At 29.4% G+C, this 115,343-nt stretch carries 116 protein-coding genes, 2 pseudogenes and 2 other annotated features (1 of these 120 running past the window's edge); of the genes and pseudogenes, 92 read left to right on the forward strand and 26 right to left on the reverse strand.

The window, feature by feature from the left end; genetic code table 11:
• Positions 1 to 386: 386 nt before the first annotated feature.
• Complete coding sequence (locus L1S46_RS06360; RefSeq protein ID WP_238899542.1) at positions 387 to 1,943, forward strand: peptidoglycan-binding protein; 1,557 nt, start codon at positions 387 to 389, stop codon at positions 1,941 to 1,943.
• 57 nt (positions 1,944 to 2,000) lie between these two features.
• Here L1S46_RS06360 and L1S46_RS06365 read toward each other — a convergent pair whose 3' ends face one another.
• Complete coding sequence (locus L1S46_RS06365; protein WP_012059424.1) at positions 2,001 to 3,398, reverse strand: aspartate ammonia-lyase; 1,398 nt, start codon at positions 3,396 to 3,398, stop codon at positions 2,001 to 2,003.
• 155 nt (positions 3,399 to 3,553) lie between these two features.
• Between L1S46_RS06365 and hydF the strand changes: the two genes are divergently transcribed.
• Positions 3,554 to 4,792, forward strand: coding sequence for a [FeFe] hydrogenase H-cluster maturation GTPase HydF (hydF, locus tag L1S46_RS06370; protein WP_238899543.1), 1,239 nt, complete (start codon positions 3,554 to 3,556; stop codon positions 4,790 to 4,792).
• On the opposite strand, the gene L1S46_RS06375 is transcribed toward hydF, so the two are convergent.
• Positions 4,789 to 5,022 (reverse strand): hypothetical protein, encoded by a 234-nt coding sequence (locus L1S46_RS06375; RefSeq protein WP_238899544.1) that lies wholly within the window; start codon positions 5,020 to 5,022, stop codon positions 4,789 to 4,791. The two genes, hydF and L1S46_RS06375, sit on opposite strands and share 4 nt — an antisense overlap.
• 144 nt (positions 5,023 to 5,166) lie before the next feature.
• Here L1S46_RS06375 and L1S46_RS06380 point away from each other — a divergent pair, with 144 nt between their 5' ends.
• The 7 genes from L1S46_RS06380 (at position 5,167) to L1S46_RS06410 (ending at position 11,376) form a co-directional block, all read left to right on the forward strand.
• Entirely contained in the window at positions 5,167 to 5,784 is a 618-nt protein-coding gene (locus tag L1S46_RS06380; protein ID WP_238899545.1) for a DUF3267 domain-containing protein, read from the forward strand.
• 454 nt (positions 5,785 to 6,238) lie between these two features.
• On the forward strand, positions 6,239 to 6,670 hold the full coding sequence (locus L1S46_RS06385; RefSeq protein WP_238899546.1) for a hypothetical protein: 432 nt from the start codon (positions 6,239 to 6,241) through the stop codon (positions 6,668 to 6,670).
• Positions 6,671 to 6,808: 138 nt separating this feature from the next.
• A complete protein-coding gene (locus L1S46_RS06390) occupies positions 6,809 to 7,192 on the forward strand; it encodes a VOC family protein (RefSeq protein ID WP_238899547.1) in 384 nt (127 codons plus the stop codon).
• Positions 7,193 to 7,597: 405 nt separating this feature from the next.
• Positions 7,598 to 8,635: a DUF4236 domain-containing protein gene (locus tag L1S46_RS06395; protein WP_238899548.1), complete on the forward strand. Its 1,038-nt coding sequence runs from the start codon at positions 7,598 to 7,600 to the stop codon at positions 8,633 to 8,635.
• 445 nt (positions 8,636 to 9,080) lie between these two features.
• A complete protein-coding gene (locus tag L1S46_RS06400) occupies positions 9,081 to 9,686 on the forward strand; it encodes a lactate utilization protein (RefSeq protein WP_238899549.1) in 606 nt (201 codons plus the stop codon).
• A 267-nt stretch (positions 9,687 to 9,953) separates the two neighbouring features.
• Positions 9,954 to 10,841: an alpha/beta hydrolase gene (locus L1S46_RS06405; protein WP_238899550.1), complete on the forward strand. Its 888-nt coding sequence runs from the start codon at positions 9,954 to 9,956 to the stop codon at positions 10,839 to 10,841.
• A gap of 148 nt (positions 10,842 to 10,989) precedes the next feature.
• Entirely contained in the window at positions 10,990 to 11,376 is a 387-nt protein-coding gene (locus tag L1S46_RS06410; RefSeq protein WP_077869332.1) for a VOC family protein, read from the forward strand.
• 208 nt (positions 11,377 to 11,584) lie between these two features.
• Here L1S46_RS06410 and L1S46_RS06415 read toward each other — a convergent pair whose 3' ends face one another.
• Positions 11,585 to 12,214: a class I SAM-dependent methyltransferase gene (locus tag L1S46_RS06415; protein ID WP_238899551.1), complete on the reverse strand. Its 630-nt coding sequence runs from the start codon at positions 12,212 to 12,214 to the stop codon at positions 11,585 to 11,587.
• Positions 12,215 to 12,853: 639 nt separating this feature from the next.
• On the opposite strand from L1S46_RS06415, the gene L1S46_RS26295 reads away from it, so the two are divergent.
• The 8 genes from L1S46_RS26295 (at position 12,854) to L1S46_RS06445 (ending at position 16,595) form a co-directional block, all read left to right on the forward strand.
• The gene (locus L1S46_RS26295; RefSeq protein ID WP_275298969.1) at positions 12,854 to 12,982 is read left to right on the forward strand and encodes a hypothetical protein; all 129 of its coding nucleotides are present in this window, start codon (positions 12,854 to 12,856) and stop codon (positions 12,980 to 12,982) included.
• A gap of 596 nt (positions 12,983 to 13,578) precedes the next feature.
• On the forward strand, positions 13,579 to 13,731 hold the full coding sequence (locus L1S46_RS06420; RefSeq protein ID WP_238899671.1) for a hypothetical protein: 153 nt from the start codon (positions 13,579 to 13,581) through the stop codon (positions 13,729 to 13,731).
• A gap of 103 nt (positions 13,732 to 13,834) precedes the next feature.
• Positions 13,835 to 14,443, forward strand: a complete 609-nt coding sequence (locus L1S46_RS06425) for a DJ-1/PfpI family protein (protein ID WP_238899552.1) — start codon at positions 13,835 to 13,837, stop codon at positions 14,441 to 14,443.
• 29 nt (positions 14,444 to 14,472) lie between these two features.
• A complete protein-coding gene (locus tag L1S46_RS26300; protein WP_272904568.1) occupies positions 14,473 to 14,601 on the forward strand; it encodes a hypothetical protein in 129 nt (42 codons plus the stop codon).
• A gap of 118 nt (positions 14,602 to 14,719) precedes the next feature.
• Positions 14,720 to 15,211: a GNAT family N-acetyltransferase gene (locus L1S46_RS06430; protein ID WP_238899553.1), complete on the forward strand. Its 492-nt coding sequence runs from the start codon at positions 14,720 to 14,722 to the stop codon at positions 15,209 to 15,211.
• Between the two features lie 55 nt (positions 15,212 to 15,266).
• On the forward strand, positions 15,267 to 15,596 hold the full coding sequence (locus L1S46_RS06435) for a pyridoxamine 5'-phosphate oxidase family protein (protein ID WP_238899554.1): 330 nt from the start codon (positions 15,267 to 15,269) through the stop codon (positions 15,594 to 15,596).
• Positions 15,597 to 15,691: 95 nt separating this feature from the next.
• Entirely contained in the window at positions 15,692 to 16,048 is a 357-nt protein-coding gene (locus L1S46_RS06440) for a RidA family protein (RefSeq protein WP_238899555.1), read from the forward strand.
• Between the two features lie 91 nt (positions 16,049 to 16,139).
• Positions 16,140 to 16,595, forward strand: a complete 456-nt coding sequence (locus L1S46_RS06445; RefSeq protein ID WP_238899556.1) for an NUDIX domain-containing protein — start codon at positions 16,140 to 16,142, stop codon at positions 16,593 to 16,595.
• A gap of 449 nt (positions 16,596 to 17,044) precedes the next feature.
• On the opposite strand, the gene L1S46_RS06450 is transcribed toward L1S46_RS06445, so the two are convergent.
• Entirely contained in the window at positions 17,045 to 18,001 is a 957-nt protein-coding gene (locus L1S46_RS06450; RefSeq protein ID WP_023973817.1) for a LysR family transcriptional regulator, read from the reverse strand.
• A 168-nt stretch (positions 18,002 to 18,169) separates the two neighbouring features.
• Between L1S46_RS06450 and L1S46_RS06455 the strand changes: the two genes are divergently transcribed.
• Positions 18,170 to 19,630: an aspartate ammonia-lyase gene (locus L1S46_RS06455; RefSeq protein WP_077310109.1), complete on the forward strand. Its 1,461-nt coding sequence runs from the start codon at positions 18,170 to 18,172 to the stop codon at positions 19,628 to 19,630.
• A 643-nt stretch (positions 19,631 to 20,273) separates the two neighbouring features.
• Positions 20,274 to 21,539: a cation:dicarboxylase symporter family transporter gene (locus tag L1S46_RS06460; RefSeq protein ID WP_017210115.1), complete on the forward strand. Its 1,266-nt coding sequence runs from the start codon at positions 20,274 to 20,276 to the stop codon at positions 21,537 to 21,539.
• A 591-nt stretch (positions 21,540 to 22,130) separates the two neighbouring features.
• Here L1S46_RS06460 and L1S46_RS06465 read toward each other — a convergent pair.
• Positions 22,131 to 22,580: a MarR family winged helix-turn-helix transcriptional regulator gene (locus L1S46_RS06465; RefSeq protein WP_238859501.1), complete on the reverse strand. Its 450-nt coding sequence runs from the start codon at positions 22,578 to 22,580 to the stop codon at positions 22,131 to 22,133.
• A 197-nt stretch (positions 22,581 to 22,777) separates the two neighbouring features.
• On the opposite strand from L1S46_RS06465, the gene L1S46_RS06470 reads away from it, so the two are divergent.
• The 3 genes from L1S46_RS06470 (at position 22,778) to L1S46_RS06480 (ending at position 25,303) form a co-directional block, all read left to right on the forward strand.
• Complete coding sequence (locus L1S46_RS06470; RefSeq protein WP_238899557.1) at positions 22,778 to 23,653, forward strand: SDR family NAD(P)-dependent oxidoreductase; 876 nt, start codon at positions 22,778 to 22,780, stop codon at positions 23,651 to 23,653.
• An 860-nt stretch (positions 23,654 to 24,513) separates the two neighbouring features.
• The gene (locus tag L1S46_RS06475) at positions 24,514 to 24,654 is read left to right on the forward strand and encodes a winged helix-turn-helix transcriptional regulator (RefSeq protein ID WP_197714526.1); all 141 of its coding nucleotides are present in this window, start codon (positions 24,514 to 24,516) and stop codon (positions 24,652 to 24,654) included.
• 85 nt (positions 24,655 to 24,739) lie between these two features.
• Positions 24,740 to 25,303: a nitroreductase family protein gene (locus L1S46_RS06480; RefSeq protein ID WP_238899558.1), complete on the forward strand. Its 564-nt coding sequence runs from the start codon at positions 24,740 to 24,742 to the stop codon at positions 25,301 to 25,303.
• Positions 25,304 to 25,811: 508 nt separating this feature from the next.
• On the opposite strand, the gene L1S46_RS06485 is transcribed toward L1S46_RS06480, so the two are convergent.
• Complete coding sequence (locus L1S46_RS06485; RefSeq protein WP_077856869.1) at positions 25,812 to 26,129, reverse strand: hypothetical protein; 318 nt, start codon at positions 26,127 to 26,129, stop codon at positions 25,812 to 25,814.
• Positions 26,130 to 26,514: 385 nt separating this feature from the next.
• Here L1S46_RS06485 and L1S46_RS06490 point away from each other — a divergent pair, with 385 nt between their 5' ends.
• Positions 26,515 to 27,381 (forward strand): cell division protein, encoded by an 867-nt coding sequence (locus tag L1S46_RS06490; RefSeq protein ID WP_238899559.1) that lies wholly within the window; start codon positions 26,515 to 26,517, stop codon positions 27,379 to 27,381.
• Positions 27,382 to 27,774: 393 nt separating this feature from the next.
• On the opposite strand, the gene L1S46_RS06495 is transcribed toward L1S46_RS06490, so the two are convergent.
• Positions 27,775 to 28,272: a DUF4489 domain-containing protein gene (locus L1S46_RS06495; RefSeq protein ID WP_238859516.1), complete on the reverse strand. Its 498-nt coding sequence runs from the start codon at positions 28,270 to 28,272 to the stop codon at positions 27,775 to 27,777.
• Between the two features lie 335 nt (positions 28,273 to 28,607).
• Here L1S46_RS06495 and L1S46_RS06500 point away from each other — a divergent pair, with 335 nt between their 5' ends.
• The 12 genes from L1S46_RS06500 to L1S46_RS06555 all read left to right on the forward strand — a co-directional run bounded on the left by L1S46_RS06500 (position 28,608) and on the right by L1S46_RS06555 (position 42,906).
• Entirely contained in the window at positions 28,608 to 28,841 is a 234-nt protein-coding gene (locus L1S46_RS06500) for a hypothetical protein (RefSeq protein WP_238859517.1), read from the forward strand.
• A 104-nt stretch (positions 28,842 to 28,945) separates the two neighbouring features.
• Positions 28,946 to 29,125, forward strand: coding sequence for a hypothetical protein (locus L1S46_RS06505; RefSeq protein WP_238859519.1), 180 nt, complete (start codon positions 28,946 to 28,948; stop codon positions 29,123 to 29,125).
• A 28-nt stretch (positions 29,126 to 29,153) separates the two neighbouring features.
• On the forward strand, positions 29,154 to 29,366 hold the full coding sequence (locus L1S46_RS06510; RefSeq protein ID WP_238859521.1) for a hypothetical protein: 213 nt from the start codon (positions 29,154 to 29,156) through the stop codon (positions 29,364 to 29,366).
• Entirely contained in the window at positions 29,347 to 30,012 is a 666-nt protein-coding gene (locus tag L1S46_RS06515; RefSeq protein ID WP_238859523.1) for a Type 1 glutamine amidotransferase-like domain-containing protein, read from the forward strand. Before L1S46_RS06510 ends, L1S46_RS06515 begins: the two co-directional genes overlap by 20 nt.
• 186 nt (positions 30,013 to 30,198) lie before the next feature.
• Positions 30,199 to 30,858 carry a type A chloramphenicol O-acetyltransferase gene (gene catA / locus L1S46_RS06520; protein WP_238859525.1) on the forward strand — a complete coding sequence of 220 codons (660 nt, stop codon included), beginning with the start codon at positions 30,199 to 30,201 and terminating at the stop codon, positions 30,856 to 30,858.
• 295 nt (positions 30,859 to 31,153) lie between these two features.
• On the forward strand, positions 31,154 to 31,717 hold the full coding sequence (locus L1S46_RS06525) for a flavin reductase family protein (RefSeq protein WP_238859526.1): 564 nt from the start codon (positions 31,154 to 31,156) through the stop codon (positions 31,715 to 31,717).
• Between the two features lie 312 nt (positions 31,718 to 32,029).
• Positions 32,030 to 33,172 (forward strand): leucine-rich repeat protein, encoded by a 1,143-nt coding sequence (locus L1S46_RS06530; RefSeq protein ID WP_238899560.1) that lies wholly within the window; start codon positions 32,030 to 32,032, stop codon positions 33,170 to 33,172.
• A 530-nt stretch (positions 33,173 to 33,702) separates the two neighbouring features.
• Positions 33,703 to 33,933 (forward strand) — a binding site (T-box leader).
• Positions 33,934 to 34,095: 162 nt separating this feature from the next.
• Positions 34,096 to 36,003, forward strand: coding sequence for a threonine--tRNA ligase (gene thrS, locus L1S46_RS06535; RefSeq protein WP_238899561.1), 1,908 nt, complete (start codon positions 34,096 to 34,098; stop codon positions 36,001 to 36,003).
• Positions 36,004 to 36,203: 200 nt separating this feature from the next.
• Positions 36,204 to 36,821, forward strand: a complete 618-nt coding sequence (locus tag L1S46_RS06540) for a hypothetical protein (protein WP_238899562.1) — start codon at positions 36,204 to 36,206, stop codon at positions 36,819 to 36,821.
• 24 nt (positions 36,822 to 36,845) lie between these two features.
• Positions 36,846 to 37,010 carry a hypothetical protein gene (locus L1S46_RS06545; RefSeq protein WP_238899563.1) on the forward strand — a complete coding sequence of 55 codons (165 nt, stop codon included), beginning with the start codon at positions 36,846 to 36,848 and terminating at the stop codon, positions 37,008 to 37,010.
• A 365-nt stretch (positions 37,011 to 37,375) separates the two neighbouring features.
• The gene (gene polC, locus L1S46_RS06550; protein ID WP_238899564.1) at positions 37,376 to 41,716 is read left to right on the forward strand and encodes a DNA polymerase III subunit alpha; all 4,341 of its coding nucleotides are present in this window, start codon (positions 37,376 to 37,378) and stop codon (positions 41,714 to 41,716) included.
• Between the two features lie 785 nt (positions 41,717 to 42,501).
• Positions 42,502 to 42,906: a hypothetical protein gene (locus tag L1S46_RS06555; protein WP_238899565.1), complete on the forward strand. Its 405-nt coding sequence runs from the start codon at positions 42,502 to 42,504 to the stop codon at positions 42,904 to 42,906.
• 64 nt (positions 42,907 to 42,970) lie between these two features.
• Here L1S46_RS06555 and L1S46_RS06560 read toward each other — a convergent pair whose 3' ends face one another.
• Positions 42,971 to 43,993: an IS1595 family transposase gene (locus L1S46_RS06560; RefSeq protein WP_238899566.1), complete on the reverse strand. Its 1,023-nt coding sequence runs from the start codon at positions 43,991 to 43,993 to the stop codon at positions 42,971 to 42,973.
• Between the two features lie 678 nt (positions 43,994 to 44,671).
• On the opposite strand from L1S46_RS06560, the gene L1S46_RS06565 reads away from it, so the two are divergent.
• Genes L1S46_RS06565 through L1S46_RS06580 form a run of 4 tightly spaced genes read left to right on the forward strand, consistent with a single transcriptional unit; the run spans position 44,672 to position 49,030 of the window.
• Positions 44,672 to 45,526 (forward strand): zinc ribbon domain-containing protein, encoded by an 855-nt coding sequence (locus tag L1S46_RS06565; protein ID WP_238899567.1) that lies wholly within the window; start codon positions 44,672 to 44,674, stop codon positions 45,524 to 45,526.
• 35 nt (positions 45,527 to 45,561) lie between these two features.
• Positions 45,562 to 46,524: a zinc ribbon domain-containing protein gene (locus L1S46_RS06570; protein ID WP_238899568.1), complete on the forward strand. Its 963-nt coding sequence runs from the start codon at positions 45,562 to 45,564 to the stop codon at positions 46,522 to 46,524.
• Between the two features lie 46 nt (positions 46,525 to 46,570).
• Positions 46,571 to 48,190 (forward strand): YARHG domain-containing protein, encoded by a 1,620-nt coding sequence (locus L1S46_RS06575; RefSeq protein WP_238899569.1) that lies wholly within the window; start codon positions 46,571 to 46,573, stop codon positions 48,188 to 48,190.
• Positions 48,191 to 49,030, forward strand: coding sequence for an N-acetylmuramoyl-L-alanine amidase (locus L1S46_RS06580; protein WP_238899570.1), 840 nt, complete (start codon positions 48,191 to 48,193; stop codon positions 49,028 to 49,030). It begins immediately after the preceding gene.
• Positions 49,031 to 49,298: 268 nt separating this feature from the next.
• Here L1S46_RS06580 and L1S46_RS06585 read toward each other — a convergent pair whose 3' ends face one another.
• The 4 genes from L1S46_RS06585 to L1S46_RS06600 all read right to left on the reverse strand — a co-directional run bounded on the left by L1S46_RS06585 (position 49,299) and on the right by L1S46_RS06600 (position 51,056).
• On the reverse strand, positions 49,299 to 49,493 hold the full coding sequence (locus tag L1S46_RS06585; protein ID WP_105411050.1) for a hypothetical protein: 195 nt from the start codon (positions 49,491 to 49,493) through the stop codon (positions 49,299 to 49,301).
• Positions 49,494 to 49,518: 25 nt separating this feature from the next.
• Positions 49,519 to 49,806 carry a hypothetical protein gene (locus L1S46_RS06590; protein WP_238899571.1) on the reverse strand — a complete coding sequence of 96 codons (288 nt, stop codon included), beginning with the start codon at positions 49,804 to 49,806 and terminating at the stop codon, positions 49,519 to 49,521.
• Between the two features lie 246 nt (positions 49,807 to 50,052).
• On the reverse strand, positions 50,053 to 50,409 hold the full coding sequence (locus L1S46_RS06595) for an ImmA/IrrE family metallo-endopeptidase (RefSeq protein WP_238899572.1): 357 nt from the start codon (positions 50,407 to 50,409) through the stop codon (positions 50,053 to 50,055).
• A gap of 176 nt (positions 50,410 to 50,585) precedes the next feature.
• On the reverse strand, positions 50,586 to 51,056 hold the full coding sequence (locus L1S46_RS06600; protein ID WP_168983039.1) for a helix-turn-helix transcriptional regulator: 471 nt from the start codon (positions 51,054 to 51,056) through the stop codon (positions 50,586 to 50,588).
• A gap of 217 nt (positions 51,057 to 51,273) precedes the next feature.
• Between L1S46_RS06600 and L1S46_RS06605 the strand changes: the two genes are divergently transcribed.
• From L1S46_RS06605 to L1S46_RS06650, 10 genes and pseudogenes are all read left to right on the forward strand, one after another.
• The gene (locus L1S46_RS06605) at positions 51,274 to 51,486 is read left to right on the forward strand and encodes a hypothetical protein (RefSeq protein WP_238899573.1); all 213 of its coding nucleotides are present in this window, start codon (positions 51,274 to 51,276) and stop codon (positions 51,484 to 51,486) included.
• Between the two features lie 371 nt (positions 51,487 to 51,857).
• Complete coding sequence (locus tag L1S46_RS06610; protein WP_238899574.1) at positions 51,858 to 52,772, forward strand: lambda-exonuclease family protein; 915 nt, start codon at positions 51,858 to 51,860, stop codon at positions 52,770 to 52,772.
• A gap of 59 nt (positions 52,773 to 52,831) precedes the next feature.
• On the forward strand, positions 52,832 to 53,602 hold the full coding sequence (locus L1S46_RS06615) for a recombinase RecT (protein ID WP_238899575.1): 771 nt from the start codon (positions 52,832 to 52,834) through the stop codon (positions 53,600 to 53,602).
• Positions 53,603 to 53,859: 257 nt separating this feature from the next.
• Complete coding sequence (locus L1S46_RS06620) at positions 53,860 to 54,849, forward strand: phage replisome organizer N-terminal domain-containing protein (protein ID WP_238899576.1); 990 nt, start codon at positions 53,860 to 53,862, stop codon at positions 54,847 to 54,849.
• Positions 54,812 to 55,525 (forward strand): ATP-binding protein, encoded by a 714-nt coding sequence (locus tag L1S46_RS06625; RefSeq protein ID WP_238899577.1) that lies wholly within the window; start codon positions 54,812 to 54,814, stop codon positions 55,523 to 55,525. The genes L1S46_RS06620 and L1S46_RS06625 overlap by 38 nt, the downstream gene beginning before the upstream one ends.
• An 80-nt stretch (positions 55,526 to 55,605) precedes the next feature.
• Complete coding sequence (locus tag L1S46_RS06630) at positions 55,606 to 55,779, forward strand: hypothetical protein (protein WP_238899578.1); 174 nt, start codon at positions 55,606 to 55,608, stop codon at positions 55,777 to 55,779.
• Positions 55,780 to 55,858: 79 nt separating this feature from the next.
• Complete coding sequence (locus tag L1S46_RS06635; protein WP_238859553.1) at positions 55,859 to 56,101, forward strand: AbrB/MazE/SpoVT family DNA-binding domain-containing protein; 243 nt, start codon at positions 55,859 to 55,861, stop codon at positions 56,099 to 56,101.
• A 25-nt stretch (positions 56,102 to 56,126) separates the two neighbouring features.
• A complete protein-coding gene (locus L1S46_RS06640; RefSeq protein ID WP_238899579.1) occupies positions 56,127 to 56,879 on the forward strand; it encodes a phage antirepressor KilAC domain-containing protein in 753 nt (250 codons plus the stop codon).
• Between the two features lie 393 nt (positions 56,880 to 57,272).
• Positions 57,273 to 57,837 (forward strand): annotated as a pseudogene (locus L1S46_RS06645) (nucleotide disphospho-sugar-binding domain-containing protein).
• Positions 57,838 to 58,208: 371 nt separating this feature from the next.
• A complete protein-coding gene (locus L1S46_RS06650; RefSeq protein ID WP_238859557.1) occupies positions 58,209 to 58,823 on the forward strand; it encodes a hypothetical protein in 615 nt (204 codons plus the stop codon).
• A 129-nt stretch (positions 58,824 to 58,952) separates the two neighbouring features.
• Here the strand turns inward: L1S46_RS06650 and L1S46_RS06655 are convergent, their stop codons facing one another.
• Positions 58,953 to 59,171 carry a DUF2922 domain-containing protein gene (locus L1S46_RS06655; RefSeq protein WP_012059376.1) on the reverse strand — a complete coding sequence of 73 codons (219 nt, stop codon included), beginning with the start codon at positions 59,169 to 59,171 and terminating at the stop codon, positions 58,953 to 58,955.
• Positions 59,172 to 59,242: 71 nt separating this feature from the next.
• Complete coding sequence (locus tag L1S46_RS06660) at positions 59,243 to 59,467, reverse strand: DUF1659 domain-containing protein (protein WP_238899580.1); 225 nt, start codon at positions 59,465 to 59,467, stop codon at positions 59,243 to 59,245.
• Positions 59,468 to 59,567: 100 nt separating this feature from the next.
• Between L1S46_RS06660 and L1S46_RS06665 the strand changes: the two genes are divergently transcribed.
• The 8 genes from L1S46_RS06665 (at position 59,568) to L1S46_RS06700 (ending at position 66,936) form a co-directional block, all read left to right on the forward strand.
• A complete protein-coding gene (locus L1S46_RS06665) occupies positions 59,568 to 59,711 on the forward strand; it encodes a hypothetical protein (RefSeq protein ID WP_238859560.1) in 144 nt (47 codons plus the stop codon).
• 197 nt (positions 59,712 to 59,908) lie between these two features.
• Entirely contained in the window at positions 59,909 to 60,274 is a 366-nt protein-coding gene (locus tag L1S46_RS06670) for a hypothetical protein (protein WP_238859562.1), read from the forward strand.
• Between the two features lie 261 nt (positions 60,275 to 60,535).
• A complete protein-coding gene (locus L1S46_RS06675) occupies positions 60,536 to 61,153 on the forward strand; it encodes a hypothetical protein (RefSeq protein WP_238899581.1) in 618 nt (205 codons plus the stop codon).
• Between the two features lie 184 nt (positions 61,154 to 61,337).
• Positions 61,338 to 61,811, forward strand: a complete 474-nt coding sequence (locus tag L1S46_RS06680; protein ID WP_105412492.1) for a hypothetical protein — start codon at positions 61,338 to 61,340, stop codon at positions 61,809 to 61,811.
• 209 nt (positions 61,812 to 62,020) lie between these two features.
• Complete coding sequence (locus L1S46_RS06685; protein ID WP_238859567.1) at positions 62,021 to 62,473, forward strand: hypothetical protein; 453 nt, start codon at positions 62,021 to 62,023, stop codon at positions 62,471 to 62,473.
• Positions 62,474 to 62,877: 404 nt separating this feature from the next.
• A complete protein-coding gene (locus L1S46_RS06690; RefSeq protein ID WP_238899582.1) occupies positions 62,878 to 63,540 on the forward strand; it encodes a hypothetical protein in 663 nt (220 codons plus the stop codon).
• Positions 63,541 to 63,701: 161 nt separating this feature from the next.
• Positions 63,702 to 64,064, forward strand: coding sequence for a hypothetical protein (locus L1S46_RS06695; protein WP_238899583.1), 363 nt, complete (start codon positions 63,702 to 63,704; stop codon positions 64,062 to 64,064).
• Between the two features lie 372 nt (positions 64,065 to 64,436).
• Positions 64,437 to 64,834 (forward strand) — a binding site (T-box leader).
• A gap of 134 nt (positions 64,835 to 64,968) precedes the next feature.
• The gene (locus tag L1S46_RS06700; protein ID WP_238899584.1) at positions 64,969 to 66,936 is read left to right on the forward strand and encodes a class I tRNA ligase family protein; all 1,968 of its coding nucleotides are present in this window, start codon (positions 64,969 to 64,971) and stop codon (positions 66,934 to 66,936) included.
• 646 nt (positions 66,937 to 67,582) lie between these two features.
• Here L1S46_RS06700 and L1S46_RS06705 read toward each other — a convergent pair.
• On the reverse strand, positions 67,583 to 68,557 hold the full coding sequence (locus L1S46_RS06705) for an NADP-dependent oxidoreductase (protein ID WP_238859573.1): 975 nt from the start codon (positions 68,555 to 68,557) through the stop codon (positions 67,583 to 67,585).
• Positions 68,558 to 68,815: 258 nt separating this feature from the next.
• Here L1S46_RS06705 and L1S46_RS06710 point away from each other — a divergent pair, with 258 nt between their 5' ends.
• Positions 68,816 to 69,385: a TetR/AcrR family transcriptional regulator gene (locus tag L1S46_RS06710; protein WP_238899585.1), complete on the forward strand. Its 570-nt coding sequence runs from the start codon at positions 68,816 to 68,818 to the stop codon at positions 69,383 to 69,385.
• A gap of 419 nt (positions 69,386 to 69,804) precedes the next feature.
• Here the strand turns inward: L1S46_RS06710 and L1S46_RS06715 are convergent, their stop codons facing one another.
• Positions 69,805 to 69,969, reverse strand: coding sequence for a hypothetical protein (locus L1S46_RS06715; protein ID WP_238859576.1), 165 nt, complete (start codon positions 69,967 to 69,969; stop codon positions 69,805 to 69,807).
• Positions 69,970 to 70,009: 40 nt separating this feature from the next.
• Positions 70,010 to 70,621 (reverse strand): LysE family transporter, encoded by a 612-nt coding sequence (locus L1S46_RS06720; RefSeq protein ID WP_238899586.1) that lies wholly within the window; start codon positions 70,619 to 70,621, stop codon positions 70,010 to 70,012.
• A gap of 131 nt (positions 70,622 to 70,752) precedes the next feature.
• On the opposite strand from L1S46_RS06720, the gene L1S46_RS06725 reads away from it, so the two are divergent.
• Together L1S46_RS06725 and L1S46_RS06730 are read left to right on the forward strand one after the other, a co-directional pair.
• On the forward strand, positions 70,753 to 71,637 hold the full coding sequence (locus L1S46_RS06725) for a LysR family transcriptional regulator (RefSeq protein ID WP_238899587.1): 885 nt from the start codon (positions 70,753 to 70,755) through the stop codon (positions 71,635 to 71,637).
• 130 nt (positions 71,638 to 71,767) lie between these two features.
• Positions 71,768 to 72,457, forward strand: coding sequence for an aspartate/glutamate racemase family protein (locus L1S46_RS06730; protein WP_077830506.1), 690 nt, complete (start codon positions 71,768 to 71,770; stop codon positions 72,455 to 72,457).
• Between the two features lie 367 nt (positions 72,458 to 72,824).
• On the opposite strand, the gene L1S46_RS06735 is transcribed toward L1S46_RS06730, so the two are convergent.
• Positions 72,825 to 73,793 carry a carotenoid biosynthesis protein gene (locus tag L1S46_RS06735; protein WP_238859582.1) on the reverse strand — a complete coding sequence of 323 codons (969 nt, stop codon included), beginning with the start codon at positions 73,791 to 73,793 and terminating at the stop codon, positions 72,825 to 72,827.
• Between the two features lie 597 nt (positions 73,794 to 74,390).
• Here L1S46_RS06735 and L1S46_RS06740 point away from each other — a divergent pair.
• Together L1S46_RS06740 and L1S46_RS06745 are read left to right on the forward strand one after the other, a co-directional pair.
• Positions 74,391 to 74,957 (forward strand): TetR/AcrR family transcriptional regulator, encoded by a 567-nt coding sequence (locus tag L1S46_RS06740; RefSeq protein WP_236887816.1) that lies wholly within the window; start codon positions 74,391 to 74,393, stop codon positions 74,955 to 74,957.
• 611 nt (positions 74,958 to 75,568) lie between these two features.
• Positions 75,569 to 76,252: an accessory gene regulator B family protein gene (locus L1S46_RS06745; RefSeq protein ID WP_238899588.1), complete on the forward strand. Its 684-nt coding sequence runs from the start codon at positions 75,569 to 75,571 to the stop codon at positions 76,250 to 76,252.
• Positions 76,253 to 76,422: 170 nt separating this feature from the next.
• Here the strand turns inward: L1S46_RS06745 and L1S46_RS06750 are convergent, their stop codons facing one another.
• Positions 76,423 to 76,860 (reverse strand): hypothetical protein, encoded by a 438-nt coding sequence (locus L1S46_RS06750; protein ID WP_238899589.1) that lies wholly within the window; start codon positions 76,858 to 76,860, stop codon positions 76,423 to 76,425.
• 84 nt (positions 76,861 to 76,944) lie between these two features.
• On the opposite strand from L1S46_RS06750, the gene L1S46_RS06755 reads away from it, so the two are divergent.
• The 7 genes from L1S46_RS06755 (at position 76,945) to L1S46_RS06785 (ending at position 82,159) form a co-directional block, all read left to right on the forward strand.
• A complete protein-coding gene (locus L1S46_RS06755; RefSeq protein ID WP_238899590.1) occupies positions 76,945 to 77,091 on the forward strand; it encodes a cyclic lactone autoinducer peptide in 147 nt (48 codons plus the stop codon).
• 83 nt (positions 77,092 to 77,174) lie between these two features.
• Entirely contained in the window at positions 77,175 to 79,007 is a 1,833-nt protein-coding gene (locus tag L1S46_RS06760; RefSeq protein WP_238899591.1) for a PAS domain-containing sensor histidine kinase, read from the forward strand.
• Positions 79,008 to 79,084: 77 nt separating this feature from the next.
• Positions 79,085 to 79,489: a hypothetical protein gene (locus L1S46_RS06765; protein ID WP_077830513.1), complete on the forward strand. Its 405-nt coding sequence runs from the start codon at positions 79,085 to 79,087 to the stop codon at positions 79,487 to 79,489.
• A gap of 185 nt (positions 79,490 to 79,674) precedes the next feature.
• Entirely contained in the window at positions 79,675 to 79,815 is a 141-nt protein-coding gene (locus L1S46_RS06770) for a hypothetical protein (protein WP_238899592.1), read from the forward strand.
• Positions 79,816 to 79,891: 76 nt separating this feature from the next.
• Positions 79,892 to 80,320 carry an Rrf2 family transcriptional regulator gene (locus L1S46_RS06775; RefSeq protein WP_039773646.1) on the forward strand — a complete coding sequence of 143 codons (429 nt, stop codon included), beginning with the start codon at positions 79,892 to 79,894 and terminating at the stop codon, positions 80,318 to 80,320.
• A 214-nt stretch (positions 80,321 to 80,534) separates the two neighbouring features.
• On the forward strand, positions 80,535 to 81,530 hold the full coding sequence (locus L1S46_RS06780; protein ID WP_238899593.1) for an NADH:flavin oxidoreductase: 996 nt from the start codon (positions 80,535 to 80,537) through the stop codon (positions 81,528 to 81,530).
• A 122-nt stretch (positions 81,531 to 81,652) separates the two neighbouring features.
• Positions 81,653 to 82,159 carry a nitroreductase family protein gene (locus tag L1S46_RS06785; protein ID WP_238899594.1) on the forward strand — a complete coding sequence of 169 codons (507 nt, stop codon included), beginning with the start codon at positions 81,653 to 81,655 and terminating at the stop codon, positions 82,157 to 82,159.
• 293 nt (positions 82,160 to 82,452) lie between these two features.
• On the opposite strand, the gene L1S46_RS06790 is transcribed toward L1S46_RS06785, so the two are convergent.
• On the reverse strand, positions 82,453 to 82,653 hold the full coding sequence (locus L1S46_RS06790; protein WP_012059349.1) for a YvrJ family protein: 201 nt from the start codon (positions 82,651 to 82,653) through the stop codon (positions 82,453 to 82,455).
• Positions 82,654 to 84,012: 1,359 nt separating this feature from the next.
• On the opposite strand from L1S46_RS06790, the gene L1S46_RS06795 reads away from it, so the two are divergent.
• The 3 genes and pseudogenes from L1S46_RS06795 to L1S46_RS06805 all read left to right on the forward strand — a co-directional run.
• Positions 84,013 to 84,888 carry an AraC family transcriptional regulator gene (locus L1S46_RS06795; protein WP_238899595.1) on the forward strand — a complete coding sequence of 292 codons (876 nt, stop codon included), beginning with the start codon at positions 84,013 to 84,015 and terminating at the stop codon, positions 84,886 to 84,888.
• A gap of 58 nt (positions 84,889 to 84,946) precedes the next feature.
• Positions 84,947 to 86,338, forward strand: coding sequence for an MATE family efflux transporter (locus tag L1S46_RS06800; protein WP_238899596.1), 1,392 nt, complete (start codon positions 84,947 to 84,949; stop codon positions 86,336 to 86,338).
• 167 nt (positions 86,339 to 86,505) lie between these two features.
• Positions 86,506 to 86,685 (forward strand): annotated as a pseudogene (locus L1S46_RS06805) (hypothetical protein); the annotation flags it as partial.
• 108 nt (positions 86,686 to 86,793) lie between these two features.
• On the opposite strand, the gene L1S46_RS06810 reads toward L1S46_RS06805, so the two are convergent.
• On the reverse strand, positions 86,794 to 87,366 hold the full coding sequence (locus L1S46_RS06810; protein WP_238899597.1) for a sigma-70 family RNA polymerase sigma factor: 573 nt from the start codon (positions 87,364 to 87,366) through the stop codon (positions 86,794 to 86,796).
• A 160-nt stretch (positions 87,367 to 87,526) separates the two neighbouring features.
• Between L1S46_RS06810 and L1S46_RS26500 the strand changes: the two genes are divergently transcribed.
• The 12 genes from L1S46_RS26500 to L1S46_RS06860 all read left to right on the forward strand — a co-directional run bounded on the left by L1S46_RS26500 (position 87,527) and on the right by L1S46_RS06860 (position 101,841).
• Positions 87,527 to 87,751, forward strand: a complete 225-nt coding sequence (locus L1S46_RS26500) for a hypothetical protein (RefSeq protein WP_343217242.1) — start codon at positions 87,527 to 87,529, stop codon at positions 87,749 to 87,751.
• A 69-nt stretch (positions 87,752 to 87,820) separates the two neighbouring features.
• Complete coding sequence (locus L1S46_RS26505; RefSeq protein ID WP_343217243.1) at positions 87,821 to 88,153, forward strand: hypothetical protein; 333 nt, start codon at positions 87,821 to 87,823, stop codon at positions 88,151 to 88,153.
• A gap of 14 nt (positions 88,154 to 88,167) precedes the next feature.
• The gene (locus tag L1S46_RS26510) at positions 88,168 to 88,308 is read left to right on the forward strand and encodes a hypothetical protein (protein WP_343217244.1); all 141 of its coding nucleotides are present in this window, start codon (positions 88,168 to 88,170) and stop codon (positions 88,306 to 88,308) included.
• A 210-nt stretch (positions 88,309 to 88,518) separates the two neighbouring features.
• Positions 88,519 to 89,328 carry a Shedu anti-phage system protein SduA domain-containing protein gene (locus L1S46_RS06820; protein WP_238899598.1) on the forward strand — a complete coding sequence of 270 codons (810 nt, stop codon included), beginning with the start codon at positions 88,519 to 88,521 and terminating at the stop codon, positions 89,326 to 89,328.
• Between the two features lie 66 nt (positions 89,329 to 89,394).
• Complete coding sequence (locus tag L1S46_RS06825; RefSeq protein WP_238899599.1) at positions 89,395 to 90,948, forward strand: class I SAM-dependent DNA methyltransferase; 1,554 nt, start codon at positions 89,395 to 89,397, stop codon at positions 90,946 to 90,948.
• Entirely contained in the window at positions 90,938 to 92,137 is a 1,200-nt protein-coding gene (locus L1S46_RS06830) for a restriction endonuclease subunit S (RefSeq protein ID WP_238899600.1), read from the forward strand. The genes L1S46_RS06825 and L1S46_RS06830 overlap by 11 nt, the downstream gene beginning before the upstream one ends.
• A gap of 27 nt (positions 92,138 to 92,164) precedes the next feature.
• Positions 92,165 to 93,163, forward strand: a complete 999-nt coding sequence (locus L1S46_RS06835) for a hypothetical protein (RefSeq protein ID WP_238899601.1) — start codon at positions 92,165 to 92,167, stop codon at positions 93,161 to 93,163.
• 209 nt (positions 93,164 to 93,372) lie between these two features.
• Positions 93,373 to 93,990: an EcsC family protein gene (locus L1S46_RS06840; protein ID WP_238899602.1), complete on the forward strand. Its 618-nt coding sequence runs from the start codon at positions 93,373 to 93,375 to the stop codon at positions 93,988 to 93,990.
• A gap of 15 nt (positions 93,991 to 94,005) precedes the next feature.
• Positions 94,006 to 97,179 (forward strand): type I restriction endonuclease subunit R, encoded by a 3,174-nt coding sequence (locus L1S46_RS06845; RefSeq protein WP_238899603.1) that lies wholly within the window; start codon positions 94,006 to 94,008, stop codon positions 97,177 to 97,179.
• 52 nt (positions 97,180 to 97,231) lie between these two features.
• Positions 97,232 to 97,675, forward strand: coding sequence for a hypothetical protein (locus tag L1S46_RS06850; protein WP_238899604.1), 444 nt, complete (start codon positions 97,232 to 97,234; stop codon positions 97,673 to 97,675).
• Between the two features lie 114 nt (positions 97,676 to 97,789).
• Positions 97,790 to 99,688, forward strand: a complete 1,899-nt coding sequence (locus L1S46_RS06855; protein ID WP_238899605.1) for a DUF262 domain-containing protein — start codon at positions 97,790 to 97,792, stop codon at positions 99,686 to 99,688.
• Positions 99,689 to 99,786: 98 nt separating this feature from the next.
• Entirely contained in the window at positions 99,787 to 101,841 is a 2,055-nt protein-coding gene (locus tag L1S46_RS06860) for a caspase family protein (protein ID WP_238899606.1), read from the forward strand.
• Between the two features lie 527 nt (positions 101,842 to 102,368).
• Here the strand turns inward: L1S46_RS06860 and L1S46_RS06865 are convergent.
• A complete protein-coding gene (locus tag L1S46_RS06865) occupies positions 102,369 to 102,518 on the reverse strand; it encodes a hypothetical protein (protein ID WP_238899607.1) in 150 nt (49 codons plus the stop codon).
• A 509-nt stretch (positions 102,519 to 103,027) separates the two neighbouring features.
• Between L1S46_RS06865 and L1S46_RS06870 the strand changes: the two genes are divergently transcribed.
• The 4 genes from L1S46_RS06870 to L1S46_RS06885 all read left to right on the forward strand — a co-directional run bounded on the left by L1S46_RS06870 (position 103,028) and on the right by L1S46_RS06885 (position 110,044).
• A complete protein-coding gene (locus L1S46_RS06870) occupies positions 103,028 to 105,691 on the forward strand; it encodes a DEAD/DEAH box helicase (protein ID WP_238899608.1) in 2,664 nt (887 codons plus the stop codon).
• Positions 105,692 to 106,117: 426 nt separating this feature from the next.
• The gene (locus L1S46_RS06875) at positions 106,118 to 108,193 is read left to right on the forward strand and encodes an ATP-dependent helicase (RefSeq protein WP_238899609.1); all 2,076 of its coding nucleotides are present in this window, start codon (positions 106,118 to 106,120) and stop codon (positions 108,191 to 108,193) included.
• A 118-nt stretch (positions 108,194 to 108,311) separates the two neighbouring features.
• Complete coding sequence (locus L1S46_RS06880; RefSeq protein WP_238899610.1) at positions 108,312 to 109,418, forward strand: MBL fold metallo-hydrolase; 1,107 nt, start codon at positions 108,312 to 108,314, stop codon at positions 109,416 to 109,418.
• 350 nt (positions 109,419 to 109,768) lie between these two features.
• On the forward strand, positions 109,769 to 110,044 hold the full coding sequence (locus L1S46_RS06885) for a hypothetical protein (protein WP_017212361.1): 276 nt from the start codon (positions 109,769 to 109,771) through the stop codon (positions 110,042 to 110,044).
• Positions 110,045 to 110,584: 540 nt separating this feature from the next.
• On the opposite strand, the gene L1S46_RS06890 is transcribed toward L1S46_RS06885, so the two are convergent.
• A complete protein-coding gene (locus L1S46_RS06890; RefSeq protein ID WP_238899611.1) occupies positions 110,585 to 111,628 on the reverse strand; it encodes a galactose ABC transporter substrate-binding protein in 1,044 nt (347 codons plus the stop codon).
• Positions 111,629 to 112,129: 501 nt separating this feature from the next.
• Here L1S46_RS06890 and L1S46_RS06895 point away from each other — a divergent pair.
• The gene (locus L1S46_RS06895; RefSeq protein ID WP_238899612.1) at positions 112,130 to 112,348 is read left to right on the forward strand and encodes a hypothetical protein; all 219 of its coding nucleotides are present in this window, start codon (positions 112,130 to 112,132) and stop codon (positions 112,346 to 112,348) included.
• Positions 112,349 to 112,399: 51 nt separating this feature from the next.
• Positions 112,400 to 113,026, forward strand: a complete 627-nt coding sequence (locus tag L1S46_RS06900; protein ID WP_238899613.1) for a type 1 glutamine amidotransferase family protein — start codon at positions 112,400 to 112,402, stop codon at positions 113,024 to 113,026.
• A 155-nt stretch (positions 113,027 to 113,181) separates the two neighbouring features.
• Here L1S46_RS06900 and L1S46_RS06905 read toward each other — a convergent pair whose 3' ends face one another.
• Together L1S46_RS06905 and L1S46_RS06910 are read right to left on the reverse strand one after the other, a co-directional pair.
• Entirely contained in the window at positions 113,182 to 113,604 is a 423-nt protein-coding gene (locus L1S46_RS06905; protein ID WP_039773615.1) for a membrane protein, read from the reverse strand.
• 93 nt (positions 113,605 to 113,697) lie between these two features.
• On the reverse strand, positions 113,698 to 114,006 hold the full coding sequence (locus L1S46_RS06910) for a cupin domain-containing protein (RefSeq protein ID WP_077307617.1): 309 nt from the start codon (positions 114,004 to 114,006) through the stop codon (positions 113,698 to 113,700).
• Between the two features lie 224 nt (positions 114,007 to 114,230).
• On the opposite strand from L1S46_RS06910, the gene L1S46_RS06915 reads away from it, so the two are divergent.
• Positions 114,231 to 114,566 (forward strand): helix-turn-helix domain-containing protein, encoded by a 336-nt coding sequence (locus tag L1S46_RS06915; protein WP_012059324.1) that lies wholly within the window; start codon positions 114,231 to 114,233, stop codon positions 114,564 to 114,566.
• 144 nt (positions 114,567 to 114,710) lie between these two features.
• Complete coding sequence (locus L1S46_RS06920; RefSeq protein ID WP_238899614.1) at positions 114,711 to 115,220, forward strand: GNAT family N-acetyltransferase; 510 nt, start codon at positions 114,711 to 114,713, stop codon at positions 115,218 to 115,220.
• 55 nt (positions 115,221 to 115,275) lie between these two features.
• On the opposite strand, the gene L1S46_RS26305 is transcribed toward L1S46_RS06920, so the two are convergent.
• On the reverse strand, positions 115,276 to 115,343 hold the 3' portion of the coding sequence (locus tag L1S46_RS26305; RefSeq protein WP_275298970.1) for a hypothetical protein. The gene runs 58 nt beyond the window's last position; only the last 68 of its 126 coding nucleotides appear in the window; the start codon falls outside the window, past its right edge; it ends in the stop codon at positions 115,276 to 115,278.

Consider the following 115,343-nt stretch of genomic DNA (forward strand, 5'->3'; position numbering starts at 1 on the left):
GTTTATTTCTCATGCACTTTTTTATTAAAAATATATTTTTAATTTTTACTTGACTATTATTAGCTGGTCTAAAATTTGTTTTAGGCACATGAAAGAAAGTAATAGAACAAAGATTCATAAGATATTTCGTATAGTTTCTCCACCAACACTACCGTTTTATCTTGAAGAAAGTTTCCTTTATCTATGCTCTATTTGTCCTGTATGGGTTCAATTAAATTAAGCTGGAATATAAAATTCCGTATTAAAGGTTTCACATAAAAAGATATTAAGAGCACATAAATATTATGCACTTTCAGTAAATAATTATTAACCATAATTATATTTTTTAGTAATAAATATTGCATTTGTTAAGTATAATATCTTGAAAAAATAGAAAGAGGAATGTTATGGAGAATATAAGTAGTGGAAATGTTACAGGTAGTACTGGCGAAAATATGATGCCAAATACGGCTGGAGGTGCCACTTTAAGTGCAGGAGGCGCTACAGGAAGTGCTGCTGGGAATGTTACAACACCAAGTACTGGAGGTGCTACATTAGGTGCAGGAAACATTACAGGAAGTGCCCCAGCAAATACTGGAACGACACCAAGCACTGGAAGTGCTACACCAAAAATAGGTGGCTTGAAGATACAATGTTTCAGAGGAAACGATTATATTCCAGTAGATAGAGCTAGAATAACAGTAAGAGGACAATCTACTTTAGGTAATGATAGAACCATTGAGTTAGTTACTGATGTAGTTGGATTAACTAATATTATAGAACTACCAGCACCACCATTGGAATATTCCTTAAATCCTAATAGTAATCAAATACCTTATAGTTTATATGATATAACTGTTGAGAGAGAAGGGTTTAATCCTATAATAATAAGAGGATGCCAAGTGTTTCCTACAGAAATTGCATATCAGATATGTAATTTGCAACCTAATTTAGGCAGAGGCTCTATGAGACAAGAAGTTATAGACATACTGCCAAATACTTTGAATGGAAATTTTCCTCCTAAGATACCAGAGGCAGAAGATAAGCCATTACCACCGCCAACTTCAGGGGTTGTATTACCACAGCCTGTAGTGCCTGAATTTGTCATTGTTCATCAAGGTGGTCCAAATGATCCATCAGCACCAAATTATAAGGTGGCATTTAAAGATTATATTAAAAATGTTGCTTCATGCGAAATATATTCAACTTGGACAGAGTCAGCTATAAGAGCAAATGTTTTCTGTATTGTATCTTTTACATTAAATAGGATATTTACTGAATGGTATAGAGGTAAGGGAAAAAATTTCGATATTACAAGTTCTACAGCTTATGATCAAGCATTTAATTATGGTAGAAATATTTATGATAACATAAGTGAAATTGTAGATGAAATTTTCTCAACATATATAAGAAGAGTTGGAAGGAAGCAGCCACTTTTTGCACAATATTGCGATGGAAAGAGCGTTACTTGTCCTAACTGGTTAAGCCAGTGGGGAAGTCAAGAATTATCACGCCAAGGCCTTGGACCATATGATATATTAACACGTTACTATGGCAATAATATTGAATTAACTACAGCTGAGAAGGTTGCAGGAATACCAGTATCATACCCTGGAAGAGAATTAACACTTGGGTCATCGGGAGCATCTGTAAGAGCAATTCAAGGTCAATTAAACAGAATAGCAAGAAATTATCCGCTTATTCCTAAGATCGCTGAAGATGGAAAATATGGACCAAAGACAGCTGCGGCAGTAAAAACATTTCAACAAATATTTACATTGCCTCAAACAGGAGTGGTTGATTATGCAACATGGTATAGGATATCAGATATTTATGTTGGAGTAACAAAACTTGCAGAACTTAATACAACTGAATCAAGCAGAAGCCTTAGAATGAATGAATTTAGACCACCAGTTATACCTGGATTTGATGACGAAAGGAATATTCCAAGATTTTATTATTAAAATAAAAGTGTGCCCTTTAGAGTAAAAATATACTTTAAAGGGCACATTCAATTTGTTTTATTTTCCTGGGATATGGGTTCTTATTAATTCGGTTGGAGATAATATTTTATCAATAATATCTTCAGGTAGTATTTGTTCTTCTAGAAGAATCTCTCTTATGGTTTTTCCAGTGGCTAAGGCTTTTTTTGATATTAAGCTGGCTTTATCATAACCTAGGTGAGGAACTAATGATGTTGCGGAAACTAAGGAATTTTCTAGGTTTTCTAAACATCTATCCTCATCCATCTTCAGATCATTTATACATTTATCTTTAAAAAGTGTGACGCTTCTTTCAAGAAGTTCTAGAGATTCAAGTAGACATTCTGCTATAAGTGGAGTAAAAGCGTTTAGTTCTAATTGTCCCATAGAACTTGCCATGGTTATAGCGCTGTCATTAGAAATAACTCTTAAGCTTACTTGAGCAACCATCTCTGGAATAACAGGATTAACTTTTCCAGGCATAATTGTTGAGCCTGCCTGCATCTTAGGAAGAATTACTTCTCCTATTCCACCACGAGGGCCAGAATTAAGAAGCCTTAAATCATTTGAAATCTTAAGAAGATTTACGCTGCATGATTTTAAAAGTCCAGAAGTTTCTACGAATATATCACAGTTTTGAGTAATGTCCATAGGGTAATCAGATCGTGCTATTCCAAGACCAGTAAGGTTTTGGATAATATCTGTCATCATAAATACATATTTATTTGTAGCATTTAAACCTGTACCTATAGCAGTACCACCAAGGTTTATCTGTCTTAATCTTTCTTCTACTTTGTATATTCTCCATCTATCTCTTTCTATGGCTTTAGAATATGCTCCAAAGCTTTGGCCAGCAGTCATTGGAAGTGCATCCATTAACTGAGTTCTTCCAAGCTTTATTATATCTGAAAATTCATTCTCCTTAATTTGAAGAGCTTCTTGCAAACTAGATAAAGAATCACTTAATTTTCTTATTAATCTAATTGCCGCAATTCTAAGGGCAGAAGGGTAAACATCATTAGTTGATTGGGACATATTAACATGGTTAAGAGGATGAACTAAATTGTAGTCTCCTTTAACTCCACCTAACAATTCAATAGCTCTGTTAGCAATAACTTCATTTACATTCATGTTAGTAGATGTACCAGCTCCACCTTGAAATGCACTTAGTTTAAATTCATAATCAAATTTTCCATCTATAACTTCTTCGCTTGCTTTTATTATTGCATCGGCTTTTTCAGGGGCAAGAAATTTTAAGGTTTTATTTGTCATAGCAGCAGCCTTTTTTATAAGGGCAATTTCTCGTATTAAATTTAAATTTACACTTTTACTGTTTAAATCAAAATTCTCCAAAGCCCTTGCTGTATTTATCCCACTATATGTAGAATTATCAATATTCTTTTCACCTAATACATCTTGTTCTAATCTATAATCCAAAATGAACACTCCTTAATATTTTTGTACTGATAATAAAGCATCAATAAATAAAGAATTATTTTGCAATGTATATCTTTATATTTTATATTATAATAGAATAGGCAACTTAAAAAAATATTTTTGAGTAATTAAAATTAATTCAAAGGAGAAATAATATGAGTTTAAATACAACACCGTCTGGAGAAAGAGTACATATTGCTCTATTTGGTATGACAAACGCTGGAAAATCAAGTATTATAAATGCACTTACAAATCAAGAAATTTCAATTGTTTCTGATGTTAAGGGGACAACTACAGACCCTGTTTATAAAGCTATAGAAATTCTTCCGATAGGACCTTGTATGATTATTGATACAGCAGGACTTGACGATGAAAGTGAATTAGGTGAGTCAAGAAAAAAGAAAACTATTGAAGTTTTATCAAAAACAGATGTTGCATTAGTAGTGGTAGATGCTACTGTTGGAGTTACTGAAAATGATAGATCAATAATAGATCAAATAAAGGAAAAGAAGATACCTACAATTTGTATTTTTAATAAGGCAGATAAGAAGAATATAGAAAAAGAGGAATTAGCTGAGATAGAAAAGACAATTGGAACTACTGTTGTTTCAGTTTCTGCATTAAATAAAAATGGAATAGATGAGCTTAAGCAAAAAATTATAAGCGTAATACCAGACAATGAAGATAAATTTAAATTAGTTGGAGACCTTATAAGCCCAGGAGATTTAGTTGTTCTTGTTACACCTATTGATAAGGCAGCACCTAAAGGAAGATTAATCCTTCCTCAGCAACAAACAATAAGAGACATAATTGAAAGTGATGCCATAGCTATTGTAACAAAAGAACATGAGCTAAGAGAAACTCTTGAAAATTTAAAGAAAAAACCTAAACTTGTTATAACAGATTCACAAGTTTTCTTAAAAGCATCAGCAGATACGCCTAAAGATATAATGCTTACATCATTTTCAATATTGCAAGCAAGATATAAGGGAGATCTTATGGAGCTTGTAAAAGGAGCTAAAGCAGTAGAAAGTTTAGAAGATGGTGATTATGTGTTAATCTCAGAAGGATGCACTCATCACAGACAATGTGACGATATTGGAACAGTTAAAATACCAAGATGGGTACGTCAAATGACAGGGAAACAAATTAATTTTGAATATTCTTCTGGAAATTCATTTACTGATGATGTTAAGAAATACAAACTTATCATCCATTGTGGAGGATGCATGTTAAATAGAGCTGCTATGCTTTCAAGAATTGGTAATGCAGTTAAATATGAAATACCAATTGTAAATTATGGAGTATTAATAGGATATGTTCAAGGAATTTTAGAAAGAGCACTTGAACCTTTCCCAATGGCAAAAGCAATATATGATGGAGATTTTAATTAGGAAGAATTTATGCAGTAACTTACCAAAATAAGAATTATGCTGTTGTTCCAGTTTCTAAGGAAATTATGATGGATGATTCTAAGATCACAAGTTGCGTCCAATATGCTAGCATCAAAGGCAGGCTTTGAACTAGCATAATTCTTATTTCTAGTTAGTATATATTTCATGAGCATATATGGAACAAGCATAGATTCAACTTCAGTTGATATCCATATAAATTCGACTCTCATTTTCAAATTCCTGCTACATAAAAATGTTTCTACTTTCTAGTTGAAGCATTTTTCTTTATATAAATCTAGCTTTATGTAGTAACTTACCGAAATAAGGATTATTCAATAAAAATCAATTATGTTTTGATGAAAGGATTTTAATTAATGAGATATTTAAAGAAAATACCTTCTGCAGATAAGGAAGTTAGTATTAAGCTAATATCAGAGGGATGGACAAAACTAAAAGAACCCTCTAATTTGGGTATAGCAATGTTACTATCAGTGCCTTTTATGCTTATAAATGGGATTATATCTATTGCTATTTCCTATTATTTATATCCACAATTGAAAGAAATTTTTAGTAGTAGTGGGCATGGCTTTATTATTAATTTCACAGTAAATTTATTTACTCTTATATACATTGTTGCAATTTTCATCTTTATGACTATACATGAATTTCTTCATGCTTGTTTTATACCTAATGTATTTAAATCAAGTCAAATATATTGTGGGATAAATGGCTTTTTCGGATTTATTTATACTACTGAAAAAGTCAAAAAGAACAGATTTTTAATTATTTCTATTATGCCTTTCATTTTGTTGTCAGTTGTATTACCTTTTATTCTGAATTTTTTTGGATGGTTAAATGGATTCACTATATTTCTGTGCTTATTAAATGCAATGGGTTCTTGTGTTGACTGTCTGAATATATGTTTAGTAGCAATTCAAGTTCCAAAGGGTTCATATATTGTTAATAATGGATTTGAAACATATTTTAAGTAATTTAAGATTATGAACGTAATATTCCTACATTGAGTTTTATAGGTGGACAATCTCACTTATAATTTTTTCAGGCTATATTTCAAAATTACATTAAAACGCAGCCAAAATAAAGATACCAACATTTCAGTTTAAGAAAAGTTGGTATCTTTATTTTGGGCTCTGATAATGAATGTATAGCATATGTGATATTTTGTAAATGATGTTATAATAAGTGTTGTGCAGCACTATAATCTAATGAACAAGTGCAAATATGTAATAATAGGGAGAATCAACGTTGAGTATTATCGGAATTATAATAAGTATATTTTTGTTAACAGTCACAGTTCTTACTTTAGGATTTATAAAGAAAAAATTCTCAATAAAGAAGATATTTAAAATTATCATTACTATTTTTCTCTTAATTTGCTGTATTATATTTGGTGCTTATAAATATTTTCAAAGGTCAAGCAGCTTTATGTTTACCAAAACAACGACTCTTGGCCAAGAAAATATAAATGGCATTCAAATGTATGAGAGTATTGATAGTAAGGAATTTATACAAAAATACGGGAGAAATCTTGAAAAAATTGATAATGCACTATTTGACTACTATAAACTAAGTGATGGTTTAAAAATTGCTACGAATAAACAGAGACAAATTATTAGAGTTATTATTAACAGTGAAACCAACAGTAATATGAAGACAAGTAAAGGTATTGGGTTAGGGAGCTCAGTTGATGATGTGATTAATGCTTATGGTACTAACTATTATAAGAGGACTGAGGAACAAATGCCTAGCTCGCCAGTAATTGGATATGTAGACCATGAAAAAAAAGTAACAATTGAATTTTGGAATGCAGAAGATAAAGTAGTAAAAATAAGATATGATATTACTTCCATGGAATAACATTATACACAATCTGTATATATGATGTAGCAAATTATAAAAATGTTCTTTGAAAATTGAATAATGCGATTTTTACAAAATATGCTATAATTAATACAGAATCTTTATATTAGGCATCATAAAAAGGAGAGATTATGTATGGAAAAAATTCTTCATTCAATACTTGCAGTGTTTCCTACACCGAATATCGAAGAAACCGCTAAGTATTATAACGAGATTATGGGATTTAGAATTGTTAAATATCTAGATGTAAAAGAACCCCACATATGCCTTTACCGTGATAGTGTGGAAATAGTATTGACTAAAGCAAATAACAAAAAAGTTCACACGAATAGGGAACTCTACGGTTATGGGGAAGATGCTTATTTTATTACGGACAATCAAGAAGCATTACAAAATGAATTTATAAGTAAAGGAGCTAAAATTGTTCGTCCGCTCCATATGACAGATTATAATAATATGGAATTTGTGTTAGAAGATATGGACGGACGGTGGATTGCTTTTGGAATGAAACAAAAATAACACTTCTGAAAATAGGCATAATGTGTAGTTGAGTTAAGATATATTTTTCTTAAATAATGAATTAATAAAATTAAAGACTAAATTGTAAAATCGTATTATTCAAGAGATTGAATTTACGATTTTTTTAATGCGAAATTTTAAAAAAGGATGAATAAAAAATAATTCCCCCCGACTATATGGAACTTAATTGAAAGGGTAATCTCAGACCACATGCCCCCATTTATTTACCCATTTTTCCCTAAATGAAATTTTAGGAATGCACTATTTATAGAATATGCCATACTTGATACATAGTAGTAAATAAATATGAAGTAAGGGTCTTTCTCTTGAGGTGTCTTATTTTGAAATATAAGGGTCAACATTATTATTTAATATAACATAACTTAAAAGAAGAAGGAGATAATTATGGGATTTAAATTTAGAAAGAGTGTTAATTTAGGTGGTGGATTCAGGATTAATATAAGTAAATCTGGAGTGGGATATAGTTGGGGATTTCCAGGGTATCGAATTTCTTCAACTGCTAAAGGAAGTATTAGAGAAACATTTTCAATTCATGGTACTGGAATTAGTTATACAGAAGAAAGTAAAAATCATAGTCCAAGACAACATATACCTGAAATTAAAATCAAACAAATGTCTGGTCCATATATAAATATCGACTCTGCACCTATTGAAAATTTTCAAAATGTAGATTATTCAGAATTAACCCAAGGTATAGAACAAATAATGTGTAATAATAAATTTCATAAAAATATAATGCTTGCTCTATGGTGTTGCTTTGCAGTTTCATTTTTTGCTAGACAACCCATAATTCCAGTACTAGTTTGTATTGCATTAATACTAAAATCTACATTTCATACTAACGCAAAAATTGACTTACAATATATTATTGATAATGATAAAATGAAAGAATATGTTAAAAAAATGAAAAAACTTAAAGATTTAAACTATTGTCATGGAAAATGGCAAGTGACACAATATGCTCATGTAACTGGTTATCAAAGAAAATATAACTCTGGTGTAACACGTTCGATTAATAGACAATCTTTTAAACTTATAGAAAAAAAACCATCATTTTTAACATCTAATGTAGATGTTATTCAGTTAGTATTAGAAAAGGAAATATTACTATTTTTACCAGATAAAATATTAATATTAAAAGACAATAATGTTGGCGTTATTAGTTACAATAGTCTTTCAATTGATTTTGATACTGTAAATTTTGTAGAAAGTGAGGGCGTTCCAAAGGATTCTCAAATCTTATATTATACATGGCAATATGTAAATAAAAATGGATCACCAGATAGAAGGTTTAATAATAATCGGGAGTTACCAGTTTGTTTATACTATAATGTGTACATTACTTCTACAGAAGGATTAAATATTAATCTTCAGTTTTCTAATGAAATAGCTATAAAAGATTTTGAATGTATAACAGCATAGATAGAGTTTTAATGAGTTAGGCTCTTCATAGACCATAATATGATATAGAGAAATAGTTTAAATAATGTTGAAGTTGAAAGCAAAATAAAAATACACTCTACTGAGTGCATTTTAATGTGTCCTCTTTGAAGCATGTATTAACATAAAACTATACAATTTTCTTAAATTATGTATCAATAAAAGTAAATAGTAAATTGTAAAATCGTATTATTCAGAGATTGAATTTGCGATTTTTTTGTTACACAATGCTAAAAAAGTGCGTAGTGCTCAATTTAGATAATGTTTTTTACAAAATATGCTATAATAATATTGTTCATATGAACCTATATTAATGCAGAATAGTAGATTATTGAGATGTAATGATACCTATTTAACTAATAGATAAATAGGTATTTGTTTATGAGAAGTACAAGAATATTTTAGTATGAATAGGAGCGACATAGTTATGGAATTTACAAAACTTAAAAATAGCCTCAAATGCTTAGGGTACAATGTAAGTGAATTTAGTAATGCAGATGAAGCAACAAAGTATTTGTCTAATCAAATGAGCAATAGAACTATTGGAATAGGAGGCTCAATTACAGTAGAGGAAATGAAATTATATGATGCCCTAGCATCTCATAATGAGGTGTACTGGCATATGCGATTGCCTGAAAACATGAGTGCTATGGAGATAAGAAAGAAAGCAAACCTTGCAGATATTTATATCTCATCAGTAAATGGAATTGCCGAAACAGGAGAAATTATTAATATTGATAATACTGGAAATCGTGTATCTGCAATCAGTTTTGGACATGATAAAGTTTATTTAATTATTGGTGAAAATAAAATAGCTTCAAATTATGAGGATGCTTTAGATAGAGCAAGAAATATAGCAGCACCTCTTAATGCAAAACGTTTAGGAGTAAAAACTCCATGTGCGGTAAAGGGAGATAAATGTTACGACTGTAAAAGCCCACAGAGAATATGTAGAAATTTTTCTGTATTATATCGAAAACCTACAGGATGTGAATATGAAGTTGTTTTAATTCATGAAAAGCTTGGATATTAGATAAAATATATGAATGAATTTTTAAATTTCAATTTATCGTTTAGTTAGTTCGCATTTTTCTTAAGTTATGAATCAATAAATTTAAAGACTAAATTGTAAAATCGTATTATTCAAGAGATTGAATTTGTGATTTTTTTACTGCGTAATACTACTATAAAAACGTAATAGTGAATTAATGCTAAATAATGATCGTTTATTTACAAATTTATAAAAAGACGTTTTATAGTATTATATTAATAATAAAAATACAAAAGGGAGATGTATGCGATGGCACGCATAAATGCAAATGGAATACAAATTGAATATGAAATTTTTGGTGAGAAGACAAATCCTACTATAGTACTTATTGCAGGAAATGGTGCTCAACTAAACTTTTGGGAACCAGATTTTTGTGAAATGCTTGCAAAGGAAAATTTACAAGTTATAAGATTTGATAATCGCGATGCGGGATTGTCTACAAAATTCGATGCGGCTGGTATTCCTGATATGGAAAGAATATATCAGGCAGCGCAAGAGGGAAAAACAATTAACGTCGCCTATACATTGGAAGATATGGCTGATGATGTGGCTGGCTTATTAGATGCGCTCAATATAAAGAAGGCTCACATCTGCGGTGCTTCTATGGGAGGCATGATTGCTCAGGTTTTTGCTTATAAACACCCTTCACGTATATATAGTTTAATTTCCATTATGTCATCTACAGGTAATCCAAACAATCCACAAATATCACCAGAAACATTGAAGATTGTTATAGCAATGCCCCCAAATGGACGAGATGCATACATTAATTATACTTTACGTATGTGGAAAAATCTTTGGAGCAAAGGGTTTCCTTTTGAAGAGGAACGTGCAATACGATATACTGAAGAAAGCTATGATCGTTCTTATTATCCACAAGGAGCTGTACGCCAAAATGCGGCGTTGGTTGCTAATGGAGATAGAAGACAACACCTTTCATTATTAACAGTTCCAACACTGGTGATTCATGGAACTGCAGATCCATTGATTCCTGTTGAAGCAGGAAAAGATACAGCACGTACAATACCTAATGCTAAATTACTTTTGATTGAAGGAATGGGACATGATATGCCTAAAGGAACGTGGAAATGCATAGTTGAAGCTATTGCTAATCTAGTAAACGACACGTCTCATTAATGTTAATGAGAAAAGATACAACCATGTTTATTATGTAAGCAGAAAGTGGATTGATTATTATCCCAAATTCCAAGTTGTAATTAAATTATTTCACATTATTTTTTTAAAATGAACTATATGTTAAATTAAGAAAGGGGAAAAATATACGATGAAAGCACAAATTAATCTTATTACTATTTGGACAAATGATATAGAGAGAATGAAAGATTTCTATAATAAAGTTCTTGGATTTAGAATTGAAAATGATCTTGGTAATTATGTTGAATTTGAAAATGATGGAGTAAGGTTTGCTATTTGTATGAGAGATGTTATGTATGTGTATAGTGACGAATATAGGAAAGAGTCATTTGGACAGGGATTTGAACTTGCTTTCCCATGTGAAAGTCCTAATGATGTTGATGAATCATTTAAGACGTTAATCTCAAAGGGAGCAACTTCTGTTCACGAGCCACAAGATATGCCGTGGAATCAAAGAACAGCATTATTTGCTGACCCAGATGGAAATATACATGAAATTTTTGCAGAAATTAAATAATACGTAGTTTTATTGCATTGAGTGTCATAGGTGGACAATCTCACTTGTGATTTTTTAGGCCACATATAAACATCAGATTAAAACATAAGAAAATAAAAATACCAACATTTCAATTTAAGAAAAGTTGGTATTTTTATTTTTGTCATAATAGTTAACTAGCACACATACATAATTTTATTGTAAGCACAAAAGTTTAGCTTTATCAGCTTTATATCTCTTTTCTGCATTTTATCATTAAAAATTTTACTGGAGGTTTGTCGGGATTATCTTTATATATGTCATCAATTTCTACAAAGTCTATAAGCCCATAATTTCCGAATTCTTTCTCTATGGATTTAGAATTATAGAAAAACAGCTTTACACCATACGTTGTTTCATAATAATTTTCAGCAAGCTTCGTACCATTACCGTACATTGGAGCTTTTTCTGAAACGGCTGTAAAAATCATATATCCACCTGGTTTTAAATGGTTATAGCAATCATTAATAAACTTTTTTCTTTCATCTTCATTTAACAAATGAATAAGTGCAAAGCTAGCTACACCATCATAGAGTTTATTTTCAAAAGGCATATCTGATACTGATCCATGATAAATTTTATTATTAATTCCATTTTCTCTTGCTATATTAATTGCTGTTTGAGAAATTTCAATTCCTGTAACTTCCATGTTATTATCGACAAATGGTTTTATATTTCTTCCATATCCAACACCTGGTATTAAGATATCTTTCAGATTATTTTCAGCAAAGTAATCTGCAACTACAATTGCAGTGCTTGATGGCTCAAAACCCCACATTGCTTGCTTTTCTGAAAAACTTTTTTCCCAGAACTCTGACATATAAACATCTCCTTTAAAATTTTTTTATAACTTTATTATTAGTATAAATCTTATTTTTAGAGCAAAGATTATTTAAGTTATTTATAACCTAAATATAATTGTTTTAATCAAATATATTACAGACTGTATTTATCTATAATATATCCATTTATACTTTTAGTCAATACTTATTAATGATTAAGTAAATTTTATTATGTTTTTATCGAAACCTGCAAACTGTATAGTTCAAATTAATGTAGAGCATTAATACATGAGAATAAAAGACTTAAAAATATAGAGCAGATATATGCATTGTATGTGTAATATTTTGTAAATAATGCTATAATAAGTGTTATGTGGACTATAATCTAATGCATAATAGTAAATTATGAGGTAGTAAATAAAAAACGTAAATTTTTATATTTGGATAATATGTTATAATTGGAATACAATGCTATTAGATTATTTTATTTATTGAAAGGAAAATTGTTTTTATGAAAAGTTATTTTTTTTTTAGCACTTGCAACATATGTAATATCCTTTTTAATATGTTTTAATATCTGCTTAAAAGTAGATATAGAAAAATTTATACGTGGTAAAATAATCAGAAGAGTTGGTTTGGTTATAATTGCTTTTTTATTTAGTATTGTTGGTTCTTTAATGATAGATTGTTTAAATATTGCAAAAGAATACAGATCTTCGATTGATGGCTTTTTTGTTTTTGGACCAGCTACAGCCCTTTTTGTTTGGGCATTACCAGCAAAACTAAATCGCAATTGCCATCATTAACAATTCATAGAAGTAAAGAATAAATTGAATTGTATATCATGATTCAGAAGTTGCAATGTTTTTGTATATAATATAGATGTAATACACAATATTTTTTATCATGAATCAATAAGATTAAATAGCAAATTTTAAAAATTGCATTATTCAAGAGATTGAATATGCGATTTTTTTAGTACTCAATTCTAAAATAAAATGTAATAGTAAATTATCATGAATTAACGCTAGGAGAAGAATATTTTTATGAAAATAACATTTGAAAAATTAAGTAACCTTTCTCTAATATATATTAAATTAAAAGAGTCTAATGTCAAAGTCAAAACAATTCAGGATATTCTGTGAGAGCTATTATTTGATAAAGATAACAAATGGATAGGTATAAATATTTTTAATGAAAGCAAGTGCTGTGGTGAGTTCATCCTTCCTAAGGTAAAGAGTATAGGAAACATAAATATTCAGCAGACTGATGAAATGGTAACAATATTATTTTAATGAAATAACTAATACATACAGTAAGAGAGAAGAGGTTCTATATATCATACAGCAGTTAGTAATACTGCCGTAAACAAGGAATAGGTACAAAATTAGCTGATACAGCAATTCAGGCATTAAAAGAGCAAGGAATTGGTGAGGTCGCGTTGGTAGCTTTTGAAACAAATGAATTAGGAAATTCTTTTTGGGAATCACAAGGATTTGAAGAAAGAGATGATTTAGTATATAGAAATAAGATCCTTAATGATATTAATGTTTAATTATGAAAAATAAGTATCATTTAGTTGCGGACCGCACTTTTAAAATCAAGGATAATTGATGATGTGAGCTGTTTCTAAAATTATAAAAAGGGGAGTTGATAACATGAATTATAGAGTTGATATACTTTTATTTGATGAATTTGAAACATTGGATGTATTTGGTCCAGTTGAAATATTTGGACTATTACCGGATATTTTTAAATTGAATTTTATATCGGTTGATGGTGGCATTATTGAAAGTTCTCAAAAAGTGAAAGTTGATACTGATTCATACACAAGAGACAATGATATTTTGAAAATTTTATTTGTACCAGGTGGAAGTGGTACAAGAGAAAAAGTTAATGATGATGATTTTATAAACTTCATTGAAAACATGTCCAAAGAATCAAAATATATAATTAGTGTATGCACAGGTTCAGCTTTACTTGCTAAAGCAGGAATTTTAAATGGGAAAAGAGCGACATCAAATAAAAGAGCATTTAAATGGGTTACAGAACAAAATGACGATGTACTATGGGTAAAAGAAGCAAGATGGATAAAGGATGGTAACATATATACATCTTCTGAAGTATCCGCAGGAATTGATATGGCATTGGGTTTGATAGAAGACTTAATAGGAAAAGAAAAAGCATTAGAGATTAGTCAAAGTATTGAATATTCATGGAATGAAGATAGTAGCTATGATCCATTTTCTAAAAATATGAATGATTAGATAAAAAGTAGTAGAAGAGAGGGCTTTCAATGCAAACAGTTGTAGGTGTAGTATTTGTATTGATCATGATAATAATTGGGATGATTTTCGGAAGGTTAGCACAATTCATAGGTATCATTATTAGTGGAATTGCTAAGTTTTTTAAGAAACTATTTTAAAAGAAGTAAGTGTTAGTATTGATATTTTTTATAATCAGAGATGTAAGAATATTGAAGTTAAGTAAAATAATATGTGTGTAATTGAATAGCGAAATAAATGTTTGAGAAGGAAAATATTATGGAGTTAAGCAAATTGATATATAAAAGAGCGGATATACAAAATGCTGATATTATGTTAGAAATTATACATAGGTGCATGAAAGAAGTGAATTATATAGATTATAATGAGAGTGAATTTCAAAAATATTTAGGTACATTTACTGCAAATTGGCTAAAAAACATTATTGAAACAAGACATTATTATGAAGTTTGGCATAATAACAAGATTATTGCTTGTGGAGGAGTAAGTAGAGATTATAGTCAAGAAAAACAAAGCTATTTTACTGCTATATTCGTAAATCCCGATTATAGGGGGAAAGGTATAGGAAGAGACCTTGTACATCATCTTGAACTTGATGAATGGTGCCTTGATAGCAATTTGATTGAAATTCCATTTTCCAAAAGTTCTCATAAATTTTATAATAAGCTTGGTTATGGGTATAGATCATATCCACCAGTATTCAATAAAAATGATGGTTCAACTATTATGTATAAATATAAGAAAGTATAACATGACATAACTGCAATTAAAGTTAGAAGCAGTGATCAAAAGGGAGAGAGTGAAAATGACTGCATACGAAAATAGTTTAAATATTTTAGAAGTGTTATTTGCAAAAGATTATCAATTTGCTTTAGCAACATCAAATGATAATACTCCATCTGTTAGGTTTGTGGATACCTTTTATGACAATGGTGTATTTTATATTGTTTCTTATGCAAAATCGCAAAAAGTACAAGAGATCGAAAAGAATAATAAAATATCAATGTGTAATAAATTATATCGTTTTACTGGAATCGCTCACAATATTGGTCATCAATTATTAGAAAAAAATTATGGGATTAGATGTCATGGTTTCTTTATGAAAGTAATTGAAAGAGAACTAAATGTATCATAAAACGTAATAGTAAATTTATGGGAAGCAATAGTGTTTATTTAACTAAAAGATAAATAGAAATTTGTAACGAAAATAAAATATGAGGAGAATGTTAAATGAGAGAAATTATAAGAACAGAAATAGACGAAGAATGGGCGCACTCTGCGATTGTTGAGGCAGGAAATCATGTATATATAAGCTATTGCATGAAGAATGAGGGACAAGCAATAGAAAATCAAATAAATGGTGCATTTGATGTTTTGAGTGAAAGACTTGAAAAGATAGGCTTGACATTGAAATCTGTAGTGCAAATGGATTGCTTATTTAGAGATATTAAAGATTTATCGTTTTTAGGAGAAATAATTAAGGAGAGATTTGAAGGAAAATATCCAGCAAGAAAGGCATTTGAAACAAAGTTTATTAGAGATGGAATTGACTTTCAGGTTGATGCAGTAGCTTTCAGAGAGAATTAAATAAATTCAAAATTATCTTTTAGTTAGTTCGAAACTGAAGAGTATTATGAATTAGACATCTAAAGAATTGTTAAGGGTAGTGTGAGAATATATGGATGAATACATAAAAAAGTTAAGAAAGCATATTGGTAATTCACCATTACTTCTTGTAGCAGCAGGAGCCATAATCTATAAAAATAGAGAAATATTATTACAGAGAAGAGCAGACAGTGGTAAATGGGCAATACATGGAGGAGTTCTAGAATTAGGAGAAACAGTAGAGGAAACAGTTAAACGTGAATTGAATGAAGAAATAGGTATAAATCCAATCAAATTGAAATTTTATAAGGTTTTTTCAGAAGAAGATATGTATACAGTATATCCAAATGGTGACGAAGTATATTATATTAATGTGATTTTTCTATGTGATGAATATGAAGGGGAATTAAAACAGGATAATAATGAGGTAACCGAACTCAAATGGTTTGATGTTGATAATCTTCCTGTAGATATTAATTCCCCTGTTGATAAAGCAATACTAAGTGATATTGAGAAAGTTTTATCATAATAACATAAAGCGATTTGTTTTACACCATATTCTTATATTACGTATTATAGATGAACAATCCAGCCTATATTTTTTAGTCTATATTTTAACATTACATTAAAACACAGCCAAAAACAAAAATGCCAACCTTTCAATTTTAGAAAAGTTGGTGTTTTCATTTTCTAAAAGCTTTTAAATGAACTACCAGATATAGATATCCAATCTAAGAATTACACTTATGGATTGAAATATATGCTATATCAGAAAGGACAGGTACTCTTTTGCGCAGTGTTACATTAGAGAATATGTTGTAGGAATTTCTTCATTAGAAGTTGTTCCATTTTGCTTGTCACGGGCTTGCCTCGGGAGCATGCTGAAATGGTGCAATTTCTGATGTTAGAAATCCTCAACTTATTCTCAGTAACCGGAACAACAGAGTACCTGTTCTTTCGGTATTTTACCACATAATTCTAAGTTATATCCTCATTAATTTCAGGTATAGCCATTTTTAAGAACTCTTCCATTGCTCGCGTGAAGTATTTTCCCTTTTTGGTGTAGAAATATACGTTACGGCAAATGCTATCCTCATTCAGCTTATAATAGATTACGTTAGGGTCAGGTTTTGTATATCTTATAAGCGTATCACTTAAAAAGCTGATGCCCATTCCATAGCAGGTAAGGTTATAAGACGTAACTAACTGATCTAATTTTAAAATCACATTTGGTGAAAAGTTATGATGTTGACATATCTTCTCAGCACGTTTACGTGTATCATTTCCAGATCTTAAAAATAGAAATGGTTCATCCTTAAATAGTTCCAAAGGAACACTAGGTGTAGACGAATCAAGATGTTTATTATTTATTATGTCATGAGCAGTTAATTGATAATTTATAGTTTTACTATTAACTTCAAATTTCTTTGGAACAGCTAAAAGCAAGTTTTCATTACAGTACTTATGTCTAGAATATAGATTTTCGTTAAACTCATAATTATCTATAACAAGATCCAAAGCACCAGAGAAGAGTTGCTGCTCTAAAAGTGCAGTATTAGCTTCAACCATATGAATAGAAACTAGGGGGAATTTTTCTCTAAAGTCTGTGATTATAGGAGGAAGAATATAAGAAGCAAAAAGATTACTTCCGCCTATGGCTATATTTCCAGTACGTAACTCGTTCATATTGCTTAAGAAATTCTCGAATCCATTTTCGATATCAAGAATCTTTTCTATACATTTTACATACTCCTGTCCGCAAGGAGTTAATTGAATTGGATTTGTACTTCGGTCAAACAAAGGAAAACCTACACGCGCTTCTATCTTTTTTATAGTTGCACTAAGGGAAGGTTGAGAAATATACAGGTTTTGAGCGGCTTTTGAAAAACTTTTTTCCTTATTAACTTCATACACATATTCCATACCTTTAAACATAAATAACCTCCACATATAAATAAAAATCTATAATACTTATATTATTATATGTATTTGATTATATTGTAGAGGACACTTATAATTAAGTCAACAGATGAATTAGAAGAATTTGATAATAAACCAATAATTTATACAAGAAGTGCCGATTATAATGTGGGGGCGAAGGTTATGATAAGGGAAATAAAGTTAGAAAATAAAGATATCAATTTCCGTAAGGAGAACGACTCAATTGGAAGCAAGGACATACCTGAAGATGTATATTATGGTGTACAATCTTTGCGTGCTGCTGAAAACTTTAGGATTACTGGATTGTTCATGCATCCAGAAATTATAAATAGTTTAGCGTATATAAAGAAAGCAGCTGCTATAACAAATTGTGAAGTTGGAGTTTTAGACAAAAAGATTGCAGATGCAATTGTAAAAGCTTGTGATGAGATATTAAGAGGAAATCTGCATGAATACTTTATTGTTGACCCAATTCAAGGTGGAGCAGGAACTTCACTTAATATGAATGCTAATGAGGTCATAGCCAACCGTGCAATTGAGATACTTGGAGGTAAAAAAGGAGAATATTCTATTGTACATCCAAATGATCATGTAAACTGCGGACAATCCACTAACGATGTTATACCAACAGCAGGGAAAATTACTGCTTTAAAATTATTGGAACATGCTCAAAGTGAGCTATATAGATTACATGATGCATTTTCACAAAAAGCTATAGAATTTGATCACATAATAAAAATGGGAAGAACTCAAATGCAAGATGCAGTACCAATTCGTTTAGGTCAAGAATTTAAAGCTTATTCAGTAGCCATAATGAGAGATGTTAACCGTATGGAAAAAGCTATGGATGAGATGCGAGTTCTTAATATGGGAGGAACTGCAATAGGTACTGGAGTTAATGCAGACGTAAAGTATCTTAAACGAGTTGTTCCAAATCTATCAGAGATTACTGGAATGGACCTTATACAAGCTTTTGATTTAATAGATTCAACACAAAACTTAGATTCCTTTGTAGCAGTATCAGGAGCTGTTAAGGCTTGTGCAGTAACATTATCTAAGATTGCTAATGACTTAAGATTAATGTCTTCTGGACCAAGAACAGGATTTGGAGAAATTAATCTTCCAGCAAAACAAAATGGTTCTTCTATCATGCCAGGAAAAGTTAACCCAGTTATTCCTGAGGTAGTAAACCAAGTGGCATTCAATATTATTGGTAATGATACGACAATCACAATGGCAGCAGAAGGTGGACAATTAGAACTTAATGCATTTGAACCAATTATATTCTATTGTTTATTTCAATCAATTGATACTCTAACTTATGCAGTTCAAACTTTCATAGATAATTGTGTAAAAGGTATTACAGCCAATGAAGAAAGATGCCGTGATTTAGTAGAAAACAGTGTTGGAATAATTACAGCAATTTGCCCACACGTAGGATATTCAACAGCTGCAAACCTAGCTAAAGAAGCTATAAAAACAGGAACATCTATTAGGACTTTGATATTAGAAGCAGGACTTTTAAGTGAAGATGAACTAAATGAAATTTTAGATCCATTTAATATGACAGAGCCGGGGATATCAGGAAAGAAATCTATTAGCAATGAATTAAAAACAGTTTAATAAATTTTTGTAAATAAGCTTAAAATTAAATAGCAAGAGAAATCATTTGGAGTGATATGAGATTCATAATTTTAATCTCATATCACTCTTTATTTTTATGTTCTTAGCACATAGCAAACTCCATATTAATTAATTGACATAAAAAAAATTTTTCTAATTCATATGAGGATGTTTGAACCAGATGCTATATTCTAAAAAAGAATCCTGTAATATGCGATTAATGCACTAAAATAGAGGGTTTAACGTATAATATTTGAGTTGAAATTTGAATGAATTTAATTTATAAAAGTCGCACTAACGAATATTTTGATAAGCTTAAAATGGATTTTTTTGATTATTCAGAATTTTAAAAACATAGGAATAAATGATTTTTTATGTTATAATACATGCGGAAATTGAATTTTCTTGTATAAATTTTCAAAAGTGAGACATTATGTCAGCGCTTGATTATAAAAGCAATAAGAAATTTAGTAAAATAACATTATTTTTTTAATAAAAATCTATTGTTTTTTTATTAAGTATGTTTAAATTTGGAATTTTGTCTTTTTAAATACTTATAAGGTTTTATCAAATATATTCTCTGTAGTAAGTTTTTGAAAAGAGAAAATTCTAAGTTGCAGCATTTTAGAAGGGGGATATTAAAATGAAAAAATTAGGATTAGCATTTCAAATTCTTCTAGGGCTTGTGCTAGGTATTGCAATAGGAGCTGCTTTTTATGGCAATCCAGTTGTAGCATCATACTTACAGCCTATTGGAGATATATTCATCAGACTAATCAAAATGATAGTTGTTCCTATAGTATTTTCATCACTTGTTGTTGGTGTTGCTGGTGTAGGTGATATTAAGCAGGTAGGAAAAATAGGAGGAAAAACTATACTGTATTTTGAAATAGTAACTACAGTTGCCATTGTAATAGGACTAGTTGTAGCCAATGTGGCTCATCCAGGAAGTGGAATTAATATTCAACAACTTTCGTCAGTTAGTATCGAAAAATATATGAATACAGCTGAAACTGTATCTAGCCATGGTTTTGCAGATACATTTTTAAATATTGTTCCAACAAATATCTTTGAATCTCTTTCAAAAGGTGATTTACTTGCGGTTATATTCTTTTCAGTTATGTTTGGTTTAGGTGTTGCTGCAATTGGAGAAAAAGGAAAGCCTGTTCTTGCTTTTTGCCAAGGTGTGGCTGATTCAATGTTTTGGGTAACTAATCAAATTATGAAACTTGCACCACTTGGAGTATTTGGATTAATTGGTGTAACAGTTTCTAAATTTGGAGTAGCCTCATTGATTCCATTAGGTAAATTAGTTATTAGTGTTTATGTAGCTATGATTTTCTTTATATTTGTTATATTTGGCTTGATAGGTAAGATGTGTGGTTCAAGCATTATATCACTTATGAAGATTTTAAAAGATGAAATTATTCTTGCGTACACTACAGCAAGTTCTGAAGCAGTTTTACCAAAACTTATGGAGAAGATGGAAAAGTATGGCTGTCCGAAAGCTATTACATCTTTTGTTATTCCAACTGGGTATTCATTTAACTTAGATGGATCTACCTTATATCAGGCGATTGCAGCACTTTTTATCGCCCAAATATATGGGATAAATCTGCCAATTGCTACGCAAATAAATTTAGTATTTGTACTAATGGTTACATCAAAAGGTATGGCTGGAGTTCCAGGAGCATCCTTTGTTGTTTTATTAGCAACCGTTGGTTCTGTAGGTATACCTGTAGAAGGGGTAGCTTTCATTGCAGGAATAGATCGTATTGTTGATATGGCAAGAACTGTTGTTAATATAATTGGAAACTCATTAGCTGTTATCGTTATTTCCAAATGGGAAGGGAAATATGATACAGAAAAAGGAAAGAAATATTTGAACATTATCAAAAAAGCAGCTTAATCACATAGAAACATGTGAATCTCAAAAAGCAGAAATAATGTTATTTTCAAGGACTATGGAAATATCGCTGAAAGTACTAAATTGCAGGTTTCATCACTAATGCTTGCTCCAAATTTCATTGTGACAAGCATTAGTTAAACAACCTACAATTAAGAACTTTTAACTGAAAATTTTTAAAAATAAGTATAGAATATTCTATGCTTATTTTTTTTGATTTCTGCATGAAAGTAATGCTGTTATTAATTGATTGTATTAGTTAAATCCAGTTAAATTATCGAAATTCATAGATTCAAAATGAACTAATAAGGGCAATAAGTATGTAGGAATATATTAAACAATTGTAGACCTGGTCATTATAATTACTTGTATTATTGAGTTTGTGATTTAGAGTTACAATGTGTAGATTTGACGCAGTAAATTATAAAAATGTTCTTTAAAAACTGAATAATGCGATTTTTGCAAAATATGCTCTAATTAATGAAGAATAGTAAGTTATTGTTCATTAACTGCTAAAAAACAAGCAAAGGCCGCATAATGGATACTAATCCAGTATTTGGCCTATTTTTACATGTATGTCGTATGTACACGATGTTATTTGCAATCGGATTTATTAAAATCTCTGAGCATTTCAGTAAATTTTTCAATTTGGTAATCATCCCATTTTGAAATGCGTTCATAGAATATGGATTCCTTTTCTTTTAAAGCATTTAGTGTTTTTTGTCGTCCAAGTTCAGTTAAAGATAATAGTATTCCTCTTCGATCATCAGGAGATATTTCACTTTTCACATAACTCAGGCTTTTGAGTTGATTGACAAGGCGGCTTACAGAGCTGCGATCCATAGCTACTGATTCTGCTAAAACTGTAGCGCTTGTTGGGCCAAATGAGAAAAGCCAACGGACAAGCAGAAAGGCTGCGGGCTGTAATGTTGAATCGAAGCGAGCTGCGGTTCTGACATTGATCGCATGTGAGGCACTTATAAGTGCATTTAATTGTTCGCCAAGTTCCAATTCTAATTGTGTTCTCTTAGTGTTATTGTCCATAGTACACCTCAATTTAATATTTTAACTCATATAATAAAATGTTTGACATATATCAAGTAAAAATGTATACTTGATATATGTCAAGTATAGTTATTTATTTATTACAAGTCAAGTAAATCCGATACATTAAATTTACGGTATATACACATGATATTAAATAATAATTTATTATACAAATATTAAGGAGGAGGATTATTGTGAATACTCAACCAATTGCTGTAATCACTGGTGCCACTAATGGGCTTGGACAAATCGTTGCGATTGAATTAGCAAAACGAGGTACTCACCTTGTATTGACTGCTCGGAACAGAAGGAAAGCAGAAGAGACTAAAGAGATGATAAAGAATATTGCACCAAAAACAGAAATAGACTTCTTTTTCGGAAATCTGTCATTGATGGAAGATGTCAGAAAGATCGGAAATGAGATTAAAGCCTCATATCCCAATATTGATGTGCTTGTGAATAATGCAGGACTGCACGCATTTGAGCAGCGAATAACATCCGAGGGCTTTTCAGAAATGATAGCAGTGAATTATTTGGCTCCATGGGTATTAACCTATACATTAAAACAATCTTTAATAAATTCAGGAAATGCTAGGGTTATCAACGTTGCTTCGGAGGCATCTCGAAAACATGGTGAACTTAAGTTACCAGATGATTTGATAAATACTAATACATTTACTTCTAGAGAGTCATCTTTGCTTTATGGAAAAACTAAGTTGCTCGATATTATGTTTACTGGGGAATTGTCACACCGATTCAAAGGAACAGGAGTCACTGTTAATGCACTCGATCCGGGATTTAATGTGACGGGTCTTGGACGTGAGCTTTGGTTTGCTTCCGTACTTGAACGTATATTAAAATTTTTGCATATAGGAGATCCGCATAAAGGGGCTGATATTATTCTTCGTTTAGCAATAGAGTCGCAATATCAGGGGGTGACGGGTGGCTACTTTAGTGCTGGAACTGGCAAGCTTATTGTTCCTGTGTATCCTGGTGGGGATGGCACTATGCAAAATAAATTGTGGAATGATACTAAAGAATTGTTGCAACAAAAAGGATTTATAGAGTAAACAAATGTACTAGTACTACTTTTATAAAAATAAATAACAAATTGTAAAAATCGCATTATTCAAGCATTTGAATTTGCGATTTTTTGTTGCACAATTCTAAAAATGAGTACAAAAAATGCCCCAATAAAGGGGCGTATATGTATGTGATAATTAATATTTGCGGGGTATTTATATTATACGTTAATATGTCTTAAATAATACGTAATTAAAATATCATATTCCCACATTAAATGGATTGAAAATGGAGTACAGATCTGATTATGGAGACATCCTTAGTTTATGAGTATTTTATGAAATTATTCATGATAAAAATAATAAAAGATCCATAAAAATAAGTAACTCAAAAATTAATGGATAAAAGTGTAAAGAATTATAAATAAAGAGTAACTAAAAGATAAAAATAACGATCAAGAGGTTTCCTTTAATTATATGAAGGTTAACTTCATATAATTAAAAATATTAATATAATTCTTAAATAAGTATTCAAACAATTCAATTCAAATTAATATGCTAAGTAGTTTGGGAATTTTGAAATTTAAGATGTAAAAGATAATTGACCACTACCAGCTATTATGACTTTATAACCATATTGCATAGGATTTAAGACATATTGCAATGAGTTTGGCTCAAAGCGTATAGATTGTTCCATTTGAGTAGCCACCTTTCACAATTCGAGTGTTATACAAGTAAGTAATTAAATTTATCATGTGGAATTATTAAATAAATATGCATAATGTAGATTTGGTGAAGTAAATAAAATATGTTCTTTGAAAACTGAATGATGTGATATTTAAAAATCTGTTATAATATTTATTAAACAAAAGAAAGTTTATTTAATAGATATTACGGAGGCTAAGGTTATGATAAAGAAAGAAGATATGCCTGTTTGTGATGTTGCCACAACTGTACAGATATTGGGCAGTAAGTGGAAACTATTAATTATAAGAGATTTAATAGATGGACCAAAGCGAAACAGTGAAGCAATGGGGACATTTGTATAAAGAGCGATTATAGAGACTTTTTTGTGCGTAATGTTTATATAAAAAAAGTCGTTATATAATAGTTTTATGAAGGAGCTGATATTATATGAAGACAGTTTTAGAAGTTATAAAAGAAAGAAGATCTATAAGATTTTTTAAAGAAGAACAGATAAAAAAAGAAGAGTTAGAGAAAATTTTAGAGGCTGGTTTATGGGCGCCGTGTGCAGGAAATCTACAAGCGGTAAAATTTGTTGTAGTTCAAGATAAGAGATTAAATGATGAATTGGGAAAGATAAATAGAGAACTTTTCGGAGCTGCAAGGAGAAACGATAAATCAAGTGGAAGTATTGCTGATGATGATAGTATTAAAAGTGCTTTTTATAAAGCTCCTGTAGTAATTTATTTATTTGCACCAGATAATTATCCTTATGCAATTCATGACTGTTGTGTTGCAAGTCAAAATATTATGCTTGAAGCAGCAGAAATAAATATTGGTTCTGTTTGTATTTCAAGAGGAGAAAAAACATTTGAAACTGAATTAGGTAAGAAAAGTAAGGAAAAATGGGGATTAGATAGTACTTATCAATGTCATGGTATTATTCCTCTTGGTTACATATCTAAAAATGGTAAACCACAGCCAAGGAAAGAAAATAGAATTATTTTTGATTAAAAAGATTTATGTATTGTTTAAAATTTAATAACGTATTTAAATATCACATTATCATAGTAATAGATAGATAATGTGATGTTTTTTATGTACAGTACTTCACAATACTCAAAGTGTGTATTAGGAAGGCGATGAAGAGACCCTAACTAGATGCCTCTCGAGAAAAATCTAAGGTTCCTCTACCTAGTATAATAATTATATAGTCATTTTTGAGAGGTATTAAATCATACTTTTTTGATTGCGGTATCAATCGTATGAGTTGAATTAGATTTGGTTTAGAGTCATAAATAATCAGTAAAGCACGTTCGTTAAAAGAGTTATTTTGAACAGCATAGTTAGTATCGGGAGATAACTTTAAATCATTTATTGTATATATACCTTGGCTACCATATGAGGATATCTGTGCATAAGATATTGTGTTATTAGCAAAGAATAAACATGAAAAAAATAAGAATACAGAAATGGATCTTTTCATAAATATTCTCACCTGCCTTTAGATTTAAGTAATATTTTAAGATATAATAACTTCTCCTTTGCCAATGACAGTCACTAAATAGCTAGTAAATGGAGGTTGAAAGGAATATTTTTTTGATAAAGGTGCTAATTCAATAGACTCGTAAACAATTTCATTAGTGTCAGAGATAAGTACAACAACATATTCATTGGGTGAAATGTTTTGTAAATCATAAATTTTATTTGGAGATAAATTTAATTGTTCACTTGTATAGATACCTTGAGAAAGAGGTTTTGAGTTAGCTAATGAACAAACAATAAAAGTATTAAATGAAAAGAACAAAAAAAGAAAAAATGTAATACTAAATCTTTTCACGATATATAATCACCTCAATATAACTTTAGCGTAGATAGTTAAAGAAACTATCATTATTATGATTAGTTTTAAATAATATTATTCAAAAGAAATTTAATTTGATAAATGATTTGATACGTAATTCTATTAACGCAGTAAAATATAAAATGTTCTTTGAAAATTGAATAATGTGATTTTTACACAATATGCTATAGTTAATACATAATGGTGAATAAATGGGGATTAAATTGAAAATTTATAATAGCTGATTTATAATACTAACTATATTAAGTTGTAAAGATGGTAATAGGAATATGAAAAAAGTTTGTATGCCATATTCCTATATTGTCTCCATGAAACTTAAGGGGCAACAGTAGTTAAGTGAACTGTTATTAAGGAGTTTGTAATGAAAAAAGTAAGATTATTAAATTTTATACCACTAATAATTGCAGCGCCTCCAGTCATTATTGGAGTGATAGTAATGTATTTGCACAATGTTGCTGTCTTTACTGTTGGACAAAATATTTTTTGTTTATTAATAGGGGGATTGATTTCATCTTTTGTTGTATCAAGAAAAGAAAAAATGAAAGGTATTAATACTGAGAGCGTCACTATATTTGTCTCAGTAATACTACTATTTCTAACTCTTATTAATTCAGGAATGGAAGGGGTACATAGATGGATATCTCTTGGACCAATTAAGTTCTATGTGGCAAGTATAGTTTTGCCTATTGTGATTATTAAGTTATGGGGGGGATTGGTGAATGGAAAACAGAGGGTGACCATAATTACTACAATAATTGTATCACTCCTTTTACTAAGACAGCCAGATGCTTCGCAGTTAACTGCATTTATAATTCCAATGATTATTCTTATATGGAATAACACCAGAAACAATATAATTCGTTTTAGTATTGCAGGAGCACTTTTAATAATGGCTGTTGTTTCGTGGGTGTATTTAGATGCATTACCACCTGTATCATATGTAGAAGAAATACTTAGTCTTGCAGCTAATACCGGAATCATATGGTTTGTTTTAGGAGTTATATCATTAGTTATATTACCATTGCCATTTATAATCTTTCCCCAAAAGGACTCAAAACTAATATCCAGGTGTATTGGTATATATTTTATTATTATATTGATATCTACACAATTTGGGAACTTCCCAATTCCATTGATGGGATACGGGATTTCTCCTATTATAGGTTACTTTATAGCAATTACCTGGCTGGTTAAGGATAAAGCCAAAAAGAAAAATCAGATAAAATAATCGATTATGTTAATTCATAACATTCTGAAATCATGAATCAATAAAAATAAATAACAAATTGTAAAGTCGCATTATTCAAGAGATGGAATTTGCGATTTTTTTATGCGTACTATGTAGATATTGTGCAGTAATTTAAAATAAAAATTCGATCTTTGAAAATTGAATAATGCGGTATTTATAAATTATATTATAATAATTAAATTAGTAATAGTATTCTTAAGCTACATATGTGTGTTTAGAAGTAAGGTTAGATGATGTAAAATAAGCATCATATCTTTGCAAATCATATAGATATCATAATGAGAGAAAAATAAGAGGAATCATCTTATTCGGAAAATTTCTCTTATTTATTACTGCATCACTCATAATGCTTCCTTAATGACTTATTAAATTCTAGCAGCTACAATCTGAACTAGCAATAATTGCAGAAAGTGTTGCATTGTTTAATGTTGCTACAGTACCTATAGCAGAGGAAAATGTTATTTCAGCAGAATAAGTGCAGCATTCATTAGATTGACAAGTATTACAATCGCAGACAAAGAAGCTAAAAGTGCTTGCACTAGCCAAAAGAGCAGAGCTACCATAGCTGTAAGAGGCTATTGGAACTCTAAGATTATAAGGACAGTTTTTAAAGATTGTTACTATAATATTAATTGTTGCTCCTTCAGTACCTGAGATTACTTCAACATTAGATGCAAATTCAATATTCACACAAGGATTATTACACCATTTAGGAATACCTACTGGAACTGTAGCTAGTACTAGTGGAGTTGCTGGGGTAGTAGCAGGTACTGAGATTAATCCGCTAGAGCCACTACATTTTAAAATAGTTGAACAGTGTTCTTTTTCTTTTTTGCAATCATAATGATAAACATTTGATTCTGAATTCATAATGAAATCCTCCTTTTAATTATATTGATATAAATTAAGAGCTAGCAGAAAAAATTGACTTAGTAAGGAATATTATTGATTATATACAAATGCAACACATTTGAAATTATCATATAAAATATAGGAGACTTTTCTATACCTAATTATATGACAGTTAAAGTGGTATTGATTATAAACTAAAGTAAAAATTAATGTATTGTATAAGGTTATATTTCTTCTTGTAGTCCTTACATTGTGTATTAGTAAAAATAAATAATTAAGTTAAAATATCGTATTATTTTAGAAGTGAATTTGTGATGTTTTTGTTGCACAATACTAAAACAGGAGGTAAAGTGATGAGTAAAAGATTTGAAGATCAAGTAATGAAATTTGATATAACAAATACAAAGTTAAAAATTGAGATAACATTAAAAGATTTAGCATGGTTATTTGAAAATAGTCCAAGCAATTATGACCTTGATGGTGAAGGCCCAGCAAAGGTTAAAAGAGGTAAAAGAAAAGAATTTGCTGAGTTTATTGTAAATAGACTTAAAGATGATTCGAGCGAAGATTCAAATAATGTAGTTTAGGGAGAACCTTTTGAAATGATATTTGAAGAAATATTAGAAGGTGCAGAAGATGAAATAGTTAAATATCCGAACGAAGAAGATTATTAAAATCGGAGGTTGAAGTAATGAAGTCTTTATTTGATATTCATTGTATTGCAATTATTAGAAGCACTCAAGCGACATTAGATTTTTTAAAAAAATCTAAAAAGCCGAAAATAGTTAATATTACATCAAGATTAGGATCATTAAGTGCAATGGCATCAGGAGAATTTGAGGATCGTAATTTTCCATATTCGTATCGCTAAAGCGTCTCAAAATATGTTGAGTATTTGCTTGAAACAAGAACTTAAATCATACGATACAGATGTTATTTCAATTCATCCAGGAAAAGTTAAAACACAATCAGGTTCATCCGATGCAAATTCAAGTGCATGTGAATCTGCTAGAAAGATATTCAAATGGATTGAAGGCGATAATACTATAAAACTTAGTAAATTGTTTTTAATTAACAAGGGGGGGAATGTTTATGGTAAATATGTTGTTTAGTTCATATAATTTTCACGAAAGTTGGGCAAAAGATATAGTATCGAAATATATAAATTCTAATGATAAAGTTTTAATAATTCCATTTTCATTTGGCGAAAATATATGTAGTGATAATGATTGGCAGAATGCCTATAGTAAGAATAATGGTAGATATTATGAAAGTATCGTTGTTCCATTTTTGAATTACGGAATTAAAGAAGAAAATATAAATTGGATAAATTATTTTAAAGATACAGAGGAAAATGCGAAAGTTAAAATAAAAAATGCTAACATAATATTTTTTACTGGTGGTCTGCCAGATAAAATGATGTTACGTCTTAAAAAGTTTAATTTCATTGATGATATTGAAAACTTTACAGGTGTCATTATTGGCAGTAGTGCAGGAGCAATGATCCAAATATCAGAATATCACATTACTCCAGATGAAGATTATAAAATATTTACATACAATACAGGACTAAATTTGATTAAGGAGTTTGATATTGAAGTTCACTATGGAGAAACTGAAATTCAGAATAAATACATTAATAAGGTATTAGGAGAAAAGAGAGAGAAAGTATACGCAATTACAAATACTGGTGGAATAATTATTGATAATAAAAAGATAACCTTATTAGGGAATATTCAAACATTTAGCAAACAGTAATAAACAATATGTAGATTTGATGTAGTAAATAAAAAAGGTCTTCGAAAATTGAATAGTTCGGTATTACAGAATGTGCTATAATAAACTAAAGCGCAAATATCATTGTAAAAAGGAGATTGAAATGGCTAGGTCACGGAAAAAAGCCTTCTAAAATAGAATTACAAAAATTTTTAGGAGGCCCGAATTATGAATTTTAATTTAATAGATATTAATCATTGGAGTAGAAAGCCATACTTTGAACATTATTTAAATAATGTGAAATGTACTTATAGTATGACTGCCAATATAGAAATAACCGATTTATTTTATGAAATTAAACTTAAAAATATTAAATTTTATCCTACACTTATTTATATGATTGCAACTGTGGTTAATAATCATAAAGAATTCCGTATTTGTTTTGATCATGAAGGTAGTTTAGGATATTGGGATAGCATGAATCCAAGCTATACTATTTTCCATGAAGAAAACGAAACATTTTCAAGTATTTGGACGGAATATAACGAAAGTTTTTTACGTTTTTATAGTGATTATCTTGATGATATAAAAAACTATGGAAATATCATGAAGTTTACTCCGAAATCAAATCAGCCTGGCAATACATTTCCGGTATCAAGTATTCCTTGGGTGAGTTTTACAGGATTTAATTTGAATGTGTATAATGAAGGAACATATTTAATTCCTATTTTTACTGCAGGAAAGTATTTCAAACAAGGAAATAAAATATTTATTCCTATATCAATACAAGTACATCATGCTATCTGTGACGGTTATCATGCTAGTAGATTTATTAATGAAATGCAAGAATTAGCGTTTAGTTTTCAAGAATGGTTAGAAAATAAATAAATATATTTAGATAGTCATGTCTTGATTACATTATTTATAGAGTAATAAAAAATAAAGAATAGAAGAAATACCGCATTATTCAATAAAAATGAATTTGCGGTATTTGTTTACTTAAGTACTGCGCAATACTAAGATAAAACGTAATAGTAAATTATTGTGATGCAAAGATTATTTATTTATGGGCATTATCTATCTATATGATAACTCACAGAAAAGAAACAGTCTATATTTTTTTCAATTTATCCATATAATTAATATTGTTGCAACAGATAAATAATTAGATTGGAGAAAGAATATGATAAAGAAGAAAATAGCAAATATCCCTTTTGGACCATTCATTACAGTTTTAGCAGGCGCCATGGTTAATGGAAAACCAAACTATACCACAATAGGTGCATATGGTGTTGTAAGTGAGAAGCCTGTATTGTATATTTCACTGAAAAATTCCCACTATACAACTTCAGGTGTAGTAGAAAATGGATTCTTCAGTGTAAATATACCATCCTCTGAATCTATTTATAAGACTGATCTTTGCGGGTGCGTCTCTGGTAATAAAGAAGATAAATCAAATGTATTTGATTCGTTTTATGATGATGCAGGAAATGCACCAATGATAAAAGAATGCCCTGTAAATTATCTTTGTAAGGTAATACAGACAATTCCTATATTTGATTTTACGATGTTTATTGGAGAAATTGTTGCAGTATATGCGAATGAAGACTGTCTGGAAAATGGAACACCAAATGCCCTTGAGGTTAAACCAACAATTATGATGTATCCAGGGTACTATGATTTAAAGGATAAAGTTGGTACGTTATTTAAAACATATAGGAGCATCAGTACCGATGAACCTAGATAGCAAGCATTAATATAAGGATCATACGTAATCTTCTAATATGATTTATTAGTCATAAAAATAAGATGGTTGAACAATGGTAAATTCACATTTTTCTTAAATCATGAATCAATAAAATTAAATAACAAATTGTAAAATCGTATTATTCAAGAAATTGAATTTACGATTTTTTTTAATGTGTTATACCACTAAAATACGTTTTTTATTGATCAATTTTCAATCGTTTGTAGAATAAATAATAGAAAAAAATACTAAAAATATGGTATAATTGTATATTGTTGTATTAAACATGATAAATTACATAGGGGGTAAAGAATGAAAAGTTTGAGACTAATAAAAGTAATAGCAAGTTCATTATGTGTAGCTTCGTTATTAGCACTAAATCCAATAGGAGCGAGTGCAGAGTGGAAGAGTGATCCTAGAGGCTGGTGGTATACAGAAGGAAGTTCATGGGCTACAGGCTGGAGGTTAATTAATTCTAAATGGTATTATTTTGATTCTAAAGGTTACATGGCTAAAGATACAACAATTGATGGGTATTATCTAAATGATAGTGGTGCATGGACAGAACTTACAACAAGTGGAGACTTTAAATTTGATAAATCAACTGGAACAATAGTAGAATATACCGGTTCTGATAGCTCAGTCGTGATACCAAATAAAATCGATGGTACTGAGGTAAAACGTATAAGATTTACATCCACATCTACCTGCAAGAATTTAACAAGCATAACAATACCAGATAGTACAACGGGTATAGAATCTATAGTGTGTATGAATTGTAGTAACTTAACACACGTAGATATTCCAAGTAGTATAAAACGTATAGATAGATATGCATTTAATGGATGTAGTAATTTACAAAGTATAACTATTCCAGATAGTGTGAAAATTATAAATGAATACGCCTTTAGTGGGTGTAAGAGTTTAAAAAGCATAATTATTCCAAATAGTGTGGAGTCTATTGGGCCTCAGTCATTTGCTGGATGTAGTGGTTTAACGACTTTAACCATTCCAAATAGTGTAACAAATATGGGGGATGCTATATTTAGGAATTGTATTAATTTAACAAACATAACAATTCCGGATAGCGTAAAAAGCATAGGCTGTAGTGCATTTAGTGGTTGTAGCAGTTTAAGTAGCATAACAATACCAAATGGTATAACAATCATAAATGAGGATGAATTTCAAGGTTGTGGTAGTTTAACAAGCATAGTAATACCAAATGGTGTAACAAGTATACAAAGAAGTGCATTTGAAGGCTGCACAAATTTAACCAGCATAACTATTCCAGATAGTGTAACAAGCATAGCAACGCACCAAAAGATGCCTAATGGCATAGGAATTAATCCATTCTATGATTGTACAAATGCTATATTTTATGTAAAGAGTCAAACATTAAAACAGATTTTAATTAATTCTGGTGTAAGTGCAAGCAAAATCATAGTAAGTGCTTAGCCATAAATAATAAATCAAAAAAATAAATAGTTTTGTAGGGTAGTGCAAAAGCTACTCTATTTTTATAGTTTCTTGTAATCAAAATATTTATAATTTCGACTGGTATATATCTAAGTAAGGTTTTAACTGAGTTTATGGCATAGATATCCAAACCAAAAGATATACTTATACTTTAATTTTTGTGAATCATACTAGAAATTAGATACATGTTTGTGAAAGCGGCATTTGAAATTGAGTTGTGATAGTTCTTAGTTGAAAGTTGTTCCATTTTCTGCTTGTCCTAAACTTGTTTTTGGAGCATGCAGAAATGGGTTCAACCTTCCACTTAGAACTATCCAGCGAAAATTTCATTAGTCCGCTGGAACAAATTTGTATCTAATTTCGGTTTTGCCACACATAAATATAATTTTAAATCTGGATATCTATAACAGAAAATTTTTGTGGTAAAAGCTATTTACAAGATACTACAAAAGTGCTAGTATTTATTATTAATAAGAGCAAAGTGCACGTAACTCTTAATAATTAAATATTCGCAGGCAATGAAAGGGAAAAGTATTATAGAGTACAGTTTTCAGAGAGGAAATGTCACCGACTGTAAGCATTTCTAAATATGACTATGAGAAAAACTACCCTGGAGCTATGGCTTATTAGCAGATTTTGTGAAATGCCATCGGTGAAAATCGTTAAAAATTTTAGAGAAGAATTGAGTTTATTTAATTCAATTTGGGTGGAACCACGGATATTATGCATTCGTCCCAAGGCTTGGGACGGGTGCTTTTTTTGTACAAAAATATATGAATTTAAAAAAGTATGAGACGCAATTTGGAAGAAGTTGTGTTATTGATTATTAATCTATAGATATATCTAATACTATGAAATTTTAAAGAATGTTATAAAATCTTAAAGAAGGAGGTAACAAGTTTATGATAAATATAAAACTTAAAGATGGATCAATAAAAGAAATTGCAGATGAATCTAGTATTTATGATTTAGCAAATTCAATTAGTAAAAACTTAGCTAAAGTCGCAGTAGTGGGGGAAGTAAATGGGACATTAGTAGATTTAAATTATAAATTAAAAAATAATGATGAGGTAAATATTTTAACTTATGATGATGAAAAAGCAGTTGAAGTTATAAGACATTCTACTTCTCATGTTATGGCTCAAGCAGTTAAAATAATTTATAAGGATTCAAAGCTTGCCATAGGACCAGCAATAAACAATGGTTTTTATTATGATTTTGATATTGAAAACTCATTATCCAATGAGGATTTAAATAAAATTGAAGCAGAAATGAATAAAATAATAGATGAAAATCTTAGCTTTGAAAGAATTGATATTTCTAGAGACGAAGCAATAGAATTAATGGAGGAAAAGGGAGAGACATATAAAGTAGAACTTATTAAGGATCTTCCTGAAGCTGAAAAGATATCTTTATATAAACAGGGCGATTATATAGATCTTTGCAGAGGTCCTCATATTCCATCAACAAAGTATATTAAAGCATTTAAATTATTAAGCGTTGCTGGAGCATATTGGAGAGGAAATGAAAAAAATAAGATGCTTCAAAGAGTTTATGGAGTGGCATTTTCTAGTAAGAAAGAATTAGAAGTACATTTGCATAATTTAGAAGAAGCAAAGAAAAGAGATCATAGAAAATTAGGAAAAGAATTAAAATTATTTACTTTTGCAGAAGAAGGTCCAGGATTTCCATTTATGCTTCCTAAAGGAGTAATATTAAAGAATACCCTAATAGATTTTTGGAGAAAATTACATTACGAAGATGGCTATGTTGAAATTGAAACTCCAATAATGCTTAATAAGAAACTATGGGAGACTTCAGGGCATTGGTATCATTATAGAGAAAATATGTATACTTCATCAATTGATGAAGAAGAATTTGCATTAAAGCCGATGAATTGCCCAGGTGGAATGTTAGTCTATAAATCAGAATCACATTCTTATAGAGATTTTCCAATGAGAGTTGGAGAATTAGGACGAGTTCATAGACATGAGCTTTCTGGAGCACTCCATGGTCTTATGAGAGTAAGAGCATTCACACAAGACGATGCACATATATTTATGTTACCAGATCAAATAAAGTCAGAAATAAAAGGCGTTATTAATTTAATTGACAAGGTGTATTCAAAATTCGGATTTAAGTATAATTTAGAACTTTCTACAAGGCCAGAGGATTCAATGGGAAGTGATGAAGAGTGGGAATTAGCAGAAAGCTCATTGAAAGGTGCCTTAGATGAATTAAATCTTGAATATAAAATAAATGAGGGTGACGGAGCTTTTTACGGACCTAAAATAGATTTTCATCTTGAAGATAGCATAGGCAGAACTTGGCAATGTGGAACAATTCAATTAGATTTTCAATTGCCTCAAAGATTTGAGTTAGAGTATGTAGGTAGTGATGGAGAAAAGCATAGACCAATAGTAATCCACAGAGTAGTCTTTGGAAGTATAGAAAGATTTATAGGAATATTAATAGAACATTTTGCTGGAAAATTCCCAACATGGCTTTCTCCAGTTCAAGTAAAAATACTTCCTATATCAAATAAATTTAATAGCTATTCAGAAAAGATTAAGGATAAATTAAGCTCAGAAGGTATAAGAGTTGAAATTGATCAGAAAGATGAAAAGATAGGCTATAAAATAAGAGAAGCTAGAAATGAAAGGGTTCCTTACATTATTATTGTTGGAGAAAAGGAAGAAGCAGAAAATAATATATCATTACGCAGCAGAAGTAATGGAGATGAGGGAACATTAAATTTAGAAGATTTAATAGAAAGAATAAATAATGAAGTTAAAAATAAAACTCTATAATTAAGTAGAGATAATACTAAAATATTAAATTTAAGGAATAATTAAAGTAAACAGCACTTTAATTATTCCTTTTAATATTGTATATAGATAACATCATCGAAATTTAAAATATTATTTTAAATTTCTGCAGTTTTTAATTTATTAAACAAGCAATTATATATTATAATGTTATATATCACTTGATGAAGGAGAAGGAAAATATGTTTTTATTTGGCGGGAATAAATTAAAGGTAAGAAGCGAAGAAGATGAGGATGGAGTTAAAACTTTCGTGGAATACTATGGAATGAAGAAAAGCGATGAATTTAAAGTAAAGGTTTTAAATGAAATGATTGGAGAAAACCTTTGTTTAATAGTTTTAGACTCTAGAATGTTGTATTTTGGAAATCAAGTGGAACATGAGGTGCCAGTTGAAGAAATAATAGAGCATTTAGGAATTTCAAGAATAGCATATAAGAAGTTTGAAATAAAGAAGGTACCAGAAGTATCTATGTTTGGTATTAGCATAAAAAAGGGAACTAAAAAAACTGATAAAGATTATGTAATAGGATTTGTTGTAAATAAGTATAATTTTAAAAGAATTGAAGAATATGTAAATAGAATGAATCTATATTATTTCATAGATAACGCTGGACTTAGTGAAGAGGATTTATTACAGAAGTTGAGTGAAAATTATGAAGAAATTGATGAAATGAGTAAGGAATTTTACTGTGAGATATTTAATAATAATTACATAAGTCAGTTAGTTATTTCATCAGAAAATGAGAACGCTATGGCAATAAAGGAAACGGTTGGCAAGTGCCATTCTGAGTTAAAATAAATAGTTTTACTATAAGAAGAATGTATGCAAATTTTATTATTTATTAATTTGCCAGTGAATTCAACGTCTAATAGAATTAGCAAACATTCTTTTGCCTTGACAACACTATTAGATTATGGAATGATAGTTAGGCGTAATCAAAAAAATAACAAGTCCATCTGCCAAGAAAAGTTCTTTGTTGCAGCATAGCTGCTCTTTTCATAAGTGCCTATTTTCCATTATGCTTCATTAGCAAATTGCACTAATAGACTTGCTATGAGTTCAATCTGTTTTTTCGCTTAATGAAAAATAATCATGGTATTTTGCGCTTGTTATTTTAATTTATATGTCTTAGATGTCGGAAAACTACTAATTGATTAATTATTTTACAAATGAAAAATTAGTTGAGATTAAAAAATGATATAAATATTATCTAGATTAAATATGAAGGAGGTATAGGAATACTTTTTTGATAGAATTATTTCTATGCGTTTTTTTGAAGCTTAACAAATTGCAAGTTTAATTTATATAATAGTAGCATACTGAAAATTTTTTAGAAAAGGTTAATGAGTAGTATGAAGAGAATAAATGAAGCTTTTAGTGATTATGAATCGGCTGGTAGCATAAATACTGCCGTTATACAATCCGTAGTCTTGCGTAAGAAAACTAAAGTTCTGGAAATGGAAATTAGTTCAGATAATTATATTGAGCTAGGAGAAATTGAAAGTTTTAATAGTTTCATAAAAGACAAATTCGGATTAAGTGATTCTAAAATTATTGTAAAGTATAGTGACGAGGTCGAAATAAGACCTATAGAAAAAGAATTAAAAAATATTGTATATTCCCTATCTACAAAGTATCCTGCACTAAAGGCAGCAGTTAACAATAGTGAATATGAGATAGAAGGAAACACTATAAATTTTAATTTTAAAATTCCTGTAGCAGGTTTTCTAAAAACCATGGAATATGATAAGCAAATTAATAAAGCTATAAAACATATGTATGGGAAACATTATAATATCAATTTTATTGATCAAATAGATAGCGAAGAATTGGTGAAAATCGCAGAAGATAAACGTGCTAATGAGATGAAAGTTATTAAAGAAATAAAAATTACTCAAAGCAATAATCCTCCTGAAGTACCTAGAGTTGAAGAAGGTAAGGCAGAAGTAAAAGCTGAGGGCGATGGCAAAAAGGCAAGTAATCCATTCTTGATTTTAGGAAGAAATGCTAATATTAAGGAAAACATAATTAAAATTAATGATATTACACCTGATGAGGGAAGAGTGGCTTTAGAAGGTGAAATATCAAATTTGGAATCAAAAGAATTAAGAAGTGGAAAAATGTTAATTTCTTTTGATTTATATGATGGATCAAATTCGATGACTTGTAAGATTTTTGCAAAACCTAATGAGTATAATGAAGTGTTTTCTAGAATTAAAAAGGCTAAGGGTCTTAGACTTGCTGGAAATGCAGGCTATAGTAATTTCTCTCATGAAGTTGAACTTATTGCTAATACTGTTATTGAAACAAATGGTATAAGGAGATATAAGAGGCAGGATAATTCAGAGGTGAAGAGAGTAGAACTTCACATGCATACTCAAATGAGCCAGATGGATGCCATGTCTAGTGCTAGTGATTTAATTAAGAGAGCTATGAGCTGGGGAATGAAGTCTATTGCTATAACTGATCATGGAGTAGTTCAGTCATTTCCAGAAGCGCACAAATTGCTTGGAAGAGATAATCCAGATATGAAAGTCATATATGGAGTTGAAGCTTACCTAGCTCCAGATAAAAAGCCATCTGTAACAAATGTTAGAGAAGAAAGTATTGATACAGTATACTGTGTTCTTGATTTAGAAACTACAGGTTTTTCTCCTCAGACAGAAAAGATTACTGAAATAGGAGTAATGAAAATTAAGGATGGCAAGGTTATAGATAAGTTCAGTACTTTTGTAAACCCTCAAAAGTCAATTCCTATGAGAGTTGTAGAGGTTACAAAGATAACTGATGATATGGTAAAAAATGCAGAAACTATTGATAAAGTTTTCCCTAAATTGCTTGAATTTATTGAAGGAAGTGTTTTAGTTGCGCATAATGCTGACTTTGATATTGGATTCTTAAAGCATAATGCGAAAGTTTTAGGCTATGAGTTTGATTTTACCTATGTAGATACTTTAGGATTAGCCCAAGATGTATTCCCTGATTATAAATCTTATAAGCTAGGAAGAATTGCTAAGAATCTTGGAATAAAGGTTGAAGTTGCCCATAGAGCTTTAGATGATGTTGATACAACTGTTAAGGTATTTAACATAATGATTGAAAAGCTAAAAGAAAGAGGCGCACAAACACTATCAGATATAGATTTATATGCAGCCGATGAAGAAGCTAAGAAAGTAGCATATAAAAAGGTTAAAACTCACCATGCAATAATACTAGCAAAAAATTACGTGGGATTAAAGAACTTATATAAATTGGTATCATATTCTCATTTAGATTATTTTTATAAAAAGCCACGTATATTAAAGAGCATGTTTAAGAAATATTCTGAAGGTTTAATTATTGGAAGTGCCTGCAGTGAAGGTGAGTTATATCAAGCGATACTTCTTGGAAAACCAGAAGAACAAATTGAGGAAATTGCTAATTTCTATGATTACTTAGAAATTCAGCCTTTAGGAAATAATGATTACTTAGTAAGGCAGGAGCAAGTCCCAAGTAAAGAATATTTAAAAGAAATTAATAAAAAGATTGTAGAGCTTGCAGAAAGATTAGGTAAGCCTGTAGTGGCTACTGGAGATGTTCACTTCTTAGATCCTGAAGATGAAATATACAGACGTATATTAGAAGCAGGACAGGGATTTAAGGATGCAGATAATCAAGCTCCATTATATTTAAGAACTACTGAAGAAATGCTTGATGAATTCTCTTATTTAGGAAGAACAAAAGCTTATGAAGTTGTAGTTACAAATACTAATATAGTAGCAGATATGTGTGAGCAAATAAGCCCTATTTCTCCTGAAAAATGTCCACCACATATAGAAGGCTGTGAGCAGACAATAAAAGATATCGCCTATGAAAAAGCTCATGAACTTTATGGAGATCCACTTCCAGAAATAGTTCAGGCAAGACTTGATAAAGAGCTGGATTCTATTATAAAAAATGGATTCTCAGTAATGTATATCATAGCTCAGAAGCTGGTATGGAAATCAAATGAAGATGGATACTTAGTAGGTTCCAGAGGATCTGTTGGTTCATCCTTCGTTGCAAATATGACTGGTATAACAGAAGTAAATGCGCTTCCACCTCATTATAGATGTCCTAAATGTAAGTATTCTGATTTTGAGGATTATGGAGTTTTAAACGGCTTTGACTTGCCAGATAAAGTATGTCCTGTTTGTGGAGAAAATCTGTATAAAGATGGTATAGATATTCCATTTGAAACATTCCTGGGCTTTAATGGAGATAAAGAGCCGGATATAGATTTAAACTTCTCAGGGGAATATCAGGCAAAGGCCCATAGATATACAGAAGTTATCTTTGGAAAGGGAACAACATTTAAAGCAGGGACTATTGGTACTATAGCAGAAAAAACAGCGTTTGGTTATGTTAAAAAATATTATGAAGAAAAAAATATTACAATAAACAAAGCTGAAACAATAAGAATTTCAGTAGGGTGTACTGGTATAAAGAGAACTACAGGTCAGCATCCAGGAGGAATTATAGTTGTACCAAAGGGAAGAGAAATATTTGAATTCTGCCCTGTACAGCATCCTGCGGATGACCCTAACTCAGATATTATAACAACACATTTTGATTATCACTCTATTGACCAAAATCTATTGAAGCTTGATATACTAGGGCACGATGATCCGACAGTTATAAGAATGCTTCAAGATATAACAGGGGTTGACCCGCATGAGATTCCTATGGATGACAAGGATACTATGTCCTTATTCTTCTCCACAAAGGCTCTTGGGGTAACTCCAAATCAGATAAATTCAGAGGTTGGAACCTTTGGAATTCCTGAGTTTGGTACTAAGTTCGTAAGAGGAATGCTTGTAGATACAAAACCAAAAACTTTTTCAGATTTATTATGTATATCAGGACTTTCACATGGTACAGATGTATGGCTTGGAAATGCTAAGGACTTAATTGATAATGGAGTAATTACCAGCATAAGTGATGCAGTATGTACCAGAGATGATATCATGGTTTACTTAATTAGAAAAGGACTTCCACCTAATACCGCATTTAAAATAATGGAAACTGTTCGTAAAGGTAAAGCCTTAAAAGAACCTAAATTTCCAGAATATGAAGCTATGATGAGAGAACATGATGTACCAGAATGGTATATAGAGTCTTGTAAAAAGATAAAATACATGTTCCCTAAAGCCCATGCAGCAGCTTATGTAATGATGGCATTTAGAATAGCATGGTTTAAAGTTCATATACCTCAGGCTTATTATGCAACATACTTTACTATAAGAGCAAAAGCCTTTGATGCAGAATTTATGATCTTTGGAAAAGAAAAGGTTAAAGCAAAGATGCAGGAAATTCAGGCTCTTGGAAATGAGGCTGGTCCTAAGGATAAGGATATGTATGATGACCTTGAAATAGTTTTGGAAATGTATGAAAGAGGATTTAAATTCCTTCCAATTGATTTATATAAATCTAGTGCTACAAAATTCCAGTTAGAAGAAGATGGAATAAGACCTCCATTAAACAGTATAGCAGGTATGGGAAATGTAGCGGCAGAAGGTATAGCAAGTGCAGCAAAGGAAAAGGAATTTAATTCAGTAGATGATGTAAAGAAACGTTCAAAGATTGGTAATGCTGCCATAGAGCTTCTTAGAAAATTTGATTGTTTAAATGGACTTCCAGAAAGTGATCAAATGAGTTTCTTTGACGCAGTATAGATTATAATTCATACTCAACCGAAAGAGAGAATACTCTGTTTTTCGATTGCTAGAGAATAAAAGCTGATGATTTCTAACATTAGAAGTTGTACCAATTACTGTTTGTTCCCAATATAAAATTGTGACAAACAATAATTGAACAACTTCTAATGAAGAAATCTTACATCTTTATTCTCAATGCAATGCTACAAAAAAGAGTAATCTCTCTTTCTAGTATGGTCTAAATTATAAGTAGAATTTAGATTTTTTGGTGAATTTCTACTTTTATTTTATTAGTATTTTAAAATTTGAACTTAAAAATTTATATAAAAAATAATATGAAAAAACACAGCCTACTGAGTATTGATGTAGGCTGCGTTTTTTAATTATATATTTGCTGTTAACTTAGTTATAATATATTTAAGTAAAATAGATTATTTTCCATTATCTGTTGAGCCAACTTGATTGTTGCCTTTATCACGATTATTCTTGCCTTTCATCTTATCAACATTGCTCTTATCATTCTTATTTCTATTGTATTGAGAAGATCCCATTTTATATCACCACCTTACTTTTTATTTATTATTCGCGGAAAGAGTTTGTGATATTCATATTGAGATTAGTTTTTCGCTCTTTTCGTAAATATTGTGGGCAAATATAAAATTAGATTTTGAGCAAATAATCATTTTCTGTTTTCAAAATGCTCAATTCTAATATAATAATATTTGACATTTATAACTATAATTATATAAACTTAAAACAAATAAGGTTATATACATTATATTTACAATTAGGAGGAATAGATTATGGCAAAACTATTAGATAATGAATATTCAATGGTATCATTTAAGGCTCGTAAAGGAGATAAGGAAGCCAGGAGAAACACAATTATAAATATTATATTAAATATTTTTGTATTAGAAGGTAAAGGTGGCAGTGGTACTAAGGAATTTATGTTTACACTTACAAATAATCATCTATACATAGATGATATTGGGTACGATTTAACTGGTCAGGTAGACATCTACCTCACAGAAAAATTTGATAGAAAAGATATAAAATCTTTTAAGGTTAGAAAAGAAGGCAATAAAGAAATAATCTCTCTTGTAACCACTAATGGCAAAACTGTAACTTATGTAAGGGACAATGAAAACGCTTCAGATTTAGCAACAGAAATGGCTAAACTAATAATTGAAAATGCAGGAAATTAAATAATATTCAATAGTCAAAGGGGGTGCTTAAATAACTCTCTTTTAAATATTGTTATATTTTTCACTATAATACATTAATAGGGCGTAAATCCTTAATAATTATTGATTTATTCATTGCGAGTACGTTTGTCAGTAAAGTTTTCTTCAACTCAACTTTATCAAGTGATTTATCTGGTTCAAGAAATCTATGCCAAAATAAATAATTATCCATATATTTAGTTGATACACCATTAAAGTGAAGATTAATCCACTTTCCAAGCCTTTTATGATATTCATTAACATGTTGCACATGATATAATTTTTCGATTACATATTGTTTTTTAGAAGCATTTACTTGCTTATGCTCTAAACCATTCATTTTTGCAAATGATAAATAATTCTTTGCCGAGTCACTTATTAATAAAGCATTAGGGGCAATATAATTGCCTATGACATTATCTATTTGTGTAGCAGTAATACGCCCCATACCAGCATTTCTACTAATTATGTGACCATTTCTATCCATAGCAACTAAAATACAAACCTGTTCATGGCTTATGCCTCTAAATTTAGATTTACCACCTCTTTTGTTGGGTTTGCGAGTTTTACATTGGTTTTTCCCTTTAAATGACTCTATGAAGAAGGTTTCATCTGACTCAATGATACCAGACAATTGTTCTATATCCATTGAACGTAAAGAATTAAGCACTTTATGTCTCCAATAAAATGCTGTTGAAATACTTATATTAAGAGCCTTTGCGATTTTGGGCAGAGTTGTTCCATCTGATATAAATTGAAAATATTTAGCCCATTTTTGAGGATAATGTGTTCCTGCCATTGGACTACAAGATACATCATTAAAGGTTTTGACACAATCTTTACATTTATAACGTTGTCGGCTACGATATTTTCCATGACCAATAATATGTTCACTTTTACAATGAGGACAAAACGTACCCTTTGAAAAACGTGTTTCTCTAATGGTTTCTATATAATCATTAACTCTATCAGAACTGTTCTTAACAAGAGGATATATCAAGGTGAAAAACATATTTTGAACCACTGGTGATAACTTTTGAAATTCATCAAATAAGGTATTTATATCCATGAAAAATACTCTCCCCATAAATTTAATAGGTCTATTATACCACAGAGAATAATGACCCATAATATTTACGAAAAGAGCCTAGTTTTTAGAATGATATTCACTTCCAGAGCTGGTAAACTCAATAAAGTCATCTGATAGTATGTCGCTTATCAGCCATGTGCTCCCAAGAAATATTTTACTTGAAGATGATACTATTAAACTCACTTCTTTTATAAATTGAGTTTGCAAAACAATTTTATAATAGAAATGGTGGTTTTTATTATTTCTAAAGTGCTTATAAATTTAAATTGATATTTAAGTGAATTGGATTTTTATTACAAGCTATATAGTGCCTAAATATTTTAGGATTGGAAGTTGAGTATATGGATTAAAAAGGTTTTACTATAAATTAAAATAAATAGCAGAATGAAAAGGACACAATAAAAATAGATGTGTGGGAAGTATTTGAAATTGAAGCAAGAATAAATTGGCAAGATAAACATGATGTGGCAAATTTTATTCAAAAAAGTATAGAAAATTGGATATGATGAATAAAGGTATACAATTAATGTTTGCAGTGCCATTATGTGGGGTGCTATAATTACTTAGTATCGATATTATAAATATAGTAAATGGCATAGTTTGTTTTTAGTGCATAACTAATTATGTATTAGCAGATATGCAAACGGAGGGGTAATAATGTTTTGTAAAAATTGTGGAAGTGAAATTTTAGATGGAGATAGGTTTTGTGGATCTTGTGGATGCCAACAATTTGAAAATGATATGCGAAAAGAAACATTCACAACAGCTAAACCAATTGATAGTGGAATAATAAAAGTATTTAAAAATTACTTTATTAAACCAGTATCTTTTTTTAGTGAGTTAAAAGATGAAGAGTTATTAAAATCATCAATTGTTTTACTTTTAGGACTACCTATTATTCAGGGATTATTAAATATTTTATATGTTTCAGCTATTATTAATTCAATATTCAGTATGGTAAAAAAGTTACCTACGATTTTAGCAAGTGCAAAAATAATATCAGAGCAAGAAGCTTTGAAAGCATCACAACAACTTATGATGTCTAATGAAATATTGGATGCTAAAAATAAAATTAATGCATTTATTGACAATAAGGATATATTTATAAATGGCTTTATTCAAGTATTTGTAATAATTATTTTGACAGCTATAATATTAGCAATATTAAATGCAATAGTATTGAAGAGTAAGATAAAACCAACAGATATATTATTTATATCAACTTCATCATACATACCATTAGTAATTTCAATGGCATTAGCAAGTATAGTTACGTTAGTTAGCATTATTTTTGGATTACTTATAATTGGATCAGGGTATATATTATCATTTATTACTTTGTATAGCGGAATAAAACAAATTAGCGAAGAAAAAAATGATAAGGTATTTATAATAATGATAATATTATTCATTTCATGTTCTGCTATATTAGCATTATTTATTACAAGTCAAATAGAATCATCGTTGATATCAACAATTAATATATTTAGTTCTTTTAAAAATATCATTTAAGAATTAAGTATATAAATAATTCAAGGAGTTAGTTTATGAAATATTGTAAAAAATGTGGAAATGAAGTAAGTGATAATATAAAATTTTGTCCAAAGTGTGGAGAGCGTATTAATTCCAATAATGCACCTAATAATATAGTCAATAAAAAAAGAAAGATTGGCTTAAAAATTGCATTAATTAGCGCAATATTAATATTAATATTGATATTTTCAGTATCAGTAGGGGTAACATATATTAAACAAAATGCATCTCATAAAGATAATGCAACTAAAAATATGGAAATATTAAACGTAGATATTGATAAGTACCCTGAAGTAACAGCTTCAATAAAAATTAATAATTATGAAAATAAGATCAATGTTAAAAATATTACAATAAAAGAAAATGATGCATTTCAGAAAGATTTAAAATTATCTGATGGAGTAAATGATAATGAATATACGATATCATACAAGACTTCAGACGAATCTACGAGTAGTGAAAAAAATATTAAAATAGCTTGTACATTAGATAATGATGAAGTTACATCAGAGTATAGTTATACACCACCAGAAAAAAAGCAAACAGTGGATAAAAAATCTAATTCTTCTAATTCGGTTAACACATACGATAATAATGAGATAAAGGTCAAAAACTCAATAGAAGATTATGAAAGTGCATATATAAGAATGATTAACTCAAAGAATATTGACTATATTAAAGGATCAATAGATTTAAGTGGAGGTTTAATAAGTGAGTTTACTTCACTTATTAAAAATTATTCAGAACAGCAAATAGAAGAGGAACTAGTAAGTCATAAGATAGAAGATATAAAAAAAATAAGTAATTCTGAATATCAAGTAACTGTATATGAAAAATATTATATATCATATGGGAAAAATAAAACTTCATCATATACTGATTTTAGAGATACTTATGTGGTTAGATCAACTGCTTCAGATTTTAAAGTATATTCTATAAAAGATGTAGTGCAAATTAGTAGCAAAACAAATCCTTAATATACTTTAAATAATAATTAACACGTAACAATAGAGAGGTGAGAAAATGAAATTTTGTACTAAATGTGGAAATCCAATTGAACCAAACGTTAAGTTTTGCAAAAAATGTGGAAATCCAATTAAAAACTTAGATATAGATAATGAAGATATAAATAAAAGTGAAATTGATTTATCAAAAAAAATAAATAATAATGTAAATAATACTATAGATTTTTCTAAGGAAAATATAACTGAATCTATTACTATACCTGTTAATGAATCATTGCAGAAAAATGAAAATGTTGAGAAAGAAAGAACCATGCATATTAATACTAGAGCAACTGAATACGAAAAATTTGAGCATAACAATGATACAGGTAACAATTCATCAAAAAATGGACATAAGAGAAGTAGAAAACCATTTTTTTCTGGAATGGCACCTAAAATCGCAGCAGCGGTTATATTAATAGTAGCAATTTGCATAGCTGTATTCTTCAATAGAATAGAAGGGGAATACTACATAATGAAAGCTAATGATACATCAATAAGTGCTAATGAAAAATTTCAATATGCTGTTAAGGCTGCAAAGGTATTAAAATCTAATACTACTAAAGACTTATTAAAAGCTAGTATTGTAGAAATTGCTAAGAATGATGTTGAATTAGCAGAAGAAGATTTAAATCAGGTATCAAGCATGATATCACAAGGAGACTATCAAAGTATTGCAATAGGTATAAAGGATAAAAAAATAGACAAGCTTTACAAAGATGGAAAATACCAAGATGCAGTAGCCGAGTTTAGTGAAATAGATAAACTTGGGGGAAACTTTAAAGATAATAAAAATTATGAAGATATTATGTTAAATGTAATTTCAAAAATAACTAATACTCCTCTTGCAAATACAAAAGCCTTACTTATGGAAGATAGGCAAATATGTTTTGATAACTTTGATGATGATCCTTTTGATGAAATAATAGAATTAAAAGGAAATGGAAAATACTCATATAATTCAGGATATAAATTAAATTTATATAAAATAAAAAATGGGCAATATAAATTAGTTGACAGCTTTACAATGGATCATGCATGGAATCAAACAATGCAGGGAACATATAATTATGCTGATAATAAAAAAGGAGTATTTATCGGCTATTCAAATAATTCAAGCAATTCAGGTACAAGTGTTTTTGGAGTTGATAATGAAAAACTGCAATTAAAGGGAACTGTATTGGGGAACAAAGATACAAAGCCTGATGATGTAGATAATGACGGAATATATGAAATTGTATCAAATAGTACAAGCTTGGTGACATCAAATAACAAGGATAATACGAAATGGTACAAAGTATATGAAGATGGAAGAACTCCGACAGAAGTAAATGCAGGTGGGGGAGAAAAAGCTACCCAGAGTTCAAAATCTTCAAATGACTATATTTTAAAAGATAGCGATAAGACATATTTAATGGAAGATGATCTGAAGAATTTAACGAAGGATCAACTTGGGCTTGCAAGAAATGAAATATTTGCACGTCATGGATATGTATTTACTAATGATGAATATAAAAAATATTTTTCATCAAAAAGCTGGTATGTTCCAAATCCAAATTACGATGGAAGTGATTCTACTTTAAATGAATATGAAATAGCTAATTATAAAGTATTACAAGCATGGGAGCAAAAGAAATAGATGAATAAAATTTTATCAGGAGTTTTATCAATTTTAATATTTATAACTTTGTCTGGATGTAATTCAAATATAGAGAAAAAGGAAGTTAATAATACCCAAGAAGTTGAAAAAAGTGATGCTATAGAAACTGAAAATAAAACAGTGGATAATAGTGATGCACCAAAAGAAGATAATGATTCCTCAAATAATGTGGAAGAGCAAACGGTTGTAAATAAAAAAATAGTAGTCATTGATCCAGGACATTCTTCTAATGGAAATAAGGGAATGGAGAAACAGTCTCCAGATTCTGATGTAATGAAAATAAAAGATCCAGGTGGAGCGGAAGGAATTTCTACAAAAACGCCAGAATATATTGTTGCTATGAGTGTATCTAAAAAATTAAAAACTTTGTTAGAACAACATAATGTTACAGTTATAATGACAAAAACACAAGATTCTGAAAGCCCAGGCAATATTGAAAGGGCAGAGGTTGGAAATAATAACAATGCTGATTTAGCTATAAGAATACACTGTGATTCTGCGGATTCTCAAAGTGTTAGGGGAACATCTATGTTAATTCCAGCTCCAATAGGATATGCAAAAGATATTAGTGCAATAAGTAAAGTATATGGTAAAACAATACTGCAAGATTTAGTTTCTACCGTAGGAATGCCTGATAGAGGTGTAGTTGAGAGATCAGATTTAACTGGATTTAATTGGTCAAAAGTTCCTGTGGTACTAGTTGAAATGGGATTTATGTCTAATGAAAAAGAGGATCAGCTTTTGAATGAAGACAGTTACCAAGAAAAACTGGCAGAAGGACTTAGCAAGGGTATATTAGAATCATTGCATTCAAATTAAATTTAGAAACTTAATTGAAAATATATAAATGTTTTTGAGGATTAAGAAAATTCCACGAAACATTTATATATTTTCTTTTTATATAAAATAAATTTATGCATGCAATATTTTGAGAAGTTAATTGTAACTATATTAAATATTTGATCTACCTTTCCATTTGGATTTTCACATCTTCTTCCCGTGGAATCCTTAAATAGCTACTTTTATTTTGTTACCTCATTTTTATCGTAGATGTCTTGAAGTTATACTGGTTAGGGAAAAGCTTAAATTAGTATTTATAGTGACCTATTTCCATGGCTGTATAATATATTTTGCCATAATATTCACTAGGCAATTCATTATTTCTGTATAAAGAATATGCTTCCCTACACAGTTTACTAACACCATCTTTGTTTCCAGTATCTTCATAGGATTTAATCATTTCTTGAATAATTCGATTGCAATATTCTTCTGTATTTTCCATGTTAATCTCCTTGCAAATAATATTATTAATAATGAGTATTTAAATAATCTGCTATTTCTTCGATAAGTTCATTTCCACCTAAATCTAAAGCCATGATTGAGCAGCCAGCCATACGATCCCAAGAGATATTAATTTTTATATTGTTTATAATAATATCTTGAGATTCTTCAAAGATAGGATTTCCACAGAAATCTGATAATTTAATTTCATACTTTCCCTTAAGAAGTTGTATGATTTTATTTATATATAATTCATCATCAAATAAGTCAAAAATATTGAGTCCAGAAGAAGATTTACGAATTCTTCCTACCATGAAATGAACACCTACCTTATATAATATGAGCATAATAAAGGAAATTATATGCAGTATTGTATGATTAATTAGTGGGGGAAAATGTAATTATAGTAAAAATGCAATGGGCTTAATATAAGAAGTTTTGCTGAAGTGAGTAACTTGTATATTTAAATTCTCAATCAAAATTACAAATACTTATTCTAAGTTCTAATAGATATTTAGATACATTTAATTCACAAGCAACTTCATCTAATGTTTTTCCTATTAATATATCTTTAGATATAAATGGAATTTCAAATAAAGATGAGAAAATATATCAGCTTCTTTTTCAAATTTATTAACATTGAAGAAGGTCTTTGTTTTTAGATAAGTGCAGTTATATTTTTTATGAAGGATAGCATGTCCTAATTCGTGCTCACATGTTATTCTCTTACACTCAGGACTAAGATTTTGGTTTATTGTTATAATTCTATTTCTCATTACATATTGATAAATCCCGTTTATTTCAGGATGAAGATCTAGTTCTCTATATGTTATTTTTTCTAATTTACATAATTCATAAACATCTGTAGTGTTATATTTTTTAACTAATTTTGAAAATAATCCCTCAATAAAATGCAAAAAAGCCACCCCCGTAATAGTTACCATAGTAAAGTAGTACAAATACAGAAGGCTTAAAACGCATTCTGTACCTGCTTTGTAATAATTCTAAAGTTATATATGCATAGGAATATCTATAATTTAACCAATATCTTAGATGAAAAGTTCTCATTCTTATCTATGTTTTATGAAAGTTCCTATTTCTTATATTTATTAGGTGTATATTTTTTGTTTGCAATCTTTGCTTGACGTATTCCAGAAGATAAGGCTTCTATTAAACTTTCAATAGCTTCAGGTGACATAGGATTTCCTGAAAGCATAAGCCCTTCACCATTTAGTAAATCTTCTTTTAATGCTTCAATTCTTTTTGCAATGTCTCTTTCATCTTTTTTAGATAAAACAGTATTAGCTGCATCTGGAATTTCTACAGGTGTTTCGCCATCATTTATATAACCAGCAGCGGCCATAAGGTCAGCATAAGTGACACCATTGTGTGCAACAGAAGCAATTTTTTGTAATGTGCTAGGCGCTGGTGGGCAAGAATTTTTATTGTTTATAATTCTTGATAACGTGCTAGAGCTTATTTTGCATTGACTAGCAAAGTTGTTTAAAGAAATATCACCTTGTGCTTCTTTTATTAAACTACTAAGTAATTCGGCATTAAACATATAATCAACTCCTTTAAGTGATAAGTGAGAGTCTAAATTTATTATTAACATCTAACGAACGGATGTGCGTACATATATTATATTAATTTTAAATAATTTATTGCGTAAATGCAATGATAAGTAAAAAAATAGTAAAAAAAGTGTTGCGCTTAAGAAACAGTAGGATTATAATATTGCGTGTAAGGAATATTGCGCAAGGAGAATAGGAGGCTAATATATGAATACAACCAAAGAATCAGTTAAAAAATTTGTTGATGAGCAGTTTGATGGAAACTTCAATAAATGTGCTCGCAATCTTGATTTAGCACCAAGTACCATATGGAGAATAGCAAATGGCAATGGTAAAGCAGGAATAAAGGTTGTTACAAATATAATTAAGTATTGCGATGATAAAAAAATTAATTACAGAAAGTATATATCTTTAAGTTAACAGCTTATAACTATTAATTATTAAAGATAAGATGACGTTAATTTTGATGAAAAGTTGTTATTGTGCTATGCATCTTTTCATAGGTGAATTGATCTTAGTTACAGTATAGCGGCTTTTTTAAGGTGAATTGTTCTTGGTTGTGCTACGCACTTTTTTTAAAAGTGAAAATGATCTTATTTGCAGCATAGCTGCTTCTTCACAAGGTGTTTAATTTTTTAAGCTAAGTGTTGCGTGGAACGAACAGATAACTAATTATAGTTATGTATAGTTTTCAAATTTTTAAACATGTAGATAAAAATAAAATCATTAGACTTGATGATTTTAGTGGAAATTAGTTTTAATTTAGAATGTTTCATTGAGAGGTGAAGGAAATGGATAAATTACAATGGCTTAAGGAAAGGCAAAAGGGAATTGGAGGTTCTGATGGTGGAGCTATTATGGGAGTTAACAGGTGGAAAAGTCCTTTTGAAGTTTATGTGGACAAGACAGAAGAAATTAGAGAAGTGAAGGAGTCTGGTGAATCATCTTACTTTGGGAATACCTTAGAGGAAGTTGTAGCTAGAGAATTTTCAATAAGGAGTGGTAAGAAGGTAAGGAAGGATAAAAGGCAGTTACTTCATAAGACTCATGAATTTATGATGGGCAATATTGACAGAAGAATTGTTGGCGAAAATTCACTGCTGGAATGTACAACGGTGAATGCCTTTAAAGCAAAGGAATGGGATGGTGAAGAAATTCCACCTAGCCACATACTTCAATGTCAGCATTATATGGAGGTTTTGGGTGCTGATACTTGTTATATAGCGGCATTAATAGGTGGACAAAGGTTTGTGTATAAAGAGATTAAACGTGATGAAGAATTAATTTCTATGATAGTTGAAGCTGAAAAAGATTTTTGGATTAATCATGTTCAAAAAAGAATTCCACCAAAGCTTGATGGAAGTGAAGCAGCTAGTAAATATTTAAGCAAGACTTTTAAAAGTATAGATAAGACGTTAGAAGTTAACTTGAAGGAAGAGTATAAGGACAAGATAAATGAGTATTTAAACATAAAAAATCAAATGAAGATTCTAGATGAATCTCTTAAAGTTATAGAAAACAATCTAAAAAATCAGCTTGGAAATGCTGAAAAAGGAATAGTGGAAAAGTTCCAAGTAATTTGGAAGGGAGTAACTTCAAACAGGATAGATAGTAGGGTTTTAAAAGAAAAATATCCTGAGATTTATAAAGAAGTTTGCAAACAGTCTAAGAGCAGAAGATTTGAAATTAAGGAGATTTCTAGTTAGTTAATGATAAAACATATTAAACTAATTATTCATCTAAATAAAGAGAGGGTGTTGTGTTTATGGCAACTAATAGCAGTTTAAAAAATCAATTAATTGAAAAAGAGCAAAGCACAGTAAATGTTCAAGAAACTATATTTAAAAATTTAATAAATAGTGATGATGTAAAGTCAAAGTTTACAGAAGTTTTAAAAGATAAAGCTTTGGAGTATATAAATTCAATAATAAGTTTAGTTAAGGAAACTCCTATTACTAATGCCTTAGGAGTAAACGATTCACACCAAAGCACAGATTTGGGTTCTCTGCTTATTGAATGTGAGCCTAGATCAATAATTGATGCATGTATGATTGCAGCTTCCTTAGATTTATCTATCGATAAAAATTTGGAGCATGTCTGGATTATTACTTATAAAAAGAAAGCAAATTTTCAGCTTGGATATAAGGGATATATTCAACTGTTACTTAGAACAGGTGAGTATAAAGCTATAAATGTAATTGAGGTTTATGAAGGGCAGCTAAAATCATGGAATCCATTAACTGAAAAATTTGATATAGATGTTTCAGCTAAAAAGTCAGATGCAGTTATAGGGTATGCAGGATATTTTGAGATGGTAAATGGATTTAGAAAATATGTTTATTGGAGCAAAGATAATATGGATACATTTAAGAATAATTCCTTTAAGGGAGATCCAAGATGGAATAATGATTATAAAGCTATGGCTAAAAGAACGGTAATGAGAAATATGCTTTCAAAATGGGGTAGGTTAAGTGCTGAAATGCAAAGGGCTTATTTAGAAGATATTAATACAGATAAATTTATTAATGGAAATTAAATTATTGAGAGGATTACAGTTTGGACTTGAAAATACTTAGAGTATATATAAAGTGAAAATTTTCATGTTAAATTTTATATTTAAGATGAATTTAGTTGAACTTATCTGGGGTCGTGCCGTTCGTAGCTCCAATCAGAATATATGGGAGTATTAGAACGGCTAGACATCAGATAGATGTGTGTATTTCCATGGAATCAATACCCTTAAGGATGGAATTAAAAAATTTAGACTATTTCTTTTAGAGGAGTGTGAGAAACATGTCAGATATTAAATGGATTAAATTATCTACTAACATGCATGATGATGAAAAGATGAAATTAGTGGATGCAATGCCAGAGAGAGATACTATTCATTATTTATGGATAAGATTACTTATACAAGCGGGTAAAACTAATGCTAATGGACTTATATATCTAAATGAGAATATCCCATATACTGATGAAATGTTATCTACAATATTCTCAAGGCCTCTAGCTTCTATAAGACTTGCACTTAAAGTATTATCAGATTTTCAAATGATTGAGATAGCTGAAAATAATGTAATCAGAATAGTGAATTGGGAGAGACATCAAAATGTTGAGGGAATGGACAGAGTTAGAGATCAAAATAGAAAAAGAGTTCAAAACCATAGAGAAAAGAAAAAACAAATTGAAGCTATAGTTAATGAAAGTGAAGAAACTAGTGTTGAAATTGAAGAAAATAGCTGGGCTGAAAGTAAAGAATATGGCTGTGCTGAAAGTAAAGAATATAGCATTGAAGTTACAAATGATATGTGTAACATTACAGATGATAAAAGTAACGTTACTGTAACGGTGCAGAATAAGAGAGAGAATAAGAACAAGATTAAGAATGAGAATAATAAAGATAGAGAGATAAAGAAAGAAGGGGATATAAATTCTAAATCTATTGAATTAGCTAAGTATTGTGAACTAATGGCTGGAATACCTAATGTTCTTAATTTAGGCGCACTTAAGTTAGCTATAGGGGTGCATGGTCAAGAATATGTAAAGATGGCTATAGATATAGCATTAAAAGCTAATAAACCTAATATGACCTACATTGATGGCATATTGAAAAATTGGAGAAGAGAAGGATATCCAGATGACAAGGAGGTAGAGAAAAATGTCAATAGAAGCTATGGAAAGAATAGTAACCCAGATAAAAACAAATTTGCAGGATTCAAACCAAAGGAACCACGAAGCCTTACATATGAGCAGCGAAAAAAAGCTGAAAAAAGCCTCATATAAGTGTGATAAATGCTGTGATACTGGGTGGGTACTTATTCCACAAGAAAATAGGCAGCCACTTGCAGTTAGCTGTGAGTGTAGAGAAATTGAGAAGGTAAAAAATGAATGGAAGCATTCAGGAATTAATGTTGAAATGACAAAGCATACTTTTGCTAATTATAAAGTGTGGAATAGAGCATCAGAAAGAGCAAAGGATACATCAGTAGCTTACTGCACTGATTTTGATGAAATTAGAAATGGCAGAAGAAATAGCATTCTACTTTGTGGCCAGGTAGGCAGTGGCAAAACTCATCTCAGCGTTGCCATTGGATTAAATTTGTTAAAGCAGAAGATTAAAGTTGTGTACATGCCTTATAGAGATGTAATTACTAAGATTAAACAAAATATCCTTGACCAAGAATATTACGTTAAGGCCATCTCAAAATATAAGCTATGTGAGGTTTTACTTATTGATGATCTCTTTAAGGGTAAAATCAATGAAAGTGATATAAACATAGTCTTTGAAATCATTAATTATAGATATTTAAACTTTCTGCCAATCATAGTCAGCAGTGAATTCAGCATTGAAAGATTACTGAATTTTGATGAAGCTGTTGGCTCAAGAATTTATGAGATGAGTAAGGATTATGTGGTGGAAATTGAGAAAGACATACACAATAACTTTAGATTGAGATAAATTCAATACGCAGCAATTATTGGGTTAAATAGGTCGAAATTTTGACTAGAAATTAAGAAAATTTAAGGAGTGTTTAGGATATGGATAAAAAAGCTATTGAGGAAATTATTAATGAAAATATAAAGCTTACCGGAGAGAATATTAAGCTCGGCTATGAAAATCTAATTCTAGAAAAGAAAATAAGAATATTAGAAGAAAAGACAGTAATTCAAGGCAAGAAATCATCGCAATATATTGTGGTTATGATGGCTTAATAAATATATAAAATTCGAGATATACAAGAAGTAATTTAATCATATAAAAGAAAATAATTTTGTAGAGGAGAATGTAAAAATGAAAGCATCAGGAATAGTGAGAAAGCTTGATCCACTTGGAAGGATTGTAATACCAAAAGAAATAAGAAAGGTACTAGGCATTAATGATGGAGATTCTATGGAAATAATTAAGGTTGATAATGAGGTAGTTGTTAGGAAATACAGTAAAGGCTGCATCTTTTGTGGAAATGATAAAGGTATTTCAAAGTTTAGAGATGCACTTGTATGTGATGAGTGCAAAAAGGCGTTAGGTCAAGGTTAAATCTATAAAAAGGGGATAAACAAAAATGGAGAGTTTACGAATTTTTAAGGATGAAAGATTTGGAGAAATAAGATGGGTAAAAATTAATAATAAAGATTATGCTGTTGGGATTGATATAGCAAAAGCTTTGGGATATAAAAACCCAAGAGATGCAATTTTAAGGCATTGCAAGGGTGTCGTGAAACACGACATAGGGGTAGCTACTGGAAAGAGGAGAGACGGAACAGATGTTATTCAAAATATAGAAATGAGCGTCATTCCTGAAGGGGATATTTACAGGTTAGCAGCAAAATCAGAATTACCTGGAGCAGAGAAATTTGAAGCATGGATTTTTGATGAGGTATTGCCTAGCATACGGAAAACAGGAATGTATGATACAGATGAATTATTAGATAATCCAGATTTACTTATTGCTGCAGCTACTAAGTTAAAAGAAGAGAGAAAAGCAAGGCTTGAAGCTGAAAATAAGGTAAAGCTATTAGAGCCTAAAGGACAATTTTATGACGATGTTGCAGGATCTAAAGATAGCATTGAAGTGGGACATGTTGCAAAGGTTCTTGCTATAAGAGGAATGGGAAGAAATAATTTATTCTCACTCTTAAGAGAAAAGAAAGTTTTGGATAAAAACAATATTCCTTATCAACAGTTTGTAGACTTAGGGTATTTTAGAGTATTAGAGCAAAAATACACAGTACCTAGTGGTGAAACAAAGATAAACATTAAGACAATGGTATTTCAAAAGGGAATAGAGTTTATAAGAAGAAAAATTGGGGAGTAATAAACTCATTCTCCTTATTTTAGGATATGCAAATATAAAGGCTAGATATTTACGTATATTTAATATAAAGCACCATGGAATTTATTAATATAAATCATATTTTAAATTTTAAAAGTAGTAGTTAGGAGGTCTTTAACTACTGCTTTTTATATTAAAAGATAAATATGAAAGGTGATAATAATTTTTGCTTATTCATGCAAAAAAAATAATATGCATGGGAAAAAATGCAGAATATATTAATTAATATATTCTGGTTAGAAAATCTAAACTTAATACCGAGGAATTTACATTTAATGTGTGGATTTGGACGTTTAGAGAAAATGCTATTTAATTAATATGAGTATTATGAGAATATGTAATTGTAAATATAAAGAATGGAAGTGAAGTTGATTTATGTCAAAGGTACTTTTTTTAAGTATACCTGCGCATGGTCATATAAATCCTACATTGGGATTAGTAAATGAATTAGTAAAACAAGGAGAAGAAATTACATATTTCTGCTCAGAAGACTTTAAAGAAAAAATTGAAAAAACAGGTGCCAAATTTAAAAGTTATAGAGTGGAACTGAGCCTTTTTAAAAGAAAACATAAGACTTCTAATGATATGGGGCCAGATAAACCAATCAGAGGTTTTAAAGTATACTGATGTAGCAATAACTCATGCTGGGATGAATAGTACTAGTGACTTATTGTATAACAATGTGCCTTTTGTAGCAATACCTATAGGTGCAGATCAACCATATATGGCAAAAAGAGCTGAAGAGTTAGGTGCAACTATTTCTCTTGATAAGGATAATATTAATCCAGAAATTTTAAGAAAATCTGTTGAGAAAGTTTTAACTGATTCAAGTTATCTTGAAAATATGAGAAAAATAAGTGATTCTTTTAAAGAATCTGGTGGTTATAAAAAAGCAGTTGAAGAAATTTTTAAATTAAAACGAGATAAGATAAATCAATAAGATTTATTAAAACTAATGCATTAAAAAATAAAAGTTGCAATAAAGGTAGATTAGGTAAAAATACTTAGTCTGTCTTTTATTCTTTACAAAAAAAATAGAGATAGCGAAAAATATTAGGAGAATAATGATTAGCTATCTCTATGTTTATTAAGAATAGGAAACGTATTTTAACTATTGACACGATTTTAATATTCTATACATTAATTATAAGAAAATAACAAAGCGATAATATAAATCGCAAAAAGTCCATTTTTTGTAATTAGTATAATTTAAATTTAATACTAAGGTCAAAGAGAAATAAACAATATATGTTATAATTGATTTATAATGGTAAGACGTGATGAGCTAGTATAGTTAAGGAGAATTATAATATGTATAAAGAAGGAACTGAATCATGGAAGATAGTAGTATCTAGTGATATGGCATTAAACTTTGCTCTTTTTACTGGTTGCCTATATGGATTAATAGATATTGATAATATAGAAGGTGAAAATAGGTTATGGCCTTCAAAGTATTTTAGTAACAAATGTCATAAACAATTACCTTTGTTAAAAGAACAATGGAGCGAATGGTTTAATAATATGATTAAAGGTAGAGGGGAAAAGGTTATTTCAAAACAAAGATTTGACCATTGGGATAATATGTTTAATCCACCTGACTATTCAGATTTTCCATACTATGAATTAAGGGAATGTTGTAAAAATGCATGGCGACCTTTTATAGAATGGTGGGAAATGGTTGGTGGAGGCAGGAATGCTCTTTCCTATTTTGAAGGATTTGGCAATGAAAAAATTAATGAATATATTAGTGAATTTGAAAATAAAGTTCAAAGGAAAGTTAAGCCATTTAATTTGTATATAGATTTAGTATATACAGGAACATCCAAAATTATAGAAGCAAACAATGAATATATTGTTATGATTCCAGTTAGGCCTATATATTTTGATAAAGATTGGTGGATGAGTAAATTACAACAGATAGGTTAGAACAAATAAGGAAAATGTATATGGGTTACTAGTAAGTGATTCAGGTTACAAGGTAAAATCAACATACTAAATAAAAAATAGAAGCTCTCCATATCAAAGAATGGGAAGCTTCTATAATTTTACCTAAAACTAAGCTACTTCATATTTAGTAACTTGTCTTTGAGTAACCTGAGCACCGGATTTCTTAACTAGATCGCCAGCCTTAGTTTTAAAAACATTTTTTGAAATTATAGTGTCCATAAGTGCGTTAACTTCATCTTTTGTAAGAGTAGTTTTAACACCAGAAACACTTAAAGTGCTTTTTTCACCAGCAGAAGTTAAAAAAGTCATAGCTAAAGTATATTCCATTTAATTTCCCCCCAATCTTTAAAATTTACTTAAGTGAACGAATGTGAGTAGAGTTTCCTAAAAAAGTGATCCTAAGCATTTGCTAAACTAGAAGATTCATTAATAAAGCAATCTCTAGTGTTAGCTTCTAAAACACCTTTAATTGCATCTGCAATAGCATAGACATTTTCAGGTGTAGCATCTGTTTTAATACCTGAGAAAGTTTTCTTGGTATAAATTGGATCCCCAGCCTTGTCTAGACCTTTTTGAACCTCAATGCTAAGAGAAACAGAGTCAATAGTTTTAGTTACAGCCATGTTTCATTACCTCCTTTACTTTGTTTTCATAAAGGATATATGGATAAATTTCAGTTATTACATAAGTAGATGAAAATTATTTATAAATTTAGCACTATGGATGTTAGAGGAATGTGTAATTCTATTAGTAACAACAATCATTTATGTATTAAGAGTTTTAAGTCTTACAAAAAAATACATGATTCTTAGTGAAGAATTAGATAAGATAAAGGTTAATAATGTTTGTGATAAAGAAAATATTTAAGAAATCTATAATGTGGTAGTATAAACGAATGTTATCATATTTATTTTTTGGTGAATTAGATAATTATTCCATGTATGCAATAATTAGATTATAATGGGTTATATAGTATTATAGATAATGATAAGCCTATATTCTTACAATGTTTATAATGAGAAGTTCGCGGCATGAATTTAATGATATAAAGAGGTGGAATAATTATGTTATTTGGATTATTTAATAGTAGAAAAGATAACGATGAAATTCATAATATAAAGCAGTATGCAGTAGATATAGCGACTAATTTTAATGACGAAGACAGGGAATATTTGAAGCCAATTTATACAATTAGGTATTATTCTAAATTAAATAATTCAGTTGTTAAAGAAGCAATTTTTTCTAAAAATATAGAAAATGGTGATATTACTTTAGGAGAAGCATTTTTAACGTTAGAGGAAATATTAAAACAGAGTATAGAGAGTAAGTTGTTAATTAATACAATGATTAATAAAAATTATGTGCTTACCAATGAGGAAGAAATTGCAATTAATAAACTTGAAGATATAATAAGATTTGGGTTGCTATAATCAATCCAAATTTAAAAAGTGTGAAGCTTAATATAATAGATAATGTGTGTATATTCTAAAATGGATATGGAAAGAGCAATAATTTAACTTATTGCTCAGATATTAATTATGCCAATACCACGAATTTGGGATTGAGGTGGACAAAAACAACTTGTTCTTTGAGAATTGAGCAGTATGATATTTTGAAAATATGTTGTTAGGATGAATTAAAATATGAATAAAGGAATGGAATAAGCTGTTATGCATATGAAGGTGAAATAGATGAATAGTTGTAAATTGTTAGAGGTTAAAGCTATAGTTCAAAATCCATATTATAAGGCTCCAAGTTGGATTGATGACAAGATCCAGAGGAGAGAATTTGTTGTTTTAGATGAGGATTCATCAGAAAACGATGTGGAATTATTTTTAATTGAATTATTAGGCTATAATAATATTAACATTGAGCAGGGTACAGAATTAGTTATGAAAGAAGTTTTAGCGGAAGATGAAATAGTAATAGCAGGAGGAATGTTATTTGTTGGAGAAAATAGGAATATATTTCCAAGCTGTTGTTGCGGTTTGGAAAGTTGGAATGAAGTATTAGCTGCAGCTATTGATAAATCATCACCATGGTTAGGACACGATCCATATCCCTGCTTTGAGTATGTTGGAAACAACATTCGTATATGGTCTGATGATTTTAAGGTAAAACAGTCAAGTGAGATTTACTTTGTTGAGTGTGATAGGGATATTTTAATCGAAAAACTAAAATTAGTTAAAAATGATTTGATTAAATTCTCTAAAGGGCCTTTATATAATCATATCAGTAAACATTCAAGAACATATACTGATTTGATGGTACAGCAATTTGAAAAATGGTTTTCTTTAAACCTTGTGTAATATAATCTGAATGACATGTAGCTAATTGATGAACTGATATAAATCATTATGGGATTTTAATATAAAATGATTTAATTTAATTTGTAGAGGAGGAGAATTTTAAGCTTGACTAAAAGAAACCATAAGTTTGAAATAGCGATATTAACATAGTAGTTATTGTAAATTATTTGCTGAAGGTGATGAGTTGAAGAGTATTATTTTTGAAGGTTGGAAAATAGAAATTGATAAGGAAAAAACTAAAAATTATTATTCACAGTTATATAGAGATGGTTTACGTGAATGTTGTTCAGATTGTAGAAATTATTATTATGGAATAAGGCATTTGCCTAAAGTTTTTATAGATTTTTTAGAGAGCTTATTTATTGTTCCAGAAACACCTATATGCGCTTATAAGCTGGATAAAGTTGCTGATAATATATTCCTATATGATGTAAATTATTTAATTAGTGGTAACATATTAGAAAAACCTGATAATGCTGAAAATGCTTCAGAAAATGGAAAGAAGGTATTTAAGACAAGTACGTTAACTGATGAGGTAGAGTTTTATTTTACAAAAGAATTGTATCCAAGTTTGCGAAATCTTTCTGGTTATGAATCGTATTTTGAACTTCAATTATTTTGTGAAATTCCTTGGGTTATAGATGAGCCGTATGAATAATTGATGATTAAAAATTTGTATGTAAGTTATATGTATTTCAAATTGCTATTGATACAATGTATCTCTAATTATTAATATAATTTACTTGAAATGTAGAAAGTGCGCAGTAGTAAATAAAATAATGTTCTTTAAAAATTGAATAATGTGGTATTTACAAGATGTGCTATAATTAATTCTTAATAGTAGGTTATAATGAGGGAAGTGATATTTTGAACTACTTAGATTTAATGAATTTAGAAAATATATATTTAAATAATTTAAATGAGCCACAAGAAAATTTTCTTAGGTTAACTTTTATTAAGAGTAAAACAAATGTTATTTCTCAATCAATAAATATTGGCAATAAAGTTATTAAAAATGTGCATTCAATTAATTATGATTATACGAATCCCTTAATACAAATTGATTTTGAATCATATATTGGATATTCGATTTTAAATGAGAGTTTTACATCCATGGATAATTATGAGGAATTTGAGGGTAAGTCATTTAGAATTTACAGGAAATCAAGGTACTTAGATTTCATAAAGGTTGGAACGTTTGCTTCAGAAGATTATCCTGGTACATTTAAACATTATGGGATTGTCTGCCTTAATCATATAATCGATATTGTTTCGATATCAGAACCTGTTATTAAACAAATACAAATGAGCAAGCCTTAGATAAGTTTTGATGAACTTGTTAAAAGTGTCAATCACAATTTTCTTAAGTTATGAATCAATAGAATTTAGATAATAAATTGTAAATCGCATTATTCAAGAAATTGAATTTGCGATTTTTTAACGCATCATTCTAATAAAGTGCACATTTGTACTTAAGTAATATCATAAGGTTTATAATATATAAAATTTTCTCTTAGTCATATAATAGGACATGCTACAGTTATTCTAATTAGGCTAATAATGGTTATTCATGGTACTTTTGTAAAAAATAAAAGCATTAAAACTCTTATGGATGAGCAATATAGAAATAAAGTAAATAATGTTATAATATACAACAATGAAGCAAAATTACAGTCAATAATAAAGTGAAAAAACTATTATATGGATTGCTTGGGGGATATTTTATGAGAAAAATAGTAAAAATAATTTTTATTTTAATTATTTCATTTATATTGGCGATAAATGTTTATTCAATAATAGAGAATGAACGTTCAGAAATAAAAATGGAACAACTAAAAAAAATGCAACAAGAGAATTATTTAAAATCTGTGAGATTTAATTTAAATTTAGATAATAAAGAATATTATTATAAAAATATTGAAGATAATACTGACGGCTATATAAATGGACAAGAACAAAATTTTAAATATGATAGTTATTTTATTTCAAACGACTTAGAATATGTAAATACTGAACTAAATGAGAAAAATGTGCATTTATATTGCAATGTTCCTATAGATAAAAATAGCAAAGACTATATTCAATCTTTTGGATCAAATGAAAATATTTATATATATCCATTTGATAATAATACAACTGTCTTTATATCAGTTGCAAGTGGTAAACCAGCAGAATCAGATAAGTGCTACATATTAGACTTAAATAATAAAACAGTTATTTGGACTGAGAGCAAGTACTTTGCTTATGCTTATTACAGATCATCTACTGATACAGTAATTGCTACTCATAATATTAAACCCGTAGATACAATCTGGGGCGAAATGAAATATGAAGATTATGAAGTAAATATGTTCGGTGAAATGTGTAAAATTGGAACAAGAGATTAATTATTTTTGGTGTAATGTAGATGAGAATATCTTAATACAACATATTCAATTAATATAATTAACGTAGTAATTAGTGAACATTCGTTTTTAAAAATATAAATATTTTGATATTTCAAGTTTGTGTTACAGTTAAATTATAAAGATGATAAATACAAATTAATTTGAGAAAGGCAAAGAATATAATGTTTTTAGTAAAAATTATTGATATAGTTATCATATTAATTTCATGGATTTTCGGATTTTCGATATTAGTTATATTTGACCTGATATATACTTTTAAGTATAGTTTCCCAAATGATCCTATTTTCCAGCATCCAAGCTATGAAGGTATTATAAGAGGTATTCTATCAGTTGTTGCATATTTTATTTTAATGTTCATATTGTATTATAAAAAAAAATCAAAAGGTACAGTATATCCTAGAAGATTTATTTTTATAAATACTATTACATTTATAAGTGGCTTAGTTCTATTTTTCTTTTTTGGATTGCCGCTTCTTTCACCACATGTAATTAATCAGTTTTGATAATTTATTTATTTGGGGTAATTATATAGAATTCATTAAATTAATATTTTATGAAAATTATTTTGAACAAAAATATAAGATGTCATACTAGTACTAAAATATATATATTTGCTGTTAAAAAACTAAGGAAATTTCAAATTATTCATATAACAAGACATTAATACAATTCAGAAGAACATACTGAAAACTAGTTAAAGCCCAAATAATTAATAGCAAAACATACTTTTAACCGACAAGACCGTTAATAAGTTTGTTAAAAATTATTGCATCACACATCTATAGAATAAAAAGTTATAAGGATTTCAAGTAGATAAAAAACTATTAAGTAATATAATTGACACTTAACATTATAAGGTATATAATTGTACAAAAATAAAAGCTATGAAGAGAAGAGTAGTTATGAAGGAATACTCAGAGAGTTTCCATTTGGTGTGAGGAAATTATGAAATCATAATGAAACAAGTCTCGGAGCTGCATACGGATCTTATAAAGTAAAACTTTTTAGGTGGAATTTTATTTTCGCTGAATTTAGTTTGAATTATCTTAGAGAGTGCAACCTATAACTCACATTTGAAGAAGAAGTGATGTTACATAATGCCTAACTATAAGATAAAAATTTATTATAAGTGATGCTATGACGTAAGTTCACGTTACAGAACCAGAGTATGATTCAACCTATAATTTTAGGGAGATGGTGTACTTGAAGAGCCTAAAATGGTGACATTTTAGGGAAAAGGGTGGCATCGCGAAATAGAAGTTTCGCCCCTGTAGATATATTTTCTACAGGGGCTTTTTTGACGTTAAAATTAAGCATATGAAAAATTATAAGTTTAAAATATCATACATGTTTTATTTTTTGATGATCCCAAGTATGAAAGTTAGAAATTTAAGGAGTGAGAAGTTTATGATAAGTAAAAGAATAGAAAAAAACGAAAGACCAATATTTCCAAAGAAGGCTATAGTAACAGCTGGAATGCCTTATGGAAATAAGAATCTTCATTTTGGCCATGTTGGAGGAATGTTCATTCATGCAGATATATTTGCAAGATTTTTAAGAGACAGAATAGGGAAAGAAAATGTTATTTTTGTATCTGGTACAGATTGCTATGGTTCACCTATCCTTGAAAGCTACAGAAAGCTAAAAGAAAATGGATACGAAAATACTATGGAGGACTATGTTAAGGCAAATCATTTAAGTCAAAAGAAAACCTTAGAAGATTACAATATCAGCTTAAATATTTTTGGAGCTTCAGCCCTTGGAAGGACAGGAGAATTTCATAATGAAGTTTCAGAAGAAATATTTAATACTTTATTTAAAAATGGTTATATAAAAAAGATGTCAGCATTGCAATTTTATGATGAAGATAAGAAAATATTTCTTAATGGAAGACAAGTAATAGGAAAATGTCCAATAGCTGGGTGTAACTCTGATAAAGCTTATGCAGAAGAATGTTCATTAGGACATCAATATATGGCATCTGAATTAGTTAATCCTATTAGCACTTTATCAGGAAATAAACCAATATTAAAAAGTGTAGATAATTGGTATTTTACCTTAGATGAATCAATGGATATAATGAAGGAACTTAATGAGTTTTTAAAGAAGAATACTAATAGACGAAAGTATGAAATTAACACCATAGATGAATTTTTGAAGAAGCCATTAATATATGTTCCAAGAAAATATATAAAAGATGTAAATGATCTAGAAGCTAAATTTCCAAGCCATGAAACCATAGATGAAGAGAAAAAATCTTCACTAGCGTTTATTTTCCAAACATTAGAGGATAGAGATAAGGCAAAAGAAATATTGGATAATTTAAATATTAACTATACTAGTGGTAAGACTTTGGTTCCTTTTAGATTATCAGGAAATATAGAGTGGGGAGTAAAAGTACCTGATAAAGAAGATTTGAAAAATTTAACCTTCTGGGTGTGGCCAGAATCTTTATGGGCTCCAATTTCTTTTACAAAAGCATATTTGGAGTCAATAGGTAAGAATTCTGAAGAATGGCGTAATTGGTGGGATAATGATGATTCAATGGTATATCAATTTATAGGAGAAGATAATATATATTTTTATTCAATTGCTGAAATGGCTATGTTCATTGGGTTAAAGGTGGCTAAAGGTGGAAATGTAGATGTTACTAAGCTAAATTTACCACACATTGTTTCTAATAAGCACATTTTATTTATGGATAAAAAAGCAAGCAGTAGTTCAGATATTAAGCCACCAATGGCAGATGAATTATTGAAATTTTATACAAAGGATCAATTACGTATGCACTTTATGAGTCTTGGATTATCTTCAAAAAGTGTTGGTTTTAAGCCACAAGTTTACATGAAAGAAGAAGAAAAAGTAGGAGCGGATCCAGTATTAAAAGAAGGAAACCTTTTAACAAATGTATTTAATAGACTTATTCGCTCATGTTTTTATACCATGCAAAGTCTTAATGAAGATATTCCTAAAGAAGAGGTAAGTGAAAAGATTAAGGAATTAACAGAGAAATCAGTATTAGAATATGAAAGACATATGTATAATCAAGATTTTCATAGAATAGCATATGTTCTGGACGATTATATAAGGGAAGTAAATAAACATTGGGCCAGCAATATTAAAAATGAGGAATTGAAAAGAAACGTAATAGCAGATTGTTTTTATGCTTGTAAAGTTATAGCAGTACTAATACACCCTATAGCACCAGAAGGATGTGAAATGTTTAAAGATTATCTAAATATAGATGATGAACTATGGAATTGGGATAAAATATTTGACCCTATTACTTCTTATTTTAAAGATGCTAATAATCATAAGTTTAAATTTCTTGAACCAAAAGTAGATTTCTTTAAGAAAATGGAATATCAATATTGATGGAAGATTTACTGGCTCTTTTTAGAATGAAGATTCGCTTTTAATACATGATGATAATTTGTACAGTTTATATCTAGCAGATATATTTCGTAGTGTTATTCCTTGTATGAAAAAAAGATTATAAGGGATTATATAGTCTTATAGATGATAATAGGATTGTATTCTTATAATGTCTATAATAGTAAGTTGATGTAAGTAGATAAAAGTGCAAAGAATACTGATTAAGGTTTGGAATAATTAAGGGTGAAGAGTATCGCAAATAAATGATATTAAGTAAATTTGGGTAAATATAGTGATTTATTGATATGCTTTGAAGAGTCACAAATTAGTATTATTAGATAATCAATAAGTAATTAGATAAGTTATTATACGGCGTATTATTCTATCCTCTAAAAGTCAAATTATATAATCTAAATAAAAAAATTCCTTATGAATTATTCACAATACCTGAATATGAATGAAAATACCCTCCAAGTTGCAGGCATGGAGGGTATTTTCATTGGAGCACAAGAAATCTCTTTTCGGATACTGCAGCTATGCGGCAAAAACTATTCAGCTTACTTTTCCAGGTAGTGCTGATGTGATTCATTAGCATCACAATATCTTGTACATACGGATTAAAAGGTTTACTAGATTTTATGCAATCTTAACCTTGCTTTCTCTGAATTACTACCTTACCCCTCTTAGGATTTGTTTCGCACTTAAGGTATGCTTCGGATAATCCTTGAGGTGTAAATGGGAAAATCCCGCTCAAATGAACCTTCAATTTTTGTTCATGGACTTTTTGAAGAATAGACACCAAATCATCATGGTTTGGTTCTGCATGAACAAATTGAGCTTTAATTCCGCGAATTTGTGGATGTTCATTAATCGCCATGGCTACCAGCGAAATGAGCTTGCCTCCATCCTTCAAAACAGAGTAACTTTTTCGCCCAGTTTCACCTATCTTCGCATCTAAAACTGTAGCGGATCTATCCATAACCATATCCAGTACAATATCTACAGGACTACTTATAGCCTTTGTAAAATCAGTTGTGGCATAATCAATTACCTCGTCGGCACCTAATTGTCGCACAAATTCATGGTTAAATTCACGGGCAGTTGCAATTACATATGCACCTGCTTGTTTAGCGAGCTGAACTGCAATATGTCCTACACCCCCAGCGCCTGCATGAATTAGAATACGCTGTCCCGGTTGGAGTTTGCCATACCTAAACAAAGACTGCCAGGCAGTCAAACCAACCGTTGGCAACGCAGCAGCTTCATGAAAAGACATACCGGGTTGGATTATTGCAAGTGCGTTTTCTTCCATTGCTACATAATCTGCATAGGCTCCACCGTTGTTAGTAGGAATACCCATAACACGGTCGCCAGGTTTAAAATGGGTTACTTTACTTCCAACCTCAATGACAACACCGGCAAGATCGGCACCGAGAACATACGGCAACTGAACTGGTAAAATATCCTTAACAGCCCCAGAACGTAATACATAATCTGCTGGATTAATTGAAGCAGCATACATTTCTACTAACACCTGTGTTTCTGTAATTACTGGCACATCTATTTCTTGTTCCTGTAAAACCGCTGGAATTCCGTACTCTTTTAAAACAATTGCTTTCATAATAAATTCCTCCTTGTATTTTTAAAGTTTGTTTCAGCTAATTAATAATTTATAAACACTTGTTTACTTATTAACTATTGTCTGATAATGTGATATTAACAAAGTTACTTGTTCGCTTCAATTGTTAAAATAACTGCAATTGTTCATTAATTAACAAAATTCCATTTATCGTTCATTAACTAATAAATATTTCATATAGCAAAATGCGTATAGTTAATTTTATTGAAAAAATTCACATAATATTTTAAGGAGGCTCTTATGGATAGACGAATACTAAAAACACAAAAAGCAATTATTGGAGCATTTATTGAGCTGCTCGCAGAGAAAGGATTTGAAGATATTACAATTAATGAAATAGCAGATCGAGCTGATGTTAGCCGTGGAACTGTTTACTTGCACTACATTGATAAATTTGATTTGCTGGATAAATGTATTGATATCTATTTTAAAAAATTATTTGAAAGCTGCATGACTCTCGACGGTACTACGCTTTTACTTTCAAAATCCTTTATTATTCGCACATTTGAGTATTTGGAACAACATGCTTTCATATATACTACTCTGTTAGTTAACAAAGGAATCCCTACTTTCAGAAACCTCATGATGGATGTGATTCTAGGTAACCTTAGTGATGTGATTGATGCCAGTAGCATAAAACGAGATATGAATAAGGAGGTGACGTTACAGTTTCTGGCCTCAGCTATTGTAGGTCTACTAGAGTGGTGGATTATCAAATCAATACCTATTCCAGCTAAGGATATAGCAGAACAATTGTGGTCACTGTTGGAACGTATTCAAGTTATGCCTAATGCACCGGATCCTAATTAATCAAACTGCAGTGACAAGTATACCAGCCCTATATATCTAAGGAGGAAGTGCTAGGAATATATGCCGAAGAGATTCTATTTTTAAATAAAAAAAGTGGCATCATTTGCTATTGATATGGTGAACCATATCATAAGTGAGAATCGAAATTTTATATTTCGTTATTCGAACTTACTCAGCGAACGAATGTGAGTCGAGTTTCCTTTATTAATGATAACTTAATAATGTATCTTATTAATAGAAGAGAACCAAGTCAAAATTAATGCGGTTCTCCTTCTTCTTTTTTTAAGAAAAATATTGGTGGTAAATATCCTAATACTAATGGTAATATTAAGAACCCAAGATTTACATTGGTATATATTGATATGTTCTTATGCTAAGATCTAAGATATATTTTTTATTACATTCTTATTATTTTCATATTAATTGTTTGGTAGCATACTTTCCTTAATAACATTTGATAATATTTTAATTCCTTCTCTTATTTTCTCTTCATTAATATTTGTGTAGTTCAAGCGTAAGGTATTTTTATGACCACCATTTGGGAAAAATGCTTCGCCTGAAATAAAAGCTATACCATTTTTCAATGCACATTTTAATAATTTAAAGTGGTACTCCGTCTAGACATCAGATAAATAAATGAATTAGAAGTTTAAAATCGGGAACTGATAATGCACAATATATTAGGAGAGATGCCATAACAATATTGAATAACTTTCTATGACGGCTAAGAATTTTTTGAAATAATGCACCAAAAAGAGTCCAGCAGGACATCGATATAAATCCTACTAATGAGAGGAATATAGCAAATAAGCATAATATTATGCTCGATTTATAGTAGGGGATTATAAAAATTGAAGTCACCGTTATACCATAAAGTATTGTTTTAGGATTCATGAATTGCATAAGCATTCCAGATTTAAATGTGTTGATGCTGTAATCATTAATTGCATTTGGGTTAGAATTGCTTTTGAGTATCTTGATAGCTAAATATATTATGTATGCTGAACTAAATACCTCCATAGACAACTTTATGTTGGGAAGAAGTTTAAATAAAAATAAGTTAAGATAACCACACAATAGCATGATTACAGCCATACCAGTTGTAGCACCTAGAACAAATTTAAATGTTTTTTTATATCCAAAGTTAGTACCATTTGTCATAGACATAATATTATTTGGACCAGGTGTAAAAGTTGAAACAAGAACATAAGATAAAAGTGCAGATAAATTGAACATAGCTTACCTCCTTAATGATTAAATTTGAAAAGATAGTAACAATATGATATCATGCTACTAATAATTAGTGAAATCAATAGTTTAAATTGTAACAATCAAAATAAATGATTGATTTTTTGGGGGATATAGAAATGGAATTTCGTCAATTAAATGCATTTATTACCGTAGCTAAACTGAGTAATTTTACAAAAGCAGCATTTGAGCTAGGATATTCACAGTCTGCTATTACTGCTCAGATACAACTGTTGGAAAAAGAATTAGGTGTTAATTTGTTTGAAAGATTAGGGAAAAGTATATCTTTGACTTCAGAAGGGGAAAAATTTCTTGTTTATGCTAAGCAAATAATTAAACTTTCTGATGAAGCAAAAAACAATTTAATGACATCAAATGTAAAGGGAACTTTGACAATAGGGGCTAATGAATCCCTTTGTGCTGTAAGGCTGCCTCCTATATTAAAGGAATTTCATGAGCGTTATCCGGAGATTGAAATTATTCTAAAAATGGAAGGCAATAACAAATGTAAAACATTGATAAGAGAAAATCAGATTGATGTTGCTTTTATTATTGGTCAGAAAATCAATGATTCTGAGTTAATTACAGAATTGGAATTTCCTGAACCTTTAGTTTTATTAGCAGCCCCAGGACATCCACTTACTTTCAAGAAACATGTTTATCCTGAAGATATTGCTGAATGCAACATAATTGTTTCAGAAAAAGGCTGTGGTTACCGAAATCTTTTTGAACGAAGTCTCAATGATGCTGGGGTAACTCCGAAATCAATAATGGAAATGGGCAGTATCCAATCAATCAAACAATTGACAATGAGCGGACTTGGAATAACGCTGCTTCCAAAGATTGCTGCTGCGGAGGAGTTGAAACGAAATGAATTGATAGAACTTCATTGGTGGGAAGATTCCTTTTATTTGACAACGCAAATGGTATATCATAGAGATAAGTGGGTCTCAAAGGCATTAAGAGCTTTTATAGATCTGAGTAAAGAAATGATGAAGAGTTAATATAAGGTTTCAAATTCAAATAACAAAAATTAAATAAATTAACTATGGCATATTGTGCTATAATAGTATTATATTGTTAGAATATAAGTAGCTTAATAATATATATTAAAGATTGGGGCGATAAGTAAAAATGAAAACAATTGGTTTAATTGGAGGAATGAGTTGGGAAAGCACAGTCACATATTATCAAGTTTTAAATAATGTTATTAGAGAGAAACTTGGGGGATTACATTCTGCTAAATGCTTATTATACAGTCTTGATTTTCATGAAATAGAGAAATGTCAATCAACTGGAGAGTGGGAAGCAAGTGCACAGATTTTATCAGAAGCAGCTCTTACTTTAGAAAAAGCAGGTGCGGACTTTATAGTTATATGTACTAATACTATGCATAAAGTGGCTGACAAAGTTCAGGAAGCTATCAGCATTCCTATATTACATATTGCAGAAGTAACAGCACAAGTATTAAAGGCAGAAAATATTACAAAAATCGCTTTATTAGGGACAAAGTATACTATGGAGCAAGATTTTTATAAATCCAAGTTGATTGAAGATGGGATTAGAGTATTGATTCCAGATAAAGAAGATATAGAAACTGTAAATGAAATTATTTACAATGAATTATGTGTAGGTATTATATCCAAACATTCCAAAGAGGTTTATTTAAATATTATAGATAAGTTAACTAATAAAGGAGCACAAGGAGTAATATTGGGATGCACAGAAATAGGTTTGTTAGTTCAACAAAGAGATACCAAAACACCATTATTTGATACAACATTAATTCATGCAGAAAAAGCGGCGTTATTTTCGATAGAGTAGATGTATATAACTTACAACTGTTACTGTGAACTGTGCCATAAGTAAATGAGGTTTTTTGAAAAAGTTATCAAGAATGCTAAAAATATTAGTGAATTGTTTCCAGTAATGTGACACGTGGAGGCGGTAATTTTGATGACGAATAGTGGCTCTAATGGCAAGTGAGACAGGTAAGCCACAATATGTAGTGGTTTTAAAGTGAAAAATGAGAAAAAATCGGGACTGAAAAATGCGTTTTTCATTCCCGACTTTTTTTGCCCTGTTTATATATGACATCCGAGATTTTCACTGGTTGCTAATTAATGACTCAATGGAATAAGACAATATAAAACTCTATTGTGCGAATATTTATCTAACTTGTTGGGGCACTTCATTTCTTGAGAATAACTTTTTTACTCAAAATATGAATTCCAATCCAGCATAGCAATAATAATACCTGTGCCAGAACAACAAGCCATAGTATCTGCATGTATCCACCTATAATGCAAAATATGGTATTAACCAGAGGAAAACCTAGGAATGTAAACATAATAGGAAAATCTTTTTTGTAATCCATAGAACTAATGACCTTACGATCCCAGAACTTGACGAAGGCTAACACTAAAACTCCCACTGAAATTACAGAAAGAGAGATCAACATTACCCATTGCATATTAGAAGCTCTGGAGAAAAATGGTCCCATATAATTAAAAAAGTTGGATATAGGTGAAACTAAACAGGCTAGAGAAAGAATTGCAGCCAAAAACGGATATATGTATCCAATTAGATTACTATAGTTTTTCTTTTTATGCCACCATTCACCTAGTAATATGAATACAGTCCAGTACCCACCTATGTAAATCCATCCTGTAAAATTCATGACAGGTTCACCATATATTAAAGGTTCACCAGGAAGAGGAATAAAGCTCCACCTTCCAATAATTCCTTCCGCTGTATGAAAAATCTGTTTAATGGCCACCGGATCCATGGAAAAGTCAAAAATCATAGCCATTAGTCCAACAATAAATGGTTTACTCCACGACGGTATATTGACCATCTTTAAAACGCGCAACGTTGAGTAAACTATAAGGAACTCGATAATTGGAACAGTTATTGGTATATTGAATATCATTAGGATACTGTGCCCATATGCGTAAAAACCTTCTTTCCCCATAACTCCCATAGTTGCCGCAACATTTTCAAAGGCTGAGGCGTAGAAAAAGACAAAACATATGAATTGCATTAATACAATCTTTGGACGTTCTTCGTTTTCAATTATATAGAAAACCATTAATGCGGCGATGATTAGAACTAAAATATCTTGAATAATCCATACAGGTACTATAGTTATATTTCCCATTGTGTTACCTCCATTTAAAATTATAATTTATTTGAACGTTCAAATATGTTGTATGTTAAATATATTATAAGTACACAGCGATACTTAATCAACAGGCAGTTCAATAACATTACGTTCGATATCTTACAAATCAGATAAGTGTTGTTCGTTCACTGAATTATTTAAGGAAGGCAAATAAGAACAACTCAATCATTTTTTAAGGTTAAGGCAAAAAAATATTTTTGGGATTTAAAATTATAGAAAATCTATGTAGTAAATGTGGAATTATTACTGAGATTATGGCTAATACTTAAAATGAAGAAGATTAAGAATTATAGGGATTCTATACGAAAACTTAACTTATACACGAATAAGTTAATAGTTGAAGTAGAAACCCTATGGATGGTTGTGAAGATTTCAAAAGATTTTTTAAAGGACTAACAGATAGACCAAAGAAGGGAGGAAGTTTGTCAAAACTAGCAACAGTATAAAACTTGAAAAGCAGATTAGATTACTTCAATGAAAGTAGTATATTCTTTTAGAATCACAAAATAAAACACATTAAACATGGAATTAAACAAGTTTTATAAAGTTTTATAAGGTTTTGGCAACGGTATTATGGCATACGAAAAAGCAGATCGCCGGGTGAAATATACAAAAATGATTATAAAAAACAGTTTACTGGAACTTATGAAAGAGCGTCCTATCAGCAAAGTTACAGTGACAGATATATGCAAAAAAGCAGATATCAATCGCAATACTTTTTATTCACATTATGCTAATCAGTTTGAACTTCTTTCAAATATTGAAGGTGAGTTATATGAAGAAATCAGACAGGTTGCGGAACGTACTTTGAACCTTGAAACTTATGAAAAACTATCATATGAAATTTGCAAGTATATAAAAGCAAATAGCAATATATGTGGAGTATTATTTTCAGAGAACGGGGATAAAGAATTATTGAAACGTATTATTTATATCAGCCACGAATTAAATATTGAGAAATGGAAGAAGGAAGAAAAATATATTGATCAAAAACTATTTGATAATTGGTATACATTTACCGCATATGGCACTATAGCCGTAATAGAAAAGTGGGTCAATAGTGGGATGAAGGAAAGTCCAAGTAAAATTGCTGCTTTTATTAATAAAGCGACAGAAGCAGTATCGAAAGATTTTTATTGATACTCTCTAGAACTATCTGTATCAATAGCTACCCCAAGTTTAGCTGATATATATGTTGCAATTCACAATGCACATTTCACAATTCACAATTACAGCTAAAATTTTTGTAATATTTCTAGAATTATGATGAAGGATTATTTTTGCAATATATATATTATATTATATTATATTATATTATATTATTTAACTTGTTAATTGATGATGATAACCGATAAATTGTACAATAACGAAAGAACAAAAGGGAGTTTGCTTGGATCTATAAGATTTATACATATTTATCCAATAAATTTCCGTTTATTCCAATATTTTGACGTTTTATTCCATTTATATTTACATTATTATAAAAATGTGCTTATTATAAGTTATAGAAACAAAATATGTAAATTAATTTGATGAGGCTGAAAGATGTAAAAAGGCAGAATAGTAATTAATATAGAAAGTCAATTTGATTTTTCTAATCTATTATTATCTATATTATTTTTCTAAGTAATATGCCTATATACTATGGGGCTCATAAAGAAATTTATAGAATTTTAATCATTGTTATTATGTTTGTTTTATTATGCATAATAATCATGAAATCATTATTAAAAATAAAGGGATGAGCGAAAATGTCTCTAACTGAAAAAATAGCAAATAAAATCGGTAATAATGCAAAATCATTTTTGAATGTTAATGAAGATCAGGAACAGATAATCGTATATGGAGCAATAAATTTGTTTCAAATGCTATTTGCTATCTTATGGGTCATAATTGCTGGGTTGCTTTTTGGAGTGTTTTATGAAGCTTTAATATTTTCTATTAGTGCCAGTATTCTTAGAAAATATTCAGGTGGTGTACATGCATCCTCGCCAAGCCGATGTGTTATAATAGGAACATTTTCAGCAGTATTAGCTGGAATTTTAATTAATAATATATTTTACAGCATAAATAGTATTAATGTAGCAGTAATAAGCGGTGCTATTATAATATTTGCATTTATAACAGTTTTTAGAAATGCACCTGTAGATAGTATTAAGAAGCCTATTAAAAATATTGAAACTAGAAGACAATTTAAGAGGAAATCTATTTTTACTATATTTATTTTTTTATTCATAATAATAATTTTATTCATACTCAACGAAAAGTTTTCAGAATTGTATTACATAAAATTAATAGAAAGTATTGGAGTTGGAGTCTTATGGCAGACTATTACTCTTACTAAGAATGGAATAAACTTTTTAAACAAAGTTGACTCCGCCTTAAAATACATAATTGAGGGAATGGGAACATCCGTGACACCAAAGGCAAAGTAACTTTAAAAATAGGATAAACAAAACAATCATTTTATAGTAGAAATATGATTGTTAAAATATACATGAAAATAAGCATGTGGAAGATGACAATGCAAAAAGGAGAAAATGTAAAAACAATTTGAAATAGTGATTAATATAGAAAATACTTTAACGTTTAAATATAGAAAATATTAAATGAAAGTGAGGAATGTAATGTTTAGATTTACTTGCGTAGATTTCTTTCTTAGACTTATTCCAGAATCATTTATTTTAATATGGGGGATACACATATTTTCTAAAAAAACTATTGATATGTTTAAATACATACTTTCAAGTTTAATGTTAGCTGTATCGTATTTTATTATAAGATGTTTGCCTATATATTTTGGAGTGCATACAGACATTTGTATAATGCTAACTATAATTATTGTCATGTTCATTATTGATATACCTTTAATAAAAAATGTGATAGGAACTTTGTTATTATATTTTATACTTTCTTTAAGTGAGACTATGAACATGTTATTACTAAGTGGCCTAAATATAGACACAGATATTTCTGTTTTACAGCCAATAACAAGATTCATATATGGGATTCCAAGCTTAATTATATTTATAATATCAATCATAACTCTGAAATTTGTACTAAAAAATAAGAAAGTCATTCCAAATTATCTTTAATATAAATATAGAATGAAGAGGAGGTGAAATTAATGAATAATATTTTTAGAACTTTGTTAATTAAATTTACATCAAATATTTGTGAAAGAATGGCACTAAGAGTTTCAGCATCAGCATGCAGCTGGGGAGCCTATCAACCTGAAGAACCAGAATGTTTAAGAGATATTAAGAATCATTAATATCAATGCTAAAAGTAAAAATTGTCATAAATTCAAGTGACAATTTTTACTTTTAATAATTATTTATTGAAAGGAATATGCATATGGATAATTATACAAATAAACACAATAATAAATTAGAAGAAATGATGTGTTTTATTAAAGTCGCAATTATAGTATTTGTTAGCATAATAATACATATGAATTTGCCAGAGTATTGGTCAAGTTTATATATACATGGAAATACTCAATGTAACATTTATATAACAGTTTTTTCTTCGCTCTTTATTGGAATAAATTTCATTTTGTGTTTAATAATTACTGGCGTAGTCTTACAAAAAGGAATTTTATTAAAGAATTCATGGTTAATAGATAATATTATTTTTATATTTATTATATCTATACCTATATATTTATCCAAAGCATATCAAAGTGAATGTAAATATTTATTTCTGCTATTAATAATATATTCAATTATTCAATATGGTTCTAAATGTGGGATAGTAACAGCACTTTTTTCTTGTGGTATTATTCTTGGAGCGGATTTATTATATGCTTCTTTAGAGAATGGGGTTAATATATATTTTCAAAAAGATTTCATAATGTGTGGTGTATTTATTCTTGTTGCGTGGATTCTTGGATATTATGTTAATATTGAAGCTGAAAATAATAAAAAGAAAGATGAAACTCTTAATACATTAAGCAATGAAAAAAAAGAGATGGAATCTCTATTATTAAATAATAAAATTTGTTATGATATGTTATTTGAAAATTCATTAAACTCAATTATTGTGCATACAAATGGAGAAGTTATATATGCTAATGCAAGTGCAACTAAATTATTAGGTTTAAAGGGAGAGAACTTTTATAATCATTATTTATCGGAAGTTAACAAAGATATTAAAAAGAAATATTCAAGTATTAGCCATAATAAGCTTGTAAAGATTACAAGTGAGGAGAGCATATTAAATTCTGATGGTGAATTCATTCCGGTGATTAATACATCATCTTTTTTTACTTATAAAGGAAAACCATCAGTTTTGACATTTTTAAGAGATATAACATCTGAAAAGAAAGTTGAATCGCTACAAGAAGATATAGAAAAAAATCTAAAGTTACTTAATGAGTCAAGAGAATTTAACAATCTTATAATGAACTTTTTTACTAATATGTCTCATGAGCTTAAGACACCTGTTAATGTAATTTATTCAGCAGTTCAAACTGTAAATGTTTATTTTGGGAACTATAATTTGGAAAATATGAAGAAATGTAAATTATACTTTAAAACAATGAAACAAAATTGTTTAAGACTGATTAGAATAATAAATAATTTCTTAGATGTAACTAAGTTAAATTCTGATTCTGGATTTATTAGAATAAAAAAGAGAAATGGTAATATTGTAAATATTATTGAAGAGATCACTCAATCTGTGGCATCTTATGTCAATGATAAAGATATAACACTTATATTTGATACAAACGTTGAGGAAAAGATCATGGGATTTGATCATGATATGATGGAACGTATAATGCTTAATTTAATATCGAATGCTCTTAAATATAGCCATTCTAAAGGAAATATATATGTTGATTTTATAGATAAACAAACAAGTGTTATCGTTAAAGTAAGGGATGAAGGGGATGGCATTCCAAAGGACAAACTTAATTTTATATTTGAACGTTTTGGTAAAGTAGATAACACTCTTTCAAGAAAATGTGAGGGAACTGGAATAGGATTATATCTTGTTAAATCTTTTGTTGAAATGCATGGTGGGAAAATAAGTGTTTCAAGTGTTGAAGGACAAGGCAGTGAATTTATAATAGAATTACCAGTAGAATTGATTAAAAATGAAGAAGAAGAAGATAAAATTCTGTTTAAAACTAATATAGAAAAAATACAAATAGAATTTTCAGATATATACTCGCTACAAAGTTAAAAATATAGATAGTACTTTAAACTGGATATGAGCTGTGGGGATAAAGGTAAATTGTAATTTGGAAGGAAGATAAGCAAATGGACAATTCAAAATACGAAATTAAAATGAATAGATATCCTGAAAAAATTATTTCAGAAGCATGGGAGAAAGCAGATAAAACACAAAAAACGGTATTAATTAATTCCTGTGAATTAGATTTTTCTATTGAAATAGATGGGCGTGAAAATACAAGTAATGATATAGTGGTGAGTTTTTTACTGAATATAAGAGAAGTTGATAATATAGTACAAGAATTTTGTAAGAATTCTTTTCAACATGGTAAATTTGATATTAGAAACTATATGGTTTCTCTTGAGTGGATTACTTTTGAGACAGACAAAGTAGTAATGGGGTATTGGGGTGAATTTGTAAATATAGAATTAAGAGCTATATTTTCAATAAAAAATGGCGTATGGGAGAAAATAGATATATATTATCAATAATTTTGGTCATAATTAAATAGTTAAATTATAAATATTAATAGTAAAATTGATAATAAGTTTAAGTGACAAATTTCAATTTATCGAGATGCCTATAAAGAGTTTTCAGGAAGAAAGTTTACGTATTTTATAAATTAAGAATAGTATCGAATGAATGAAGACCAGATGAGTATAAATATGAATTAGAAATGTGCGAGCATTATTATATAGATGAGGATGAAGGTCAGGAAGTTAGAAGTTTATGTTTTAAAACTGGTAATGGATATAACGCTTCAAATGGGGTTATAACTAATGTAAAAAATACTATATTAAAATATAATTTAGAATAGGGAATGTTAATTGTTAAAAATAATTGACAAATAAATACGCTGTAACTATAATGGTTACAAGGAGGGAATATTTATGATGCAGATTAGCAGTAGATTTACTGTAGCAATTCATATTCTTGCTGCCTTGGAAATTAGCAATGATGTTTGTACATCTGAAGTGATTGCAGGTAGCATACAGAATAACCCAGTTGTTGTAAGGCGGATTATTGGTATGCTAAAAAAGGCTGAACTGGTTGATGTCAATAGTGGAGGTGGCGGTGCCTATCTTCTAAAGCCAGTTGAAGATATTACTCTTTTTGATGTATATAAAGCAGTTGATGTAGTTGAAGACGAAAAGCTCTTTCAGATACATGAAAATACTAATCAGGAATGTATTATAGGTGCAAATATTCAAGATGTATTAATGTTAATGTTACCCAAAGCTCAATCGGCGATGGAAGAGGTATTAAAAAGTTATACAATGGCAGATATTGTTGCAGGTATATTAGAAAAAAAGTTGAATTGAAAGATTCAATTTTTTTTAGAACCATTGTAACTGGAATTGTTACAGTTACAATGGCGGTTGTGTTAATGCAAGATATTCAAGCATAAATAAATGAAATTCATGTGTATGCAAGCAAGTAGAAATTTATCGGATTGCTATATCTAAAATTATCTAGATAGTAAATCAGCATAGTGCAATAAAAGAAAAAATAAATGTAAGAGGAAGGAAAACTAACATGAAAACATTATTTGATAAAACAGTTATTAATAGTATGGAAATTAAAAATCGCTTTATTCGTTCAGCGACACAGGAACTTATGGCTCATGAGGATGGTCACTTAAATGATAGGCTGTATGAACTGTATGAAAATCTTGCTAAGGGAGGTGTTGGTTTAATTATTACAAGTGGTGCTTATATTACAGCAGATTCTAAATCCATGCCTGGACAAATTGGTTTCTACAACGATAATTTTATAGAGGAATACCAAAAACTTACAGATACAATTCATGGCCATGAAAGTAAAGTATTGCTTCAGGTCAGCTATGGTACTAAAAATGGTCAAAATCTAAAACCAGATGATGTTTCTTTGGAAGATATAGAAGCAATCATTTCTGCATTTGGAGATACAGCAGCTAGAGCTGAGAAAGCTGGTTTCGACGGAGTAGAGATTCACGCTGCACATGGATTCTTTCTGAGCCAATTTTTGAGTAGTAGAACAAATATGAGAACCGATCAATATGGAGGAACTCTTGAAAATAATGCAAGGATAATTATTGAAATATATAATGCCATAAGAAGTAGAACAAGTAAAGATTTCGTTGTGTTTTTAAAAGTTAATAGTTTCGATGAAATTGATAGCGAAAAAGCTTTTGAGAGTTGCCAATATATCTGTAGTCAACTTTCTGATTCTGGAATCGATGGGATAGAAATAAGTGGTGAGGGTGAAGCTTCAGATTATAAGGAATCTATATACAGGGATTATGCAGCTAAAATTTCTGCATTAAATAATAATATCCCGATAATTTTGGTGTGCAAAAACAGAACACCTGACACTATGGTGCAGATACTAAATTCAACAGGGGTAGAATATTTTGCTTTATCAAGACCATTAATTCGCCAACCGGATTTAGTAAATCTTTGGATGAAGGATTTAAATGAAGTACCAAAATGTATATCATGTTCAAAATGTATGCAATCAAATGGAACATCATGCATTTTTAACAAAGATTGATTTATCATAAACATTTGTTAAAGATAAATAAATGTTTATGATTCAATTGTTACAATATCTGTATTTGTAAAGACATTAGAGTAAATAATTAAGTAAAACTAAAATTTAAGGAGCGATGAAAAATGGATTTTTTAGAATTAGCGAAAAAAAGATACTCAGCTCGTAAGTATGACGGGAAAAAAGTTGAAGATGATAAGTTGGAAAAAATATTGGAAGCTGCAAGAGTTGCACCTTCTGGAAGTAACAAACAACCTGTTAAATTACTTGTATTAAAAGATGAAGAGGAATTAGAAAAAGTTTCAAAGGCGGCACGAATCTACGGGGCACCACTTATTATAGTCGCATGCGGTGACCACAATATTGCAGGAGTTATATCTTTTAACAACAAAAGTGTAGTTGATATTGACACAAGCATTGCAACTGATCATATGATGATGGAAGCAACCTCTCTTGGATTAGACAGTGTTTGGATTTGTAGTTTCGACCCAGAAGTTATCAGACGTGAATTTAATTTGCCTGATCATATTGAACCAATTAATGTTCTGGCAATAGGTTATGCAGTTGGAGAACCGGCTTCTCCAAATCGTCATGATAAAACCCGCAAATCTTTAGATGATCTCATATTATAATTTAAATAACTATAACAAAAACTTCGATAATATTGAGAAGGTTCCAATTGAAAATACATTATCCAAGGAATTCTAGACTTAGATGAACTTTCAGACAAGCTTCTAGATGATCTGCATTTGTAGGAGTAGGATATTCTATAGATGATATTAATAAGTATAAATAATCAATGGTACAAATAAAGTTTAAAGGCAATAAACATTCAAAATCAATGAAGTGCCCCCCAAATGTTAGACATATGATACACTCATATTTAATATTTGGAGGGCACTTCATAATGTTTATTGCCTTTTTCTTAAGCTACGTTATGAGAATCATCATTAGGACTATCAGTATCAATAGCTACTCCAAGTTTAGCTGATATTATAGTATTTAACCTATTAATTGATGAGGATAAGTTATCAATTTGTCTTTCTAAGCGTATTAGCAAATATGCTGCTACAGCTATAGCAAAGCCATTGTTAACCATAAGATTAATTAAATCAGTTACCTGCATATATATCCACCTCCTTTTAATGGATATATGAATGTATATAAACAATTTTAAAATAGTTAATGAAATTATTATATATACGTTGCAAAAATAATTCTTCATCATAATTCTAAAAATATTACAAGAATTTTAGCCGCAATTGTGAATTGTGAAATGTGCATTGTGAATTGCAATATATATAAATAATTAGATATAAAATAAATTATTGAGTTTCACGCAGCTGATGGATACAACAAATAGTGAGAAGAAATGAGCATTATAGATAACTCAACTATAATCTATACTTATGCGTATGCATCACCGAAATCATAAATATTTTGTTCCGAAAAGCCAAGAACCTTTAACAGCTCATTTTCAAATGTTTTCTACACAAATATATTTATAATTTCTAGTAAAGATATGAACTCAAGTTTTAACAAATTTGTAAATGCATATTATATAATAGGTAAATATTATTAAAAGGAATACTTAGAGCAATAAGAGCTTTTGGTATTCTTTTTTTATTTTTATGAATGTACTAAGCTACTAAGCAATAGGGCGCAAGAATTTTCATAAGGCTTTGTAAAATTTAGAGAGATATTTAAAACAAGCTCAAAACATTTAGTCAATATTCTTATATTCTATTTTCAATAAACGTAGGTTACGTATTGTGATTACATTACATTTGATGGGGGAGGACTTGGGATAATGAAAACAGTTTTGAAATTTGATTAACATGTATATTATTAAAACAGTAAATTATAATTGAGGAAAATATAGTAAAAAATAATAAAAAATTGTAGTATAATAATAGTGCCATAGCACGATTAAATCATAAACTTAACTATTATAGAGAATTAACTTTGCAAATAATAGGTTTTGAAGTAGATCAACTTAAAGAAGGAAATATTGCAACTGAAAATAAACTTAGAGTGTTTAAGTATTGTTTAGATTCATTAATCGTACAGATTCACAAAAGCAACAACTTAAATTTATAAATGAGATTAAATATTGATTATTATAAGTAAGCATCCCATTAATTCATATAATGAGATATGTTGTAAGATTATAATTAGGCTAATACTACGAAGCTGAGATTCGGTATAGTAAATAAAAATGTTCTTTGAGCATTGATTTGAAAACATATTGTGAGGATTAATTAAAAGATAAATTATAATTTGTCGGAGGATATGATGTTATTGTAGCAATTATATCTTTTGGTAGCGTCTCTAGTACTATTCTGCGAAAAACATAGGTACTTTTTTTTCTCTAAGATAGGGTAATTATATCCATCAAATCTAGAAAAGGCGACATTGGTAGCTTTAAGTTTTATGTCATATAAGCTTAGATGAAGTAATTAAGAAAAATCTATGAGGTGATGTTATGAATACAAAGAATTATGTTTTTGATGCAATTGAATATTTAGAAAAACACTTGCTTGAGGGAGTTTCATTAGAACAACTTGCGAAGCAGTTTAATTTTTCTAAATTTCACTATGCGAGATTATTCAAAGCAGTGTTGGGAGAGAATATTGGGGATTATCAAATGAAGCGTAGGCTTACAATTGCAGCGATGAGCTTATTAGAGACAAGAGATAGTATATTGAATATAGCTATAATGTGTGGATATAGTTCTCAGGAAAGTTTTACCCGTATGTTTAAGGCATATTTTGGTATTACACCAAAGGATTATCGTGACAATAAGATTGAATATTTAAATTTATATAAATATTCAATTACACAGGAAGACATCGAGAGGGTGATGTCATATGGAACAGCAACAGAATATCAAATAATACATAAAAATTCTTTTGAGATAACAGGATTATTGTATCATGGGGATAATAAAAAACATGATGTTGCACGTATTTTTAATCAAACTGCTCAAAAAGTGCAATTGGATAAAATATACAATCAAATTGATGGGGTTTACGGATTGGATTTTTGTAAAAATGAAGAAGTGAGGAGTTATGAGTTCGATTTTATCGCTGGAATTGATAGTCGATATTTTAGTCAGATTGACAGGAAAGATGCTCAATTAGTACATAAATATATACCGGAGAATGATTATGCAGTATATTCCTTAACAAATATAATCGAAAAGATACAGATTCAGATACAGAGAAACTGGTTTAGCTTACTTAATGATGAATTGTATGTCCCGTGCGATAATTACGCATATGAGTTTTATCCCAATGGTTTTGTACCTAATCAAAAAAATATTGAGGCATATCTTTTTATTCCGATAACAGCAAGATAGGTCAAAAAATCTTTTACTCGGATTGTTATAATAAAGAAAAGTAAGAGGAGGTAATAATATGACTGAACTTGAAAATTTTATTTTGGAAGGTAGTATCAAAAAATTACTCTTTAAGTTTTCTATTCCTGCCATAAGTGTATTTTTAGCTAATGTATTATATAACATTATTGATGCAATTTTTATAGGTAATCAGCCTAATGGTAGCTTAGGAATTGCAGCTTTAACTATAGTCTTTCCTATTCAACAAATAATACTGGCGCTTTCTCAAATGATTGGAGTTGGAATTGCTTCTATAACTTCTAGAAGTCTTGGAGCTGGAGATAAACTAAGAGCAGAAAAGGCTGTGGGAACCGCATTAACATCCTCTGTTTTATTAGGAATTTTAATTATGGTTATAGGACTGGTTTTCATAAGACCTATGTTATATATCTTTGGTTCCTTGGAAAATATACTACCTTATGCTGTAACATTCTTTATAATTACTTTATATTGCAGTGTTTTTTTCGTTTTTAGTATTGTTGCTAATAGCATCATACAATCAGAAGGACATGCTAATATTGCTATGATAAGTATGATAATAGGGCCTGTAATTAATATTCCATTAGATTATATATTGGTTACAAGACTTCAATATGGTATAAAAGGAGCTGCAATTGCTACAGACATTTCGCAAATAATATGTTTCATATTTTTACTAGTATACATCTGTTTGAATAGCAAAATTTTGGGGGTAAAAGTTAAAAATTTAACAATTAATATAAAATTATTAAAGGAAGCTATTTCCTTAGGATTATCTACGTTTATGACTCAACTGGCTTATGGAATTCTAGCCATAGTATTAAATAATTCATTAAAAATTTATGGAGGATCTGACTTATATGTTTCTGCAATTGGTATATATAATCGTGTATTCGGGTTTATTACCATTACTATGTATGGAATTAGACAAGCTCTTCAGCCTATTATAGGATTTAATTATGGTGCTAAAAAATTCGATAGAGTAAAACAAAGCTTAAAGCTTGCAATTTTAGGATCAGTTGCAATTTCATTGGTATTTTTAGTTATAATTATTAGTTTTACAAATAAAATAGCGGGTGTTTTTACAACTGATAATGAATTAATAGTATTGACGGTTCCTATTTTAAGATTACTGATACTTATGAGTCCTTTAGTAGGTGTTCAAGTAATTGCTTCAAGCTTTTTTCAGTATATTGGCAAACCTAAGCCTGCATTATTTTTATCAATAATGAAACCAGTTTTATTTGTAATACCATTAATGTTAATCATCCCAATATTTCTTAAAGTCACTGGTATTTTTGTATCTGTTCCATTAGCTGATTTTCTTGCTGCAATGATATCTTTTATTTTTATATATCGTGAGATAAAAAAGATGAATAAATTAAACTTAATTGAAGGAGAAAATAAAAATTCACATTCCAAGCTTTGTTGATATTATGGTACTAAGTTTATTGTTGAAGCCCATAATCCATTAATTTGTTTTCTATTTAGTACCGCCTTCATTTACAATGTGATTATGGTAATAATCTATAGCAATATCAACTATGGTGCTGACACATATGTTAATGTCTGGATGAATGCTTTTTAATTTCATTTACAGCTTTAGCAATTAGAAATTCTACTTTTCAGGATGACTTAAAATGTTCTTTGTTAGAGAATGGGATACTAAATAAATGTCAGGGTTGTAGTCTTAGATATATTTGTGATGGAATTGATGAAGTGGTTGATAGCTATGTGGAGGAAACTACTGAGGTTATAAATAATTTTAGTTTTGAATAAAGTGTATATTTAATATTTAAAATTATGGGAATATAATATAAATCACATTGTAATAATAACAGCTCCAAGGATAAAAAAATTAACGTTGGAGCTGTTAGACGTTTAGCTTTAATAATAAAATGAAATATTATTGTGAATTTTTCTTAAAATATTTTTCTTTCTTACAATAGCAGTAGAATAGCACATATTTTTTATATGGGCATAATCCAGAACAGTATAATTTTTAAAGAATACAAAATCTATAAGTTCCTTCTCATCTTTAGTTAAATTTTTTAGAGCTAGTCTTAAGTCTTCATAATCACACATCTCACATAATGAAGTTTCAGGAGAGATTTCTTGCGATGGGATGTCCTTTTCAAAATTATCATGTAAGCTTAGAGCTTTATTGCCTTCAGTAGAGCTTCTAGTTTTAATTCTCTTAATCAAATCATTTATATTATTTTTGATGGCATTGGTAGCATAAGCAACAAATCTATGCTTTTCTAAGTTGTACATAGAGATAGATTTAAAAAGTGATTGATAACACTCCTGAATAATGTCATATGAGTTATATCCATCAATGAAAGTTCTTTTTGAGATATTATAAATTAATGGTCTAAATTCTTCAGCTAATTTTTCCTTTGCTCCTTCATCATTATCCTTGCACCTAGTAACTAAAGTTTCGATATAATTAAAATCCATATAAACCTCCTTCATACATAAGATCTATAAAATTAATGAATTATTTTACATATATTGTGTTTAATGTTAAATTAATCTCTACATATAGTATATATGGTTAAAATCTATATAACGTATATGAAAAACTAAAAAATTAAAGATTATAGAGGAGATGTGTAAAATGAGTAATTTTATAGTAGCTGTAGGTCACACTGCAAGTGGGAACATTGGATGTGGAGTTATTGGAATAGTTATAATTGCGAGGACTGCTATATTAGAGCAAACGAAGCTAATGAAATTACAAAGGCATTGGATGTTGAACTATATGTTGAGATTCATATTAATGCTGGGGGCCAGAGCTTTGCGTTACGGGTCAATCGGAAGTTGCAAATCAATATGCAGCTAAAGTATGTAATGTATTAGTATTAGCAAGTGCTTTGAATTTACCTAACAGAGGCATACAAGGAATTTTATTGTGCTTAATAGAACTGTTATGCCTGCAATTTTAGTTGAGTGTTTGTTTGCTGACAGTGATGACGCAGAAGTTTATAATGATGAAGTTATTGCAAGAGCTATTGTTAGTGGATTAGTTGGAGTAGACAGCTCAGGTAGTGGAGAATGGAAAGTGGGATGGAATCATGATGATGTTGGCTGGTGGTATTGTATAAGCTTGGATAATAAAGCTACTATACATCAAAATATAGTTGGAAAGAGATTGATTGAGAGAGGTATATCTTTGATGATAAAAGATATGCTTTTCAGAATTCCAGGTACCATGATGAAAACATTAATACCTGGTATTACTTAGATGACAGTTGTAAGATGGCTAGAGGGACAAAGGATAAACCTTTGTGGAAGTGGATTGATGATTGGTATGCTTTTGGAGAGGATGGGAAGATGTATAGTGATTGTGTTACTCCTGATGGATATAGCATTAATTCAAGTGGAGACTGGATAAAATAATAGTTGTATAGTAGTACTGTTAAACTAAAAAGGTAATAAAAATCATAAGATGTTATATTTACTACCTTTAGCTTTTGTTTGAAAGCTTTTTAGTAAATTCTATAAAATAAAAAATTAACTCTACAATGTGCAATTTATAAATTATAATTAAGTTAATGCAATTTGGCAAAATTATGCTTAGAGATTTATTGAGATTAGGAGATATTTATAATGAAAATATATGATAGAGATTATTGCCAGCTTACTAAGGAAGAAAATGAAGAGTATATGAAAATGAAAGAAAAAGAAATTATTAAGAGAATAGGAACTCGTGGATTAACGTTTAGAAAAAATTTATTTCATGAATATCCTAAAGCAGCTAGACATTATGAGCATTTATTTCCAAATTATTATCTAGATATTCTTGAGCTAAAAGACATCGACACTTTAAATAGAAAAAGTGAGGATTTTAATGAGTTATTAGCAAATGAATGTAAAGAACAAGATATTTTAAAATTTATTAAAGAAAAGGAAGCATATTTCATAATAGCATCAATTTTAAAACGTAATTATCATTTTGGACATCATGAAGCTTATATAATACCTGAATTTCAACTAGGTACCAATTATAGAGCTGACTATTTATTAATAGGAAGAAGTTCTGGAGGATATGAATTTGTTTTTGTTGAGTTAGAAAGTCCTAAAGGTAATGTAATTAGAAGAGATGGAAATTTAGGAGAGGTATTTAGAAAAGGAATTGAACAGGTGAACGATTGGAGAAGATGGCTTCAAAGAAATTATTCAGCACTAAGAGAAATATATAAAGGACATTTAAAATCAGGGGATCAACTACCACCAGAATTTATAGATTATGATAACTCAAGGATTCATTATGTTGTTATTGCTGGGAGGCGTAATGACTTTAAGGAACTAACATATAATATAAAAAGAGAATATTTACATGACCAGGATATATTATTGCTACATTATGATAATTTGATTGATTTTTCTATAGCTATTGCTGGAGAAGCAACATATTAAAAATAGAAAAACATTTAGTTAAAATGTGATACAATTTATGTATATGAAATGAAAGGTGGAACGAAAATGGCACAACAAAATGATGGAGCTTTAGATTTTGCATCTAAATTGTGGAGCACATGTGATAGATTAAGAAATAATATGGAAAGTGCTGATTATAAGCATATAGTTTTAGGACTTATATTTTTAAAATATATTTCAGATTCATTTGAAGCTAGATATAATGAATTAGAGGAATTTGTTAAAGATCCTAGCAATGATGACTATTATTGTGAAGGTGAAGAAGATAGAGCGGATATACTTGAAGATAAGGATGAATACTCTTCACAAAATATATTTTATGTTCCAGAAGAAGCAAGATTTAGTTACATATTAAAGAATGCAACTCAAACTGATATTGGTAAGATAGTTGATAATGCAATGGAACTCATAGAAAAAGAAAATCCAAAACAATTAAAAGGTGTTTTAAATAGAGTTTATACAAAGGCACCATTAGACCCACATACTTTAGGCGAAGTTGTTAAAACAATTGGGAGCATACAATTATATAATAAAGACGAAGAAATTGATGTTCTAGGAAGAGTATATGAATATTTCTTAGGGAGATTTGCACAACAAGAAGGAAAAGGAGGTGGAGAATTCTTTACTCCAGATTCTGTTGTTAAGCTCCTTGTAGAAATGACAGAACCTTTAAATGGTAGAGTTTATGATGGATGCTGCGGATCAGGCGGTATGTTTGTTCAATCACTTAAGTTTTTAAAAGCACATGAAGGGCAAAGAAAAAATATTTCTATTTATGGTCAAGAATCTAATCCAACAACACTTAAACTTTGTAAGATGAACCTTGCAATTAGAGGATTAAGTGGAGATATTAGATATGGAAATACATATATAGATGATCAACATAAGGACCTTAGGGCTCAATATGTATTGGCTAATCCTCCTTTTAATGACAAACTATGGGGAGCAGATAGAACTAGTAAAGATGCAAGATGGACATATGGAGTAGCACCAGAAAATGATGCAAATTACACATGGCTACAACATTTCTTATACCACCTAGATAGTGAAGGGATTGCAGGAATAGTACTTGCAAATGGTTCGATGACTACATCACAAACTGCAAATGCAGAAATAAGAAAAGGTATGATTGAAAAAGGAAATGTAGTAGATTGTATGGTGGCTTTACCACCACAATTATTTTATACAACAGGTATTCCAGCATGTCTTTGGTTTATGAGAAAAGGTAGAGGAACTAAAAATGAAATCCTATTTATAGATGCTAGAAAAATGGGAACCATGATTGACAGAGTTTTAAGGAAGCTAACAGATGAAGATATAAAGACAATAGCAGATACTTATCATAATTGGAGAAAAGGTGAAAACTACGAAGATGTTCAAGGCTTCTGTGCATCAGTAACTAGAGAAACCATAGCAGAAAATGACTATGTATTAGCTCCAGGAAGATATGTTGGAATTGAAGAAGTTGAAGATGATGGTGAATCATTTGAAGAGAAAATGGAAAGATTAACAACTACTTTATCAGATCAAATTAAGAAGAGCAGAGAGCTTGATGATGAGATTATAAAGCAGCTTGGGGGACTAGGTTATGAGCTATAGTGAATGGAAGATATGCAAATTTGATGATATATGTTTACAAATAACAGATGGATCACATTTGAGTCCTAAATCGGTAGAGTTAGGTATGCCAATGGCATCTGTAAAAGATATGAAAGAATATAATTTTGATATTAATAATTGTAGGAAAATTTCAAAAGAAGATTATTTAAAGCTTGTAAAAAATAATTGCAAACCTAACATTAATGATGTTTTATTAGCTAAAGATGGAAATACTTATTTAGATTCTTCTTTTGTTATGACTAAAGAAGAAGATATAGTAATATTGTCATCTATAGCTATTTTAAGACCTAATATCAATATGGTATTACCTGAATATTTAAATTATTTCTTAAAAGACAAAAGGAATAAACAATACATTAAAGATAATTTTGGATCAGGGTCTGCAATACCAAGAATAGTTTTAAGAGATATAAAAAAAATACCTATTTTGCTTCCAACTTTATACGAACAAAATGATATAGTAAATAAACTTATAGCAATTGATAATAAAATTAAATTAAATAATGAAATGAACAAAACCTTAGAAGAAATGGCACAAGCTATATTTAAATCGTGGTTTGTTGATTTTGTTCCGTTTAAGGATGGAGAGTTTGAAGAAAGTGAATTAGGAATGATACCTAAAGGATGGAAAATTTCCTTATTGAAAGATATTAGTAAAATAACTATGGGGCAATCACCAAGTTCGGAAACATATAACGAGTGTATGGAAGGATTAGCATTTTATCAAGGAGTTAAAGATTTTACAGATAGATTTCCATTAGTAAGCACATACTGTAGAGAACCTAAAAAAGTTGCTATGCCAGGAGAGATATTATTAAGTGTAAGAGCACCTGTGGGAAGAATTAATATATCAATGGAAAAGTGCTGTATTGGACGTGGATGTGCAGCTTTAAGTAGTGAAAAGCATGGAAATGGATTTTTATACTATCTATTAAAAAATATTAGGTGGGATAAATATGAGAGTGGTACAGTGTTTACTTCAATAAAAAAATCAGATATTGAAAACTATAAGGTTATTCTACCTAATGTAGAGGTTATTAAGAAGTTTAATAAGATAATTAACTCTTTAGATAATAGAATATTAAATAATTCTGTTCAAACTAGAGATTTGGAAGAAACTAGAGATATACTATTACCAAAACTTATTTCAGGAGAAATACAAATATAATCGTATATAAAAGTGGGTGAGAAATACATGAGTGAAAATAAATTAGAAGATTATTATGAGAAAGGTTTTGATTTCTTATTTAGAAGTCCTCTTTATGATAAATATAAGGTGAATTTAGATATTGTTTCAAAAACTGAATTGGAAGTTATAAATGAGGGAACAGAAGAAAGTGGACCGGATATAGTACACCATGATGAACATTATGAAAGTGAAAACTTTAAGTTTATTAAAGCCATAATATTCACCAAAATAGAGGTGATTGAATATTGTCCTATGTGTGGAAATAAAGAAATAATATATTTATCAGGCAGAGAGATACCAGAAGAATTAAAAAAGGAACTTATTGAAGTTTATAGCTATATGTGTCCGAATGAAGAATGTGATATTGCATATGATTGTGCATTTGAAAAATTGCAGAAAAGAATTAATTGTTTTAGAGAAAAATGTCTTGATCCAAATGGAAATTTTACAGTAACTGCAAAATGTAGAAAAGGACATGAATTTCAAGCTACTTTTCATGTAACAGATAATTGGGATTTGATTAAGATTGGCCAATATCCATCAAGAATGGAATTTGAAAGATACATAAAAGAATACAGTAAAGTATTAAGTAAAGAAAATAATAGAGAGTTGAATTCAGCAATTGGATTGGCAGCTCATGGTATTGGTGCAGGTGCGTATGTATATTTAAGAAGGGTTTTTGAAAGATTGATTTTTGATATATTTAATAAAGAATATAAAGGTAAGATTGCATTAGAACAGTTTAGTTCTGAAAAGATGGAAGATAAATTAAAGATATTAAATATACACTTTAATGATACCATAAACAAAAAACTTCTTTATGGTATATTGAGCAAGGGAATACATGAACTTGAAGAAGAAGAATGTAGGAAATATTTTAATGTGGTATTACAATCATTATTAATAATATTAGAGGATCAATTCGAGAAGAATGAAAGGATTAAAAGAGAAAAAGAAATAGCAAAATTAATAAATGATGTTCATGGTAAGCTAAAATCAAAATAATATTATATATTTAAGACTTTATATTGCAGAAAATATGGGTTAAAAATATGAAGTATTTACAATTAACATGTAAATTTTAGTTAAAATGATATATAATAACTGTAGGAAAAATTTTTAGTGCTAGAAACTTTCTGGCACTATTTTTATAGAAAACTTTTTATAAAGAATATTGGATTATGTAATTTATTGGTACATTTTTGGAGGACTATATGAAAAAAATAACGCAAGAAGATATTATGAATATGCTAGAACTTGCATATGATGCAACATTAAATGGAATTCCTACTTTAGGTACTGCTGAAGAACTAGGAGATGATTATCTAAGTAAGTCTAAAAATGAAAATGAGGCGATTAATAAATTAATAAATTGGCAAGTTGCAAAATGCACAACATCAGGTTTTATAACAGGACTAGGAGGAATTGTAACTATGCCAATAGCAATACCAGCGAATATAAGTAGTACAATATATGTTCAAACGAGAATGATTGCCTCTATAGCATATATAAAAGGCTATGACATAAGAAGTGATATGGTTAAAACACTTGTATATATGTGTTTATGTGGTAATGCAGGCAAAGATATTGCTAAACAAACAGGTATCAAACTGGGATTGAAAATTACTGAGAGCATGATTAAAAAAATACCTGGGCAAGTACTTAGGGAAATAAATAAAAAAGTTGGATTTAGATTACTAACTAAATTTGGACAAACAGGAGTAATCAATTTAGGGAAAATGATACCAATAGCTGGAGGTTTTGTTGGAGGTGGATTTGATTTAGTTTCAACAAAAATAATAGGCAAAATTGCTAAAGAAACGTTTGTATAAATAGGGGGAATATTAATGGCTATGAATTCTCAATTTGAATCATTAGTAGAGCAAGCTGCAATTAAGTGGTTTAAAGATTTAGGATATGAATATTCTCATGGAAGTCAAATAAATAATCAAGAAAGAAAAGATACTACAGGAGTAGTTTTAAATAAAGTACTTATGGATAGCTTAAAAAGAATTAATCAAAACGTAAAAGAAAGTTGTATTGAAGATGCTTACAGAACTTTAAAGACGTTTAACTATCCTACTATAGAAAATAACAATAAGGATATACACAAGTTAATTAGGGAAGGTGTACGAATTACATATAATGATGATAATGGGGAGGAAATTGGAGAGATTGTAAAAGTAATTGATTATGATGATATAGCAAATAACTCCTTTATAGTTTGCAACCAAGTTACCATAAAAGGTGATCATACACCTAGAATTCCTGATATATTAGTTTATGTTAATGGGCTGCCTGTAGCTATTTTTGAACTAAAGAATCCTTTAGATGATAATGCAACAATTGAGGGTGCATATAGGCAGATTAATCTTTATAAAAAAGATATTCCTGATTTATTTTATTATAATGAAATTTGTGTAATCTCTGATTCAACTGAGAGTAAAGCTGGAACCTTGTCAGCAAATTATGAGAGATATTCAGCTTGGAAGTCTATAGAGAATGGAAAAATAGAAAAGGACAAGACATCTTTAGAAATTCTTATAAAAGGAATGTTTCAAAAAGAAAGATTACTTGATATTATAAAATATTTTATTACCTTTGAAGATAGCAGCGTTGTAATTAAAAAGAAGAAAAAAAGCAAGAAAACTACTGATGATAAAGAAGAAAAGAAGAAAATACTAATAAAAAAGATGGCAATGTATCATCAATATTATGGAGTTAATGATGCTATAAGGGAAACTTTAAGGGCAACTGGAATTAATGGAGATAAGAAGATAGGTACTTACTGGCATACACAAGGTTCTGGTAAGAGTTTATCTATGGTTTTCTATACAGGTAAAGTTAGGCAGGAAAAAGCTTTAGAAAATCCAACAATAGTAGTTATTACTGATAGAAATGATTTAGATGATCAATTATATGAAACTTTTTGTAAGGCTAATGATTTAATAGCTTATCCAGTACAAGTTGAAAGTGTTGAGGATTTAAGAGATCAAATTGGAGATTTAGCAGCAGGTGGAATTATTTTTACTACTATTCAAAAATTTCAAACTGATAAAAGTGATGTAGAGGGATTAGATGTAAATAAGAAGATTAAAAAATCAATTACTAGTGGTGGCGAATATCCTCTTTTATCTGATCGAAATAATATTATTGTAATGTGTGATGAAGCACATAGAAGTAATTATGATTTCTTAGATGGATTTGCAAAAAATATAAGACAAGGTTTACCTAATGCGAGCTTTATTGGATTTACAGGAACACCAATAGATTTTGAAGATAAATCTACACTTCAAGTATTTGGTGATTATATCTCAGTTTATGATATGAAGCAAGCTGTTGAAGATAAGGCAACTGTTCCTATTTTTTATGAATCCAGGGTAGTTAAACTTGAACTAGAAAATGATGAAATAGATTTAGATTTTGAAGAAGTAACTGAGAGTGAAGAGGATTCTGTAAAGAGTAAATTAAAATCTAAATGGGCAGCATTAGAAGCATTAGCTGGTACAGATGAAAGACTAGATGAAGTAGCAGAAGCTATAGTAAATCATTTTGAAAAAAGATTAGAAACATTAGATGGTAAGGGCATGATAGTCTGCATGAGTAGAAGAATCTGCGTTGATCTTTATGAAAAACTTAGAAATCTTAGACCAGAGTGGCACTCAGATAAGATTGATGAGGGTGTTGTTAAAATAATCATGTCAGGAAATGTATCAAGGGACCCTGATAGCTTTGAACCTCATATTTTAACAAAAACACAAATGAAAGAAATTGAAACTAGAATGAAAGATCCAGATGATCCTTTAAAGCTTGTCATAGTAAGAGATATGTGGCTTACAGGATTTGATTCTCCATCTATTCATACAATGTATATAGATAAACCTATGAAGGGACACAATTTAATGCAGACTATTGCTAGAGTTAATAGAGTATTTAAAGATAAGCCGGCAGGACTTGTAGTTGATTTTATAGGTATAGCAGAAGATTTGAAAAATGCATTATCTCATTATACAAAAAGTACTGGTGGAAATGAAGTTGCAACATTCCCGATAAATGAAGCATTAAGAATAATGAAAGAAAAACATGATATATGTAAATCATTCTTTCATGGATTTTTAATATTAAATTGGGAAAATCAAGAGCCAGATAAAAAATTGACTTTACTGCAAAAAGGAATGGAAATTATAAATACTTCAGAAGAAGTTAAAAATAGATTCTTAAAACATAGTGCTGAATTAAATAAAGCATATGCACTAATAGCTCATGATGAGAGAAGCAATGAATTTAGAAGTGATATAGCATTTATATTAGCAGTAAGAAGTAATGTAGCTAAATATACTCCACCAAAAGGAAAGAAAATGGAGGAGCTTGATACAGCTATAAAGCAAATAGTATCAGAAGGTGTTGCAGCCGCAGGTAAACCAATAGATATATTTGCAGAGGCAGGATTAAAAACGCCAGACTTATCAATATTAAGCGAAGAATTTTTAGATAAAATGAGTGGAAAAGAAAATGAAAATCTTCAAATAGAATTACTAAGAAAATTATTAAATGATGAAATAAAAGCCAATCAAAGAAAGAATGAAGTTAAATATAAATCATTTAAGGACATGCTTGAAAATATGATTAAGCAATATCACAACAGAGCACTTACATCAGCTCAAATAATTAAAAATTTAGTAGATATGGCCAATGAAATGCAAAAGGAAGATAGCAGAGCATCTGAACTAGATATGACAGAAGAAGAAATAGCATTTTATGATATAGTAAAACAAGGGCATGAAGCTACTTTAGAAGATGAAAAAACTAGAGAAATAGCAAAAGAATTAGTTAGAATAATAAGAGAAAAAACACAAAATGCAGTTGATTGGACTAACAAAGAAGATGTTCAGGCCAACATAAGATCAACAGTTAAGAGACTTCTCAAAAGAAAAGGAATTAAAGATCCGGATGATCTTGATGATACTGTGAATGTTATATTGAAACAGGCTATTAATTTGTTTGATAATGGGATTGCTTAATAATATTCACATATTAGTAAACAGAATAAAGAGACTTTAATGGAGAAAATTTATGGAGCAAGGAATAACCTTGAAAAAGATGAATGAACCAGAGGTAATGGAATTAATAAGTAAGTCGAAAGGATTTTATAATACATTTTTAAGAGCTAATGATAATATAAAAAAATTATTTATACAACTTGCATGTGAAAGTTCAATTTTTTCATGTAATGATAATGGATATGTTAAAGAAATGGTTGAAACAGGATATAGACTTGCTAAACGTTATATTAGAGGTAGAAGAATACAAAATTACTGTATGTTTACTATTTCCTCTGAACAAAAGGTCATAATTGATGTTAGAACGGATGGTCTTGAAATTAAGTCGGAAATTATAAACTTGATGAATAGAGGAAATTGTTTTAGCGGGGGATTTGAATGGTATAGATTTTCCATAAAAAGTGAAAGTGAATTAGTGGAAGCACTTAAGTTAATTGAACTTTGTTATAAAAATTAGTAGCAAATAATTAAGCTAAATTGCTGTTGATGAGAAAATTGAACAATTAATTAAGAATAATAAAAGTTAAGAATCTTAATCGATATGTTTGCATAAAAGAAGGAGAGAATTATTATGGCGATTAATCCAATTCCTATAAACATTGAAAGTATTTTCGGAAGTAGGAAATATTATATAGATTTCTACCAAAGAGAGTATAAATGGAACGATGAACAACAGTCTTATAAACCAATAAAATCATTATTAGATGATATATTTTATAGATTTGAGCTTAATTATAAGAAAGATAGTGATATTAGCGAAGAGGTTATATCAAAATATGATTGGTATTATTTAAATTCTTTTATGACTAATACGGTTGGAGGAAATACATTTGTAGTTGATGGACAGCAAAGATTAACAACGTTAACTATTTTATCTATTGCTCTGCTTAAAATTGGTGAAAAACTTGGGGCAAATAAAGGGAAGCTTACTTACATTGAAAAAAAGGTATGTGATTATGATGCAGAAGGAAATTATGTTTTTTGGATGGGATTTACTGATAGAGAAAAAGCTTTAAAAGCTATTTTTGAAAATGATACTGAAGAGTTTATAAAATCAGTTGAGGGTAGTGGTATTGCTGAGAAAAATATTTATGCAGCTTATGAAGTTATCTACCAATATATTGAAGGTAAGCTTGCAGATTTGCATATTTTTGATGCTTTTAGATTGTACCTATATAAAAGAGTAATGTTAATACAAATTGATGTTGATGATGCTAAAGATGTTGCTATGGCTTTTGAGGTTATAAATGATAGGGGAATTCCTTTAAAAGCTTATGAGATCTTAAAGGGGAAAATATTAGGGGTAATTGATAAATCAGAAATTGATCCTTATGTTATGGCATGGGAGAAGTCTATAAATAAAATTTCAGATGATTTTGGTGATGAATATGTTGATGACTTTTTAGGGACTTATTTTCAAAGCAAGTATACAGAAACTAATCAAAATTATAGAGATCTAAGCGAAACTAGGTATCATAAAAGTATTTATTTAGAAGAATATGATAAAAGAATAGGATTTAAACATAGCAATAATGCGGATAAATCCTATATAAACAACGTTAAGAATTTTGTTAAAAATACAGTACCATTTTATAGTGATTTGTATATTAAAATTTTAGGAGATTGCTATACATGTACTGATAAAGGGAATGAGTATGTATGGTTTAATGATATAAATGACCAGGAAGCACAATTCTATTTAATCATGGCAGCAATTGATTATAATGATGTTTATTACAACGAAAAATACACACTAGTATCAAAATTATTTGATAAATTTTATACTATACTAAATTTAACTGGTTCATATAGATCTAGTGAATTTGCAGCAAAGATTATTGAGTTAGGAATTGCTATTAGAAATAAATCATTAATAGAAATAGAAGAAGTGTTTAACAATAGTTTAATTGAAATTATAAATAAAATACACGGTAGAAATGATATAACAGATCCTTTTAAATATGAACTTTTTAGTAACATTGGTTATAGAGATTTAGGAAAAAGATTTATGAGATATTTTTTTGCGAGAATTGACAAATTTATTGCTAATGAATGTCAGTTAAGTACTGGAAGTTATTATAGCTTAATAAGTCAAGCTAAGGGTAAAGATGTTTATCATATAGATCATATACTTGCAAATGATGAAAAAAGACAAAATTTATCTCTATTTAAGGATGAAGAAGAATATATTAACCAAAGAAATAGATTAGGAGGTCTAGTGTTGTTAAAAGGTAAAGATAATCAGTCATCAGGAAATGAAGTTTATAAGGAAAAACTTAAAACTTATGTTGGAAATGGTACCCTATTTGCTCAAACACTTTTAAAAGATTTTAAGCATAAAAATAAAGGATTTGAAAATTTTTGTATTAAATATAATTTGGATTTTAAAACTTATGATATTTATGATAAAGTCGCTATTGAGGAAAGGCAAAAACTTTTACATAGTTTGGTGAAAATAATTTGGGAATAATATTAAAATAAGATGAAAATATAAAGAAATACTGTATTCAAATATTGAGAATATAGAGTTATTATAAGTATATTTTGATAATATGGAGTGAATTTTTTATGAGATATGCACTATTATATTCTTGCAATGGATATAAAGATGATAAATACGAAGAATTAAAATGGCCAGAAAATGATATTGAAGAATTATCAGATATTTTAATTAATGATTATGATTTTAATAGAGAAAGTGTACAAGATGAAAACCTAAATATTTATAATACAAAGAAGCCAAATGATATTTTTGAGGATATAAATCGCATAATTAGTGAAAGTGAAGAAGGAGATACTATAGTATTTTATTTTTCTGGTCATGGAGATATTGAGAATGGCGATTCATATATAGTACTACCTAATACAGATAATAGAGATTTAAGGGGTACAGCATTACTAATAGATGATTTAGTGAATTTGTTAAGTGTAAATAACAGAATGAATATAATTTTAGTAGATACTTGCCACTCTGGACAACCTGGATTATTAAAGAAAGATTATGATTCAAATATTATTTTGAAAGAAGGTACAGGCACGTTTGTATTAGCAGCTTGTGATCAAAATGAAATTAGTAATGAGGATGATAACTTAAAACATGGAGTTTTTACATATAATTTATTAGAATCTTTAAGGGAATTTAAAGTAGATGACAATGTATATCCAGAAATACTAAAATTGAAAGTAACTGAGAAAGTAGAAAAGTGGATAAGTAAAGAGGGGAAAAAACAAAATGTTATTATGTCATGTTTTATAAAAGGAAATGCATCTATAGGTGTGAGAAAAAAGGGATTTAATAAGAATGATATTTTTGAAGTTATCAATAATACTAAGTTTTTAAATAAAAAACATGTGCTGAAAAATATGAGTAAATTTATTGGAGATAGGATTAAAATAGGAACAATTAAATATAATAATGATGATTATGATGCGGAGAATAACAATTTTTATTTTAAATTAGATGATAATAATTTGATAAATACATTGAAAAGCAAAGTAGAGGATTGTGTAAGGTTTCAGAACAATTTTTTATATTTCAAGACATCTGAATCTTTGGCATGTAAATTATATGAAGATCAAAGGGAAATAGATCTTTATGGAAAAATAAATATAGATGAAGATTTTATAATATTTGATGATTTAGAATTAAATGATAAGCAAGGTCATACATTTGACATAGGTGGAATTTGTAATTCAAATGGAAAGGCTGCTTATCAATCAGAAGAAAAAATATTAGATTTTGAGTATATAGATGATGACAATATAATAATAGTGAATGAAAATAAAATTAAGTTTTATAATTTAAAAGACAAATCTATAAAGGAAAAAAGTATTTTTATAGATGAAGAAATATATATGAGTGCAAAAATATATAGAGCAAAAGATGGTATATTTATAATCGGAATTTTATACAACAAAGTAACAAAAGATGAAATTAGACAAATACATAAAATTAATAATGAAGAAATTAAAAAGATAAATACCTGTGAGAGTACTATTAAGGTTATGGATTTATTTGATATTGCTAGTGATAATGCTAGATTGGCATATTATTGTAAAGGAAATGAAGAACGTTTGCTTTGGTCTAGTTATGGATATAAAGATTTGGAAAGTGGTACAGGTAATTGGAAACAATTTGCAGAGTGTCAGGATATTAAGATCAATTTTGATGGTAGATATATAATGCTTTATTCAGAAAAATATTTATTCATAAAAGATGAAAATACGAATAATAAATTTTCGTTAAAAAAAAGCATACAATATGCAAACTGGATTGATAGAGAGAGAATAGTTGTTTTTTTTGAAAATAATGAAGGCAAAATAATAAATATTGAAACTAAGGAAGAAGCGAACATAAAGAGTAATTTATATAATATTAAGTGTGTTAGATTTATTCCTAATAACAACATTTTATGTATAAGTGGAATTTTACAATTGAAAGGCGAGACTAAACATTATATAGAGCTTATTACAATTAAGGGATTACATAAAACAATTTTTTTGTATGGACACAATGATTATAATCTAAAGATATCACCTAAAGGAAAAAATATTGCATCAATAAATGATAAGTCAGTAATTGTTTGGAACAATTTAAGTCCAGAGATCTTAGAGATTAAATAATATTTATAAATAATTCTATTAGCGGTTGATAGCGCTTAACTTGAGAAATGGTCGGAAGAACTAAAAATTCCACCCTTCTTCCGACCATCAACAAGATATGTTATATTATTTTAAAATACAATATGTAAAGATACGATACTTTTACTATAAGGTTTGATTTATTTTCAATGATAAATAGATACAATAAAATACTCTAAGTTATAATTTAATAAAACAATTCAACACACTCCTCACGTTGAAACTGTGATCCAAAATGAGATGTGTTTTGTGATATTTAAAATTATGTATTTTAATGATAGAAATATAATTTGCTTATATTCTGTAAGTGAAATTTCTATTAGCTTTCCCTTAAGGGAAAAAACAAAATAAAATACAGCAAATTATGATTAAATATAATAGTAATCTAGATAGGCTAAACAGCAATGTTTCAAAGTATTATAAGATACAATAAAATATGATTTAGTACAAGCTGACTCTAATATAGAACTCGGCTATCAATTTAGCACTCTAAATTCAGGAGGAATAAATTAAAAGACGCCTACTTTCTTCATCTTGAAATACATATCATAAGAAAGTCCATAATCCCCTCTAACAAAAGTAAGAAGAGAAGACTTAGCAGCAGGAGCAAGCCCATGAAGTTCCCACAGCTCTACAGTTTTCTTTTCAACATTAATCATTTTAGCAAACTCTTTTTTCTATATTACGAATTAGTCTCTGTTCTAGAATCTTTGCCCACAGTCTTTGCAGGTATATGTTTACATAGCTCAATAGTCAGATTTAAGAAAGCCAAAAGAGTATTTAGCAAAGCATCTAATCACAAACTTATAAAAACTTATTAACATAATAAAACCATGAATTAATCTATTTAAGTAAAGGTAATAAACATCTAATTTTAATGTTTATTACCTTTTTTAGGTGTTATTTAAATTATTGCCTCCTAACACATTAAGATATAAATATTAATAACTTTGGTATATAATTATAAAGGAATTTAGACATATGAGAAAACAATTAACTATGTTGCAAAATATAGATAAACAAATTAAGAATTCAACTTACTAGATGAAGAGATTTACAAAGTTACTAAAACTTTAAGTTTATGATTTCGGTAAGTTATTACACAAAGTTAGATATCTATAATAGTTTTGTTTTTGATTGTAACTTAAGAGAATAGGAGCAATATTTAATGAATATAAGCGATTTAATTATATATAATAAAACAATGCCTAAAAGAGAAGCAGCTTACGTTGATTATCCAAGTAATTTAGCAGAAGAATTATGTGAGTATTTATCTCAAAATGGGATTGATAAGCTGTATAGTCATCAAGCAGAAATGTTTGAAAAAGCAATGGATAGGAATAACATTGTAATAACAACATCTACAGCAAGTGGAAAAACTCTCAGCTTTTTGCTGCCAGTTATTCAAGAAATTTTATCAAATCCTTTGGCTAGAGCAATTTTTATATATCCTACAAAGGCTCTTGCAAGTGATCAGTATCGTGCAATTTTGCCTTACTTAGAATACTTTGGGTCTAACAGGATTTCAGCAGGAATTTATGATGGGGATACTCCTGTAAATGAACGAAGCAGGATTAGAAAAAATGCTAATATTATTTTAACTAATCCTGAAATGATAAATGCTGCATTTTTACCGAATCACAGTAAGTTTGGTTTTGATTTTATCTTTTCTAATTTAAAATACATCGTAATTGATGAACTTCATACTTATAGAGGTGCTTTTGGTTCACATCTTGCAAATGTATTTAGAAGACTTGGCAGGGTTTGCAGATATTATAATTCCTCTCCTCAGTATTTATGCAGTTCAGCAACTATAGCAAATCCAGTTGAACTTGCAGAAGAAATCTGTGGACATAAATTTCTAGAGGTTTGCATAGATGGTTCACCAGCTCCAAAGAAAAATTATAGGCTTGTGCAGCCACCAAAGATTATGGGCCATGACAAAAAATATTATGGGCAGGTGCAATCAACTTCAGTAGCTGCTGATTTAATACCTGACTTAGTGGAAAATGATAATAGCTTTATTGCTTTTGCAAAATCAAGAAGAAATGTTGAAGTTGTATTAAAGGAAGCAAGAGATAAACTAGAAACGGAAAACTTTTTTGGAGCTTCTTTAAAAGACAAGATATCTGGATACAGGGGAGGATATACTCCACTTGAGCGTAAAGAAATTGAAAATAAAATGATTACTGGAGTTCTGCGAGGGTTAGTATCAACAAATGCTTTAGAGCTTGGAATAGATATTGGTAAAATTGATACAACAGTAATTGTAGGATACCCAGGAACTAGAGCGTCTTTTTGGCAGCAGAGTGGGAGAGCAGGTAGAAACGGAAAAGAAAGTACTAATTATTTAATCCTTGATAATCTGCCTTTTGATCAGTACATAGCAATTAATCCAGATTGGCTTTTTGAAAGTGGAAGTGAAAATGCAGTTATAGATAAGAATAACCTTTTGATAGAACTTGCACATATACGTGCAGCAGCTGCTGAAATACCATTAACTTTAGATGATATTTCAATTTTTCCAGATTTAGGTGAAACAATTCCTGTTTTAATAAGAGCAAGTGAATTAACAAATCAAAGTGGAAAGTTTGCATGGTGTGGTAATTCATTTCCAGCAGGAGATTTTAGCTTAAGAAATATTGATAAAGCAAGGTATAAACTTATAAATAAGGATAACAATAAAGAAATTACAGAAATGGATGAAATGCAGGCTTTTCGTGAAATTCATAATGGAGCAATTTATATGCATGATGGAGTTCAATATCAGGTTGTAAAGCTTGACTTAGAAAGTAGAACTGCTTTTGCCATTCCCTTTAATGGAAATTACTATACAATGCCAGGAGGCACAACAAATATAAGGATAATTCAAGGCAGCAAGGATATGGAATATGAGCGTACTAAAGTGACTTTTGGAGATGTAAATGTTGATGAAATAGTTTATATGTATAAAAAGCTGCAATTTCATAATCATCAAAATTTAGGCTTTGAACAGTTAGAAAAACCATTATCAAAGGATTATGATACAGAAAGCACTTGGATAAAGATTCCTAACAATGTTGTTACAGTATATAGAAGGCTCCTTCAGGAAAGTCAAAATGGAGGCTTTATAAGAAATAATCATTTTGAAGGTGTATGTTACGCAATTAAAAATGCAGCGATGATGGCAACCATGACAGAACAGGAAGACATAGGTGTTGTAATGTCTAACAATGCAATAGAAATAAGTCAAAATTATGATAGCGAAGTTTATATGTTTATTTATGATAAATACGTAGGTGGACTTGGTTATTCTGAGAAAGTATTTGACTTAACTGCAAAGATTATTGAAAATGCAATCAAGATGGTAGGCGGATGTACATGTGATAATGGCTGCGCTGCATGTATTGGAGATTATCAATTAAATAAAGCTATGGTTCTTTGGGGGCTTAAGAATTTATTAGAGGAAATAGAGGCACCAAAGGATATTAAGTTAGCACAATATGCTCCAGCAACTTTTATCAAGAAAGCATTTAAGTTTAATGAATTACAGGAAAAATGGAAAGAATTCTGTGAGTATATGCAGGAAAATGGAGATGCCTTTGCAAAATTTTTAAGTACAATCCCTAAGGTTGAAATAGATAATCGTACTTTAATTTTAGTTTTAAATAATGCTTTTTATAGAGAATGGGTAATGGAAGAAAGTAATAAAAAGAGCATAATAAATATTATTTCTTTCCATACAGATGCTCCAATGGGGATTGAATTAAGTGTCAGACTTGAAGAGATAGATGAAGATAGAAATAATGTAAAAAGTAAATTACAAAGAAGATATGAAGATCTTACAGAATAATAGCTTTAAATATAAAGATCTATAGATAACCAGCTTATAACCTAAACTTATGTGTATAGCAACCGAAATTTGATACATATTGGTTCCAGTGGACTATGAAAATTTCGCTGGAAAGTGCTAAATGGCAGGTTGCCGCCACTTCTGCATGTTCCAAATGCAAGATTATGACAAGCAGCAAGTGGAACAACCTACCACTAAGCACTTTCATCAGCTCATTTTCAAATGCCACTTTCACAAATATGTATCAGATTTCTCTGTATGATAGACGTTTAAGTTTGGTAAATATTAAATAAATTTACTGTTATAAGTTGAACTAATAATTGGTTTATCTATAAATATATTAGTCTTAGAAGTATTAGTAAATGAAAATATATTTAGAAAGGAGAAGGTTATGATTACTTATGATTTTTATAACCAGTATCTCTTATGAACTATGAGAAAGAATTAGAAAGACTAAATGAATATCAAAGAGAAGCAGTACTTGATGAAAGTGATGCATGTGTTGTAAATGCAAATGTTGGAAGTGGAAAAACAACAGTTTTGATTTCAAAAATCGTGTATCTTCATTATGCAAAAAATATCAGTTATAAGGATATGATTGTATTAACTTTTACTAATAAAGCTGCAAATGAAATTAAAGAAAGATTAATGGTTTCGGATGAGAGTATAAAATCAGAGGAATTAGAGGGTTTTGGAACCTTTCATAGTGTAGCGCTTCATTTACTTAAAGAAGTATTGCCAATTGAAAAAATAAGATATGAAAAAGATTTTTTAGTAATAGAGCCAGATGAGGAATTAGACATTGCCTTGCAGATAATCCAAGAAGAAAAGCTCAAAATTAAATATAAGAACCGTTTAAAAAAGAGACTTGAGCAAGCTATGGTTATTGAGAAGGAAGAGGAAAAAGTTTCGCATTATGATGATGATATATTTAAGCTTGCAGAGCTGCTAAAGGAAGAGAAGATAAAACAAAATAAGATGTCTTTTTCAGATATATTGCAAAATGCAAATTTATTATTAGGTGAGCATAAAATAGAACCAAAATGGATTATTATTGATGAGGTTCAAGACAGCGATAAAATACAGCTTGATTTTATTGATAAATTAAAAGGTGAAAATACTAAATTATTTGCAGTTGGTGATCCAAATCAGGTTATTTACAGCTGGCGTGGAAGTTCCTTAAATGTGGTTTATACCTTAAAGCATAAGTATAATGCAAAGGAGCTTTCCCTTCCAATAAATTATCGTTCAAGTAATGCTATTTTAGAAGCTGCAAGGTGCTTTCAGCAAAATGGAAGCCGATTAATGGGAGCTAGAGAAACTGAAAATAAAATCATAGTTAAAAATCATTATAATCCTTTTAATGAAGCATGTTATTTGGTAGATAAGATCAAGGAAATACATAAATCAGGTGTGCCTTATAAGGAGATTGCAATTTTTTATAGACTGCAAAACCAGTCTCAGGTTTTTGAAGACGTATTTTCAAAAAATGATATTCCTTTTGAAGTATCAATGAAGAAAACCATAAGTGACAGTCCAGTGTTAAATTGGATCATTAAACTATTTCGTTTTTGCGTAAATCCTAATGATTTTTCCTCTGCAATTTATGTTCTTAGCAATAAAGAATATGGAGAGAAAATGACAGAAAAGACTGCAAGGAAAATAGTTAAAGAGCAGAACATAATTAAATCAGAACTACTAGAAAAGATGCATGAATTTTTAAATAAATGTTCTGAAATTAAGATAGCAGAAGAAATTTATAATTATTTTGAATTTGATAAATATATAAAGCCAACTTCAGCTACATATATAGATGATAAAGAAGCTATAAATGCGTTGCTTCATATAATCATAGAATATGTGAAAGAAAAACAAATGATATTTTTAGATGGACTTAGAGAGTTTATAAATTCATCAGCTTTATATGGGGTAAATATTTTAAAGAAGGATATAAATAGCGATATAGATTCTGTTAAGCTTATGACCTTACATGCCTCTAAAGGTTTAGAGTTTTCTTATGTGTTTATTACAGGAGTTAATTATGGACTAATTCCACTTCATACAAGGGATATGGAGGAAGAAGAGGAACAAAGATTATTTTTTGTTGGAATTACAAGAGCAAAAGATTACTTAGAGCTGTCTTATTATACAAATCCAGATTATCATAAGGCAGCGCCTGGAGAAAGTAGATATATTCATATGATTCCAGAAAAATTAATCCAAAATGATAAGGTTAAAAATAATAATGTAAATCTTCAAGAACTTAAAAAACAAATTCAAGAGGCAAAGGCACAGGGAAAGAAAGAAGAAGCTTCGGTTACTGAAGAGGTGGAATTACCAGTAGTTGAAGAAATAAATGAAACATCAATTAAACAAGTAAGCCACAAGAAATACGGAACAGGAAAAGTCCTAAAAGAAGATGATATGATGATTGAAGTGGAATTTGAGAATTATGGAGTAAAAGAATTTATAAAAGCCTTTAGCGAACTAGAATTTTTGTAGATATTTTTCTTATATAGGTAATGTGCAAAAGATAATTAGTAAATAAAAACAACATTTTAAAGATAATAAACTAATTAATGAAGTAATTTGAACAAATGAAGATATAGGAGGAACAAAAATGATTATATATATATTTAGTTTTATAATTGTATTATGCGTTGTTATTACAGCGTTTATAAAATTAAACCCAGCTTTCGGCGGAAAGCCTACAAAAGAACAACAAGAATTTTATAAGAATTTAGATAATTATGTTAATGGAAAATTTGTTAATGAAACTCCAACGGGTTTGGGCATGAGTGCTTCAGATATTTTATCAATGCTTAAAGATTCGATTACAGGCGCTGAAAATCGAAAGCCTCATGGTGAAATTCCTGTGGAATCAATTGATTGGGAAAAGATCAAAAGTGAAAAAGATAGTTTGACTTGGCTTGGTCACTCATCCTTTTTACTTAGCATCGATAATAAAAAACTGCTGATAGACCCAATTTTAAGTACCATTGCATCACCAGTTTCATTTGCGGGAAGTAAAAAATATAAATATAGTGAAAATATTTTGGATATTATTGATAAAATTCCACCTATTGATGCAATCTTTATATCACATGACCATTATGATCATTTAGATTATAAATCTATTGTAAAACTAAGCAGTAAAGTATCACATTTCTTTGTTCCTCTAGGAGTAAGTTCTCATTTAATGCGATGGGGTATTTCTAAGGAGAAAATTACAGAGCTTAATTGGTGGGATGAAATGAATTATCAAGGTTTAACAATTGCATTAACACCATCAAGACATTTTTCAAAAAGAGGAATATTTGGCTCAGATGCAACTCTATGGGGAGGATATGCAATTATCGGAAAAAACATAAATTTATATTATAGTGGTGATGGAGGATATGATTCACATTTTAAAAAAATAGGAGAAAAATATGGTCCTTTTGATATTACTTTGATTGAGGGAGCTCAATATGACAGACGTTGGTTTTGGGCGCATATGAAACCAGAAGAAGCCGTTCATGCTCAATTAGATGTAAATGGTAGGAATATGATGTTAATGCATTGGAGTGCATTTACCTTGGCCTATCATGGTTGGAAAGAACCAATAGAACGAGCCTTAAAGGAGGCCAAAAAGTCAGAGATTAGTTTAATAGCCCCTAAAATCGGCAAAACAGTGCTATTAGATTCAAATATAAATGTTCCGTTTTCTTCATGGTGGGATTTTTAACTAAGAAGATGATATGATGATTGAAGTTGAATTGGAAAGTTATAGAGTAAAAGAAAGGAAGTTCGACTCACATGAGTTTACTGAGTAAGTGTGATTTACACCAAAGCATAGATTGGGGTTCTATACTTATAATGTGATAAAGAGAACTATTTTTTATTTATCGGAAATGATAGTAAGTCAGTTCAAAAATGGTGAGTGTTATTCAGTATTAAGTAGAACGATTACTAATAAAATTCAATAAATGTTTAAAAATTTTCTTAAGTTAATAACAAATTATGTGAATTAGCATACTATAATATTATAAATCAGTTGGTTAAGAATTTATAATAAATAACAAAGGAGAAAAGAAAATGGGATACAAAGATTATGAAATGTATTTAGAATCCGAAGAAGTGGAATTTGATTCTACTAAAAAATGTGGTTGTGAAGATGAAGAAAAAGATAAAAAAGGTTGCTATAAAAGAAATTACCCTACAGGAGCTGCATTAGAAGAAGCTTATCGTGCAGGTCGTAAAGATGGATATAAAGAAGGATACTGTGAAGGCTATGACAAAGGATCAAAGGATGGATGCAAGCAAATAAAAGAAAAAATTGCTGGATGTATAGATAAAATTGAATGTTGTTAATTAATAAATTAGTGATTTATAGATAATTCAAATAAATGAAGATTATATAAAAATAGAATATCTCTTGGAAAATAATATTAAAAGCAGTGGTAGGAGCAATCCGGCTACTGCTTTTTGTTGTTTTAGTTTATCTAATATTAGATAAACTAATTATAAAAGTAATGATAGACATAGGACTTATTTCGATTATTAAATTTAATGAGGCACGGAAAAATAGTTAATATACTAAATTAGTATATTATAATAATTAGTATATTATGATTTCAAAGAAAATGTTCATATTAAAGAAGAATGATTATATATGAATAAATAAAGCACTTTTAAATAGAATAAATAAGTTAAATGGTTGAATAACACTAAACAGAATAAGCACTCTTTTATCGATAACTTAAATTAACCTATAGATAAAAATAGGTTAAAAAATACTAATAGAGAAGATAGAATAGAAATTATGAAGAATTCTTAAGCATTAAAAATTATGTTGTGAGGTAGATTAGCAGTATGATAATATAATCCGTCTTTATACAAATTCTGTGCCCTTTATTTTTTTATATACTCCTCATAAGGAAAAGGAACTATGATTTCTCCATCAACAACATTATAGTTAGTATTTTCTGTGGGGCTTAAATTGTTAACCAAATTCATTCCAACATTATAGAATACTTCTGCTAAAACTTTAGGGTCTTGAATAACAGTACCAGCCATAAAGCCTTTATCAATTAGAGATTTTGCTTCTGGAATTCCATCAATTCCAACGATAGCTATATTTTTTGATTTTTCGCCCTTATTATAGCCATATTTTTGAAGTGCCTCAACTGCCCCTATTGCCATAGCATCATTATTTGAAATTATTGCCTCAATCCTACCATCATATCTAAGAAATAAGGATTCGATAGAATCTTTAGATAAGCTCTTAAGCCAATTAGCATTTACCAATGCTAATTGTTCTGTGTTTATCCCTGAATTACTAATTGTTGAAATAGCATATTTTGTTCTGTCGATTGTGACTGGATCTTTAGCTTGACCATGCAATAGAACATATTGTAAAGTATTATCATTATTTTTATCTAGTGAACTCTTATTAGAATTCCATAGATTAACGAGAATTTTGCCTTGAACAGTCCCAGCTAAATCAGAATTTGCCAGTATAAAAGCAGCTTTATCATAATATTTAGAAACTTTAGACACTACTTTCGGATCTATATCTAAAAAAACTATTGGAAGATTTTTTGATCTAACATTAAAAATAATATCTTCAACGAAGTTTTCACTTGTATCAGCTAAGTTTGCCAAAATTAAATCGAAATCATTTTTAGAAATGGAATCTATTGTCTCATTTTGGAGCGCTATATTGTTTTTTCCATCAAAAAAAGTAAATTTGATTTTATCAGAATTGTCCTTTTGAATGGTTTCTAAGCTTTGTTTAAGTGATGACATAAATGGATCAAACGTATATAATAACACAGCAATATTGGTTGTATTTTTATTATTTAAATTTAGACTATAAAACGTGCTAATTTCAGTGAACTTTACTGTAATATTTATTAACAGTAGCATAGCTAATACTTTCTTTAATATCCACATTATAATCCTCCATCTAGGGTACTCGGTTTAATGGTATACATCACCATCACCAACGCTTACAATTCTGAAATCAGCCTTAAATGGAATTAAATTATATTTTTCATTTCAAAGGCATCTTTCATATTTAGTATGGCATTAAAAATAAATAACATTCCTTAAGAAAACTAATAAAAAAGATAATTAAATTTATAAATTAGGAGTTATTATGGCTGTTGATTTTTTATACTAATTGCGATCATTTCATTTCGACAATTTGCATTATGCAATGATATATTTTATGGCTAAAAACATAGGAATTTAAAGAAAATAGATAATTATATGGGAAAAGTAAAGGGAAAATTTTCTTTACAAAAGAACGCAGTTTCAATATAATATATTAAAGAGAACGTATGTTTGTATAGTTAGTAGATTTTATTTAAGAAATGGAAAAAATATTTGAGCTTAAGTATGATATAGAAGGGTGTAAGTGGATACTATTTAAAATATAATGAAGTTCATTTTTTGCTAATAAATATTGTGATAAAAGGAATGATAATTATGGTAATAAAAGACAAAGAATTAGATATAAATTTAATAAATTCAGTAGAGAAATACTTAAAATTAAATTATAGTGAGCTATATGATAAGAATGATTTAGGTGCAGTATTTGATGAAGCTAAGAAAGATGATGAACTTAAGTTAAAAATATTTAATTCAATAAGAAGATTTATAATGAATTAACTTTTTGATAGTTCATAGATATCAGATAAAATGAATGTGGAGGAATAGAAAATGAAGGATACAGTATATCTTTATGTATTTGATACAATGGCAGACTGGGAAATAGGTTATTTAATCGCTGAAATCAATTCGGGAAGGTACTACAAAAAGGGATTAATGCCGCTAAAAGTAGTGACTGTAGGAATTACCAAGGCCCCTATTACTACAATGGGAGGTCTTACAATATTGCCAGAAATTGAACTTGAGGAGTGTAGTACTCATGATACTGCTGCTTTGATTCTACCTGGTGGGAATACGTGGACAGAAGCAATTCATGCTCCAATTATAAGAATGGCTGAAAAATATTTAGAGAAAGGTATTGTTGTAGGGGCAATTTGTGGTGCTACAATAGGACTTGCTATGGGTGGAGTACTAGATAAACGAGATCATACAAGCAATGACCTAGGGTATCTTAAAATGGTCTGTCCAAACTATGATGGAGAAGTGTATTATAAGCAGGAATGTGTAGTAACTGATGGAAGTTTGATTACTGCTTCTGGAATAGCTCCTCTTGAATTCGCTTTGCATACATTGAAAATTCTAGATGTATTCTCTCCGCAAACACTAGATTATTGGTACAATCTGTATAAAACCCAAGAGTCAAAATATTTCTTTGAGCTTATGAACTCAATTCAATAAAAGGTTGCTTAAAGTGGGTAAGATAGCTACTTTTCACTGCAACAATTGGGAATATAGAGTTAAGAAAAAGTACTTATTGTCATAAAATAAGTACTTTTTTTAAGTGGAAATTATCCATTAATTTATTAATTCATTTGATATTTCAGGACTGTCTTTTACTTTTTATTCATTAGAATTAATCCAACTATACTTAAACATATTCCTAGAGCATTCATAGGGGATAGTTTGGTTTTATAAACGAAAATACCAACTACAATTAATATTATTGTTGAAATTATACTTACAAAAAGAGGAGCAACGGCTATATTCCAGCCACTTCTATAGATATATAAGTATCCTATTTCCAGGCCTAATGCAGATATCCCTAATACATAACTTGCCCAATTTAATTGTTTTAGAGAGCTTATAATATTGCGGTCTATGGGTAAGATAATTAATGCTAATATAGAGAATATTATTGCGGTAATATATGTGACTATCATTGATATAAATGGATTTGTTGATTGATTGATAGATTTTTGACTGATATTATATATTACAGTTGCTAAAACTGTGATTATCATAGATATATAGTACATATAATAATACATCCTTTCTTATATGTTTTGAAATAGTAATCATTAGAATAAAAGCTTCTAAATCTTTTATTCTAATGATTATAGATAGTACAATTACTTAATAATGGTGTTTTTTATTTGTAAGATTACCAATTTTTCATCTCCATTATTTGTGAAACCATGGCTTTCTTCATGTGGAGATAACATTACATCATTCTCTTTAATTGAAAAATCTTTGCCATTTATAGTTATTATTCCTTTGCCGCTAATTACATAGAATATTTCATCTAAATCTGAATGTTTGTGAGGAGTCATTGTTTCACCAGGTTCGTAGAATAAAATACCTGAGTCCATTGTGCCCTCTGTAAACAGTGCTTTCCTTTTGATTTTTTCTGTAATATCGTTAATGTTCAAAATTTTCATAGTTATACGTCTCCTTAGTTTATAATATTTATTTAAGCTAATTATTAAAATTCTATTTTATGGTAAAGACACATTTGATTTTTTCATAATAGATTTCCTCCCATGCTTTGTTGACTTATGGTATTATAATATAATCACTATTAACTTTTTACAAGAAGGCACTATTTTGTATGGTACGAACTAAATAGTAAGTATCAATTTATATATGATAGGAGTGAATGCTGATGACATGTGGTAAGTTATGTCCAATTGAAGAGACTGTTAAACTTATTGGACACAAGTGGAAAGTTCTTATTTTAAGAAATTTACATGATGATGGAACACAAAGATTTAACCAACTTGAGAATGGAATTAATGGGATAAGTCAAAAAATGTTAACACAGCAGCTTCGACAAATGGAAGCTGATGGATTAATTATTAGAAAGGTATATCCTGAAGTACCACCTAGGGTTGAATACTCACTTTCAGAACTAGGGAAGAGCTTAAAGCCAGTTTTGGATTCTATGAACATCTGGGGAGAAAATTATATAAATACTAATAAACACCTTTATGAAGATTAAATTAGAGTATATACATTTTTGTAAGATAAGATGGAAGGACAATTCTACAAACTTACCATATAACAATGATATGGTAAGTTTTACTTTATATCTATATAATATGGGTATATTATAATAGTTAAAAAACTAAAAGGGAGATTGATTATGAATAAAAATTTTGAAATTACGGAAATAACACAAATTTCAGATGATCTTTTGCAGGAGCTCTCACTTCTATTGATAAATGTAGTTGAAGGGGGGGCATCAGTTGGTTTTTTACCACCATTAAGTTTAGAAGATGCAAAAAAATATTGGAGAGAAGCATTGACGACAGGAGTTGTACTTTGGATTGCAAAGGTAAGGGGAAGGATACTTGGTACTGTGCAATTACATTTATGTCAAAAACAAAATGGAACACATCGTGCAGAAATTGCAAAACTTATGGTACATTCTGATTCCAGGAGAGAAGGATTAGGCAAGTACTTAATGGAGAATGCAGAGAAAAAAGCAAAGGCTGAACAGCGAAGTCTTATCACATTAGATACAAGAGCAGGTGATCCTTCAAACTTGTTATATAGGTCTATTGGCTACATCGAGGTAGGGCGAATACCTAAATATGCAAGATCTGATAATGGTAATTTACACGAAACTGTTTTTTATTATAAGCAAATGTAGTTTAGCTATAGTAACCCATTGCATGACCTGAAAAAATAATTAGCAGGTGTAAATATCAAATTATTTTTTTCTTTCCAACTTCATATTTGACTACTTCATGACCTGATTGTATTGCTTCTTTAA

The organism is Clostridium sp. YIM B02500, from assembly GCF_022324665.1.
Classification (GTDB): domain Bacteria; phylum Bacillota; class Clostridia; order Clostridiales; family Clostridiaceae; genus Clostridium; species Clostridium beijerinckii.

Bases quoted from the DNA above. Each gene is read 5' to 3' on its own strand.
- L1S46_RS06870 (WP_238899608.1), top strand. From the start codon at position 103,028: ATGAATATAAGCGATTTAATTATATATAATAAAACAATGCCTAAAAGA.
- L1S46_RS06880 (WP_238899610.1), top strand. From the start codon at position 108,312: ATGATTATATATATATTTAGTTTTATAATTGTATTATGCGTTGTTATT.
- L1S46_RS06465 (WP_238859501.1), bottom strand. From the start codon at position 22,580: ATGGACAATAACACTAAGAGAACACAATTAGAATTGGAACTTGGCGAA.
- L1S46_RS06405 (WP_238899550.1), top strand. From the start codon at position 9,954: ATGGCACGCATAAATGCAAATGGAATACAAATTGAATATGAAATTTTT.
- L1S46_RS06430 (WP_238899553.1), top strand. From the start codon at position 14,720: ATGGAGTTAAGCAAATTGATATATAAAAGAGCGGATATACAAAATGCT.
- L1S46_RS26500 (WP_343217242.1), top strand. From the start codon at position 87,527: ATGAGTAATTTTATAGTAGCTGTAGGTCACACTGCAAGTGGGAACATT.
- L1S46_RS06580 (WP_238899570.1), top strand. From the start codon at position 48,191: ATGAATAAAATTTTATCAGGAGTTTTATCAATTTTAATATTTATAACT.
- L1S46_RS06885 (WP_017212361.1), top strand. From the start codon at position 109,769: ATGGGATACAAAGATTATGAAATGTATTTAGAATCCGAAGAAGTGGAA.
- L1S46_RS06450 (WP_023973817.1), bottom strand. From the start codon at position 18,001: ATGTTTAAAGGTATGGAATATGTGTATGAAGTTAATAAGGAAAAAAGT.
- L1S46_RS06840 (WP_238899602.1), top strand. From the start codon at position 93,373: ATGAAAAAAATAACGCAAGAAGATATTATGAATATGCTAGAACTTGCA.
- L1S46_RS06445 (WP_238899556.1), top strand. From the start codon at position 16,140: ATGGATGAATACATAAAAAAGTTAAGAAAGCATATTGGTAATTCACCA.
- L1S46_RS06625 (WP_238899577.1), top strand. From the start codon at position 54,812: ATGAGCAGCGAAAAAAAGCTGAAAAAAGCCTCATATAAGTGTGATAAA.
- L1S46_RS06480 (WP_238899558.1), top strand. From the start codon at position 24,740: ATGAAGACAGTTTTAGAAGTTATAAAAGAAAGAAGATCTATAAGATTT.
- L1S46_RS06730 (WP_077830506.1), top strand. From the start codon at position 71,768: ATGAAAACAATTGGTTTAATTGGAGGAATGAGTTGGGAAAGCACAGTC.
- L1S46_RS06920 (WP_238899614.1), top strand. From the start codon at position 114,711: ATGAATAAAAATTTTGAAATTACGGAAATAACACAAATTTCAGATGAT.
- L1S46_RS06455 (WP_077310109.1), top strand. From the start codon at position 18,170: ATGATAAGGGAAATAAAGTTAGAAAATAAAGATATCAATTTCCGTAAG.
- L1S46_RS06780 (WP_238899593.1), top strand. From the start codon at position 80,535: ATGAAAACATTATTTGATAAAACAGTTATTAATAGTATGGAAATTAAA.
- L1S46_RS06620 (WP_238899576.1), top strand. From the start codon at position 53,860: ATGTCAGATATTAAATGGATTAAATTATCTACTAACATGCATGATGAT.
- L1S46_RS06380 (WP_238899545.1), top strand. From the start codon at position 5,167: ATGAGATATTTAAAGAAAATACCTTCTGCAGATAAGGAAGTTAGTATT.
- L1S46_RS06545 (WP_238899563.1), top strand. From the start codon at position 36,846: ATGCAAATTTTATTATTTATTAATTTGCCAGTGAATTCAACGTCTAAT.
- L1S46_RS06860 (WP_238899606.1), top strand. From the start codon at position 99,787: ATGAGATATGCACTATTATATTCTTGCAATGGATATAAAGATGATAAA.
- L1S46_RS26300 (WP_272904568.1), top strand. From the start codon at position 14,473: ATGCAAACAGTTGTAGGTGTAGTATTTGTATTGATCATGATAATAATT.
- L1S46_RS06705 (WP_238859573.1), bottom strand. From the start codon at position 68,557: ATGAAAGCAATTGTTTTAAAAGAGTACGGAATTCCAGCGGTTTTACAG.
- L1S46_RS06865 (WP_238899607.1), bottom strand. From the start codon at position 102,518: ATGATTAATGTTGAAAAGAAAACTGTAGAGCTGTGGGAACTTCATGGG.
- L1S46_RS06490 (WP_238899559.1), top strand. From the start codon at position 26,515: ATGAAAAAAGTAAGATTATTAAATTTTATACCACTAATAATTGCAGCG.
- L1S46_RS06415 (WP_238899551.1), bottom strand. From the start codon at position 12,214: ATGTCAGAGTTCTGGGAAAAAAGTTTTTCAGAAAAGCAAGCAATGTGG.
- L1S46_RS06500 (WP_238859517.1), top strand. From the start codon at position 28,608: ATGAGTAAAAGATTTGAAGATCAAGTAATGAAATTTGATATAACAAAT.
- L1S46_RS06690 (WP_238899582.1), top strand. From the start codon at position 62,878: ATGAGAAAAATAGTAAAAATAATTTTTATTTTAATTATTTCATTTATA.
- L1S46_RS06585 (WP_105411050.1), bottom strand. From the start codon at position 49,493: ATGGAAAATACAGAAGAATATTGCAATCGAATTATTCAAGAAATGATT.
- L1S46_RS06495 (WP_238859516.1), bottom strand. From the start codon at position 28,272: ATGAATTCAGAATCAAATGTTTATCATTATGATTGCAAAAAAGAAAAA.
- L1S46_RS06660 (WP_238899580.1), bottom strand. From the start codon at position 59,467: ATGGCTGTAACTAAAACTATTGACTCTGTTTCTCTTAGCATTGAGGTT.
- L1S46_RS06425 (WP_238899552.1), top strand. From the start codon at position 13,835: ATGAATTATAGAGTTGATATACTTTTATTTGATGAATTTGAAACATTG.
- L1S46_RS06750 (WP_238899589.1), bottom strand. From the start codon at position 76,860: ATGATTGATATTATAAATATAATTAAGCTTGGAATCCCATATATGAAT.
- L1S46_RS06915 (WP_012059324.1), top strand. From the start codon at position 114,231: ATGACATGTGGTAAGTTATGTCCAATTGAAGAGACTGTTAAACTTATT.
- L1S46_RS06910 (WP_077307617.1), bottom strand. From the start codon at position 114,006: ATGAAAATTTTGAACATTAACGATATTACAGAAAAAATCAAAAGGAAA.
- L1S46_RS06835 (WP_238899601.1), top strand. From the start codon at position 92,165: ATGAGTGAAAATAAATTAGAAGATTATTATGAGAAAGGTTTTGATTTC.
- L1S46_RS06530 (WP_238899560.1), top strand. From the start codon at position 32,030: ATGAAAAGTTTGAGACTAATAAAAGTAATAGCAAGTTCATTATGTGTA.
- L1S46_RS06665 (WP_238859560.1), top strand. From the start codon at position 59,568: ATGTTAGAGGAATGTGTAATTCTATTAGTAACAACAATCATTTATGTA.
- L1S46_RS06825 (WP_238899599.1), top strand. From the start codon at position 89,395: ATGGCACAACAAAATGATGGAGCTTTAGATTTTGCATCTAAATTGTGG.
- L1S46_RS06570 (WP_238899568.1), top strand. From the start codon at position 45,562: ATGAAATATTGTAAAAAATGTGGAAATGAAGTAAGTGATAATATAAAA.
- L1S46_RS06820 (WP_238899598.1), top strand. From the start codon at position 88,519: ATGAAAATATATGATAGAGATTATTGCCAGCTTACTAAGGAAGAAAAT.
- L1S46_RS06610 (WP_238899574.1), top strand. From the start codon at position 51,858: ATGGATAAATTACAATGGCTTAAGGAAAGGCAAAAGGGAATTGGAGGT.
- L1S46_RS06855 (WP_238899605.1), top strand. From the start codon at position 97,790: ATGGCGATTAATCCAATTCCTATAAACATTGAAAGTATTTTCGGAAGT.
- L1S46_RS06395 (WP_238899548.1), top strand. From the start codon at position 7,598: ATGGGATTTAAATTTAGAAAGAGTGTTAATTTAGGTGGTGGATTCAGG.
- L1S46_RS06725 (WP_238899587.1), top strand. From the start codon at position 70,753: ATGGAATTTCGTCAATTAAATGCATTTATTACCGTAGCTAAACTGAGT.
- L1S46_RS06375 (WP_238899544.1), bottom strand. From the start codon at position 5,022: ATGAGAGTCGAATTTATATGGATATCAACTGAAGTTGAATCTATGCTT.
- L1S46_RS06390 (WP_238899547.1), top strand. From the start codon at position 6,809: ATGGAAAAAATTCTTCATTCAATACTTGCAGTGTTTCCTACACCGAAT.
- L1S46_RS06505 (WP_238859519.1), top strand. From the start codon at position 28,946: ATGAAGTCTTTATTTGATATTCATTGTATTGCAATTATTAGAAGCACT.
- L1S46_RS06735 (WP_238859582.1), bottom strand. From the start codon at position 73,793: ATGGGAAATATAACTATAGTACCTGTATGGATTATTCAAGATATTTTA.
- L1S46_RS06640 (WP_238899579.1), top strand. From the start codon at position 56,127: ATGGAGAGTTTACGAATTTTTAAGGATGAAAGATTTGGAGAAATAAGA.
- L1S46_RS06605 (WP_238899573.1), top strand. From the start codon at position 51,274: ATGAATACAACCAAAGAATCAGTTAAAAAATTTGTTGATGAGCAGTTT.
- L1S46_RS06525 (WP_238859526.1), top strand. From the start codon at position 31,154: ATGATAAAGAAGAAAATAGCAAATATCCCTTTTGGACCATTCATTACA.
- L1S46_RS06655 (WP_012059376.1), bottom strand. From the start codon at position 59,171: ATGGAATATACTTTAGCTATGACTTTTTTAACTTCTGCTGGTGAAAAA.
- L1S46_RS06830 (WP_238899600.1), top strand. From the start codon at position 90,938: ATGAGCTATAGTGAATGGAAGATATGCAAATTTGATGATATATGTTTA.
- L1S46_RS06790 (WP_012059349.1), bottom strand. From the start codon at position 82,653: ATGCAGGTAACTGATTTAATTAATCTTATGGTTAACAATGGCTTTGCT.
- L1S46_RS06615 (WP_238899575.1), top strand. From the start codon at position 52,832: ATGGCAACTAATAGCAGTTTAAAAAATCAATTAATTGAAAAAGAGCAA.
- L1S46_RS26510 (WP_343217244.1), top strand. From the start codon at position 88,168: ATGGCTAGAGGGACAAAGGATAAACCTTTGTGGAAGTGGATTGATGAT.
- L1S46_RS06515 (WP_238859523.1), top strand. From the start codon at position 29,347: ATGGTAAATATGTTGTTTAGTTCATATAATTTTCACGAAAGTTGGGCA.
- L1S46_RS06775 (WP_039773646.1), top strand. From the start codon at position 79,892: ATGCAGATTAGCAGTAGATTTACTGTAGCAATTCATATTCTTGCTGCC.
- L1S46_RS06360 (WP_238899542.1), top strand. From the start codon at position 387: ATGGAGAATATAAGTAGTGGAAATGTTACAGGTAGTACTGGCGAAAAT.
- catA (WP_238859525.1), top strand. From the start codon at position 30,199: ATGAATTTTAATTTAATAGATATTAATCATTGGAGTAGAAAGCCATAC.
- L1S46_RS06785 (WP_238899594.1), top strand. From the start codon at position 81,653: ATGGATTTTTTAGAATTAGCGAAAAAAAGATACTCAGCTCGTAAGTAT.
- L1S46_RS06795 (WP_238899595.1), top strand. From the start codon at position 84,013: ATGAATACAAAGAATTATGTTTTTGATGCAATTGAATATTTAGAAAAA.
- L1S46_RS06720 (WP_238899586.1), bottom strand. From the start codon at position 70,621: ATGTTCAATTTATCTGCACTTTTATCTTATGTTCTTGTTTCAACTTTT.
- L1S46_RS06630 (WP_238899578.1), top strand. From the start codon at position 55,606: ATGGATAAAAAAGCTATTGAGGAAATTATTAATGAAAATATAAAGCTT.
- L1S46_RS06875 (WP_238899609.1), top strand. From the start codon at position 106,118: ATGAACTATGAGAAAGAATTAGAAAGACTAAATGAATATCAAAGAGAA.
- L1S46_RS06850 (WP_238899604.1), top strand. From the start codon at position 97,232: ATGGAGCAAGGAATAACCTTGAAAAAGATGAATGAACCAGAGGTAATG.
- L1S46_RS06770 (WP_238899592.1), top strand. From the start codon at position 79,675: ATGTGCGAGCATTATTATATAGATGAGGATGAAGGTCAGGAAGTTAGA.
- L1S46_RS06540 (WP_238899562.1), top strand. From the start codon at position 36,204: ATGTTTTTATTTGGCGGGAATAAATTAAAGGTAAGAAGCGAAGAAGAT.
- L1S46_RS26295 (WP_275298969.1), top strand. From the start codon at position 12,854: ATGATAGATTGTTTAAATATTGCAAAAGAATACAGATCTTCGATTGAT.
- L1S46_RS06650 (WP_238859557.1), top strand. From the start codon at position 58,209: ATGTATAAAGAAGGAACTGAATCATGGAAGATAGTAGTATCTAGTGAT.
- L1S46_RS06800 (WP_238899596.1), top strand. From the start codon at position 84,947: ATGACTGAACTTGAAAATTTTATTTTGGAAGGTAGTATCAAAAAATTA.
- L1S46_RS06440 (WP_238899555.1), top strand. From the start codon at position 15,692: ATGAGAGAAATTATAAGAACAGAAATAGACGAAGAATGGGCGCACTCT.
- L1S46_RS06700 (WP_238899584.1), top strand. From the start codon at position 64,969: ATGATAAGTAAAAGAATAGAAAAAAACGAAAGACCAATATTTCCAAAG.
- L1S46_RS06670 (WP_238859562.1), top strand. From the start codon at position 59,909: ATGTTATTTGGATTATTTAATAGTAGAAAAGATAACGATGAAATTCAT.
- L1S46_RS06560 (WP_238899566.1), bottom strand. From the start codon at position 43,993: ATGGATATAAATACCTTATTTGATGAATTTCAAAAGTTATCACCAGTG.
- L1S46_RS06845 (WP_238899603.1), top strand. From the start codon at position 94,006: ATGGCTATGAATTCTCAATTTGAATCATTAGTAGAGCAAGCTGCAATT.
- L1S46_RS06765 (WP_077830513.1), top strand. From the start codon at position 79,085: ATGGACAATTCAAAATACGAAATTAAAATGAATAGATATCCTGAAAAA.
- L1S46_RS06635 (WP_238859553.1), top strand. From the start codon at position 55,859: ATGAAAGCATCAGGAATAGTGAGAAAGCTTGATCCACTTGGAAGGATT.
- L1S46_RS06475 (WP_197714526.1), top strand. From the start codon at position 24,514: ATGATAAAGAAAGAAGATATGCCTGTTTGTGATGTTGCCACAACTGTA.
- L1S46_RS06435 (WP_238899554.1), top strand. From the start codon at position 15,267: ATGACTGCATACGAAAATAGTTTAAATATTTTAGAAGTGTTATTTGCA.
- L1S46_RS06575 (WP_238899569.1), top strand. From the start codon at position 46,571: ATGAAATTTTGTACTAAATGTGGAAATCCAATTGAACCAAACGTTAAG.
- L1S46_RS06400 (WP_238899549.1), top strand. From the start codon at position 9,081: ATGGAATTTACAAAACTTAAAAATAGCCTCAAATGCTTAGGGTACAAT.
- thrS (WP_238899561.1), top strand. From the start codon at position 34,096: ATGATAAATATAAAACTTAAAGATGGATCAATAAAAGAAATTGCAGAT.
- L1S46_RS06590 (WP_238899571.1), bottom strand. From the start codon at position 49,806: ATGGTAGGAAGAATTCGTAAATCTTCTTCTGGACTCAATATTTTTGAC.
- polC (WP_238899564.1), top strand. From the start codon at position 37,376: ATGAAGAGAATAAATGAAGCTTTTAGTGATTATGAATCGGCTGGTAGC.
- L1S46_RS06675 (WP_238899581.1), top strand. From the start codon at position 60,536: ATGAATAGTTGTAAATTGTTAGAGGTTAAAGCTATAGTTCAAAATCCA.
- L1S46_RS06555 (WP_238899565.1), top strand. From the start codon at position 42,502: ATGGCAAAACTATTAGATAATGAATATTCAATGGTATCATTTAAGGCT.
- L1S46_RS06890 (WP_238899611.1), bottom strand. From the start codon at position 111,628: ATGTGGATATTAAAGAAAGTATTAGCTATGCTACTGTTAATAAATATT.
- L1S46_RS06410 (WP_077869332.1), top strand. From the start codon at position 10,990: ATGAAAGCACAAATTAATCTTATTACTATTTGGACAAATGATATAGAG.
- L1S46_RS06900 (WP_238899613.1), top strand. From the start codon at position 112,400: ATGAAGGATACAGTATATCTTTATGTATTTGATACAATGGCAGACTGG.
- L1S46_RS06710 (WP_238899585.1), top strand. From the start codon at position 68,816: ATGGATAGACGAATACTAAAAACACAAAAAGCAATTATTGGAGCATTT.
- L1S46_RS06385 (WP_238899546.1), top strand. From the start codon at position 6,239: ATGTTTACCAAAACAACGACTCTTGGCCAAGAAAATATAAATGGCATT.
- L1S46_RS06760 (WP_238899591.1), top strand. From the start codon at position 77,175: ATGGATAATTATACAAATAAACACAATAATAAATTAGAAGAAATGATG.
- L1S46_RS06905 (WP_039773615.1), bottom strand. From the start codon at position 113,604: ATGTACTATATATCTATGATAATCACAGTTTTAGCAACTGTAATATAT.
- L1S46_RS06755 (WP_238899590.1), top strand. From the start codon at position 76,945: ATGAATAATATTTTTAGAACTTTGTTAATTAAATTTACATCAAATATT.
- L1S46_RS06460 (WP_017210115.1), top strand. From the start codon at position 20,274: ATGAAAAAATTAGGATTAGCATTTCAAATTCTTCTAGGGCTTGTGCTA.
- L1S46_RS06565 (WP_238899567.1), top strand. From the start codon at position 44,672: ATGTTTTGTAAAAATTGTGGAAGTGAAATTTTAGATGGAGATAGGTTT.
- L1S46_RS06600 (WP_168983039.1), bottom strand. From the start codon at position 51,056: ATGTTTAATGCCGAATTACTTAGTAGTTTAATAAAAGAAGCACAAGGT.
- hydF (WP_238899543.1), top strand. From the start codon at position 3,554: ATGAGTTTAAATACAACACCGTCTGGAGAAAGAGTACATATTGCTCTA.
- L1S46_RS06745 (WP_238899588.1), top strand. From the start codon at position 75,569: ATGTCTCTAACTGAAAAAATAGCAAATAAAATCGGTAATAATGCAAAA.
- L1S46_RS06740 (WP_236887816.1), top strand. From the start codon at position 74,391: ATGGCATACGAAAAAGCAGATCGCCGGGTGAAATATACAAAAATGATT.
- L1S46_RS06810 (WP_238899597.1), bottom strand. From the start codon at position 87,366: ATGGATTTTAATTATATCGAAACTTTAGTTACTAGGTGCAAGGATAAT.